General features: G+C 61.9%; 104 protein-coding genes and 1 pseudogene (1 of these 105 running past the window's edge). 53 read left to right on the top strand and 52 right to left on the bottom strand.

All coding sequences use genetic code 11. The annotated features are described in order from the left end of the window. The 6 genes in view from ACWF6P_RS07440 to ACWF6P_RS07415 are tightly spaced (at most 57 nt apart) and all read right to left on the bottom strand, a layout consistent with a single transcriptional unit that may run on beyond the window. Positions 1-650 carry the 5' portion of a phosphatase PAP2 family protein gene (locus ACWF6P_RS07440; RefSeq protein ID WP_452620570.1) on the bottom strand. 304 nt of this gene lie to the left of the window's left edge, so 650 of the gene's 954 nt are visible here — the first part of the coding sequence; it begins with the start codon at positions 648-650; its stop codon lies off the left edge, out of view. Continuing rightward, entirely contained in the window at positions 647-2569 is a 1923-nt protein-coding gene (locus ACWF6P_RS07435; RefSeq protein WP_452620569.1) for a glycoside hydrolase, read from the bottom strand. The genes ACWF6P_RS07440 and ACWF6P_RS07435 overlap by 4 nt, the downstream gene beginning before the upstream one ends. A 35-nt stretch (positions 2570-2604) precedes the next feature. Next, entirely contained in the window at positions 2605-3954 is a 1350-nt protein-coding gene (locus ACWF6P_RS07430) for an ATP-binding protein (protein ID WP_452620568.1), read from the bottom strand. Then, positions 3951-4616 (bottom strand): response regulator transcription factor, encoded by a 666-nt coding sequence (locus tag ACWF6P_RS07425; protein WP_133727074.1) that lies wholly within the window; start codon positions 4614-4616, stop codon positions 3951-3953. Before ACWF6P_RS07425 ends, ACWF6P_RS07430 begins: the two co-directional genes overlap by 4 nt. Positions 4617-4673: 57 nt before the next feature. Next, positions 4674-5675 (bottom strand): GDP-mannose 4,6-dehydratase, encoded by a 1002-nt coding sequence (locus tag ACWF6P_RS07420; protein ID WP_452620567.1) that lies wholly within the window; start codon positions 5673-5675, stop codon positions 4674-4676. Continuing rightward, entirely contained in the window at positions 5672-6835 is a 1164-nt protein-coding gene (locus ACWF6P_RS07415; RefSeq protein WP_452620566.1) for a UDP-N-acetylglucosamine--N-acetylmuramyl-(pentapeptide) pyrophosphoryl-undecaprenol N-acetylglucosamine transferase, read from the bottom strand. Before ACWF6P_RS07415 ends, ACWF6P_RS07420 begins: the two co-directional genes overlap by 4 nt. 277 nt (positions 6836-7112) lie before the next feature. Here ACWF6P_RS07415 and htpG point away from each other — a divergent pair, with 277 nt between their 5' ends. The 6 genes from htpG (at position 7113) to ACWF6P_RS07385 (ending at position 13778) form a co-directional block, all read left to right on the top strand. After that, on the top strand, positions 7113-9041 hold the full coding sequence (gene htpG, locus ACWF6P_RS07410) for a molecular chaperone HtpG (RefSeq protein WP_452620565.1): 1929 nt from the start codon (positions 7113-7115) through the stop codon (positions 9039-9041). A 154-nt stretch (positions 9042-9195) separates the two neighbouring features. Beyond that, positions 9196-9735, top strand: a complete 540-nt coding sequence (locus ACWF6P_RS07405) for a DinB family protein (RefSeq protein WP_452620564.1) — start codon at positions 9196-9198, stop codon at positions 9733-9735. An 81-nt stretch (positions 9736-9816) separates the two neighbouring features. Beyond that, positions 9817-11397 carry an FAD-binding oxidoreductase gene (locus ACWF6P_RS07400; RefSeq protein ID WP_452620778.1) on the top strand — a complete coding sequence of 527 codons (1581 nt, stop codon included), beginning with the start codon at positions 9817-9819 and terminating at the stop codon, positions 11395-11397. Beyond that, entirely contained in the window at positions 11394-12311 is a 918-nt protein-coding gene (locus ACWF6P_RS07395; RefSeq protein ID WP_452620563.1) for a diacylglycerol kinase, read from the top strand. Before ACWF6P_RS07400 ends, ACWF6P_RS07395 begins: the two co-directional genes overlap by 4 nt. A gap of 76 nt (positions 12312-12387) precedes the next feature. Beyond that, positions 12388-13044, top strand: coding sequence for a potassium channel family protein (locus ACWF6P_RS07390; protein WP_452620562.1), 657 nt, complete (start codon positions 12388-12390; stop codon positions 13042-13044). Positions 13045-13091: 47 nt separating this feature from the next. Continuing rightward, positions 13092-13778, top strand: a complete 687-nt coding sequence (locus ACWF6P_RS07385; protein WP_007731351.1) for a TetR/AcrR family transcriptional regulator — start codon at positions 13092-13094, stop codon at positions 13776-13778. A gap of 6 nt (positions 13779-13784) precedes the next feature. Here the strand turns inward: ACWF6P_RS07385 and ACWF6P_RS07380 are convergent, their stop codons facing one another. Continuing rightward, positions 13785-14969 (bottom strand): metallophosphoesterase, encoded by a 1185-nt coding sequence (locus ACWF6P_RS07380; RefSeq protein ID WP_452620561.1) that lies wholly within the window; start codon positions 14967-14969, stop codon positions 13785-13787. 121 nt (positions 14970-15090) lie between these two features. On the opposite strand from ACWF6P_RS07380, the gene ACWF6P_RS07375 reads away from it, so the two are divergent. After that, complete coding sequence (locus ACWF6P_RS07375) at positions 15091-15720, top strand: GyrI-like domain-containing protein (RefSeq protein WP_452620560.1); 630 nt, start codon at positions 15091-15093, stop codon at positions 15718-15720. A 3-nt stretch (positions 15721-15723) separates the two neighbouring features. Here the strand turns inward: ACWF6P_RS07375 and ACWF6P_RS07370 are convergent, their stop codons facing one another. The 6 genes from ACWF6P_RS07370 to ACWF6P_RS07345 all read right to left on the bottom strand — a co-directional run bounded on the left by ACWF6P_RS07370 (position 15724) and on the right by ACWF6P_RS07345 (position 20859). Further along, positions 15724-16116, bottom strand: coding sequence for an RNA-binding S4 domain-containing protein (locus ACWF6P_RS07370; RefSeq protein ID WP_029256216.1), 393 nt, complete (start codon positions 16114-16116; stop codon positions 15724-15726). Positions 16117-16140: 24 nt separating this feature from the next. Then, on the bottom strand, positions 16141-17052 hold the full coding sequence (locus ACWF6P_RS07365; protein ID WP_452620559.1) for an oxygenase MpaB family protein: 912 nt from the start codon (positions 17050-17052) through the stop codon (positions 16141-16143). Positions 17053-17215: 163 nt separating this feature from the next. Continuing rightward, positions 17216-18064, bottom strand: a complete 849-nt coding sequence (locus tag ACWF6P_RS07360) for a 3-hydroxybutyryl-CoA dehydrogenase (RefSeq protein ID WP_452620558.1) — start codon at positions 18062-18064, stop codon at positions 17216-17218. Between the two features lie 92 nt (positions 18065-18156). Further along, positions 18157-19314 (bottom strand): acyl-CoA dehydrogenase, encoded by a 1158-nt coding sequence (locus ACWF6P_RS07355; protein WP_003939784.1) that lies wholly within the window; start codon positions 19312-19314, stop codon positions 18157-18159. A gap of 159 nt (positions 19315-19473) precedes the next feature. After that, the gene (locus ACWF6P_RS07350; protein WP_452620557.1) at positions 19474-20166 is read right to left on the bottom strand and encodes a TetR family transcriptional regulator; all 693 of its coding nucleotides are present in this window, start codon (positions 20164-20166) and stop codon (positions 19474-19476) included. A gap of 72 nt (positions 20167-20238) precedes the next feature. After that, on the bottom strand, positions 20239-20859 hold the full coding sequence (locus tag ACWF6P_RS07345) for a TetR/AcrR family transcriptional regulator (protein ID WP_452620556.1): 621 nt from the start codon (positions 20857-20859) through the stop codon (positions 20239-20241). Positions 20860-20949: 90 nt separating this feature from the next. Between ACWF6P_RS07345 and ACWF6P_RS07340 the strand changes: the two genes are divergently transcribed. Beyond that, a complete protein-coding gene (locus ACWF6P_RS07340) occupies positions 20950-22317 on the top strand; it encodes a cytochrome P450 (RefSeq protein ID WP_452620777.1) in 1368 nt (455 codons plus the stop codon). Between the two features lie 15 nt (positions 22318-22332). Here ACWF6P_RS07340 and ACWF6P_RS07335 read toward each other — a convergent pair whose 3' ends face one another. Further along, positions 22333-23937: an acyl--CoA ligase family protein gene (locus ACWF6P_RS07335; RefSeq protein ID WP_452620555.1), complete on the bottom strand. Its 1605-nt coding sequence runs from the start codon at positions 23935-23937 to the stop codon at positions 22333-22335. 143 nt (positions 23938-24080) lie between these two features. On the opposite strand from ACWF6P_RS07335, the gene ACWF6P_RS07330 reads away from it, so the two are divergent. Then, complete coding sequence (locus tag ACWF6P_RS07330; protein ID WP_452620554.1) at positions 24081-24947, top strand: response regulator transcription factor; 867 nt, start codon at positions 24081-24083, stop codon at positions 24945-24947. A gap of 115 nt (positions 24948-25062) precedes the next feature. Further along, positions 25063-26490 carry an amidase gene (locus ACWF6P_RS07325; protein ID WP_452620553.1) on the top strand — a complete coding sequence of 476 codons (1428 nt, stop codon included), beginning with the start codon at positions 25063-25065 and terminating at the stop codon, positions 26488-26490. Positions 26491-26521: 31 nt separating this feature from the next. Here ACWF6P_RS07325 and ACWF6P_RS07320 read toward each other — a convergent pair whose 3' ends face one another. The 12 genes from ACWF6P_RS07320 to ACWF6P_RS07265 all read right to left on the bottom strand — a co-directional run bounded on the left by ACWF6P_RS07320 (position 26522) and on the right by ACWF6P_RS07265 (position 43650). Beyond that, entirely contained in the window at positions 26522-27202 is a 681-nt protein-coding gene (locus ACWF6P_RS07320) for a 3'-5' exonuclease (RefSeq protein ID WP_317551954.1), read from the bottom strand. A 124-nt stretch (positions 27203-27326) separates the two neighbouring features. Further along, positions 27327-28460, bottom strand: coding sequence for an o-succinylbenzoate synthase (gene menC, locus ACWF6P_RS07315; RefSeq protein WP_378446709.1), 1134 nt, complete (start codon positions 28458-28460; stop codon positions 27327-27329). After that, on the bottom strand, positions 28450-29271 hold the full coding sequence (locus ACWF6P_RS07310) for a GNAT family N-acetyltransferase (RefSeq protein WP_378629357.1): 822 nt from the start codon (positions 29269-29271) through the stop codon (positions 28450-28452). The genes menC and ACWF6P_RS07310 overlap by 11 nt, the downstream gene beginning before the upstream one ends. Beyond that, positions 29249-30412: a M20/M25/M40 family metallo-hydrolase gene (locus ACWF6P_RS07305; RefSeq protein WP_378446708.1), complete on the bottom strand. Its 1164-nt coding sequence runs from the start codon at positions 30410-30412 to the stop codon at positions 29249-29251. Before ACWF6P_RS07305 ends, ACWF6P_RS07310 begins: the two co-directional genes overlap by 23 nt. After that, positions 30409-33768, bottom strand: a complete 3360-nt coding sequence (locus ACWF6P_RS07300; RefSeq protein ID WP_452620552.1) for a serine hydrolase — start codon at positions 33766-33768, stop codon at positions 30409-30411. The genes ACWF6P_RS07305 and ACWF6P_RS07300 overlap by 4 nt, the downstream gene beginning before the upstream one ends. After that, complete coding sequence (locus ACWF6P_RS07295; protein ID WP_003940215.1) at positions 33765-34556, bottom strand: ABC transporter ATP-binding protein; 792 nt, start codon at positions 34554-34556, stop codon at positions 33765-33767. Before ACWF6P_RS07295 ends, ACWF6P_RS07300 begins: the two co-directional genes overlap by 4 nt. After that, a complete protein-coding gene (locus ACWF6P_RS07290; RefSeq protein WP_452620551.1) occupies positions 34553-36433 on the bottom strand; it encodes a dipeptide/oligopeptide/nickel ABC transporter permease/ATP-binding protein in 1881 nt (626 codons plus the stop codon). The genes ACWF6P_RS07295 and ACWF6P_RS07290 overlap by 4 nt, the downstream gene beginning before the upstream one ends. Before the next feature lies 1 nt (position 36434). Continuing rightward, entirely contained in the window at positions 36435-37448 is a 1014-nt protein-coding gene (locus ACWF6P_RS07285; protein WP_019745232.1) for an ABC transporter permease, read from the bottom strand. A 65-nt stretch (positions 37449-37513) separates the two neighbouring features. Further along, positions 37514-39115, bottom strand: a complete 1602-nt coding sequence (locus ACWF6P_RS07280; RefSeq protein WP_452620550.1) for an ABC transporter substrate-binding protein — start codon at positions 39113-39115, stop codon at positions 37514-37516. A gap of 226 nt (positions 39116-39341) precedes the next feature. Beyond that, on the bottom strand, positions 39342-40940 hold the full coding sequence (locus ACWF6P_RS07275) for an ABC transporter substrate-binding protein (RefSeq protein WP_452620549.1): 1599 nt from the start codon (positions 40938-40940) through the stop codon (positions 39342-39344). Positions 40941-41084: 144 nt separating this feature from the next. Further along, complete coding sequence (locus tag ACWF6P_RS07270; RefSeq protein ID WP_452620548.1) at positions 41085-42686, bottom strand: PucR family transcriptional regulator; 1602 nt, start codon at positions 42684-42686, stop codon at positions 41085-41087. Between the two features lie 49 nt (positions 42687-42735). Next, on the bottom strand, positions 42736-43650 hold the full coding sequence (locus ACWF6P_RS07265) for an SDR family NAD(P)-dependent oxidoreductase (RefSeq protein ID WP_452620547.1): 915 nt from the start codon (positions 43648-43650) through the stop codon (positions 42736-42738). A gap of 100 nt (positions 43651-43750) precedes the next feature. Here ACWF6P_RS07265 and ACWF6P_RS07260 point away from each other — a divergent pair, with 100 nt between their 5' ends. After that, complete coding sequence (locus tag ACWF6P_RS07260; RefSeq protein ID WP_452620546.1) at positions 43751-44368, top strand: TetR/AcrR family transcriptional regulator; 618 nt, start codon at positions 43751-43753, stop codon at positions 44366-44368. Positions 44369-44670: 302 nt separating this feature from the next. Further along, the gene (locus tag ACWF6P_RS07255; protein WP_452620545.1) at positions 44671-45822 is read left to right on the top strand and encodes a magnesium and cobalt transport protein CorA; all 1152 of its coding nucleotides are present in this window, start codon (positions 44671-44673) and stop codon (positions 45820-45822) included. Between the two features lie 87 nt (positions 45823-45909). On the opposite strand, the gene lppU is transcribed toward ACWF6P_RS07255, so the two are convergent. Then, positions 45910-46527: an LppU family putative lipoprotein gene (gene lppU, locus ACWF6P_RS07250; protein WP_007731384.1), complete on the bottom strand. Its 618-nt coding sequence runs from the start codon at positions 46525-46527 to the stop codon at positions 45910-45912. Between the two features lie 109 nt (positions 46528-46636). Between lppU and ACWF6P_RS07245 the strand changes: the two genes are divergently transcribed. The 13 genes from ACWF6P_RS07245 to ACWF6P_RS07185 all read left to right on the top strand — a co-directional run bounded on the left by ACWF6P_RS07245 (position 46637) and on the right by ACWF6P_RS07185 (position 59428). Beyond that, on the top strand, positions 46637-47683 hold the full coding sequence (locus ACWF6P_RS07245; RefSeq protein WP_378542681.1) for an ATP-dependent DNA ligase: 1047 nt from the start codon (positions 46637-46639) through the stop codon (positions 47681-47683). Beyond that, entirely contained in the window at positions 47683-48723 is a 1041-nt protein-coding gene (gene ligD / locus ACWF6P_RS07240) for a non-homologous end-joining DNA ligase (RefSeq protein WP_452620544.1), read from the top strand. Before ACWF6P_RS07245 ends, ligD begins: the two co-directional genes overlap by 1 nt. A 78-nt stretch (positions 48724-48801) precedes the next feature. Beyond that, positions 48802-49317 (top strand): DUF6764 family protein, encoded by a 516-nt coding sequence (locus ACWF6P_RS07235; protein WP_452620543.1) that lies wholly within the window; start codon positions 48802-48804, stop codon positions 49315-49317. Between the two features lie 108 nt (positions 49318-49425). Continuing rightward, entirely contained in the window at positions 49426-50637 is a 1212-nt protein-coding gene (locus ACWF6P_RS07230) for a serine hydrolase domain-containing protein (RefSeq protein WP_378446696.1), read from the top strand. Between the two features lie 15 nt (positions 50638-50652). After that, positions 50653-50871, top strand: a complete 219-nt coding sequence (locus ACWF6P_RS07225; RefSeq protein WP_003939815.1) for a dodecin — start codon at positions 50653-50655, stop codon at positions 50869-50871. A 10-nt stretch (positions 50872-50881) separates the two neighbouring features. Next, a complete protein-coding gene (locus ACWF6P_RS07220; protein ID WP_452620542.1) occupies positions 50882-51763 on the top strand; it encodes a hypothetical protein in 882 nt (293 codons plus the stop codon). A gap of 81 nt (positions 51764-51844) precedes the next feature. Then, positions 51845-53527, top strand: coding sequence for an FAD-dependent oxidoreductase (locus ACWF6P_RS07215; protein WP_452620541.1), 1683 nt, complete (start codon positions 51845-51847; stop codon positions 53525-53527). A gap of 216 nt (positions 53528-53743) precedes the next feature. Further along, a complete protein-coding gene (locus tag ACWF6P_RS07210) occupies positions 53744-54667 on the top strand; it encodes a L,D-transpeptidase (RefSeq protein WP_452620540.1) in 924 nt (307 codons plus the stop codon). Between the two features lie 74 nt (positions 54668-54741). After that, a complete protein-coding gene (locus ACWF6P_RS07205) occupies positions 54742-55716 on the top strand; it encodes a carbohydrate ABC transporter permease (RefSeq protein ID WP_378446692.1) in 975 nt (324 codons plus the stop codon). Further along, on the top strand, positions 55713-56615 hold the full coding sequence (locus ACWF6P_RS07200; RefSeq protein ID WP_378531745.1) for a carbohydrate ABC transporter permease: 903 nt from the start codon (positions 55713-55715) through the stop codon (positions 56613-56615). The genes ACWF6P_RS07205 and ACWF6P_RS07200 overlap by 4 nt, the downstream gene beginning before the upstream one ends. Positions 56616-56652: 37 nt before the next feature. Then, positions 56653-57984 (top strand): ABC transporter substrate-binding protein, encoded by a 1332-nt coding sequence (locus ACWF6P_RS07195; protein WP_283302725.1) that lies wholly within the window; start codon positions 56653-56655, stop codon positions 57982-57984. A gap of 15 nt (positions 57985-57999) precedes the next feature. Then, positions 58000-59085: an ABC transporter ATP-binding protein gene (locus ACWF6P_RS07190; protein ID WP_452620539.1), complete on the top strand. Its 1086-nt coding sequence runs from the start codon at positions 58000-58002 to the stop codon at positions 59083-59085. Positions 59086-59101: 16 nt separating this feature from the next. Next, on the top strand, positions 59102-59428 hold the full coding sequence (locus tag ACWF6P_RS07185) for a YnfA family protein (RefSeq protein WP_029256194.1): 327 nt from the start codon (positions 59102-59104) through the stop codon (positions 59426-59428). Positions 59429-59496: 68 nt separating this feature from the next. Here ACWF6P_RS07185 and ACWF6P_RS07180 read toward each other — a convergent pair whose 3' ends face one another. Beyond that, the gene (locus tag ACWF6P_RS07180) at positions 59497-61455 is read right to left on the bottom strand and encodes a M13 family metallopeptidase (protein WP_452620538.1); all 1959 of its coding nucleotides are present in this window, start codon (positions 61453-61455) and stop codon (positions 59497-59499) included. Positions 61456-61568: 113 nt separating this feature from the next. Between ACWF6P_RS07180 and ACWF6P_RS07175 the strand changes: the two genes are divergently transcribed. Genes ACWF6P_RS07175 through ACWF6P_RS07165 form a run of 3 tightly spaced genes read left to right on the top strand, consistent with a single transcriptional unit; the run spans position 61569 to position 64847 of the window. Next, the gene (locus ACWF6P_RS07175; protein WP_095968571.1) at positions 61569-62018 is read left to right on the top strand and encodes a helix-turn-helix transcriptional regulator; all 450 of its coding nucleotides are present in this window, start codon (positions 61569-61571) and stop codon (positions 62016-62018) included. A gap of 5 nt (positions 62019-62023) precedes the next feature. Beyond that, positions 62024-62434 carry a VOC family protein gene (locus ACWF6P_RS07170; RefSeq protein WP_209909792.1) on the top strand — a complete coding sequence of 137 codons (411 nt, stop codon included), beginning with the start codon at positions 62024-62026 and terminating at the stop codon, positions 62432-62434. 52 nt (positions 62435-62486) lie between these two features. Next, positions 62487-64847, top strand: a complete 2361-nt coding sequence (locus tag ACWF6P_RS07165) for an ATP-binding cassette domain-containing protein (protein WP_378644328.1) — start codon at positions 62487-62489, stop codon at positions 64845-64847. A gap of 13 nt (positions 64848-64860) precedes the next feature. On the opposite strand, the gene ACWF6P_RS07160 is transcribed toward ACWF6P_RS07165, so the two are convergent. The 6 genes from ACWF6P_RS07160 to ACWF6P_RS07135 form a co-directional block, all read right to left on the bottom strand. Then, positions 64861-65844, bottom strand: a complete 984-nt coding sequence (locus ACWF6P_RS07160) for an intradiol ring-cleavage dioxygenase (RefSeq protein ID WP_452620537.1) — start codon at positions 65842-65844, stop codon at positions 64861-64863. A 66-nt stretch (positions 65845-65910) separates the two neighbouring features. Beyond that, complete coding sequence (locus tag ACWF6P_RS07155; RefSeq protein ID WP_452620536.1) at positions 65911-66837, bottom strand: PaaI family thioesterase; 927 nt, start codon at positions 66835-66837, stop codon at positions 65911-65913. A 44-nt stretch (positions 66838-66881) separates the two neighbouring features. Further along, positions 66882-67664 carry a pirin family protein gene (locus ACWF6P_RS07150; protein ID WP_452620535.1) on the bottom strand — a complete coding sequence of 261 codons (783 nt, stop codon included), beginning with the start codon at positions 67662-67664 and terminating at the stop codon, positions 66882-66884. A gap of 114 nt (positions 67665-67778) precedes the next feature. Further along, positions 67779-68525, bottom strand: coding sequence for a pirin family protein (locus ACWF6P_RS07145; protein WP_452620534.1), 747 nt, complete (start codon positions 68523-68525; stop codon positions 67779-67781). Between the two features lies 1 nt (position 68526). After that, positions 68527-69492, bottom strand: coding sequence for a pirin family protein (locus ACWF6P_RS07140; RefSeq protein ID WP_452620533.1), 966 nt, complete (start codon positions 69490-69492; stop codon positions 68527-68529). Positions 69493-69623: 131 nt separating this feature from the next. Beyond that, positions 69624-70346 carry an IclR family transcriptional regulator gene (locus ACWF6P_RS07135; protein WP_003939719.1) on the bottom strand — a complete coding sequence of 241 codons (723 nt, stop codon included), beginning with the start codon at positions 70344-70346 and terminating at the stop codon, positions 69624-69626. Between the two features lie 138 nt (positions 70347-70484). Between ACWF6P_RS07135 and ACWF6P_RS07130 the strand changes: the two genes are divergently transcribed. The 6 genes from ACWF6P_RS07130 (at position 70485) to ACWF6P_RS07105 (ending at position 75955) form a co-directional block, all read left to right on the top strand. Further along, on the top strand, positions 70485-70934 hold the full coding sequence (locus ACWF6P_RS07130; RefSeq protein WP_452620532.1) for a nuclear transport factor 2 family protein: 450 nt from the start codon (positions 70485-70487) through the stop codon (positions 70932-70934). Positions 70935-70983: 49 nt separating this feature from the next. Continuing rightward, positions 70984-71820 (top strand): SDR family NAD(P)-dependent oxidoreductase, encoded by an 837-nt coding sequence (locus tag ACWF6P_RS07125; protein WP_452620531.1) that lies wholly within the window; start codon positions 70984-70986, stop codon positions 71818-71820. Then, positions 71813-72595 carry an SDR family NAD(P)-dependent oxidoreductase gene (locus ACWF6P_RS07120; protein WP_452620530.1) on the top strand — a complete coding sequence of 261 codons (783 nt, stop codon included), beginning with the start codon at positions 71813-71815 and terminating at the stop codon, positions 72593-72595. Before ACWF6P_RS07125 ends, ACWF6P_RS07120 begins: the two co-directional genes overlap by 8 nt. Further along, positions 72592-74049 (top strand): FAD-dependent oxidoreductase, encoded by a 1458-nt coding sequence (locus tag ACWF6P_RS07115; protein ID WP_378644333.1) that lies wholly within the window; start codon positions 72592-72594, stop codon positions 74047-74049. Before ACWF6P_RS07120 ends, ACWF6P_RS07115 begins: the two co-directional genes overlap by 4 nt. Before the next feature lie 76 nt (positions 74050-74125). After that, positions 74126-75439, top strand: coding sequence for an MFS transporter (locus ACWF6P_RS07110; RefSeq protein WP_317552316.1), 1314 nt, complete (start codon positions 74126-74128; stop codon positions 75437-75439). Positions 75440-75466: 27 nt separating this feature from the next. Next, on the top strand, positions 75467-75955 hold the full coding sequence (locus tag ACWF6P_RS07105; protein WP_378542712.1) for a nuclear transport factor 2 family protein: 489 nt from the start codon (positions 75467-75469) through the stop codon (positions 75953-75955). A 67-nt stretch (positions 75956-76022) separates the two neighbouring features. Here ACWF6P_RS07105 and ACWF6P_RS07100 read toward each other — a convergent pair whose 3' ends face one another. Then, positions 76023-77663, bottom strand: coding sequence for an ABC-F family ATP-binding cassette domain-containing protein (locus ACWF6P_RS07100; RefSeq protein WP_452620529.1), 1641 nt, complete (start codon positions 77661-77663; stop codon positions 76023-76025). A 240-nt stretch (positions 77664-77903) separates the two neighbouring features. After that, positions 77904-78461, bottom strand: coding sequence for a TetR/AcrR family transcriptional regulator (locus tag ACWF6P_RS07095; RefSeq protein WP_452620528.1), 558 nt, complete (start codon positions 78459-78461; stop codon positions 77904-77906). A gap of 51 nt (positions 78462-78512) precedes the next feature. Between ACWF6P_RS07095 and ACWF6P_RS07090 the strand changes: the two genes are divergently transcribed. From ACWF6P_RS07090 to ACWF6P_RS07055, 8 genes are all read left to right on the top strand, one after another. Next, positions 78513-79472 carry a DMT family transporter gene (locus ACWF6P_RS07090; RefSeq protein WP_452620527.1) on the top strand — a complete coding sequence of 320 codons (960 nt, stop codon included), beginning with the start codon at positions 78513-78515 and terminating at the stop codon, positions 79470-79472. After that, positions 79469-81064: an amidohydrolase gene (locus ACWF6P_RS07085; RefSeq protein ID WP_452620526.1), complete on the top strand. Its 1596-nt coding sequence runs from the start codon at positions 79469-79471 to the stop codon at positions 81062-81064. Before ACWF6P_RS07090 ends, ACWF6P_RS07085 begins: the two co-directional genes overlap by 4 nt. Before the next feature lie 515 nt (positions 81065-81579). Continuing rightward, positions 81580-82131 carry an alternate-type signal peptide domain-containing protein gene (locus ACWF6P_RS07080; RefSeq protein WP_452620525.1) on the top strand — a complete coding sequence of 184 codons (552 nt, stop codon included), beginning with the start codon at positions 81580-81582 and terminating at the stop codon, positions 82129-82131. A gap of 3 nt (positions 82132-82134) precedes the next feature. Beyond that, the gene (locus ACWF6P_RS07075; RefSeq protein ID WP_452620524.1) at positions 82135-82689 is read left to right on the top strand and encodes a hypothetical protein; all 555 of its coding nucleotides are present in this window, start codon (positions 82135-82137) and stop codon (positions 82687-82689) included. Next, complete coding sequence (locus tag ACWF6P_RS07070; protein ID WP_452620523.1) at positions 82686-83321, top strand: signal peptidase I; 636 nt, start codon at positions 82686-82688, stop codon at positions 83319-83321. Before ACWF6P_RS07075 ends, ACWF6P_RS07070 begins: the two co-directional genes overlap by 4 nt. Then, positions 83314-83937 carry a SipW-dependent-type signal peptide-containing protein gene (locus ACWF6P_RS07065; protein ID WP_452620522.1) on the top strand — a complete coding sequence of 208 codons (624 nt, stop codon included), beginning with the start codon at positions 83314-83316 and terminating at the stop codon, positions 83935-83937. Before ACWF6P_RS07070 ends, ACWF6P_RS07065 begins: the two co-directional genes overlap by 8 nt. A gap of 241 nt (positions 83938-84178) precedes the next feature. Then, entirely contained in the window at positions 84179-85561 is a 1383-nt protein-coding gene (locus ACWF6P_RS07060; RefSeq protein WP_452620521.1) for a hypothetical protein, read from the top strand. 41 nt (positions 85562-85602) lie between these two features. Beyond that, complete coding sequence (locus ACWF6P_RS07055) at positions 85603-86220, top strand: alternate-type signal peptide domain-containing protein (RefSeq protein ID WP_452620520.1); 618 nt, start codon at positions 85603-85605, stop codon at positions 86218-86220. A gap of 99 nt (positions 86221-86319) precedes the next feature. Here the strand turns inward: ACWF6P_RS07055 and ACWF6P_RS07050 are convergent, their stop codons facing one another. Further along, a complete protein-coding gene (locus ACWF6P_RS07050; protein ID WP_452620519.1) occupies positions 86320-87042 on the bottom strand; it encodes a hypothetical protein in 723 nt (240 codons plus the stop codon). 165 nt (positions 87043-87207) lie between these two features. Between ACWF6P_RS07050 and ACWF6P_RS07045 the strand changes: the two are divergent. Then, positions 87208-87612, top strand: a pseudogene (locus ACWF6P_RS07045) (lipase family protein); the annotation flags it as partial. Between the two features lie 5 nt (positions 87613-87617). Here the strand turns inward: ACWF6P_RS07045 and ACWF6P_RS07040 are convergent. Together ACWF6P_RS07040 and ACWF6P_RS07035 are read right to left on the bottom strand one after the other, a co-directional pair. After that, positions 87618-87986: a limonene-1,2-epoxide hydrolase family protein gene (locus ACWF6P_RS07040; protein WP_452620518.1), complete on the bottom strand. Its 369-nt coding sequence runs from the start codon at positions 87984-87986 to the stop codon at positions 87618-87620. Further along, on the bottom strand, positions 87983-89224 hold the full coding sequence (locus ACWF6P_RS07035) for a cytochrome P450 (RefSeq protein ID WP_452620517.1): 1242 nt from the start codon (positions 89222-89224) through the stop codon (positions 87983-87985). Before ACWF6P_RS07035 ends, ACWF6P_RS07040 begins: the two co-directional genes overlap by 4 nt. 185 nt (positions 89225-89409) lie before the next feature. Between ACWF6P_RS07035 and ACWF6P_RS07030 the strand changes: the two genes are divergently transcribed. Then, positions 89410-89964: a TetR/AcrR family transcriptional regulator gene (locus ACWF6P_RS07030; RefSeq protein WP_452620516.1), complete on the top strand. Its 555-nt coding sequence runs from the start codon at positions 89410-89412 to the stop codon at positions 89962-89964. Between the two features lie 9 nt (positions 89965-89973). Here the strand turns inward: ACWF6P_RS07030 and ACWF6P_RS07025 are convergent, their stop codons facing one another. Next, complete coding sequence (locus tag ACWF6P_RS07025) at positions 89974-90927, bottom strand: TauD/TfdA dioxygenase family protein (protein ID WP_452620515.1); 954 nt, start codon at positions 90925-90927, stop codon at positions 89974-89976. 186 nt (positions 90928-91113) lie between these two features. Here ACWF6P_RS07025 and ACWF6P_RS07020 point away from each other — a divergent pair, with 186 nt between their 5' ends. Further along, positions 91114-92559 (top strand): aldehyde dehydrogenase, encoded by a 1446-nt coding sequence (locus tag ACWF6P_RS07020; RefSeq protein ID WP_452620514.1) that lies wholly within the window; start codon positions 91114-91116, stop codon positions 92557-92559. A gap of 92 nt (positions 92560-92651) precedes the next feature. Here the strand turns inward: ACWF6P_RS07020 and ACWF6P_RS07015 are convergent, their stop codons facing one another. Then, complete coding sequence (locus ACWF6P_RS07015) at positions 92652-93809, bottom strand: acyl-CoA dehydrogenase family protein (RefSeq protein ID WP_452620513.1); 1158 nt, start codon at positions 93807-93809, stop codon at positions 92652-92654. A gap of 200 nt (positions 93810-94009) precedes the next feature. On the opposite strand from ACWF6P_RS07015, the gene ACWF6P_RS07010 reads away from it, so the two are divergent. The 5 genes from ACWF6P_RS07010 (at position 94010) to ACWF6P_RS06990 (ending at position 98904) form a co-directional block, all read left to right on the top strand. Next, on the top strand, positions 94010-95158 hold the full coding sequence (locus ACWF6P_RS07010) for a TetR/AcrR family transcriptional regulator (protein ID WP_452620512.1): 1149 nt from the start codon (positions 94010-94012) through the stop codon (positions 95156-95158). Between the two features lie 111 nt (positions 95159-95269). Beyond that, complete coding sequence (locus tag ACWF6P_RS07005) at positions 95270-96397, top strand: acyl-CoA dehydrogenase family protein (RefSeq protein WP_452620511.1); 1128 nt, start codon at positions 95270-95272, stop codon at positions 96395-96397. Next, a complete protein-coding gene (locus ACWF6P_RS07000) occupies positions 96394-97464 on the top strand; it encodes an acyl-CoA dehydrogenase family protein (RefSeq protein WP_452620510.1) in 1071 nt (356 codons plus the stop codon). Before ACWF6P_RS07005 ends, ACWF6P_RS07000 begins: the two co-directional genes overlap by 4 nt. Next, positions 97461-98228 carry an enoyl-CoA hydratase/isomerase family protein gene (locus ACWF6P_RS06995; protein ID WP_378629518.1) on the top strand — a complete coding sequence of 256 codons (768 nt, stop codon included), beginning with the start codon at positions 97461-97463 and terminating at the stop codon, positions 98226-98228. The genes ACWF6P_RS07000 and ACWF6P_RS06995 overlap by 4 nt, the downstream gene beginning before the upstream one ends. 28 nt (positions 98229-98256) lie before the next feature. Then, positions 98257-98904 (top strand): GntR family transcriptional regulator, encoded by a 648-nt coding sequence (locus tag ACWF6P_RS06990; RefSeq protein WP_378531811.1) that lies wholly within the window; start codon positions 98257-98259, stop codon positions 98902-98904. Positions 98905-98988: 84 nt separating this feature from the next. Here ACWF6P_RS06990 and ACWF6P_RS06985 read toward each other — a convergent pair whose 3' ends face one another. The 11 genes from ACWF6P_RS06985 to ACWF6P_RS06935 all read right to left on the bottom strand — a co-directional run bounded on the left by ACWF6P_RS06985 (position 98989) and on the right by ACWF6P_RS06935 (position 110859). Next, positions 98989-100689, bottom strand: coding sequence for a class I adenylate-forming enzyme family protein (locus ACWF6P_RS06985; protein WP_452620509.1), 1701 nt, complete (start codon positions 100687-100689; stop codon positions 98989-98991). A gap of 1 nt (position 100690) precedes the next feature. After that, on the bottom strand, positions 100691-101857 hold the full coding sequence (locus tag ACWF6P_RS06980; protein WP_452620508.1) for a thiolase family protein: 1167 nt from the start codon (positions 101855-101857) through the stop codon (positions 100691-100693). 49 nt (positions 101858-101906) lie between these two features. Beyond that, the gene (locus ACWF6P_RS06975; protein ID WP_452620507.1) at positions 101907-103064 is read right to left on the bottom strand and encodes an acyl-CoA dehydrogenase family protein; all 1158 of its coding nucleotides are present in this window, start codon (positions 103062-103064) and stop codon (positions 101907-101909) included. Positions 103065-103088: 24 nt separating this feature from the next. Further along, entirely contained in the window at positions 103089-103469 is a 381-nt protein-coding gene (locus ACWF6P_RS06970; protein ID WP_378531819.1) for a MaoC/PaaZ C-terminal domain-containing protein, read from the bottom strand. 1 nt (position 103470) lies between these two features. After that, positions 103471-104658, bottom strand: a complete 1188-nt coding sequence (locus ACWF6P_RS06965; protein ID WP_452620506.1) for a lipid-transfer protein — start codon at positions 104656-104658, stop codon at positions 103471-103473. Between the two features lie 29 nt (positions 104659-104687). Next, positions 104688-105491 carry an SDR family NAD(P)-dependent oxidoreductase gene (locus ACWF6P_RS06960; protein ID WP_378531823.1) on the bottom strand — a complete coding sequence of 268 codons (804 nt, stop codon included), beginning with the start codon at positions 105489-105491 and terminating at the stop codon, positions 104688-104690. A 19-nt stretch (positions 105492-105510) separates the two neighbouring features. Further along, entirely contained in the window at positions 105511-106638 is a 1128-nt protein-coding gene (locus ACWF6P_RS06955; protein WP_452620505.1) for a CaiB/BaiF CoA transferase family protein, read from the bottom strand. A gap of 30 nt (positions 106639-106668) precedes the next feature. Further along, positions 106669-107472 (bottom strand): SDR family NAD(P)-dependent oxidoreductase, encoded by an 804-nt coding sequence (locus ACWF6P_RS06950; RefSeq protein ID WP_452620504.1) that lies wholly within the window; start codon positions 107470-107472, stop codon positions 106669-106671. A 37-nt stretch (positions 107473-107509) separates the two neighbouring features. Continuing rightward, positions 107510-107962 (bottom strand): MaoC family dehydratase N-terminal domain-containing protein, encoded by a 453-nt coding sequence (locus tag ACWF6P_RS06945; protein WP_452620503.1) that lies wholly within the window; start codon positions 107960-107962, stop codon positions 107510-107512. Between the two features lie 162 nt (positions 107963-108124). After that, positions 108125-109657 (bottom strand): acyl-CoA synthetase, encoded by a 1533-nt coding sequence (locus ACWF6P_RS06940; RefSeq protein ID WP_452620502.1) that lies wholly within the window; start codon positions 109655-109657, stop codon positions 108125-108127. 35 nt (positions 109658-109692) lie between these two features. Further along, entirely contained in the window at positions 109693-110859 is a 1167-nt protein-coding gene (locus tag ACWF6P_RS06935) for a thiolase family protein (RefSeq protein ID WP_378446646.1), read from the bottom strand. Positions 110860-111158: 299 nt separating this feature from the next. On the opposite strand from ACWF6P_RS06935, the gene ACWF6P_RS06930 reads away from it, so the two are divergent. From ACWF6P_RS06930 to ACWF6P_RS06920, 3 genes are read left to right on the top strand one after another with little or no spacing between them, the layout of a single operon-like run. Beyond that, complete coding sequence (locus ACWF6P_RS06930; RefSeq protein ID WP_452620776.1) at positions 111159-112526, top strand: MFS transporter; 1368 nt, start codon at positions 111159-111161, stop codon at positions 112524-112526. Positions 112527-112536: 10 nt separating this feature from the next. After that, positions 112537-113418 (top strand): acyl-CoA thioesterase, encoded by an 882-nt coding sequence (locus tag ACWF6P_RS06925; RefSeq protein ID WP_452620501.1) that lies wholly within the window; start codon positions 112537-112539, stop codon positions 113416-113418. Between the two features lie 42 nt (positions 113419-113460). Beyond that, complete coding sequence (locus ACWF6P_RS06920; protein ID WP_452620500.1) at positions 113461-115146, top strand: class I adenylate-forming enzyme family protein; 1686 nt, start codon at positions 113461-113463, stop codon at positions 115144-115146. The last annotated feature ends 197 nt before the right edge of the window (positions 115147-115343 follow it).

The raw sequence follows: 115343 nt of genomic DNA, 5'->3' as shown, positions 1-115343 counted from the left end.
CCCCGTATTCGGCGACCACCCACCGGGAAGGCAGCTGCGAAGAGGCTGACTATTGCGGCTGCGAGCAATACGGATCCCGCAACATCGCTGAGGCGGTGCCATCCCTCGCCCATGATGTCGCGGCTGACCAGCGCCACCCACGCCGCGCAGGGCACGACTCCAACCAGGCGCATCCACGACGGTGCGATCAGGAGCAGACTGAGGGCAATACCCATTGCGCCGGCGACATGGCCGCTCGGAAACGTGTTTGCCGTCGGCCAGGGGACGTCCTGATCGAGTTGAGGCCGCTCGAGAACGTCGAGACGGAGCGTTCTCGCCGTCACTATGCACACGATGGGAACTGCAAGCGTCGTCACAGCAGCGAGCGGCCGACGAATCATACCCCCCGTCAACAGGATCGCGGCTGCGACAGCGATCCACATGAGCGGATTGGTCATGATGTCCAGCCGCAGGACGTCGGGCACCGATATGCCGTCCTGCGCCGACTTCGCAGCCTGAAATACTTCCCGGTCGAGTTGTTGACCGCGGGCGGTACCAACAATCAGAAGGAATACTGCGGTCGCACCCGCGGCGAATGACATGCCGACGACAATCACTGTCCACCGTGTTCTGTTGCGTACGGCGGGCGTCATCGAGGCGGAATCGGTCACGGACACAGCGTCGTGATCGCGGCGCCGATCGATGCACTGACGCAGCCCGGGCCGATGTCGCCAACGTCGGGGTCATGGTAGGTGCTGTCGTCAAAATTGGCTGTCACCAACAGCTTTCCATCCCCGAAGATGGTTCGCTGCACCATTCTGTCGTTTGACAACCACTGAAAGTCCGTCATGGGCTCCGTTCCAGCCGCTTCTTGCAGGGTGGCGAAGAACTTCTGCATGGTCGCCATCCTCGGGCCTTCCTCCGCGATGGTTTGTGCGTTCAGGGTGTAGTTCAGTGGCGTGTTGTAGAGCATTGCCAACAGTGCGCGATCGGTTTGCTCGGCCGGCAGCTTGTTGAAGGACAACTCCCATCGATCCGTACTGACTACCGAATCGTGCAGCACCGTCTCGTACAGCGGCACACGGTATTTCGGATCGAACATGCCGGTTTTCAGATCTGATGAAAGCGCGACGGGCTTGAAGAAGAAGGCCGGGCCGTTCTTCCCCCAGTACGCACCCCAGTTCGCCTTGTCTCGTTCCGCTTTCCAGAGGCCGTTCATCACCGGCGTGCTCGATCCGTGACTGAAGGACACAACGCTGTTGGCCCACGACCCGGCTGTCTCGGATCCCAGCACCAGATCCTTGCCGATCACCTTCATACGGTCGATGCGGTTCTGCCGGTCCTTGGACTGGGTCATCCGGTGGTCCGGGTTGTAGTCGTCGAATACCTCGCCTGTCGCATCGACGTCCAGGAAGTAACTGTTCACGCCGTTACCCACCTTTGCGGTGACGCGAGAGGCAACAAGCTCAGGGTCGGCAGCTAATGCCTCCGAGCTCAAGTAGCAACCGCGCCCGCTGAACCCGCCTTCCATGTCGCCCTTTTCGTCAATGATGCAGGCGCCGGGCCAAATCCCTTCGGGCCACGAAGACGAGGGATTGTCGACCTCACCGGTCGGGTCCTGTGCGTTGGCGAAGGTGTCGTACGGCCCGACGAGAAAGCCGTAGTTCGTGGCTGTTTCGACGGCCTCGCGTGTCATCGGCTGGTCGTCGGAGTCGTAGCCGAGCCACATCTTGGTGATGGCGAGGTCATGGAGTTGGCGTATCGCTTCGGGAGTACGCGCATCTCCCCACAGATAGGCGTGAAAGGCACCGATCAGCTTGGCAGTGTCCGGGTTCTCCGCGATCTTCTGCTGCAGTGTGCGCAGTCCGCCCTGTTCCTCGAGCAGACTGCGGTAATCCAGTGCAGGGGCAATCGGGGACCCGTCGGTGACTGACAGGGCAACCGTGTAGGTGCCGGTGCCCTTTTCCTGGCTGAACTCGTGTGTTGCAGTGCTGCGCAGGCGGCCTTCAACCGAGGCGAAGTTCAGGGAGGTACCCAAGTCGGTCGGCACCAGATAGCTCGCCCCTACAGCGCCCGCGCTGAACCCCCAGAACGGCATCGTCAGGTCCTGCAATCGTTGCCCCTCGTCCCCGACCAATCCGATATCGGGGTTGTTCCAGAATGCGTCGTCGACCGGGATACTCAGCCCTTCGCCTTGGGGAAGTTGCAGATCTCGCGCACCGGCCCCGGTGACCGGCCACGACACGCGTTGATCTCGCGAACTGGTCAGGTCGATCACCAGGCGGCCGGCCTGAGCAACCGCTGTCACGTCGAGGCCGCGGTCGGGGTATGACCAACGGGCACTGCCATTCTCGATTGACACCTTGCCTGGAGCTCCGAGGTCTGTCGCAGTGGCGGCCGACAGTTCGACGTCGCTGTCCACGCGTAGGTTGTTTACGTCGATCCTGGTCTCGCCGCCCTTGATCTGCACCGTGATGGTGCTTCCATCCACCCGCACCGCAGGGTCCGCCGCACTCGCGGTACACCCCGTGGAGGCTAGCGTGACCAACACGGTGCCCACAGCGATAGAAGTCAATGCCTGTGTTCTCATAGTTCGAAAAGTAAGCGCCGAACATTAGAGCAAGATCAGAGTGGCTTACTCTCGGGCGGCAGGCGCACGGTGAACACCGCTCCACCGTCGGGGTTGTTGCCCACGCTGATCGAGGCGCCGTGGGCATGCGCGATCTGTTGGGCCATAGCCAGTCCGAGTCCGGAGCCGGAGGTGCCCCGACTACGGGGTGACCGATAGAAGCGTTCGAAGATCCGAGGCAAATCCGCTTCGTCTATGCCGGGTCCGTTGTCCGAAACGGTGAGGACACCGCCTGCCAGGCTCACGTTCACGGTCCCACCCGGCGGAGTGAATTTTGCCGCGTTGTCAACCAGATTCGACACCATCTTCGCGAGTCGTGCATCGTTACCGCCTACCGTGTGTGGATTCGTGGTGCAGTGGAAATCAATCTTCGGCCAATGGGCACGTGCCGCCTCGACCACCTGCTCGACGACGCGCTCGAACGCGACGTCCTCCCTCTCGATGTCCGGCTCGGTACCTCGTGCGAGATCGACGATGTCGTCGATCAAGGTTCGCATATCCGCGGTACTGCGAGCTAGCGCGGCCCGTACCCGTCTCTGCTGCTCGTCCGTCAATTTGTCGCTTCGGGCCAGAAGTTCCGCGTTCGCGATGATCCCCGTCAGTGGGGTCCGCAACTCGTGCGAGGCGTCGGAGACCAATCGTTTCTGCGATTGGACGGAGTCATCGAGTGCACCGAGCATGGTGTTGATCGATTCCCCGAGCCTGGAAAGCTCATCCGATCCCTCGACTGTGATCTTTCGGCTCGGATCTCGTTCCTTTGCAACATTTTCGGCCTCGCGGGAGAGTCTGGCAACGGGACGCAGCGTGTAGCGGGCGACTGCGTAGCCGAGGATAGCGCTGATGATGATGCCGATACCGCACAACAGCGCTAACAACCATGCAATCCGATCGAGCGCCCGGTGTTGCTGATCGGCACGGACTCCGACAAGGAGCGCACCACCGTCCTCGAGCGGTGTCACATACATCCGTCCGGGTAGACCCGCGAGGTCGATGTTCGCGAGGAAAGGCCCTGACTCGCCGTCGAGGACGGCATCGAGGGCAGGGAGCTTCGGCAGGATAGTGGCGGGTTCGTCTGTGGCACTCGGTTCGCCTGTCGCATCGAGGACCTCGAAGCAAGCCGGCGAGGAAAGATAGGCGCACTCGGCGCCACTGCCCAACTCCTGGCCACCGGCGATCCGTAATTGGATCGCCGTCGCTTCCCGAATGAGACCGATGTCGAGGCTTCGGTACACCTCCCGTGACGAGATCCAGTACGCCCCCACCGCGCAAAGCAGCACTACCGCGGCCACGGCAATCGACGTGGTGATGGCCATTCTCGTTCGGATGGCCAATCGCGTACGCGTCACGGCAACTCCAGCCGGTATCCGATCCCACGAACCGTATGAATAATGCGTGACTCGCCGCCCGCCTCTAGTTTCGTGCGTAGGTAATTAATATATACGGCAATGGAATTCGACTGAGGCCCGAAATCTTGACCCCACACCCGATCGCTGATCACCTCACGGGTGAGCGTCTGGCCGGAGTTCGCGATGAGTAGTTCCAGCAGCGCGAACTCGGTTGCAGTGAAATCCATGCTCCGGCCGGATCTGACGCCGCGCCGTGTCTGCGGGTCGAGAGAAAGATCCCCGAACTGCACCTCGGGTTCCGGTGGCGCTGCCCGCCGCAGCAGGGCACGTACCCGCGCGCCGAGTTCGTCGATGTCAAAGGGCTTCGGCAGGTAGTCGTCTGCCCCCGCATCGAGCCCCGCAATCCGATCGCCTACCTCCGAGCGTGCCGTCAGAACCAGGATGGGGATTCGATTGCCCTGCTCACGCAAGATTCGACATACGGCGAGACCGTCGATTCCCGGCATCATGACGTCGAGCACCATCGCATCGAACGAATGCTCGGAGACCGCGGCCAGAGCGCTCGAACCGTCGGAAACCGCCTGAACCTCGTACCCGTCGGATTCGAGAGTTGTCACTACCGCTTCGCGGACCGACGGATCATCGTCGACGACTAGGATCATCTTCTTATCGTGCCTGACGTGAGTCCGATACGGATACAACCCGTGCGACGTCTCGCATCACACACGGTAGCGGCGAGGATCGGTGATCGGATGAGCTTTCATCCACTCCGAGGTGCGCGTGAGTCCTGCTTTCAGGGAGACCTGTGGGCTCCAGTCCGTCAACTCACGCACTCGACTGTTGTCGGACACCAGGCGGTGAACCTCGCTGCCTGCTGGACGGTTACGTGAGTCTTCGGTTGTGACAGATGCGGAAGACCCCGTGATCTCGATCAGCATGTCAATCAGGTCGCGGATCGAAATCTCGTGGCCGGTACCGAGATTCAAGGTCAATCCGAGCGTTCGCTCGGATTCCGCGATCTCCATGAAGCCCCGGGCAGTATCGTCGACGTAGGTGAAGTCCCGAGTCGGGGTCAGCGCGCCGACAGCGATCTCGCCTGCACCGGAATGCAACTGGTGCAGGATCGCAGGAATCACGGCGCGTGTCGATTGCCGCGGGCCGAACGTGTTGAACGGTCGGCAGATCGAAACCGGTGTATCGAAGGAGTGAAAATAGGACAACGCGACCATGTCCGCCGCAATCTTGGATGCGGAGTAGGGAGACTGGGGTTGCAACGGGTGAGTTTCGGATATAGGTACTTCCCGAGCAGTTCCGTAGACCTCGCTGGTTGACGTATGCACCACCCTCCGAGCGCCGTGACGGCGCGCGGCGTCCACAATATTCTGGGTACCAAGGACATTCGTCTCCAGATACGTTTGCGGAGCCTGGTAGCTGTATGGGATTCCGATCAATGCCGCGAGATGGAAGATGGTGTCGACCCCCTCTGCTGCATCGAGGACTTGTCCGCTGTCACGGACATCTCCTGCGATCATCTCGATATCGGGAAGGTGATCCGAGAGAAAGCCGGCCGATGCGTAGGGCTTGTAGTGCGCGAGAACTCGTACGTGCGCGCCTTGCATGAGTAACTGCTCAACCAGGGAGCTGCCGATGAAGCCTTCGCCGCCGGTGACCAGGACCTTTCGTCCGAACCAGAATCCATTGACTTGCACTGTTTCGCTCATTTGATTCCTTCACTCGTATTGACGTTTTCATGCGTCGCGTGTTTGCCGGTGGCGAGCTGCCGTAGCCAGTTCGCCACTGTTCGTGCGGAATTATCAAGTCCCGGAGCGAGATCGGTTGCCGCCGTCGCACGTTCAGTGGAATCTTCGAGAAGGTCGTCAATCGCGCTCGCCAGGTTTGCCGTGGTCAGATCCGCGTCTCCCAGCATTCGGGCGCCGCCGCGAGTTACGAGAGCTCGAGCATTGTGTCGCTGATGGTCACCGATCGCGTGCGGGTAAGGCACGAGGACGCTGGGCACCTCTACATGCGAAATCTCGGCGACGGTGATCGCTCCGGATCTTCCGACAAAGACATCGGCGCCCGCATATACCAAATCCATCCGGTCCAAGTACGGCAACACCAGCACGTTGTCGAGGTCTTCGACAGCGGCGGAGGCCTCGGAGAAGTACTCGGGCCCAGCCTTCACAACCAGGCGGAAGTTGTTGCGGCCGCGCCACTCGCGTGCCAGTGACAGCGCGGTGTCGGTCATTCGGCGAGATCCGAGGCTGCCGCCGCAGACGATGACGAGGGTCTGTCCTGCCGCCGCACCGAAACTGGCACGTGCCTGATCACGGAGCGCATGCTTGTCGAGGCCGGCGATCTCCCTCATCAGCGGGGTTCCGACTACCCGAACCTCACTGCGCTTGAATGCCGGCGCAGCCTCGGCAAATGCTACTGCGACCCGGGAAGACAAGTTCGCGCACAGTCGGTTTGCCCGTCCTGCCACGGCATTGGATTCGTGGATCAGTGTCGGTATTCCGGCGAGGTGCGCACCCAGCACGATCGGCAGACTGGGATACCCGCCGGTACCGAACACGACGTCTATATCGAGTTCACGAATCGTTCTGGCGCACTGAATGCCGGACCGTGCGAGTCGTGTCGCTGCTCTTGCGCTACCGCGCACACCGGTAAGGCCTTCGATCTCGGCTGTGTGTAGTCGGTAGCCGGCCGCGGGCACAATTCTTTCTTCCAGTCTGCCTTTCGCGCCGAAGAAGTCGATCTCGACATTGACATCGGGAAACTGACTCAAGGCCTCGGCTACAGCGAGTCCCGGATAAATATGTCCACCGGTGCCACCCGCTCCGATGGCGACTCGCAGAGTCGATCGCGGTTCGTTTGTCATACCGGCACTGTGCGTGAGCGAGATTAGAACTCTGTTAGCGCCGACGCCCTGTGTGTCAGGGTGAGTTGAGACCAGCGGTTCACAGTGACCCTGCCTGCAGGGCAAGATGTGAGAAACCCGGCAAACTCACTGCCGAAAGGGCCGAGATCGCCGCGACTCGAATCCAACTGGACGAACAGGTTCGGGTGACCTCCCTTTGTCCGTGCGGGCGCCGACCCCTGGTATTCGAGGTCAAGTAAAATTCCTGTGATCAGTCCGAGAAGAGAAAGGGATCGAAGTGACCGCGCATACCGAGCAGCTCGAGTTCCAAGCAGAAACACGTCAGCTGCTGGATCTGATGGTTCATTCAATCTATACGAACAAGGACAGCTTCCTTCGTGAGTTGATCTCCAACGCTTCGGACGCGCTGGACAAGCTCCGCCTCGAGTCGTACCAGGACAAAGACCTCAACGTCGACGTCTCCGATCTGCATATCGAGATCGACATCGACAAGGCAGCACGCACCCTGACCATCCGCGACAACGGCATCGGCATGTCGCGTGACGAGGTCGTCGACCTGATCGGCACGCTCGCCAAGTCCGGCACCGCCGAGGTCCGTCGCAAGCTCAAGGAAGCCAAGGATGCAGCGGCATCCGAAGAACTGATCGGTCAGTTCGGCATCGGCTTCTACTCCACGTTCATGGTCGCGGACAAGGTCACGCTGCTGACCCGCCGCGCCGGTGAAGATCACGCGACGCGCTGGGAATCGACCGGCGAAGGCACGTACACGCTCGAGCATGTGAACGAGGCGCCGCAGGGTAGCTCCGTGACCCTGCACCTGATGCCCGAGGATTCCGAGAACGGCCTGCACGACTACACGTCGGAATGGAAGATCAAGGAACTGGTCAAGAAGTACTCCGACTTCATCGCGTGGCCCATTCGCATGGATGTCGCTCGTACGTCGACGCCGGCCGAGGGCGAGGAGCCCGAGGTCACCATCGAGACCGAGACGATCAACTCGATGAAGGCTCTGTGGACTCGTTCCAAGGACGAGGTGTCCGAGGACGAGTACAAGGAGTTCTACAAGCACGTCAGTCACGCCTGGGACGAGCCTCTCGAGATCATCCCGATGAAGGCCGAAGGTACTTTCGAATACCAAGCGCTGCTGTTCATTCCGTCGACGGCGCCGTTCGATCTCTTCATGCGTGAGCGCAAGGCCGGCATCCACCTTTACGTCAAGCGCGTCTTCATCATGGACGACTGCGAAGAGTTGGTGCCCGATTATCTGCGATTCGTCAAGGGTGTGGTCGATGCACAAGACCTCTCGCTCAACGTCTCTCGTGAAATTTTGCAGCAGGACCGGCAGATCGCAGCCATCCGTCGTCGTCTGACCAAGAAGGTCCTCTCGACCATCAAGGACATGAAGGCGAACGAGCCGGAGAAGTACTCGACCTTCTGGACCGAGTTCGGACGCGCGCTCAAGGAAGGCCTGATGGCCGATGCCGACAACCGTAAGACGCTGCTCGACGTCTCGTCCTTCGCCTCGACCAACAGCGAAGAGGGCGTGACCACTCTCGCCGAGTACGTGGAGCGTATGAAGGACGGTCAGGAACAGATCTACTTCATGACCGGCGAATCTCGTCACCTCATCGAAAGCTCCCCGCACATGGAGGCTTTCAAGGCCAAGGGCCTCGAGGTTCTGGTTCTCACCGACCCCGTGGACGAGATGTGGGTCGACGCTGTCTCGGACTTCGACGGCAAGACCTTCCAGTCGATCGCCAAGGGCGAGGTCGACCTGGACACCGAGGACGAGAAGAAGGCGGCCGAGGCCGAGCGCGAAGAGAAGGAAAAGGAATTCGGCGCGCTACTGACGTGGCTGACCGAAACCCTGTCCGACGACATCAAGGAAACGCGTCTCTCGACGCGCCTGACCACGTCGGCTGCCTGCATCGTCGGCGACGCGTTCAGCATGTCGCCGACACTCGAGAAGATGTACAAGGCTTCGGGTCAGCCTGTTCCGCACAGCAAGCGCATCCTCGAGCTCAACCCGGCACACCCGCTGGTCTCGGGTCTGCGTGAGGCGCAGGCCGCCAATGACAATGCAGAGAACCTGACGGAAACCGCCCAGCTTCTCTACGGCATGGCGTTGCTTGCCGAGGGCGGCGAGTTGAGCGACCCGGCGCACTTCACGCGTCTGCTGGCCGATCGTTTGGCTCGCACAGTCTGATCTCGTCTAGCTCGCTCGAACTCCCGGCACTCACCTTCATCGGTGGGTGCCGGGAGTTTTTTCTTGATCGTTTTCTAATGAGGACCGTTTCTGTCCGCAATAACTTCTAACGTAGTTCTCACAGGGCACGAACCCACGAGCGAAGGAAAACATCATGAACGCACCGATCACCACCGTCACCGGCGAGCGCGCGGATCTCCTCCAGAGCCTGCGTCGGCATCGTGAATTCCTTCTCTTCACCGTCAAAGACCTCACCGACGAACAGGCTGCTTCGAGGCCGACCGTGAGCGAACTGTGCCTCGGCGGATTGGTCAAGCATGTGGGTCAGTCGGAAAAGGGGTGGGTCGACTTCATCCTGGAGGGGCCGGCCGGATTGGGCGGAGACTTCGATCCCACCCAGTGGTCGGAAGAGATGCAGCAGGAACGGGCGAACGAATTTGCCATGGTCGAGGGTGAAACCTTGGCAAGCATCGTTTCCGAATACGAGGAGATCGCGGCCAGGACCGACGAGTTGGTGGCCTCGCTGGACAGCCTCGACATCTCGCATCCACTGCCGTCGGCACCGTGGTTCGAAGCGGGGGCTCGATGGTCAGCCCGACGCGCGTTGCTGCACATCATCGCCGAGACGGCCCAGCATGCGGGCCACGCGGACATGCTTCGCGAAGCCATCGACGGTTCCAAGACGATGGGTTGATCGACCTGCGATGTTTACACATCACACAAATATGTAACACTAGTGTCTATGAGCACCGAAAAGTCTGCCTTGCAACCGCCGATGCAGTGGGACGCCTGGGGCGATCCGGCCAAGAAGCGTGAACTGTCGGACGCAGTCACATCGTTGTTGACCGGATTTCTCGGTGTCTCCGCACCGACTCGATCGCGTCTCGCCATCGAAGACGTTCAGGTGACTCCGTCCGCTATGGCTCAGTCGCATGTCGAAGCGCTGGCAGGGCTGGTCGGGGCCGAGTACGTCAGCACCGAGGATTCCGATCGAATTCTTCGGGCCGGTGGCAAGAGCACCCCGGATCTGCTTCGCCGTCGTAGCGCCGAGCCGCAGGATGCACCGGACGCAGTCGTCACCCCAGGGACAGACGCAGAGGTCGAGCAGGTTCTCCGATACTGCTCTGCCAACCGGATCGCAGTGGTCCCGTTCGGCGGCGGCACCAGCGTCGTCGGCGGGCTCGATCCCATCCGCGACGGGTTCGACGCAGTTCTTTCTCTCGACCTGCGTCGGTTCGATCAACTCGTCGGGTTGGACGAGGAGTCGGGCATCGCGACGTTCGGCGGGGGAACCACCGGCCCACGCGCCGAGGAGCTACTGCGTGAACACGGCTTCTCGGTCGGGCACTTCCCGCAGAGCTTCCTGTTCGCCACTCTGGGTGGGTTTGCCGCTACCCGATCGTCGGGACAGGCGTCGGCTGGATACGGACGCTTCGAGGACATGGTCCAGGGCCTCACCGTCGTCACCCCGAGTGGTGTGGTCGAGACCGGGCGCGCGCCGGCATCCGCCGCCGGCCCCGACCTGGGTGAGCTCTTTGTCGGCTCCGAGGGCACCTTCGGCGTCATCACGCACGTGCGTGTGCGGGTTCACCGCCTGCCCGAGACCACAGTGCGCGAAGGGTGGAGCTTCCCCGACTTTGCCACCGGCGCAGCAGCATTGCGTGAGCTTGTCCAGGAGGGATCGGCTCCGACCGTGCTGCGGTTGTCCGACGAGGCCGAGAGCGGCGTGAATCTGGCGACCACCGACAAGATCGGCGAGAACGCCTTCACCGGTGGTTGCCTCGGCATCACCACCTACGAGGGCACCGCTTCGCACACCGCTGAACGGATGACGGAGGCCCGAGCAATTCTCACCGCTCACGGCGGCACGTCGCTCGGGGAGGAGCCCGGAAACAGCTGGGAACACGGGCGATTCGATGCGCCGTATCTACGTGACGCCTTGCTCGACGTCGGCGCTTTGTGCGAAACCCTCGAGACGGCAACCACGTGGGGTAACCTCGCGAACCTGCGCTCCTCGGTCACCGAGGCGCTGACCAAGGCTCTCGTCGAGCAGGGGACTCAGCCGCTCGTGATGTGCCACATTTCGCACACCTACAAGACCGGTGCTTCGCTGTACTTCACCGTAGTCAGCGCGCAGACCGAGGATCCGATCGCTCAGTGGCACAAGGCGAAAACTGCCGCTGGCGATGCGATCATCGCCGCCGGTGGCACGATCACCCATCACCACGCTGTCGGCGCCGATCACCGCCCGTGGATGAAGGACGAGATCGGTGAATTGGGCGCGAACATCCTTCGCGCAGTGAAGAATGCAGTGGACCCTGCCGGCATCCTCAATCCTGGAAAGCTGATTCCGTGACCGAAACCCGCAGTCAGATCGAGAAGGTTACCGTCCTGATCAATCCGATGGCGGGACATGGTCACGCGCCGGCGGCCGGACGCAAAGGTGTTGCGCGACTGCGTGCTCGGGGAGTTGCCGTCACCGAGATCATCGGAACCGACGCCGACGACGCCAAGAAGTTGGCGCGTCGTGCGATCGAGGAGGGTACCGACGCACTCGTAGTGGTCGGCGGCGACGGTGCCATCAGTATCGGACTGCAGGCTGCCGCGTTGACCGAGACGCCCATCGGGCTCATTCCGGCAGGCACCGGCAACGATCACGCCCGTGAGTTCGGCATTCCCACAGGCAATCCCGAAGCAGCAGCCGATGTCATCGCAGACGGTGTCGTGCAGCAGTCAGATCTGGCGAAGATCACGCTGGCCGACGGTTCCGTCGTCTGGTCGGGAACCATCATCGCCAGCGGATTCGACTCGCTGGTCAGCGAGCGGGCCAATCGGATGTCCTGGCCCAAGGGGCCGATGCGCTACAACCTGGCGATGCTCGCCGAGTTGGCGAAGATGAAGCCGTTGCCGTACCGGATCGAACTCGACGACGAGGTCATCACGGTGGACGCGACGCTGGTCGCTGTTGGCAACGGCCGCTCGTACGGTGGCGGCATGCTCATCACTCCGGGCGCGTCGAAGTCGGACGGGTTGTTGGATCTGACCGTCGTCGGGCACGGTTCGAGGTTGCGTCTGGTGCGCCTGTTTCCGCGGGTGTACAAGGGAACTCACGTCTCGCTCGACGCGGTGCAGACGTACCGATCCAAGAAGGTGCGGTTGGTCTCCGAGGGCATCATCGCTTACGCGGACGGCGATCGGGTGGGGCCGTTGCCCATCACGATCGAGGCAGTTCCCATGGCGCTCAACATCTTGACGCACACTCGGATCTGAGTCGGTTCTGCCGGTCACGCGGTAGCGGTTGCTGGCGCAACCGACGGGCCTCCCACATCGTCTGACCGAATGGACCATGTGGGCCGCGTGGGTCGTTTTTGCCGTCGACTACGCAGTTCGCCTGTGGTTGGCACCTGCCCGCGGTCGCTGGTTCGTCAGGCATCTCTTGGATTTGGCGATGGTGGTGTTGCCCATGCTGCGTCCGCTGCGCCTACTTCGGTTGGTCACACTGCTTGCGATAGTCCACCGCTCGAGCGGGCAAAGCTTGCGTGGACGAGTGGTCGTGTACGCCACCTCTGCCACGGCCTTGCTGATCGGTGTTGCGGCGCTGGCCATGCTCGATGCCGAGCGTCACGCGCAGGGCGCTGCCATCACGTCGTACGGAACGGCATTGTGGTGGGCGATGGAGACGGTCACGACCGTCGGTTACGGAGACATGGCTCCCGTTACCACGACCGGGCGCATGATCGCCGGAGCATTGATGATCGGCGGAATTGCGTTGCTGGGCATCGTGACTGCCACACTCGCTTCCTGGTTGGTCGAGCGCGTGGCGGAACAGGACGTGGCATCCCAGGCTGCGACGCGTAAGCAGGTGGCGGATCTGTCCGAGGAAGTCCGAGCCTTGGCTGCCCGTACTCACCGGGTTGATCTCGCGTCTGTCGATACCGATTCGCTGCGTCGTGAATTGGCGTCGAGGGGAGTCGTGGCGCAGCACGCGTCTTCGGACAACTGACATGCATCGCAGCCAACAATAGAACGATGGTCTGATAATCTTGCGTGATGGTGGCGACCCACGGATTTCAGCGCGCGCGCAGGCCTGAGCAGATCGAAGCGCGTCGGTGCGCGATTCTCGATGCGGCCCGCGCGATGCTCGGGTCCAGGCCCGTCGCCGACATCAGCCTGCGTGAGCTCAGTGAGAGCGTCGGACTGGCGAAGTCCAACGTGCTTCGCTACTTCGACAGTCGCGAAGCCATCTTTCTCGAAGTGCTCGACGAGAACTGGGTTGCGTGGTTGGACGGGTTGTCCGAGTCGTTGACCCCGACCGGTGACGACTCGCCGTTCGCCACTGAAATCCATGTGGCATCGACGGTTGCGGAATCGCTTGTCGCACAGCGTTTACTGTGTGAGTTGATGAGCGTCATGGCAGGTGTCCTCGAAAGAAACATCTCCGTCGACTTCGCCCGTGACTTCAAGAAGCGGGCAACGGTCAACTCGGGAAGGTTTGCGTCGCTGATTCATTCGCAATTGCCTCACCTCTCGGAGGGCGACGCGGCTCAATTCGCCAAGGTGACCCTGGTGATTGTTGCAGGCTTGTGGCCGACTGCCGAGCCTGCCGAATCCATGGTCGTCGTACTGAACGAGATGCAGGCGCCCCCTGCTGCCGACATGTTCGCAACCGGCCTACGTGAAGGTCTGATCAATCAGCTCGTCGGGCTGTCGGCGCGAGCGGCAACCCGAACGAGCTGAGCCCGTTCAGGCGCTGTGCAGCGTCAGGACGGTGATCTCGCTCGGTGCGAACACGCGGAATGGTGGACCCCAGAACCCGGTTCCGCGGCTTGTGTACAACTGCGTGCGATCGCCGTGACGGGTGAGCCCGTGCACCGACGGTTGATCGAGTTTGACCAGAAGGTTGAACGGCCAGATCTGTCCGCCGTGGGTATGACCGGCGAGCTGGAGATCCACTCCCGCGGAAGCGGACTGAGTTACCTGCTTCGGTTGATGGGCGAGCATCAGGATCGGAAAATCGGGGTCGGTGCCGGCAAGGGCCATATCGAAGTTCGCGCCGTGACCGTCGAGCTTCGATCCCAGAGCGGTGGCGTCGTCGACTCCGGCGATGACCAGGTTGTCGCCGCCCTTGGTGACGACGAGGTGCCGGTTGTGCAGGGCATCCCAGCCGATCGAGGTCATGTAGTCGAGCCACTCCTGAGCCTCGTGGAAGTACTCGTGATTCCCGGTGACGTAGACACGAGCGAGTCTGGCTTCCACCGACGTGAGTGGGGTGGCTTGGCCGAGGCGCTGCTCCACTGTTCCGTCGGCAATGTCACCGACGTGGGCCACGATGTCGGCGTCGAGTTCGTTGACTGCCGCGATAACGCGCGCGGACCACTTCTCGCGATTGATCGGGCCGAAATGGGTGTCGGTAATTGCGACTACCCGAAGCTTGTCCATTCCCGCTCCGAGGCGAAGGATGGTGACGTCGACGTGTTTGATCCGTGGCAGTCGCATGGCTTCCCGATAGCCCCAGATCAGCAGTACGGCCGAGACGATCAGCGCCGCAACGGCGACAATTCTAGACCGAAGCGGATCCTCCACGCCCCCGACGAGGAGTCCGAGTCTCAGGACTTCGCCGAGCAGCGTCCACACGAACACGACCCAGATGACTCCGAGGAGCGCATCGCCGACCATGCGAATGGGATCACGATCGGTGTGGCCATGGCTGAGCACCATCGAGGCAGGCAGGGTGATCAGGAGGGCGGCAAACAGGACGGTGCCGAACACTGTGACGGCAGTCGGCCAGTCCGGCCGGATGAACAAACTCCACCACGGGTACACGAACAGTAGGGCCAAGATCGACGCGACAATCGCGGAAATGGCCACGATCCGCAACGGTCTGCGGCGCGGAGCTTGGACGACGTCGGTCGCCTGGGGTGTAGTCACTCCGTCCAGAGTAAAGGTCCACTGGTCTATTAACAAGGGGACGCCGGTCCGCTATTCGGTTGTCGGTGACTTCGGCTAGTTTCCTGATGTTGAACTTGGTCCGAGCTCAGGTGGGTGGCACATGGAGAAGTACGACGTCAAAAAGGCCTACAAGGATCTCTATTCGCCCGGCCGTCGCGATTTTGCCTTCGTGACCGTCCCTCGCTTCGGCTATTTTGCCGTCGACGGTCACGGTGATCCCAACACTGCCACCGAGTACTCCGAGGCGCTCGAAGCGTTGTATTCGGTGTCCTACGCGACCAAGTTCGCGAGCAAGAAGGAACTGGATCGCGACTTCGTCGTGGGCCCGCTGGAAGGGTTGTGGCGGGCAGATGACCCCGAGGTGTTCGTGACGCGGGACAAGTCGTCGTGGGATTGGACGATGATGATCTCGCAACCGGAATGGATCACGGAGACCGAACTGTCTGCGTCGATTGACGCAGTCCGGGCCAAGGCAGTGCGGGCCAAGAAGGAGATTGCCGCTCTCGACAAGGTCAGGTTTCTCGAGTTGGAGGAAGGTCTGTCCGTCCAGATTCTTCACGTCGGCTCGTACGACGACGAAGCTCCCACCCTGGACCGGCTGCACAACACGTTCATCCCGTCGAACAGCCTGAGCTTCAACGGCGATCATCACGAGATCTATCTCAGCGACGCTCGCCGGACGCCGCCCGAGAATCTGAAGACGGTTCTGCGTCAGCCTGTTTCGAGGTAGCGATTACGGCTCGAGGCCGCGCAACTTCTCGAGGTCGCGTCGCTCGCGTTTGGTCGGTCTGCCGGCGCCGCGATCACGTCGCGGGATGGACGCGATCAGTTCGGGAGGCGGTGGGGGTGGTGAATTATCCTGCAGGCAATCGGCGGCCAGTACGGCGCTGACTCGTTTCGTGATCGGCTTGACCACGACGACGATGCGCTCGATGCCGGATACGCGCACCCGTACCTCGTCGCCGGCTTTCACCTGCTGAGCCGCCTTTGCCGACGTTCCGTTGACCCGAACGTGTCCTGATCGGCATGCGGTCGCCGCCTGCGAGCGTGTCTTGAAGAGTCGAACGGCCCACGTCCAGCTGTCCACGCGGACACTGATCGCGTCGGAGGGGAGTTGGGCTGGCACGCTCTCCAGCCTACCGATGCAGGCTCAAAGACCCTGTGTGCGGATACCCGAGTATGCGCGCGGTGCGTACTGCAGACGTAGGGGGAGTAGATGCCAGAACCGATCGGTCAGTGTCAGGAAGCGGGCGAACCAGAAGTACATTCGTTCGTCGCGCGGCGTCCATTCCCATCCGAGGGTTTCGCGCGCCTTCTCCGGCATCAGTGCCTTGCCGATCCAGTTCGCCACGGCCATCGTGGGGCGCGAGGAGAGTTTCCACAACCACGTCGGCACCTTCGGCGCCGGTGCGATGTTGTGCTCGGAGATGCGCGTCGACCACTTCGTGGTGTGAGTGTTGATCAACCGGTTGTCGAGCATGTCTTCCCAGTACGCGCGAAAGCTCGCGTAGTCGTCGAAAGCGGGTCGATCGGTGAGACCGTAACAACGCCACCAGGTTACGGCCTCACGGACAAGCTGGTCCTTCTGCTCCGGTGTGAACTTCTTGTATGCGAATCGTTCGTTGAAATCGAGTATCACCTCGAAGAACGTGACGTGAGTCCACCAGAAAGTGTCAGGAGCGAGGGCGTGGTAGCGCCCGCCGGTTTCGTCTGTTCCTTTGAGATCGGTGTGGAAGTTGCGAACGAGCGTGCCTGTGCCCTCTTCGGTCCGGTCGTACACGACCCCGTAGATGGGAGGCAGTGAGCGGAACAGGCGGTCGAGCGGATTGTCGAAGAAGTTCGAATGATCTTGCAGCGCTCCACTTACCGCAGGGTGCATGTTCTGCAGCGTGCCTGCGCGTCCGAGATACAGCAGACCGCGAACGTCGCCGAAGTGTGTCCACGTCAGGGAACCGGGGCCGATCGGATCGGCTCGTAGTTCCAGGGGTTCTGGTCGCGCCTGGGGCTTCGGTAGTTCCCCGGGCTTGGGTCGACGAGTGTCGGTGTCCGGATTGTTGCTCATCTGGTTGACCCTCCGCCTGCGCTCATGTGACAACGGTTGTTGTCACATGATGACTTTTGCTGCGCCGCGCGAATTTGTCAATGGATTCGGCAAGATCTGCCCGAAACAACTCCGGCCCCTCACCTGCGACAGGTGAGGGGCCGGAAGAGTGAAGCGGTCGGACTCAGGCGTATTCGTAGAAGCCGCGACCGGTCTTCTTGCCGAGGCGACCGGCGTCGACCATGCGGCGAAGCAGTGCCGGCGGAGCGTAGTGCGGTTCTGCGAATTCCGCGTACAGCGACTCTGCTGCTGCGAGAGCGATGTCGAGACCGACGGTGTCGAGAAGCGTCAGCGGACCCATCGGGTAGCCGCAGCCACCCTTCATTGCCTCGTCGATGTCTTCTTCTGTGGCGTAACCGGATTCGAGCATCCGGACGGCCTGGCACAGGTACGGGATGAGCAGAGCGTTGACGATGAAGCCCGACCGGTCGCCCGCGCGAACCGTCTTCTTACGCAGGGTGTTCTTTGCGTAGTCGGTGACGGCGAGGACGGTCTCTTCGGACGTCGTGAGGCTGACCACGATCTCCACGAGCGGCATGACCGGCACGGGGTTGAAGAAGTGAACGCCCACAACCTGGCCGGGGCGCGAGGTGGCCTTGGCGATCTTGATGACGGGGATCGACGAGGTGTTGGTCGCCAGAATGCCTGCAGGCTTGACGATCTTGTCGAGCTTGCCGAATATCTCGTACTTGAGAGCTTCGATCTCGGGAGCCGCTTCGATCACCAGATCGCGATCGGCGAACTCTTCGATGTCCAGGGTGACGCGAACGCGTGCGACGGCGGCGTCGGCATCTTCCTGGGTGATCTTGCCCTTGGCCACGCCGCGGTTGATCGACTTGGCGATCCGCTCGCGAGCGGCGGCCGCGAATTCTTCTTTGGTTTCGAGCACCAGTACCGAGCTACCGGCTTTTGCACAAACTTCGGCAATGCCGGCACCCATGGTGCCGCCGCCGATTACGCCTACGAGTTCCACGATTCTCCTCAAGATTCTTCAGACAGGGGACAAGCCCCCGTGCGCGGTTAAGGAGTCTATGGACTGCCTAACCGCGCACAGGGCCGGAGGCCCTACTTCAGCAGCGCCCGCGACATCACGACGCGCTGAATCTGGTTGGTGCCCTCGTAGATCTGCGTGATCTTGGCGTCGCGCATCATGCGCTCGACCGGGAAGTCGGTGGTGTAGCCGGCGCCACCGAACAGCTGCACGGCGTCGGTGGTGACCTCCATGGCGACATCCGAAGCGAAGCACTTGGCGGCAGCGGAGATGAAGCCGAGGTTCTTCTCGCCACGCTCGGCGCGAGCAGCGGAGGTGTAGACCATCAGACGTGCGGCTTCGACCTTCATCGCCATGTCGGCGAGCATGAACTGAACAGCCTGGAAGTCGCTGATGGACTTGCCGAACTGCTTGCGGTCCTTGGTGTATGCCAGTGCTGCGTCGAGTGCACCCTGGGCCAGGCCGACGGCCTGTGCGCCGATGGTGGGACGCGTGTGGTCGAGGGTCTCGAGAGCCGTCTTGAAGCCGGTGCCCGGTTCGCCGATGATGCGGTCGCCGGGGATGCGGCAGTTCTCGAAGTACAGCTCGGCGGTGGGGGAGCCCTTGATACCGAGCTTCTTTTCCTTCGGTCCGACGACAAAGCCCTCGTCGTCCTTGTGGACCATGAAGGAGGAGATGCCGTTGGCGCCCTTGTCGGGATCGGTGACAGCCATGACGGTGTACCAGGTTGACTTGCCGCCGTTGGTGATCCAGCACTTGGAGCCGTTGAGGATCCAGTCGTCGCCGTCAGCCTTTGCGCGGGTACGCATCGAGGCGGCGTCGGATCCGGCTTCACGCTCGGACAGTGCGTACGACGCCATTCCGCCGTTGACGAGGTCCGGGAGCACCTTGGATTTGAGCTCTTCGGAACCCTTGAGGATCAGGCCCATGGTGCCGAGCTTGTTCACGGCGGGGATCAGCGAGGAGGAGCCACAGACGCGGGCAACTTCCTCGATGACGATGCAGGTGGCGACGGAATCGGCGCCCTGGCCGTCGTAAGCCTCGGGGACGTGGATGGCGTTGAAGCCCGACGCGTTGAGGGCGGTGAGAGCTTCCTCGGGGAACCGTGCGTTCTCGTCGACGTCCTTGGCGTACGGCGCGATTTCCTTCTCGGAGAGTCCGCGGATAGCAGCCCGCAGTTCGTCGTGCTCTTCGTTCAGCGCGAAGAGATTGAAATCCGGGTTTCCTGCCATGGGAACGCTCCTTGGTGAAGGTGGCTTGAAGGCGGTCGGTGCGGCTCCGGCGTTACCAGCGAGATTCGCGGACAGACCGGTGCCAATGACTCCAGTCAAACACGGCACTGAGTGCCAGGTCAAGGGATGGGCGTGTGAAGTTTCGGTGCACGAGGAGTGTCAGCCGAGTTGTTCGTGGATCTTTCTGCTGATCTCCTCGGGGGAAGTGCCCGGGGTGAACGCTACTACCAGCACAGACTTCGATTCTGGCGTGCTGGTCTTGGATCCGGGGGCCACGCCGTACGTCCGCCGAACGTCGAGAAGCGCCTGACTCAGCGCTTCGGCCGTGGCGTCCTCGTCGCCCTTGATCATGCTTCGCAAGAGGTAGTTGTGGCACGCGGTGACAGCTGCGGCAAAACCGACAACCTCGAGGACGGGTTCGCGGGGAACAGCGCTGCGGAGGTAATCGACGAAAAGTCGCTCGTAGCGGAATCCGGTGACCAGCTCGCGGTCGCGGAGGGCCGGGACATGCTGTACGACGCGGTATCGCCGCATCGACAGGTCACGGTTCCGGCGGAAGAAATCGAAGACCAGTCCCGCGGCCTCGCACACGGACGCCCAGGGGTCGGCGGAATCGGATGCAAGGAATTCGGCGACGTGTTCGAGGAGGGATTCGTGATCGGCGAAGATCACGTCTTCCTTGGAGCGGAACTGCCGGAAGAACGTCCGACGCGACACACCGGCGGCAGCGGCGATCTGCTCGACTGTGGTGGCTTCGTACCCGTTCTCCGAGAACAACCGGATCGCTTGAGACGCGACGTGCACCCGAAACTGTGCGGGGTCAGTTCCGGGCAAGTCTGCGCGTTCACTCATGGGGACAAGTATTGCGCCTGTGAGCACCATCCCGGTGTGACGGGCAGGATCGAGGTGCCGGGCAGTTCTGTATCAACGGTGTGCGGTGGATGTGAATTGGTAGGTTGCCGCCTCGACGATCTCCTCGGGGGAGATAGCGATCTCCTCGTTCAACCATGCGGTGACCAACTCGGCGAGGCCGCCCACAAAGAGCAGTCCGTTGATCTGACCTTGACGTGGTGGCCAAGCTCGGTCGCTGTACATTTGCGTGGCTTCGTCCGCGACCATCTGAGCGAAGCCGTGCAGTACTGCGCGTCGGTGTGTACGCAGGGGTTCGTATGCAGCGGATTCGATCATTGCTACACGGCCCTTACGGGGATCCTCGGTGAGGATGGTGACAAACGACGCGATGGCATCTCGTACTCGCTGCTCGAGGGTCCCGTCGCTCGCTCGTAGTGCGGCCAGACCTGCGTCGCGGACCTCGTCGGCAATCCCGTCCAGGATCTTTTCCAGCAATTCGTCTCTGCTGGAGAAACTTTCGTAAAAGTAGCGTTCCGTCAACTTGGCCTGTGCGCAGATAGCGGTCATCGTGGCGCCGCGATTGCCTGAGGCCGCGAAGAGTTCCATCCCTGCCTCCATCAAGCTCTCGCGCCGCAGCGCTGAGCGCTGGTCGCTGCTCAGGCCGGCATATCGACGCGGCGTAGGGGGAGTCATAGGTCGATATTGACAGACGCATGAGTGTGACGCAGACTACTGTCAATCTGACAGGAGCCACTGTCAGATTGAGTGAGAGTAGAGGTCACAGTGCCCAAGATCCTGGCTCGTCCCCCGATGAACTCGCCGCTGCACCCGATTTCGGGTCGTTCCGGGCTGCCCCTGGTCGGGCATGCGCTGGCATACATTCGCGATCCACTCGCTCTGATGCAAGAGAACTGGGATCGTTTCGGCGAGGTGTCCTGGTTCTCCATGGTCGGTCGGCGATGGATCGCTGTACTCGGACCTGACGCATGTCAGGAGGTGCTCCAGAACAAGGATCGGGCTTTCGTCAACAGCGACGGTTGGTCGGTGCTGATCGGCCCCTTCTTTCACGGTGGGCTGATGCTGCTCGATTCCGAAGAACACTTACGACACCGTCGAATCATGCAGCAGGCGTTCACTCGGTCACGGCTCGAGAAGTCTGTCGACGTTCTCAACTCGGCAATCGACTCGGCGCTCGACGCATGGTCTCCCGCTGACGGATTCCGTGCCTATACGGCGCTGAAGTCGTTGACCCTCGATCTCGCCACCGACATTTTCATGGGCGGCGCGGAAGGAAGCACCGAGAGCGAAATATCTTCGGCGAAGAAGGCTTTCGTCGATTGTGTCCAGGCAGCAACCTCTCTGGTTCGCTACCCCGTGCCGGGGACGCGATGGAAGCGAGGGCTCGACGGCCGCCGGGTCCTGGAAGACTTCTTTCGTCGTTACCTGCCGGCGCGTCGAAGTCTCGAAACCGATGACCTGTTCTCCGTGCTCTGTCACATCGAATCCGAAGCGGGACAACGCTTCAGCGACGACGAAGTGATCGACCATATGATCTTCCTTCTGATGGCCGCTCACGATACCTCGACCATCACCCTTTCCACGATGATGCAATACCTGGGTCAGCACCCGACGTGGCAGGACAAGTGCCGCACAGAATCACTTGCTCTGGGGACCTCGATGCCGAGTTATGCAGATCTCGACGGGCTGAGCAGTCTTGATCTGGTGATGAAGGAATGCCTCCGACTCGTCTCTCCCGTACCGGTCATGGCGCGGCGAGCGGTCCGCGACACCCAAGTGCGGGGTCGCTTCGTACCGGCTGGAACGTATGCCGCCGTCGCCCCTCATTTCACACACCACATGTCGCAGTACTGGCCTGATCCCGAGCGTTTCGATCCCGAGCGCTTCGCCGAGAACCGACGCGAAGACAAGGTTCATCGATACGCGTGGGAGCCGTTCGGCGGTGGAGTGCACAAATGTCTCGGAATGCACTTCGCCGGCGCCGAGATCAAGGCAATCATGCATCACCTCCTCCTGCGCTTCGACTGGAATGTCGACGCCGATTACGTCGCCCCGCTCGACTTCACGTCCTTACCGTTCCCTTCCGACGGTCAACCTGTCGATCTGCGTCGGCGTCCCACTCCGGTGCGCTGAGCCCCTACGTCCGAGTTACTTCGACGCCCGCAGTTCGAACTTGAGGACCTTGCCGGTCGGGGTGCGAGGAAGATCGAGGGGGAAGACGATGTCGCGGGGAACCTTGTACCCGGCCAGCAAGGCGCGGGTGTGCTCCACGATGTCTTCCGCGGAAGCCTGTAACCCCTTGCCCAGCACCACGAATGCTTTCGGGCGCTCGCCCCACTTCTCGTCCGGAACGCCGACGACTGCCACGTCGATCACGGCGGGGTGGCTCATGATCGCCTGCTCCACCTCGACGGTGGAGATGTTCTCGCCGCCCGAGATGATGATGTCCTTCGCGCGGTCCTTGAGTTGGATGTAACCGTCGGGATGCATGACGCCGAGATCCCCGGAATGGAACCAGCCACCGGCAAACGCTTCGGCAGTCGCGGCCTCGTCGCGGTAGTACCCGAGCATCACGTTGTTGCCGCGGAGCACGATCTCGCCCATCGTCTGACCGTCGGCGGGAACGTCGTTCATATCGGCATCGACAACGCGCGCATTTTCGGCCTGCACCATGCCGACTCCCTGGCGGGAGAGAAGTGCGGCACGCTCGGACTGAGGCTTGTCGTCCCAGGCCTCCTGGTACTCGCAGATCGTGTACGGCCCGTAGACCTCGGTGAGCCCGTACACGTGGACGACAGTGACACCGATGTCTTCGAGCTTTCCGATGATCGTCGGCGACGGGGGAGCCCCGGCGGTGGTGATGCGCAGGGCGTCGACCTTGTGGGCCTGCTCGGCATCGGCGATGGTCGAGCAGACGGTAGGGGCGCCGCACAGATGCGTCACACCCAGATTGTCGATGGCGTCCCAGATCGCGTCGGCACGGACCGCACGCAGGCAGATGTGTGTGCCCGCGGCCTGAGTGACAGCCCACGGTGTGCACCACCCGTTGCAATGGAACATCGGCAGTGTCCACAGGTACTTCGTCGATCCGTCGAACCCGTTGTGGAAGGTCTCGCCGAGCGAGTTCAGGTATGCCCCGCGGTGGGAGTACATGACGCCCTTGGGCTTTCCGGTGGTGCCCGAGGTGTAGTTGATGGCGATGCACTGCTGCTCGTCGTCGACGCCCCAGTGCAGTGGCTCATCGGCGAGTGCTTCGCCTTCGGCAATCAGATCAGCGTATTGCCCGGTGACGATTCCGGCGGGCACTTCCGGGTACGGCACGGTGGAGTCCGGGATCTCGATGATCTCGCGCAGGCTCGCCACGTTGGTCTTGGACGAGGTGACCGAGCCGACGAATTCGGAGTCGACGAACAGGATCGTGGTTCCCGAGTGATCGAGAATGTACTCGAGTTCGGGACCAGCGAGGCGTGAGTTCAGGGCGATCAGGACTCCGCCGGCGAGTGGGACGGCAAAATGCGCGAACAGCATCTCGGGAACGTTCGGAGCCAGATATGCAACGCGGTCACCGGGCTGAATGCGTTCACGCAGGACGCGGGCCAGCGATGCGACCTCGTCTCCGAACTCTCGGTACGAGTAGGTCCGGTCGCCGTGAACGACGGCGGTGCGATCGGGGAACACCGCAGCGCTGCGTTCGAGAAAGCGCAGCGGACTGAGCGGGGTGTTGTTGGCTGCGAGTGCTGTCGGTGCAGACACGGGTTCCTCCGGAGGGGCGACGTGGGACGGCCGGTGTCACGGTAATTGTGATCGGCGCTACAAATGGTCTGGATGCACGCTATTGCCCAGCCGCAGGTGCCGCTACCCTCTGAATTGGGTAAGTGGGACGCCGGGAGGTGCGTGTGAGCAGGGTATTGAGGCCGAGCGACGACGACGCGTTGCGCGCCGAGCTGCGTCGACTACATCCCCGGACCGAGTTGCCGGTCCTGTTCGGCGGTTGTGTCAGCGACCGGTCGCTCACCATCACCGGCCACGTCGGCACTCGCAGCAACATCCTGCGAAACCTGCAGATCGACGCCGAATGCGGACTCGGCGGCCGGGCGATCGCAGAACAACGACCGGGCGCAGTCCAGGACTACGCGAACTCGTCGCACATCACTCACGACTACGACTACGAAGTGGGCGCCGAAGCGATCGAATCCTTGATGGCAGTCCCGATCGTCGTACGCGGGGTTACTCGCGGAGCGATCTACGGAGGACTGCGTGCCAACCTGCCGATCGGCGACGTGATCGCCGAGACGATGATGCGATCGTCGTACGCGTTGGCCCGCGAATTCGAGATCCGCGACGAAGTGGATCGGCGCGTGGCGATGCTCGATACCGCTGCGGTGGAACATGGTTCGAACCGCGACGCCCAGATCTCCGAGGGATTGACCGAGAGCGTACTGGCGCTCGGCGAGATCGCGGCGAACCTCGAGGACACGACTCTCAGCGCGCAGGTCCACGCCGTCGAGGCAAAGCTTCGGGCGTTGGCCTCGCCGATTCCCTCCGCGAACACTCCAGCCGCGAACGCCGTTATCCTGTCGCCACGCGAGCGGCAGGTGATGGGGTACGTCGCCCTCGGACTACGAAATGCCGAGATCGCCGAGAGGTTGTCCCTGAGCGTCGAAACGATCAAGACGTACATGCGGAATCTGATGGGAAAACTCGACGTCCGCAGTCGACACGAAGCGGTCGTGGAAGCGCGGCGGCAGGGTTTGATTCTGTGAGGGCTTGATTCTCTGATCGGTCCCGCCAAGCGGAATTCCGGAACTGCGTCGCCGCCGCGGTTGATATGACGGACCTCACTATCGGCAGAGTTCTACACGAGTGATGAGGGCATCGATGCAGGATTTGTTCGACAACAACGACATGACCGGCCTGGCCGAAGCAATCAAGAGTGGCGACATCTCCGCCAAGGAAGTCCTCGAGTTCAGCCTGGACAGACTCGACGAGCGCAACCCGGCAGTCAACGCAGTGATCAGTGAGCGTCGCGAGGAAGCGCGCAACGAGGTATCAGGCGGCCTGCCGGAAGGTCCACTGCACGGCGTCCCGTTCGTGATCAAAGACCTCGGCATGGACGTCGCAGGATTGCCGAGCACCAATGGATCTCGATTGTTCGCCGACGCTGTGGCAGAAAAAGATTCGACGCTCGTCGAGCGCTACCGTCAGGCTGGTCTGGTTGTCATCGGCAAGACGAACACCCCGGAGTTCGGCAAGAACGCCAGTACCGAACCTGCGCTGTTCGGACCCACCCGCAACCCGTATGCACTTGATCGTTCGCCCGGCGGATCTTCCGGTGGCACTGCTGTGGCTGTTGCCGTCGGGATCGTGCCAGGCGGACATGCCAGCGACGGTGGTGGATCGATCCGTATACCCGCATCGGCCTGCGGCTTGGTAGGCCTCAAGCCAAGCCGCGGACGCACTTCGACGGCACCGGCGCGCACGCTCTTCTCGTCGCCGATGAGTGTTCATCACGCCCTCACCCGAAGTGTCCGCGACACCGCGCTGCTTCTCGATCTCTCCGCCGGACCGACAGTGGGCGATCCTTACGTGATCCTGGCGCCGAAGCGGCCGTACGTCGAGGAAGTGGGTGCGGATCCCGGACGGTTGCGGATTGGTCTGAGTAACGCGCTGCCGGACGGCACCCCGGTTGATCCGGAGTGTGCGGCCGTCACAACCAGTGTCGCCGGCTTGCTCGAAGAACTCGGTCACGATGTCACCGAGGGTGCCCCGAACTTTCCCCTCGATGCGCTTACTGCCGGGCTTTCGGTGTTGATGGGTATACCGATGACGATCGAGGTCGACGAACGTCTCGAGGCCCTGAACCGCGCAATCCGGGACGACGACCTCGAGCCGATGGCCCGGATGATCTACGACCGTGCGAAGTCCGAAAGTGCGACGAACGTCGTCACGGCGTTGCAGGAACTCGAGCGGGCAGCCCAGGTGATCGGTGCGTTCTTTGTCGATCACGATCTGTTGCTGACGCCGACGATGGCTCGGCCGGCAGCTCCGCTCGGTCTGCTCGATACGGCAAATCCCATGTCGATCTGGGAACACTCGGCCGGATACAGCGGTTTGACCAGTCCGTTCAACAGTTCCGGTCAGCCGGCGATTTCCTTGCCGATGGGGCACGACTCGGCCGGTGTGCCGATCGGCGTTCAGTTGGTCGGTGCGTTCGGACGCGAAGATTTGCTGATCCAGGTTGCGTCGCAGCTCGAAACGGCCCGTCCGTGGTCCATTGCGCCGGTGTGGCCGCCGGTCCCGGTCTAACGCGCGCGGTTGTTCGAGCAAGGGGAGGGCGTCAGGCGATGATGCGAATTGGCCACTGGCCGTTCACATCTGCGACGTCCCTCCCCTGGCTGAGTAGGTACTCGGCGAAATCACGCTGGCGCTCGGCGTGCCAATCGGCTTGATCGACCATGAGATCGAGCCCCAGGATGTCGGGGAACCGCACGGCCAGCTCGCGAGCCAACGCTGCCGCTGCCTTGGCATCGGCCTCAGCCTCGTGGGCCGACTCGAGGGAAATCCCGTAGTGCTCGCACACGGCCGCGAGCGTTCGTTTGCCCTTGCGGAAGGTGTCCATGGCGCGATCGATCACGTACGGATCGATGACCAACCCCGGAACGAAGGCGGGCTTGCCGATGCGCAGACCCTCGGCGTGCATGACCGTCAGATCATAGGAGGCGTTGAACGCCACGACAGCGTGATCGCGTGCCCAGGAATTGTGCAGGGCCTCACGGATCTCTTCGTAGCCCTCGGAGTAGTTCTGGCCGTGTTGCGCCGCGAACTCGGTGCTGATGCCGTGAATGGCCGAGGCGCCGGCGGGGATGTCGACGCCGGGATCGAGTAGCCACGTGCGTGTTTCGACACTCGAACCGTCGATCACCGCGACGCAGGCACTGACGATACGAGCGGTCGACGGATCTCGTCCCGTGGTTTCGAGGTCGAACGCGCAGATCGGGCGATCGGACCAGCTACTCATCGGGGGCCTTTCGGTGCGGTGCATCATGTCCGAATCACTATGCACCGCCCTACCGACACAAACGACAAACAGTCACCTCCGCCCGGTGAGGGCGGAGGTGACTGTTTGTCGACGCAGTGGAAACCTACAGAATTTCGGTTCCGACGGTGAAGCGCTCCATGACGTCCTCACGCGGAGTCACACCGAAGCCTGGTCCCTGGGGCACGGCGATGTGGCCGTCCTCGATGACAAACGGTTCGGTGATGTCTTCCTTGTAGAAGCGATCGGACGCCGAGATGTCACCCGGCAGTGTGAAGCCGTCCAGCGCCGCGAGAGCTGCGTTGGCAGCGCGGCCGATTCCGGTCTCGAGCATTCCGCCGCACCACACCGCAATACCGTGCGCCGACGCGAGATCGTGGATTCGCTTGGCTTCCAGGTATCCACCGACACGGCTCGGCTTGATGTTGATGACCGAAGCGGCACCGAGCGTGATGGCGTCTGCTGCATCCTTGGCCGACTCGACCGACTCGTCGAGGCAGATCGGAGTCGAGAGGGACTGGGCAAGCTTGGCGTGCTGAACCAAATCGTCCTCGGCCAAAGGCTGTTCGATGAGGAGAAGTGCAAATTCGTCCAGGCGACGCAGCAGCTGCGCGTCGACAAGTGTGTACGCGGCATTCGCGTCGACCTGCAACGGGACGTCGTAGCCGAACTCCTTGCGCACTGCTGCGACAGGTTCGATGTCCCAGCCCGGCTTGATCTTCAGCTTGATTCGCACGTAACCCTGCGACAGGTAATTGCCGACGGTCTCGAGCAACTGCGGAATGCTGTCCTGGATACCGACGGATACACCGGACGGAACCCGCGTGCGAGTGGCACCGAGGTACCGAGCGAACGACTGTCCGCGAGCACGCAATTCAGCATCGAGAATTGCCATTTCGATGGCCGACTTGGACATCTGATGACCCACGATGTGATGAAGCACGCTGCCGACGGTCTCGGCCGAGAGCGGCTGATCCGACTGCGACTTACGCAGCGTCGGAACGAGATACTCGCGCAGCATCGCTCGCGCGCCGGCGGTGTACTCCGAGTTGTAGTACGGATCGCTCAGCGAGCCGCACTCGCCCCATCCGACAGTCTCCACCGGGCCGTTGGGGCCCTCGGTGGTGCCACTCACCTTCAGGACGAGGGTGTTGCGCTCGAGTTGGGTGCTGAATGACGTGGTGAAAGGGGAGACGAGAGGGATGCGCAGTTCGCGCAATTCGACGGACTCAATGTGCATGGACTTGCTCTTCTCCGGTTGTCTCGCAGATTTTCGTGAACATGTAATAGCCACTGGGGTCGAAGCCGGTCGATTGCCATTCCTTCGAGGCGATCAATGGTTCGAGGTACTCGCGAAGCGCGTGTCGCCAGGCAAAGGCGGAGGCGCGGTCGACAGTTCTCAGATGCTCTATGTCTCGGGGTATTCCGACTGCGATGTCGATGCAGTCGGGTGGGATCGGGAGCATCCGAGGTGTACCGTCCTCGGTGGGTTGGAGCACCTTGAATGTATCATTCACGGCCACAGTCGAACTCGGAGCTCCATCGGCGTCGAGGTCCCAACTGACCAGCATTCGATCGCTGGCGTCGCCGGCATTGATACCGTCTGCCATCGATCCGTAGAAATCCGGATTGTATTCGGCCGGTTCGGCACCGAGACGCTGGATGTTGAAGTAGGCATTTCGTGCGACGAGTGGATCGAAAGTCCAACGGATCGTTTGTACGCCGCGCTCGATGCACCAGTCCCGCTGATGATGCTTCAGAGCGCGGCCGATTCCCTTGCCTGCGTGCCCCGGTAGAACTCCGGCGATGTGCGAGTGCAGGACCTGGCCGAGAGGCTCGACGAAGAAACCGACACAACCGCCGATCATCTCGCCTTCGGAGAAGGCTCCCACCACGTAATGGCCACCGTGATGGAGTGCAACCAACATCGCCGTGCCGAAATGAGCCGGTCCGGGACTGGTTGCCCAGATCTCGTCGAAAACGGCAGACAGATCGGCTATTTCGCGGGTGTCGACCAGTTCTCGAAACTCAACCGCTTTGCTTTTCGACACGAGGGCCCCCTTCAGACGTGATCGAACGAATAAGGCCCGCAACCAACGCCGTTCTCGGGGCGATAGCGGACACGAGCGCATGCTCGGTCTCGGCGTGTGCACCGCCGCCGACGCCACCGAGGCCGTCGAGGGTGGGGATGCCGATGCCGGCAGTGAAGTTTCCGTCCGAGGCTCCACCGACGGCGAGGCCGACGGGAGGAGTCAGATCATGCTCGAGCGCAACACGTTCCGCCAAGGCAAGCAACGGTGCGGACATCGCTGCTTCGAGGGGAGGCCGGTTGACGCCACCCGAGACCGTTACTACTGCTTCGGGGTGGATTGCCTGCAGGGCTCGGATATTCGAATCGACCCGCTCCTGCTCGGCTGCGCTGGTTGCGCGCACGTCCACGTCGACAAATGCTTCTGCCGGAACCGTGTTGGTGGTGGTTCCGGCCGAAATGACGGTCGGCGTGACGGTGGTTGCCTGCGCGGGAGAGGACAAGTCGTTGATCGCGATCACGAGACGAGCCAGCTCGACTGCCGAGTTGATGCCCTTTTCCGGTTCCAACCCGGCATGTGCAGCGCGGCCGGCAACATGGATCCGATACAAAGACACTCCCTTGCGGACGGTCTTGAGTTCACCGCCGTCGCCGCCGGCCTCGAGGACGAGCACCGCGCCCGCAGCAAGTTCCTCGATGAGGGACCGCGACGTGGGCGAACCGATTTCCTCGTCACCGGTCACAAGGAGTGTGATCCCGTCGAGTGCATCGTCACCGTGCAACTCTCGAACGATGGCGAGGGCGTGAATCGCCTGAACAACACCAAGTTTCATATCGAGGCCGCCAGGACCTCGAAGTGCTCCGTCGGTGACGGCTGCGGGCAGGCGCGTCAGGGTGCCGATCGGCCACACGGTGTCGTGGTGACCGAGCAGCATCAGCCGCGTCGGTGAGCTGCCGAAACGGGTCACCAGATGGGTTCGGCCTTCCCTCACTATCGACTCCGGTGTAACGCCGAGTCGTTCGTGGACAAGGTCTGACGTCCATTTCGCGCTGCGAGCAACAGCTTCGAGATCGTGAGACGGCGACTCGACTTCGATGAGCGCGATGGCGTCCTCGAGGATCTGAGGAAGTTGGCGCTCGGCCAGATCGCGGAGAACGGTCATCGGTTGTTCACTCGCGGATATGCGCGGCTTCCGACGTGTAACAATTGTGTACTCCCGTTGTCGGAGAAAGTGATCCGGATCCAACTCGATGTTTGAGGGAGTCGGGTCCCGAACACTCCAGGGTGAACTTCGATCAGGTTGAGAGAGACGGACTCTGCCGTTTCGGCGTTGAGCGAAGGATCGATGTGATCGGTGCGGCGGGCGGTCAGAGAACTGCCGGTCCGTTCCAGGACGAAATCGGCGGCAGCATCGCGGTACAGACCGCACAGCGCATCGAGTTCCTCGGGTGAGGACGTGATGCGGGTGTGGGGGTCACCAGGCGAGAATGCCGGTGTCACGGCGACGCCGCCGATCGAAGCGATCACCTCAGCCAGAAGATCGCCCGAGAGACCGTCCATCGCTCCGCCGTTGGCCATCAGGACTACTGCTATGCCGCAGGACGGGACCACCCGCAAGAACGACTGCTGGCCGAGAGTTCCGCCGTTGTGGCCGTGCGCCAGTACCCCGCCCCAATTGTGCAGCAGCCACGTAGTTCCCATGATGTCTGCAGACGACACGTCACCGATCTGGCGGCGTTCCTCGAGCATCGCCAGATGAGTGGAACGCTGAAGCAGTACCGGATCCTCGCGCATCGAATCCTGCGCGAACAGGAGTAGGTCTTCGGCTGTGCTGTTGATGAGACCAGCGGGGCCCATCGAACGAGGGATGAGGAATTGTGGTGTCTGCGCGAGATTGTCGGCGCCGCCGACGTGCCCGACTGCGGCGCGGTGCAGTGCCGTTTCCTCGGGCAGAGTCGTGGTCTTGGTCAGGCCGAGCGACTCGATGATCCGCTCGCGCAGAACCGCGTCCCAATTCTTACCTCGGAGAACCTCGATGATTCGTCCGGCGATGACGAAGCCGGTGTTGCAGTAGGACCAATCGGTACCGGGAGCGAAGAGTTGCACCGTCGAGGTCAGGGCTGCGACGTATCGCTCGACGCAGTCGTCGCCGCGTCCGCCGTCGATGAAGACGTCACCGTCGATGCCACTGGTATGAGTCAACAGGTGGCGAGTCGTGACCGTTTCGGTGGCTACCGTGTCGGCAACTGCGAAGTCCGGCAGGATGTTCCGAACAGGTGCATCGAGGTCGAGCAGTCCTTCTTCGACGAGTTGCATGATCAGTGTGGCCGTCCAGACCTTGCTGATCGAACCCATCTGGAACAACGTGTCAGGTGTGGCCGCGACACCGGTGCGGGTGCTGACGACACCGGAAGTGACCACGGTGCGGTCGAATCCGCTGCGACCTGTGGTCAAGATTCCCAGCGAGGCACCGGGTACCCCGTACTTCGCGCTCAGGGTGTCGAGTCGGTACTGCCAGTAGTCGGGGTCGACCGTGATGAGTGCCGGCGTGGGGGAGAGGTGACGCTCGAGCCACTCGACCAGCCTGGTGCTGTAATCCAGTCGGTGGGACGGGCGGCCCGTCAACACGAAGGCATGCGACGCGTCCGGGTAGACCACCAGTTCGGTCGGGGTGCCGGCCAAACGCAGTCCACCGAACCACTGTTCGGCTTGGTTGACCGGGCACCGGACATCGCTGCCGCCGTGCAGTATCAGCGTCGGTGTTGTCACCTTCGCGACTCGCCCCAACGGCGAAAGTTCCTGTACTCGAGATGACTGCGGGTCGAATTCGACCGTCTGCAGCAAGATGCCCTCGTCCGACGGGCCCGCCGTGTTCGCGATGTCGCAGACGAGGCCACCGGCGACTGCGACGGCAAACCGATCGGTGACCGACGTCAGGGCGCACGTCATGAACCCGCCGTAGCTGTAGCCCGTGAGCACCAGTTGTTTCGGATCAGCAATCCCCTCGGCGACAAGCGTTTCGACTGGTTCGAGCAGGTCAGCGCGATCCGCCTCGCCCCAGCCGTCCCGCACACCGTCGAAGAAGTCGTTTCCGTAGCCGTCACTTCCGCGCGGATTGATCATCAAGACCGTGTATCCCAGCGCGACCAGTTCCGCGTGGTACGCGTGCATCACGGTGGGCGTTCCGGTCCAGGCATTGTGTGGTCCGCCGTGGACGTCCAGAACCAGCGGTCCGGCGCCTGTGACGTTCGGGTCGCGCAGGATCCAACCCTGAACACGGGTGCCGTCGCTGATGTCGAACCAACGCTCGGTGGCGACTGGGAACGCGACGGAAGTTGTCAGTTCCGTGTTCAATTCGGTGACGGTTTCGACGGCGCGAGTCTCGAGATCGATGACGGCGACCTCACCGAAGGACGTCGCCGTTGCCAGCGCGACGACGGCCTTCCCGGACGTCAAGGCAAGGCCGGAGACCACGCTCTGTTCTCCGGTGAGAAGTGGTGAGGCGGAGCCTGATCCGAAATCGACCTTGTGCAGTTCTGTGGAGCCGTGGTTGCGGATGCAGAAGACGATGTCGCCGTCGGTGGTGAAACACGGTGCGCCACCGGGATAACCGGTCCCGCCAGGCATGACGTTTCGGTCGAGTTCGGACGTCAGACTGCGGTCTTCCACTCGCTGGTCGCGGTGTAGGACAAGAAGTTCGTTGTTGTGAATGATCGGCGTGTGCCAACCGACTGCTACGACGGCGTCGCCGGCAGGTGTCCACGCAAGTGGTCCGGCGATGCCGCGTGCGTGCCCCAGCATCCGCGGAGCCGAGGCGAGATCAGTCAGCGATACGGTCCACGCGGAACTCGCCCGTGTCAGATCGGCATTGCCGTCCATGGCCGCGGTGAAAGCCAGTTCGGTGCCGTCGGGACTGTACGCGGGATGCGAAGCGTCCCAATCGCCGTCCGTCAGTTGCCGAAGCGAGCCGGCGGCCAGATCGAACTCGAACAGGTGCGCCCGAACGCTGCCCCGGACGCCGGGTCCGTCGACCTTGTAGTTGAGGCGTTTCGCCACCAAGAGGCGTGACGATCCGGCGGCAGTGCGGTCGACCGGGGCACTGAAGGCGATTCGAGCACCGTCGGGAGAGAACACCGGTGCTCCAGCGCCGAGCGGGAGTTGTTCCGCGGTGGTCATCTGAACGGCGGGTCCCCCGGTGGCATCGACCTTCCACAGTTGCGGTGTGCCCGAGGAATCCGGCCGAACGAAGACCAACAGCGTGGAAACGGGATGCCATGCCGGCGAGGTGTCGGCAGGTCCCGCGGTGAGCTGTAGTTGCGGGGAAGCCAACCAGATCGAGTGCTCGTTGGTATCCGCGGCCGGATTCGCTTCGGTACGTACGTATGCAATGCGTCCCGACGCCGATACGGCGATGCTGGTCGGTGTAACCACGGACGCGTAATCCTGGATTCTCGCCGAACGGCGTTCTTCGGCGCGGGCTACGGCAGCGGGGGAGTCGAGAGTGGTCGGCGTTGTCATTGGAACATCGGCTCCCCGAAGGTCGGGATCGCGGACAACAGCTTTGCCGTGTACGGCTCCTTGGGCGAATCGATCACGTCGAGAACCGGCCCGTGTTCGACGATCTCGCCGCCGAGCATGACTGCGACGTGGTCACAGACATAGCGGATCACCGCCAGGTTGTGACTGACGAACAGAACCGTCAGACCCAGCTGCTTCTGCAGATCCACCAAAAGATTCAGAACCGCGCCCTGCACGGACACGTCCAGAGCGGAGGTGATTTCGTCGGCAAGCAGAACTGCCGGTGCAGCTGCCAAAGCCCGCGCGAGGGCAACGCGTTGGCGCTGACCACCAGACAACGACGACGGGTATTCGTGCGCCTTCTCCACCGGCAGTTGGACGGTGGTGAGGAGTCGAGCCACCTCGGCAGCGCGGTCGCCGCGGCTGCGGCGAGCTTTGTCACGACGCTCGGTGGACCGCAGCGCCTCGGCGAGTGACTGGCCGATGGTCATTCTCGGGTCGAGGCACGAGTACGGATCTTGGAAGACCATCTGGATCCGGTGGCGCAGACGAGCCGTCGCGCCGCGGGCGTGAGCGACGTCCACACCGTCGAGAAGGATCTGCCCGGAACTGGGCTCGGCCAGGCCGACAGTTGCTCGCGCCAGTGTCGACTTTCCGGAACCCGATTCACCGACGAGACCGACCACCGATCCGGAGGGGATGTCGAGATTGATGTTCTTGACAGCGTGGAATTTTTTCGAACCGCTTCCGAGGTGGACGTTGACGTCACGGAATTCGAGCCTGCTCATCGGATCTCCTCTGCAACAGCCAACAGTTCTTCCAACTCGATGTCGGCGGTGCTCTCCTCGGCGTCGAGGCTCTCCACCTGCCAGGCTTCGTCGACGGTGGCAAGCGGCTTGTCGCGATCGGTGCTCATGGTGGGGACTGCGGCGATCAGCGCGCGGGTGTACGGATGCTTTGCACGACCGGCAGTCAGATCGTCGACTGCGATGTCTTCGACGATTTCGCCGGCAAACATGACCAGGACACGGGTGCACATGCCGGTGATGACGGCCATGTCGTGCGAGATGAGAAGGATTGCGGCGCCGGTTTCTTCGCGAACCTCGTGGAGCAGCCCGAGGACCTCACGCTGAACGGTCACGTCGAGCGCAGTGGTGGGTTCGTCCGCGATGATCAGAGCGGGCTTGCCCATCAGACCCATGGCGATCATCGCGCGCTGACGCATACCGCCGGAGAACTCGTGGGGGTACTGCTTCGCGCGCCTGGGCGCGTCGGGGATCTTGACGGCGTTCAGTCGCTCGACTGCCGCCTTTTTCGCGTCGGCCTTGCTCATACCTTCGTGGAGCCAACCGATCTCGGCGACCTGGTATCCGACCTTGAGAGACGGATTCATGGACGACATCGGATCCTGGAACACCATCGCCATACGTGTGCCGAGTTGGCGGGCAACCTTGCGCGAAGCCGCGTCGTCCGGCCGCTTCCCGTCCTTCATCAGCACGGTGCCGTCGAACTCGATGAGCCCGGCGTCGACCACGGTGGGGTGGTCGGTCAGCTGCGCGATTGCCATGCAACTCAGTGACTTTCCGGAACCGGATTCACCGACGATGCCCACGGTCTCGCCGCGATGAACGGTAAAACTGATGTTGTCGACGGGGCGACGCCAGTCGTCACCCGCGGGGACCGCGACGGACATGTTGCGAACGGTCAGTACCGCGTCTTCGTCGCTGGGTGTCGAATCCGTTTGAGCTGTGCGTGCATTGATCGGCTTCCACTTCGGCAGACGACTGCTGATCGGGCTGTGAACTCCCGCACCGCGTGCAATGGCCTCACCGAGCAACGTGAAGGTCAAACCGGCGAGCACGACGGCGATGCCGGGAGCAAGTGCGGTGGCCGGGTTGACGAAGATCTTCGACAGGCCCTCGTTCAGCATCCGGCCCCAGTCGAACGCGGGCGGCTGAATGCCCAAGCCGAGGAACGAGAGTCCGGCGAAGACCACAAGGCCGCTGCCGACAGCGATGCTGGCGTTGACGATGAGTGGTTCACGGATGTTGGGGAGAATGTGGCGGAACAACAACCCAGGCTTGGTGACCCCGAGGATGCGTGCTGCGTCGATGAAGTCGCGTCCGTTGACCGACGAAGCCAGCGCGTACGTCAACCTCGCGAACGGCGAGGCCAGGGCGAGACCGATGGCGATCACCGCGCTGCCAGCACCCTGTCCGAGAACGACCAACAGGAAGATCGCGAGGAGCAGTCCAGGGAATGCGATGGCGAAGTTGAGGAATGCCACGACCATGCGTCCGACCCAGCGGGGAGCGAGCGTCGGGAGCGTACCGAGTATCAGGCCAATTGTGACACCGAGTGCGACGGCTCCGAGAGCCATGAGCACCGACAGTCTCGCGGCGGTCATCGTGCGGGCGAAGACGTCACGCCCGCCGGCGTCGGTGCCGAAGATGTGCTCGGAACTCGGTCCCTGAGACAGTGCCTTCGGGTTGGCTGCGACAGCGGCGTCACCCCAGATCATCGGTCCGAAGATGACGAGGGCGATCAGAGCGGTCAGGAAGGTGAGGGCCAGGATTCCCAATGGGGTGCGGAACGTTCCGACGATCCAGTGTCGTCGCGGGGGCGTCTTGGGGGCCGCAGTGGGGGCGGTAGGTGAGGTGCTCAACTCAGTTCTCCCGAATTGTGGATCGTGGGTCGATGAGAGCGAGCACCACGTCGACGATGAAATTGATGAGAAGGACGATGGCGCCGTAGATCACGACCAGTGTCTGGGCGAGTGGGTAGTCCTTCTCGGTGATGGATTTGACCAGCGCCATGCCCATGCCGGGCCAGGCGAAGATGCTCTCGATGAGCACGGTGCCGGCAATCAGACCACCCAGGAGGAGTCCGGCGAGCGTCAGCGTCGACGTCATGAGGTTGGGCATTGCATGACGGAAGTAGATTCGTGCCACGGGCATTCGCTTGGCGCGCGCGGTGCGGATGTAATCCATGTCCAACACGCCGAGTGCCTCTGCACGGACGATGCGCGACATCGAGGCGATGGCACCGATCGACATGGCCGCGACCGGGAGGATGTAGCTTTCCGGTCCACCTCGGCCGGCGACGGGCAGAACAGGGAACGTGACGGCAAAGAGGTAGACCAGCGCCGTACCGAACATGAATTCGGGGATCACGGCGATGGTGCCCGACGTTGCGGTGTAACCGATCTCGACTCCGCGTCGTCGACCGTTGCGGGTCAGTGCAGCGAAGATGAGGCCGATCGGAATGCCCAGTAGCAGCACCGTGACGACTGTGAGTACAGCCAGTTCGAGTGTTGCCGGTAGGCGGGACGCGATCACCTCGAAGACCGGAGTCCTCAAGGTGATCGAGTCGCCGGGATTCCCGCTCAGCAACCCGCCGACGAATCGGAAGTACTGCTGCCACAGGGGAAGGTCGTAACCGAGCTGAGACCTCGTTGTCTCGACCAGTTCGACCGGTGCGTTCATTCCCAGCGCCAACCGCACCGGGTCACCCGGAATCAGTTGGAGCATCAGGAACGCAGCAGTCACCAGCGCCCAGAGTGAAATCACGAAGGTGCCGAAACGGCGCAGCAGATATGCAGGCCAGCTGTCGGACTCGAGCCACTTTGCTCGAGCCTGAGGCGCCGCTTCTGGTTTCGCGGCTTCAATAGTTTGACTCATGGGCTGTCTTTCCGGAGGGCGGGAACAGATGCAGGGCGGGAAGAGATGCTGAGCGGGAAAACGACTTACTGGTAGAGACGCAACGCAGAACCGGTGAGCGTCTTACCGAATGAGAGTCCAGCCTTGTTGAAGTACACGTTCATGACTGAGTCTGCGAAGGGCACGGCCGCGATCGTCTTGGTGAGCTCCGACTCGGCGTCGGCCCAAGCGTCACAAGCGTCGCTACCGGTCAGACCGGAAGCCTTGGTGGCTGCTGCTTCGTAGGCGGGGTTGCTGACCGATCCGAAGTTCTTACCTGCTGCGGGAACCGGCCCGGCAAAGTATGCAGTGAAGGTGCTGGGCAGCGAGGAGTTGACCTGGACCCAGGCGATGTCCCAGGCAGAGTTGTCCTTGCCGCTCAGAATGACGTCGATGATCTTGTTCGAGTCGCCCCCGGTCACCTCGACGTTTGCGCCAAGTTCTGACCACGCCGACTGAGCAAGTTCTGCCGCCGCGTTGCGCGGATCGTCGGTGCCGTCGTACACGAGGCGGAGATTGAGCGGCGTGCCGTCCTTGCTTCGCTTGCCGTCAGCGCCGGCAGTCCAACCAGCGCCGTCCAATGTTGCCTTTGCAGCTGTGAGGTCGAAGTCCGGAATGTTGCCTGCGACAGAGTCGTAGACACAGGCGCGCGGTTCGACGGCGACGAGACTGGTTGCCCGGACCCCGTTTCCGGCGGTGATGACCTGAGTGAGGTCGTCGAGATTGACCGCTTGAATCAGCGCCTTGCGCACTGCCGGATCACTGGTGGGGTTGCTGGCGATCTGGTTGAAGTACATCTGGCCCGCGGGCACCGGCCGGCCAACCGAGTCCAGATTGGCTGCCGCGACGCGGTCCTTGTCCGGCCCGGCGATCGGAGCTGCATTGAGTTCACCCGAGAGAAGCTGATTTGCGGCGGTGCTCACGTTCGGTGCCATGGCGGCGATGACCGTCTTGGGGACGCCGGGGGTATCGGAAGCGGTGCCGTCGGGGCCCCAGTTGTAGCCATCACGTCGCTGGAACGTGTAGTGGTCGTTGGCGGCAACTTCGGTGACTTCGAACATGCCGGTGCCGAGCGACTTCTTGTTCGATGCTGTCGGATCTTTCAGCCCGGCCTCGCACAGGATCGGCAGTCGACCGACGTTGAGAAGCAAGAACGGGCTCGGCGACGCAGTGGTCACCGTGACGGTGCGCGCTGCCGGATCGGCGGTTGCGGTGGCACCGGTCGGTACAGAGGACCCGCGCAACTGTGAACCGTTGTCCGGATTGGCCACGAAGTTGATGTTGTCCGCGACGGTCTGGGAAGTCAGCGTCGATCCGTCGGTACAGGTCACCCCGTCACGGAGGGTGAAGGACGCCGAGGTCGGAGTCTCCTCCCACTTCTCCGCCAACCACGGTCCGACTTCGCTGGTATCGGGATCCTGGTAGATCAGGTAGTCGTAGGCCAAACGAGACAACTCGGCGGTTGCCTGAGAGGCCGACATGATCGGGTTGAGTGCGCCCGGATCGGCCTGCAGGGCGAAACGGAAGGTCCCGTCGGTGGCCGGTTCACCGCCACCGGCGCCCGAGGACGTGCCTCCCGAGCCACAAGCGGACAACACGAGAGCGAGCCCAGCGGCTGCTGCAAGTGTTGGATAGGAGCGGTGTTTCATGGTGCCTCCGGGATGGAGCTGGTGCCCGAGCGAAGTTCGAGAGGGCGCGGTTGAGTGTTGACTGCTAAATCTTGGCGCATGACGTGACGCGCATCTCTGTCGATCCTCACGAAAATCGGGTCGATTTTCGTCCGCTCCCACGAAAACCGCCAGGATCAGTGAATACCTGTCCGTATACCGACAGCGACCGGCGAAACAGAACGATTTCCCCGGTCGCTGCCGTCGTCTACTGGTACAGGCGTAGGGCCGAACCGGTGAAATTACGGCCGAATGCCAGACCCGCATTGTTGAAGTAGAGAGTCGTGATCTTGTCGGCGAAAGGTACCGCTGAGTTTGCTTTGATGATCTCCGATTCGGCGTCTGCCCAAGCGGCACAAGCATCCTCGCCGGTCAGTCCGGAAGCCTTGGCGACGGCTGCGTCGTAGGCAGGGTTGGAGATCGACGAGAAATTGAGTCCCGCAGCTGGCACCGGACCGGAGAGGAAGGGTACGAGCATGCTGGGCAGCGCGACGTTGATCGGCTCCCACGCAATATCCCACGCGGTGTTGTCCTTGCCGCTGAGTGCTACATCGAGGATCTTGTTCGAGTCACCACTGGTGAGTTCGACAGTTGCGCCGAGATTGTTCCAAGCGTTGAGTGCGACGTCGGCGGCAGCATCGGTCGAGTCACCGAACGTTTCGTAGACCATGCGAAGTCGGAGCGGTGTGCCGTCCTTGCTGCGCTTACCGTCGGCACCGATTTTCCAGCCCGCAGATTCGAGAGTTGCTGCGGCTGCGCTGGTATCGAAGGCCGGCAGGTTTCCGGCGACAGAGTCGTAGATGCAGGCCCTCGGTTCGATGGACACCATCGTGGTAGACCGGGTTCCGCGGCCGGCGGTGAAGATCTCGGCGAGGTCGTCGAGATTGAGCGCCTGGACAAGGGCTTTGCGCACGGCCGGATCGCTGGTCGGATTGCCCGGGCTGTGATTGAAGAACATCTCGCCCGCCGGAGCCGGCTGCTTGACCGTGTTCAGGTTCGCGGCATTCAATCGGTCCTGATCGGCGCCGGAGACGGCGGCGGCATTCAGATCACCGGACAACAGCTGATTCGCAGACGTACTCGTATTGGTCACGATGGACGCGACGACATTCTTGGGCACTCCGGCAGTGTCGGAGGTGGTGTCGTCAGGTCCCCAGTTGTATCCGTCGCGCCGGACGTACGCGTAGTGATCGTTTGCCACGGCCTCCGTCATTTGGAACATGCCCGATCCGATGGTCGTCTTGTTTGCCGCCGTCGGATCCTTCAACCCTGCCTCGCACATGATCGGAATCCGCGCCAGATTGAGGAGCAGGAAGGGAGAGGGCTCCGGAGTCGTAACCGTCACTGTCCGTGTTGCCAGGTCGGCGGTGGCGCTCGCCGTTGCTGGTGCGTACACCCCGCGGAGAGCGGATTTGTTTGCGGCGTTGGTGATGAAGTTGACGGTGTCTGCGACAGTCTGGGCAGTCAGGGCGGATCCGTCCGTACAGGTGACGCCGTCGCGAATGGTGAACGACGCGGAAGTAGTTGTCTCTTCCCATTTTTCGGCCAACCACGGCTTGGTTACGCCGGTATCGGGATCTGGGTTGAGCAGATAGTCGTAGCTCAGACGTGCCAGTGCGTGTGCCGGTGAAGCCGCGGTCATCAGCGGATTCAATGCGCCGGGGTCGGCCACGAGTGCAAATTTGAAGGTGCCGTCGGTGAGGGGCTCACCCCCACCGGAGCCCGACGAGCCACCCGACGAGCATGCGGTCAGGGCTAGGACGGTGCCGGTTGCCGCGGCCAGTAGTGCGTAGGACCGTTGTTTCATGGTGCCTCCGGAAGGTGAAGTCCCGACCCGAATGACGGAGGTCCGTCGAGTGGGGAGCAAAAGTCGATTGCATGAATCTTCACCCAACGAAAGAAGGAGAGCATCGTCCGAATTTACGAAGGTTCCGTGAGATTTGGTAGATCGCTACGACGTCGCCGGATAAAAGAGACGAATCTGGAGCATCAGACTGAATCGCGTCTCGGGGTCGTCGAGATCGATGCCGGCAATTCCGGCAAGCTTCTTGAGGCGGTACCGGAATGTGTTGACGTGGATGTGAACCAAGGACGCAGCAGCCGGAATGTCGCCGAACGTGTCGAGCCAGGCGCGGAGAGTGTCGACGAGGTTGATGTCGTGCGTGCGGTCGTATTCACGTAGCACGGCGAGTGGGCCCGACGCGGTCTCGTTCTCGTCCGCCAGGGCGTCGGAGAGGCGCAGAAGCAGGGAATTGATCTGCACGTCGTCGGCACGCGCGACGGTCCGGCCCGAGGAATTCCACGTCGACCTCAGAACGCGAAGCGCTCGGTCGGCTTCGTCGCGTGACTTCTCCAGCGTCATCACGTCGGCCACCGTCGCGCCGATTCCGATGACCACCGACTTCTCCGAACGGGAACGGTCTGCGAACTCCGACGCGATCCGGCGCACGTAGTCGTCGTCGGTCTGATGCCGGGTGTGCGGGATGACGGCGTAGACGGTGCCGCCGATCGCTGCCGCCACCGACAGCGGAAATACCTGGTGGAGATAGGTATTGAGTGTCAGGGCCAGTTGATCGACGTCGGCTTCGGCCTCCAACGTTGCGCCGGCGCCGCCACGGAAGCCGGCCGCCAACACGGTTGCCTTCGAACGACCGTAGCCCAGTCGCTCGGCCGCTTCCTTGGCCGAAGTACCGCCACTGAGTAGTGTGATCACCTCACCCAGCCTCAGCCGGCGTGCCGAATCCGCGGCCAGCTTGGCGCGAAGCAAACTCATGGCGGCCACGCCCGCAGCCTCGACGAGCGTTTTGACTTGCAATTCGTTCGGCTCCTCGTCCAAGATCACCCAGATCGAACCGAGGATTTGAGATGCCGCATGTATTCGCATGCCGACTCGGGGCCTGATGCCCGGCCCGATACCCGGTAGAAAGACCGGAAGGGCCGAGCCGTAGATCTTGTTGAAGTACCCCATGGACCTGAGTCGGTCGGAATAGTGCTGCGGCACTTGATGTCCGAGGACGCTCTGCTTGCGTGCCTCGTCGCCGAAGGCTTGATCCGCCGAGAACGCGAGGATCCGGCTCGACTGGTTCTCGATGGTGACGGGGCCGTCCATCACCTGAGCGATCGAGTTGGCGAGATCGAACAGGTCGGCGTCGGCGGCCGTCGTGCGGTCCCCGTTGTTGCCGGATTCGAGGATCTCGTTGATCAACGACGCACTTTGGAGCCAGCTCGCATCCTTGACCATTCCGAGGAGCGCGACGTCGGTGTCGGCTACCGCCTGCTCGACGAGTCCGTCGAAGTCCAGGGGTTCCTTGACGATCAGTGCTACCGCGCCTGCCGAGCCGTATTCTCTTACCGCCGTTGCGATATCGGCCGAGCCGGCGAGACCTGCACCGAGCACGACGGCGCCCGCACTGTCCTGCGTAGCTTCGGACCCTTCATGCAGGGTCACGCGGCTGACAGTGCGGGCGCCGTCGACGGTGTCGCCACCGCTGAGGAACGTCATTCCCAGTCTGTCGACGATGTCGACGATCGATACTCCCGTGGGTGTGGTCACCACCACACCTTAGGGGGAGCATGGTCGATCAGTTGGCTGGTTGGCCTGCTCAGTTGGTCGGCTGCTCCGCTACAGCCTTCTCGACGAACCGGCGGGTCTGATCGAATGCCGCGGGTACCTGAACGGAATTCGTCATGTCGCTGATCTCGGCCCAACGCTCGGCAACGACCTCGGGGGAGAGTGCGCTTTCGGGGATGTACACGCCCTGCGACTCCTCCATACGAGCGATCGCGAAGACGCCGGCGCCCGCGCTGAGGATGGTCTTGGTGGGCGCATCGTCGGAGACCATGAACAGTGCGCCGGGTGAAATCGATTCGGGTGCAAGCAGAGCGAGAGTCTTCTCGTCGAGGAGGTCTTCGGTCATGCGGGTCGCGGCGGTCGGGGCCAGCGAGTTGACCCGGATGCCCTTGCGTTCACCCTCGATGGACAGAACGTTCATCAGGCCGACGACGCCGGACTTGGCGGCGCCGTAGTTTGCCTGGCCGAAGTTGCCGTAAATTCCCGATGCAGACGTAGTCATGAGGATGCGTCCGTAGTTCTGTTCGACCATGTGCGGCCAGACCGCCTTGGAACAGATGACGGAACCCATCAGATGCACGTCGATGACTTTGCGGAAGTCGTCGAGCTCGGCCTTGACGAAGGACTTGTCACGCAGAATCCCCGCGTTGTTGATCAAGATGTCCACGCGGCCCCACTTGGCGACTGCCGTCGCAACCATGGCGGAAACGGCGTCGGCATCGGTGATGTCGCAGTGGTCCGCGATGGCTTCGCCGCCCAGCTCGACGATTTCTGCCACTACCTTGGCTGCTGCGGTATCGGCGCCGCCACTGCCGTTGACCGAGCCACCCATGTCATTGACGACGACGCGGGCACCGCGTGCCGCGAGGGCCAATGCGTGTGAACGGCCGAGTCCGCCGCCTGCGCCCGTGATGATCGCTACCTTGCCGGAAAAATCCAACGACATTGGAAAACCTCTCTGATCTGGGATACTACTCAGTATTACTATGCGATAGCGTGGAAACAGTCAAGGGCCGGCAGGCAGTGTGAATGGGAGTGGAAGTCGAATGAGCAGTGATCTTCCGGACGTGCGATCCGCGATAATCACCAGCGCCGCTGACGCCTTCGCCGAAGACGGTTACGCGGCCACGACTGTAGATTTACTGGCCGATCGGATCGGTGCCACCAAAGGTCTTGTCTACTATCACTTTCGCTCGAAGTTCGACATTTACCTGGCAATCTACGAGCGCGGGATGAGCATGCTCCGCGCCGAGGTCCAGGCTCGGATGGACGGAGCCGACAGTGGCCTCACGCGTCTCGAAGCGATGTCACACGCCCACCTGGTCAATCTCATGACACATCTCGGGTATCACCACACGATCCACCAGGGGGTCCGGGGCCAGATGAACTCGGCGCTCAAACCGAGGCAACAGCAAGTCCTGGTGGAACTGAATTCGCTGCGGCTCGACTACGAGAATCTGTTCGTCGACGTGATGACCGAAGGTGTCGCGGATGGTTCCATTCGTGCGGGCTCACCGCGAATGGCGGCAAAAGTACTCCTCAGCAGTCTCAACGGCATCGACCTCTGGTACCGAAGGCGTGAAGGGCAGACGTTGGCGGAGACGGAGTCGTTGGCGGACGAGATCGTCGAACTCTTGGTCGGCGGATTGCGCGCCGCGAGCTGACTGAAAGCTGCATTCACCGTGTGGGTTTCCTTCGGCCGTTTCGGGCTGCCCTGCGGCTTGTCGTTCGGTTTGTCGTGCCCTGGCAGTCGGGGTAGCATGTTGGCGTCGTGCGCGGACTTGCGCAGGAATTCAGGGAAGAGGAGGTGTGGCTGTAATGCGTGGCCAACCTCCGAGTACCAACTGAAGCTGTAGCCGTCCGGGTTGATCCGGTATTTTGCTGCAGCTTCATCGTGTGTTCATCGGCTTCGGCTTTGCTGTGAAGCAAGCGTCGTCGTTCACTCTTCCCTTGAAAGCTGTTCAGCATGCGCGAATTTCGTCGTTCACGGTCGGTACTGCCACGTCGTTCTGCGGGTCTCGGTGACTCGCATCCCGGGCACTCGCGTGCCACGCGCACCGTCGTCAAGGCCGCCCCGCCCGAGGCAGTGGCGCCCGTCGAATCGACCGTTGTCAACAGTGGCGTGTACCGCGACGGCGAGCGGATAGCGTCACCGTCCACGCTGGCGGAAGCGCTGTCCTGCCTTCCGGATTCGCAGTCGATGGCGTGGATCGGCATGTACCGCCCCGACGACGCCCAGTTATATGCCGCTGCACAGCATTTCGACCTCCACGAACTGGCGGTCGAGGATGCGATCGTCGCGCACCAACGCCCCAAGCTCGAGCGCTACGGCAAGACGCTGTTCGTGGTCCTGCGGGCAGCGCGGTACCGCGACGAGACCGAGCGGGTCGAATTCGGCGAACTGCACATCTTCTGTGGTCCGAACTTCATTCTGACGGTCCGGCACAGTGAATCGCCGGATCTGTCGGCGGTGCGGACTCGTATGGAGAATGATCCCGACCTCTTGCGATTGGGTACCGAAGCCGTTCTCTACGCCATTCTCGACGCAGTCGTCGACGGGTACGCGCCGGTTGTCGCCGGCCTGCAGAACGACATCGACGAGATCGAAACCGAAGTGTTCAGTGGCGATCCCGGAGTATCGCGTCGCATCTACGAACTGACCCGTGAGGTGATCGAATTCCAGCGGGCCACTCGTCCGCTGCTGGGAATGCTGCGTGGGTTGTCGGCAGGATTCGACAAGTACCACACGGACGAAGAACTCCAGCGTTACCTCCGCGACGTCACCGACCATGCGACGACGGTGGTGGAGCGGGCCGACGGATTTCGTCAGTTGCTCGGAAACATCCTCACGGTGAACGCAACTCTGGTGTCGCAGAACCAGAACGAGGAGATGCGCAATCTGACGCAGGCAAGCTACGCGCAGAACGAGGAGATCAAGAAGGTCTCGGCGTGGGCGGCAATTCTCTTCGCGCCGACGCTCATCGGAACCGTGTACGGGATGAACTTCGACGACATGCCGGAACTGCACTGGCACTTGGGCTATCCGTTTGCACTCTCGATGATGTTCCTGACGTGTGGAAGTCTCTACACGATCTTCAAACGTCGTGGCTGGCTGTAGAAAAACTCGTTGCAGAAAGCGCTGTGCGCCTTGCCAAACGAGATCGGTTGGCAAGGCGCACAGGTGTTTTTCGGGAGGGCGCTCGAATCAGAGCGTGGCGACGCAGACCGTGAACTTACGTTCCGGGTGCTCGAATCCCGAGTCTGCCCCCGAACCGCATTCGTCGATCGACGTGGAGTTCTGCAGAATTTCGACGACCTCGACGACATTGGTGCCGCTGGTATCCGAGCATTCGATGCGGGCAGGCTCGTCCATTCCGCTGCCGAGATCCATGCATCCGCCCACTACCCAGTCGACGTCGAGACAGACAGCGCCCTGCTCGTCACCCGCGAGAGTCTCGTAGTAGTACGAGTCGACATCGGAGGCACACAGATCAGAGGTGGGAACCTTGGCGACCACCTTGTAGTTGGAATCCTTGCTACCGCAGTCCGCGTTGTCGATTTCCGCGGCCGTCGTGGTACCGCCGAGCTTGACGCAATCACCGATCGACACGTCGATGTCGACGTCGCCGCCGTCGTCCGAGCCCTCCTGGCCGGTGATCTTCGAGGTGGTCGGGGCCGCTGAGGTAGTTGTCGAATCGGCAACCGAGGACGAAGATTCCGCAATGGCTTTCGGCTCGATGTCGGAACCGCAACCGACGGTGAAGGCGGCGATTGCAGAAGTTGCGATCACCGCAGTGCAAAGTCGCCGGACGATTCCGGACATAGGGACCCCTTTGTTGATTCTTGGATAATTCTGATGGTTCGTAGATTGTTCGGGACCTATTCCAATACATCGGTAGTCGAATTGCCAACCGGACTGTCAGTATGGGTAGGTGGACCTACCCCTGATGCCGCCGCTTGCCCCGATGCTCGCGAAGGCCGCGGCCACCGTGCCGTCTCAGCCCGAGTCCGGTGATCCGACGTGGTCGTACGAGCCGAAATGGGACGGATTTCGAGCAATCATCTTTCGCGACGGTGACGAAGTGGTGCTCGGGTCGCGGGGAGGAAAAGACTTGGCGCGGTATTTTCCCGAAGCAGTTGAAGCTGTCAAAGCTGAATTGCCCGAGAAATGCGTCGTGGACGGCGAACTGGTGGTTCCCCGTGAAATCGACGGTGTGACGCGCCTGAGTTGGGAAGCATTGTCTGAACGTATTCATCCCGCAGCGAGCCGCGTTGCATTGTTGTCGGAACAAACGCCCGCACAGTTTGTCGGGTTCGATTTACTTGCGCTCGGGGACAGAGACGTCTCGATCGAGGATTTCGGTGTGCGGCGTGCGCTGCTCCTCGATTCCGTCGGCGGCGGACCGAGTTGCCACGTGACTGCCGCGACGGCAGACAGCGCCGAAGCAATGGGTTGGTTCGACACCTTCGAAGGCGCGGGCCTCGACGGGGTTGTCGCCAAGAAGCTGGCGGGGCCGTACCTGCCGAACAAGCGCGAGATGATCAAGGTGAAACACGCCAGGACCGCGGATGTCGTATTGCTGGGCTACCGTCCCCACAAGAGTCAGCCGGGTATCGGGTCGATGCTTCTGGGTCTGTTCGACGGTTCGGAATTGAAGATGGTCGGTGGCGCTTCGGCTTTTACCGCGGCGCGGCGAATCGAGTTGCTGGCCGAGCTCGAGCCTCTGCGGCTCGGGGACGACGTTGTGGCCGAAGGCGAGGCCAGTCGGTGGAGATCGGCCGCAGACCGCTCGTGGATTCCGCTTCGTCCGGAGCGGGTGCTGGAAGTGGCATACGACCAGATGGAAGGGGAACGCTTCCGGCACGCTGCACGATTCCTGCGCTGGCGTCCGGACAGGGTGCCCGACGAATGCACATTCGATCAGTTGGAGGTTCCGGTGCGATACGACTTCGCGGATGTACTTGCAGGTGGTAAGTGATGGCGAGTCCGGCAGAGGAATTGGACGTCGACGGGATCGCGGTCCGGTTGTCGAGCCCGGACAAGATCTACTATCCGCAGTTGGGTGAGGACGGCGGAACCAAACGACATCTTGTCGAGTACTACCGCACGGTGGCGCTGCAGGGCGCAGCGCTGCGAGCACTCCAAAATCGCCCCACGCATCTTCAGCGGTTCCCCGACGGAATCGAGGGCGAAGAGGTCTACCAGAAGCGTCTGCCGGCTAAGCGGCCAGAGCACGTCGAATCCTGCGAGGTCACGTTCCCATCCGGTCGCAAGGCCGATGTCCTTCGAGTGCGCAGTGCCGCGAACATCGTGTGGGCTGCAAATCTCGGGACCGTCACGTTTCATCCGTGGGCCGTGCGGTGCCCGGACACCGATCACCCGGACGAACTCCGCATCGATCTCGATCCGCAACCGGGGACCGGATTCGACGAGGCCGTTGCCATCGCGGATGAAGTTCTTCGCCCACTGCTCGACGAGCTGGGATTGGAGGGATTCCCCAAGACGTCCGGTGGCCGAGGCCTTCACGTCTACATCCCGCTCGAAGCGCGCTGGGATTTCGTCGAGGTCCGTCACGCGGGTATCGCCCTCGCTCGTGAGGTCGAGCGTCGCAGTGCCGATCGAGCCACCACGGCGTGGTGGAAGGAAGAGCGCGGGGAGCGAATCTTCATCGACTTCAATCAGAATGCCCGCGACCGGACCATCGCGGCGGCGTACTCCGCCCGTAAGACACCGATCGCGACAGTGTCGACCCCGGTGACGTGGAACGAACTGCGCGACGTGCATCCCGACGACTGCACCATCGCCACGGTTCCCGGCCTGCTCGCAGATCGCGGAGATCCGATGGAAGCGATGCACGACAAGGCCTTTGCCCTCGACGTTCTGCTGGAGATGTGGGAGAAGGATCTTGCGGCAGGGTTGGGCGATCTGCCGTACCCGCCGAACTATCCCAAAATGCCCGGTGAACCCAAACGTGTTCAACCGAGCAAGGACCGCGATCGGAAGAACAAAGACGGGTAGCGTCAGAGGCGGACATATCGGGTAATTCGATTAGACGTCGAATGTACGGTCACGTCGAATGCACTGTGGGGGTTGGATATGGATCGCCGGAAAACACGAGCAGTAGGTATAGCGGCGGGTGGCATGATTCTTGCCGCCTTCGGATTGTCACTCGGTAGCGGAACGGCCTCAGCTGCGACGTTGGATTGTTCGGCGCGCGGCCAAGATCAGACGATCGTCGAGGGGGCGTCCGCGTGCCGAGCGGTGGCAGATCCCTCCAGCTACGCGATTTCACACGTGGAGGGCGACGGCGTCGGCGTCGCGGATTCGCGAGACGGTGGCCGGTCGGCGGGCGTGGGACTCTTCGGCGGAGTCGCGGCGGCGGAGTCGCGCGGTGGTCTACTTGCCGCCGTTGCGTACGGTCCGGGTTCGCTGGCACTCGGCCGCACCGACTCCTCGCCTTTTTCCGTGGTGCTCAGCGGGCCCGGCGGCAGAGCGGCGGTGGGTGACGCGGACGTCGGGGCGATCTGCTCGGGAGGCCCCACCCTTGTTTTCAACATCGCCACAGGTCAGGGATGTTTCAGCGACGGCACTTCGACGTGGGTCACCCCGTGAGGGCACCCCGGCCCTGAGCCTCTTGCGTGACAGTGGTCACAATGGTGTCAAGCTCCTGTCACCGATCGGGTGACCGGGCAACTTGATCAGTGGGGATCGGAGGACGCGATGACTCCCAATGCACGACGGGGTTCGCTCGCCCGGGTGGAGGTGCCTTCGCGCACCGAGCTGTACGTGGACCGGCGATTCCTTCCTCTGGCAGACCGCTTCTTCGCGATGTACCGCCAACCACAACAAGGTGGCGGCGCGCTCGTCGTGTACCTGGGCGGCGAGAAAGTGCTCGATATCTGGGCCGGCAATGCCGATCGCGATCGGCGCTGGGACCACGACACGGTGTCGCTGTCGTTCTCGACCGGCAAAGGCGTCGCCAGCACTGTCGTTCATCGGCTCGCCGAACGAGGACTCATCGACTACGACGCTCCGGTTGCTCAGTACTGGCCCGAATTCGCGGCGGCAGGCAAGGACAAGATCACCGTCCGTGAATTGATGTCGCATCGAGCGGGCCTTCACCGAGTGCGTGGGCTCATGCCGCATCCCCTCGACCTGATGGACTACGACGCGGTCGTGGCTGCCTTGGCTGCCGAGAAGCCGGACCCTCGTCGACTCCGAGGCCCCGGCTATCACGCTGTGACCTATGGCTGGTTGGTGGCCGAACTTGTCGCCAGGGTGTCCGGTCAGTCGTTCATCGACGTAGTGCAGGCCGAAATCGCGAAGCCCCTCGGAGTCGACGAATTCTGGTACCGCGTACCCGAAACCGAGCGTCCACGTATCGCGAAGCTGTTCCCACATATCAATCCTGCGGGCCTGAACTGGGCCTTCGCTTCGACCGTGCTCTCACACGTCGGCCCGACTCGCGGACTTGCGGAGGCCGCGATGCCGGACGGTTTCGACGTCATGGTGCGCAACCCCGCTGTCCACGACGCCGTGATGCCGGGCTGGAACGGAGTGTTCAGCGCACGTGCTCTCGCGAAAATGTACGGCGCCATCGCGAACGGCGGCGTGATCGACGGGAAGCGGTTCCTGAAGGAATCGACCATCGACCAGATGTCGACGATTCAGACTCGCGATCGTGACTACGTCCTTGCTGTGCGGCCCAACTGGACTCTCGGTTACCACCCGCCGATCATCGCCGCGCGTCGGCAGCCGCGTAATGCGATCGGCCACTACGGAGTCGGCGGTTCGGGCGCGTACGCGGACCTGTCCAGCGGACTCTCACTCGGTTTCACCACCAACAGGTTGGGTAGTGCTGTGACAGCTCTCGGTGATCTTCGCCTTGCGAGGCTCGGTGCCGAGGCGCAGGAGTTAGTTCGTCGAATCTGACACGAAGGGAATGCCATGAGCAGCAACGTGTACCGGGTGACCGAGATCGTCGGCTCGTCCACCGAGAGCAGTGACGCGGCAATTCGCACTGCCATCGCCCGGGCGAACGAGACGGTGCGCAACCTCGAGTGGTTCGAAGTGGTGGAAACCCGCGGGCACATCGAGAACGGCGCCGTAGCGCACTTCCAGGTCACGTTGAAGGTCGGCTTCCGGCTCGACGGCGACGAATCTTGAGCCGTCCTTGATGAGTGTCGATCTCAACGCGGCCGTCGGGTTCATGGCAGGACACGCCCGGACGCTCGATCGGCATCGACTGAATCTGATTCTCGGACAGGGTGACCGGACCGCGGCATTGGCGGCTGTGGACAGCTATCGCAACCCGGACGGTGGGTACGGCTGGGGACTCGAACCTGATCTCCGCTCGGCAACCAGCCAACCTGGCGGAGCGCTGCATGCCTTCGAAGCTTTTGCCGACATCGGAACGCCGACGCGCAGAGCCGGCGACCTGTGCGATTGGTTGCAGGCGAATTCGCTGGCCGGCGGCGGTTTGCCGTTCGCCTTCCCGATCGCCGACCCGGCCGGTTGTGCGCCCTTCTGGGTGAGCGCGGATCCGACTGCGCCGTCGTTGCAGATCACCAGCATCGTGTGTGCTGCAGCGGCCCGCGTCGTCGAATTCGACGAGGCTGTCGCCGAACATCCGTGGTTCGTCTCTGCCGTTCGATATTGCCTCGACTCGATCGACGGGGCGGAGTCTCTGCATGCCCTCGAGTTGGCCTTTGCGTTGCAGTTTCTCGACGCGGTTCACCGGAGCAGCCCCGAAGCGTCGTCATTGGTGACCGCTCTTGGTTCACGGATACCAGCTGACGGCTTGGTTCACGTGGACGGTGGAGCGGAGGGCGAATTCATGCGGCCACTCGATTTCTCACCGCTTCCAGGTGGTCCGACCCGCACGTTGTTCGATGCATCGGTGATCGACTCCGAACTGTCCGCGCTCGCTGCGCGACAACGTGATGACGGCGGATGGGCGGTGGATTTCGACAGCTACTCGCCCGCCGCTGCATTGGAATGGCGAGGTCACGCCACCGTGCAGGCGGTGTGGCTGCTGAAGCGCAATGGCGTGATCTGAAAACGATTCTCGCGCCAAATTGGAACACGTTATAGTCTGGGAACCAGTTCGAGCTTCGTGTTTCAGGGATAGGGGAATGTCATGGCGTATGTGATCACGCAGCCGTGCTGCAACGACGCCTCGTGTGTTGACGTGTGTCCGGTCAATTGCATTCATCCGACACCGGACGAAGCTCCGTTCGCGACCACCGAAATGCTCTACATCGACCCGGACACCTGCATCGATTGTGGTGCGTGTGTGGACGAATGCCCTGTTGAGGCAATTTTTCCGGACAACGAACTCGATGAGGACGACGCGCCGTATCTGCAGATGAACGCGTCGTACTTCGAGAAGCATCCGATGGGCCCGGATTGGCCCGAGCCGATCACGATGGCCAAGATCGACCCCGAGCTGGGAACGCTGAAAGTAGCGATCGTCGGCTCCGGCCCCGCCGCCTGCTACGCGGCGATGGAACTGACCGGAAAGCCCCGCGTCGAGGTCGACATGTTCGATCGACTTCCCACTCCCTACGGATTGGTGCGTGCCGGTGTGGCTCCGGATCATCCCGGAACCAAAGGCGTCACCGACCAGTTCCGTGCCGTGGTCGCGAAGAAGACCGTGCGCTGCCACTTCAACGTCGAGGTGGGCGCGCACATCTCGCACTCCGAACTCTTGGACCATCACCATGCGGTGATCTACGCGGTGGGTGCTGCGGGAGACCGCAAGCTCGAGATCCCGGGTGAGGATCTGCCGGGAAGTCACGCGGCCACGGAGTTCGTCGCCTGGTACAACGGCCACCCGGGATATGCCGACCGAACTTTCGACCTCTCCGGAGAGCGAGCGGTGATCGTCGGAAACGGCAACGTCGCACTCGACGTCGCGCGAATCCTGGTGACCGACCCTGACAAGCTTGCGAAAACGGACCTCGCCGAGCATGCATTGGAAGCGCTGCGCAACAGCAAGATTCGTGAGGTCGTCATTCTCGGACGGCGTGGGCCGGCGCAGGCCGCGTACACCAACCCCGAACTGTTGGCACTCGGACAGATGGCGGACGTGGACGTAGTGGTCGACCCGGTCGAGGCCGAACTCGACGAGGCCAGTCAGGCATTCGTGGACAGTGATGCTGCCGAGCCGTCCGTGTTGCTCAAGGTCAAGCAGGCGCAAGAATTTGCTTCACGTACTGCTGATCCGTCTCGCAAGAGGATTGTTCTGCGGTTCCTCACCTCTCCCGTCGAGATCCTCGGTGACGACGCGGTCTCTCAGGTGCGCATCGTGAAAAACGAGCTGGTTGCAACGCCGACCGGTCAGCTCTCCGCCCGACCCACCGAAACCGAGGAGACGATCGACACTTCGCTGGTGCTTCGGTCGGTGGGATACCGCGGTACGCCGATGGCCGACTTGCCTTTCGACGACGCTCGCGGCGTGATCCCCAACGAGAACGGCCGAGTGATCGACACCGAGACCGGCACACCGATCCCGGGTGTCTACGTCGCGGGTTGGATCAAGCGCGGACCGACGGGCGTGATCGGCACGAACAAGTACTGCTCCGCGGAGACCGTTTCGATGATCTTCGACGACTTCGCAGGTGGACGCCTCGCCAATCCCACCGAGGATGCCGACAAGTTGCAGGTTCTGCTGGCAGACAGGTCGCCGGATCAGGTGGACTATCAAGGTTGGCAGCGTATCGACAAGGCAGAACGTGCATCCGGTGCCGCAGCCGGACGGCCGCGAACCAAACTCATCTCCATCGAATCCATGTTGGCGGCTGCCCGCAGCGAGGGATAGCAACGGTTGGGCGAACATCCGAATTGCTCGATTGCCGCATTTGTGTGTTAATGACTATGGAAATGTGCGGTTTGCTCTCTTCGGCGTGCTCGGGTGTGTAGGTGTGCGCCCGGCGGGTGCGTCCGAATGGTGCATCGGCATCGGTACCAGGCGGGTATCGATGCCGGCCGCGCACGATCCACGTGAGTACGTGGTCAGTCGAGCGAAGGTAGTGACATGGGCAGCAAACAGGGTCGTCGGACGTCGCGGGTTGCCGTGGCAATCGTCGGAGCGGTGGCTGCCGGCCTCGCTCTCGCCGGACCTTCCGCGGCTGTTCCTCTCTTTCCCGGTGGACCCGACATTCCGTTGCCCGTGATCCCCGGCGTTCCGTACCTCGACCCGGCAATTCCGGTTCCGGGCATCCCCGGTACGCCGATTCAGGCGCCCATCGGTGCCCCCAACTTCTCCGCACCGTCGCTCAACCCGTCCGCGGGCGAGACCGTCGGCATCGCGCAGCCGATCATCATTCGTTTCAACGAGGCCGTCGATGACCGTGCGACGGCCGAACGCGCTATTCGTGTGACCGCCAATCCGCCGGTCGAGGGCAACTTCTACTGGATCAACAACAGTCAGGTCCGTTGGAAGCCGGCACAGTTCTGGCCGGCGAACATCTCCGTGACCGTCGACGCCGGCGATTCGCACTCCACATTCAACATCGGTGACGCACTCGTCACCGTCGCGGACGACAACACCAAGCAGGTCACCGTCACCCGCAACGGCGAGGTGGTGCGCACCATGCCGACGTCGTTCGGCAAGCCGGGACACGAAACACCGAACGGCACGTACATCGTCGGCGAGCAGTTGCGTGACATGTACATGGATTCGTCCACGTACGGCGTTCCGATCGATTCTCCGGAGGGTTACCGCACCTACGTCGAGTACGCGACGCGAATTTCCTACAGTGGCATCTTCGTCCATGCTGCTCCGTGGTCGGTTGCGCAACAAGGTTTCACCAACGTCAGCCACGGCTGCCTCAATGTCAGCACCGAGGATGCCAAGTGGTTCTTCGAGAACGCAGGCAAGGGCGACCCGGTGATCGTGCAGAACACCGCAGGTGGAGTCCTCAGCGGCGCCGACGGATTGGGTGACTGGAACCGCTAGACCTCGTCGACGAAGGCCCTGCGCGAGAAGTATTCGCGCAGGGCCTTTTTCGTGTCGCGTTCAGCTCGAGTGTCTTGTACGTTCACCATTCATTCTTTGCGGGCGGTCAGACTGCCTCAGTGAGATCGAGTCCGGAAAGAACGCTGCCCACTTCAGGCAAGCCAGGTCTGTGGGGCAGACCATGGCGTGACTACGCGCTCTTTGCGCTCTTGGTAGGTCCCAATCTCGCGTTGCTGATCTTGTTCACCTATCGTCCGTTGGTCGACAACATCCGACTTTCGTTCTTCGACTGGAACATTGCGGACCCGAAGGCGACGTTCATCGGTCTGAGTAACTACCGCGAGTGGTTCGGACGAAGCGACACCTGGCAGATCGTCACCAACACAGTGGTATTCACGTTGGTCACCGTCGTGGGTTCGATGGTCATCGGCTTGGCGTTGGCCATGCTGCTCGATCGCAAGCTCGTCGGGCGAAACCTGGTCCGATCGGCCATCTTCGCTCCCTTTGTGATCTCCGGTGCCGCGATCGGTGTGGCGTTTCAGTTCGTCTTCGACCCCAACTTCGGATTGATCCAGGATCTCCTGCACCGTGTCGGACTCCAATCGCCCGACTTCTATCAGGATCCCCACTGGGCACTGTTCATGGTGACGGTGACGTACATGTGGAAGAACCTCGGGTACACGTTTGTCATTTATCTCGCTGCGCTGCAGGGAGTTCGGCAAGAGTTGAACGAAGCCGCCGAAATCGACGGCGCCAAGCCGTGGACAAAGTTCCGCCGCGTGCTCCTGCCTCAGTTGCGCCCGACGACGTTCTTTCTCTCCATCACCGTCATGCTCAACTCGCTCCAGGTCTTCGACATCATCAACGTCATGACCCGAGGTGGCCCGCTGGGGACGGGGACGACGACGATGGTCTACCAGGTTTACAACGAGACGTTCCGAAACTTCCGGGCGGGCTACGGCGCGACGGTTGCCACCATCATGTTCTTGATCCTGCTGATCATCACCGTCTACCAGGTTCGTGCCATGGATCGGGGAGAAGAGAAATGACAGCGGTAGAGGAAAAGAAAAGCGCTGCTCCGACTTCCGTCGTCCGGCCGGGCCCGGACCGCAGGAACGTGGATCGGCGTGAGGTCGGCGTCAAGATCCTCGGCTACGCGGCAATGGTGATCGCCTTGGTCATCATCGTCCTGCCGCTCTACTGGATCGTGATGACTTCGTTCAAGGAGCGACCGGAGATCTACACCCAGCCGGCAACGTGGTGGCCGTCGTCGTTGCATCCCGAAAACTATTCCGAAGCAACGACATCGGTTCCGTTTTGGATGTTTCTGCGAAACTCGATAGTGATCACGACGATTCTGTCCGCGGCGAAGTTCGTTCTGGGGACTCTCAGTGCCTACGGATTGGTATTCCTGCGCTTCCCGGGGAAAAACTTCGTCTTTCTCGGCATCATCGCAGCGTTGATGGTTCCGAACCAGATCACCGTGATCTCGAACTACGCGCTCGTGGCAGAGTGGGGATGGCGTAACACGTTCCAGGGCATCATAGTTCCGCTCGCGGGTGTAGCCTTCGGTACGTTCCTCATGCGCAACCATTTCCTCTCGATCCCTTCGGAGATCATCGAGGCGGCGCGGATGGACGGCGCCGGCCACTGGCGACTGCTCTGGCGCGTGGTGCTTCCCGTGTCGGGGCCGACGATGGTGGCGTTCGGCATCATCACGGTGGTGAACGAATGGAACGAGTACCTGTGGCCGTTCCTCATGTCCGACGATTCCTCGGTAGCGCCGCTGCCGATCGGATTGACCCAACTGCAGAACAACGACGGACTCACCAACTGGGGTCCGGTCATGGCAGGAACGGTGCTGACGATGCTACCGATCCTGGTGATTTTCCTTCTGCTGCAACGACACATGATCAAGGGCCTCACCTCCGGTGCGGTCAAGGGCTGACAGCTTTCCCGTCACAATTCTTTTTCGAGGTGCAGCAATGGCAAACATGAACAGGCGTGGTTTCTTGAGCCTCGGCGGAGCAATCGCCGCCGGCGCCGCACTGACCGCGTGCGCGGGTTCCGGCGGGTCGAGCGCTGATGCTGCGGGAACATCCGGTGCTGCGGGTGATTCCAACACCATCACCTTCTGGTCGAACCACCCGGGTAAGTCCACCGACGTGGAGAAGGAACTGATCAACCGCTTCCAGACCAAGTACCCGGACCTGAAGGTCAACTTGGTGGACGGTGGCAAGAACTACGAAGAGGTGGCACAGAAGTTCAACGCTGCACTCTCCGGCGGAGATGTTCCCGATGTGGTTGTGCTGTCGGATGTCTGGTGGTTCAACTATGCACTGGCCGGGGCAATCGAGCCGCTCGACGGACTCTTCTCCGAGGTGGGCGTCGACTCGGCCGACTACGTCGATTCGCTGCTCGCCGACTACCTTTTCCAGGGTAAGCACTATGCGCTTCCCTACGCTCGGTCGACGCCGTTGTTCTACTACAACAAGGCGGTCTGGTCGCAGGCCGGCCTTCCCGACCGTGGGCCCGCGACGTGGCAGGAGTTCGACGAGTGGGGACCTGAGCTGCAGAAGGTCGTGGGCAACGGCAAGTTGGCACACGGGTGGGGCAACGCGAAGGATTACCTCGGCTGGACCTACGAAGGCCCCATCTGGACGTTCGGCGGATCGTACTCCGACCAGTGGAATCTGCAGCTCGACAACGAGAAGACCATTGCCGCAGGGCAGTTCCTCTCCAGCATGATTCACGACAAGAAGTACGCCGCGGTCTCCACCGACATCGCCAACGAATTCGGTACCGGCATTCTGGCGTCGACCATTGCGTCGACGGGTGATCTGTCCGGCATCAAGAAGACTGCGAACTTCGACTTCGGTACCGCTTTCCTCCCCGCGGTGGACGGAACTCCCGGTTGCCCCACCGGCGGCGCCGGGCTCGCCATCCCGTCGAAGATCTCCGATCAGCGTAAGAAGAACGCGCTCAAGTTCATCGACTTCATCACCAATGGTGAGAACACGGCGTACTTCTCGCAGAACGTCGGCTACATGCCGGTCCGCAAGTCGGCAACCTCGGAGCCGAGCATGAAGGCATTCCTCGACGCGAACCCCAACTCCCGAACCGCAGTGGATCAGCTTGCGCGCACGCGCTCGCAGGACTACGCACGCGTGTTCGTGCCGGGTGGAGATCAGATCATCGGTACCGGACTCGAGCAGATCGCTCTCCAGAAGGCCGACGTCGCATCGACATTCGCTGGCGTCGCGACCCAGCTGCAGCAGATCATCGACCGGCAGATCACCCCCAAGCTGCCGAAGTAGTAGGAGAGAACACTCATGGCCAACGTGCAATTCGCGGGAGTAACGCACCGCTACGAAGGAACCGATCGACCGGCAGTCGACCGTCTCGATCTCGACATCGCCGACGGTGAGTTCCTGGTACTCGTAGGACCTTCCGGTTGCGGTAAGTCCACCAGCCTGCGAATGCTCGCCGGTCTCGAATCCGCGTCGGACGGCCGGATCGAGATCGGCGGCACGGACGTCACGCACCTCGCTCCGCGAGCACGTGACGTCGCCATGGTGTTTCAGAGTTACGCGCTGTACCCGAACATGACCGTCGAACAGAACATGGGTTTCGCGCTCCAGAATGCCGGAGTGGGAAAGACGGAGCGCCGGGAGCGGGTACTCGAGGCCGCGCGGATGCTCGAACTCGAACCCTTGCTCGGGCGTAAGCCGGCAAAGCTGTCGGGCGGGCAACGTCAGCGAGTTGCCATGGGTAGAGCCATCGTTCGCCATCCCAAGGTGTTCTGCATGGACGAACCGCTCAGTAATCTGGACGCCAAACTGCGCGTCAGTACGCGGTCACAGATCGCCGCCCTGCAACGTCGGCTCGGCACCACAACGGTCTACGTCACCCACGATCAGGTGGAAGCGATGACGATGGGAGACCGGGTGGCGGTCATGCTGGACGGTCGCTTGCAGCAGGTGGCGAAGCCGCGCGAACTCTACGACAACCCCGTCAACACTTTTGTGGCCGCCTTCATCGGGTCGCCGGGCATGAACTTGATCGAAGCGCCGGTCGAGGGCACCGTCGCAGTGGTCGGTGATCTACGGATACCGCTGCCCACCGGGGCGTCCGAGCGGGAACGGGTCGTCGTGGGAGTTCGCCCGGAGTCGTGGGATCTGGTGGGAGCGTGGCGAAAGGGCTCGCTGGCCGTGGATGCCGACCTGCTCGAAGAGTTGGGCGCCGAATCGTTCGTGTACGCGAAGGGCGCTCCGGATTGCCAGTGGCAGAGTCGATCCGGACGGATTGTCATTCGCGTCGACCGGAAGATGTCCGTGACACCAGGGGAGTCGCTTCACCTGCTGCCCAAATCAGGTGAGGTGTACTTCTTCTCCGCGGAGACCGGGGTCCGTCTGTAGCGATACTGTGTGCGGCATGACCGTCGCGCGTTCGCTGCTGTTGTTCGTTCTCGCCGCGCTGCTCGAAATCGGGGGCGCGTGGTTGGTGTGGCAGGGAATTCGCGAGCACAAGGGTTGGATCTGGGTAGGGCTAGGCGTCATCTCGCTCGGCCTCTACGGCCTGGTCGCGACCATGCAACCTGATGCCAACTTCGGCCGTATCCTCGCCGCGTACGGCGGCATCTTCGTTGCGGGGTCGCTGCTCTGGGCGGTGGTGATGGACGGATTTCGCCCGGATCGCTTCGACATCGTCGGTGCGCTGATCTGTCTGGTCGGTGTCGGGGTGATCATGTACGCCCGGTAAGGCCTTCGGCCCCGTGCGCGCTCAGAGAGTCCAGAGGGTCCTTAAGCGCGCACAGGGGCTTGCCCCACTTACCAGATCTTCACACGCTTCTCCGGTTCCAAATACAGTGCGTCACCGGGCTTGACGTCGAACTCCTCGTGGAACGTGTCGAGGTTGCGGACGACGCCGTTGCACCGGAACTCCGGCGGCGAGTGCGGGTCGACGGCCAGGCGGCGAAGCGCTTCGGCCTCCCGAGCCTTCGTGCGCCACACCTGCGCCCACCCGAAGAACACGCGCTGCAAGCCGGTGAGTCCGTCGATGACCGGCGGTTCGGTGCCTTCGGTTGCGATCTTGTACGCCGCGATCGCGATCGACAGTCCGCCGAGGTCGCCGATGTTCTCGCCGATCGTGAACTCGCCGTTGACGTGGTGGCCTGGCAGTTCCTTCGGCTCGAATTCGTTGTACTGCTCGATGAGAGCCTTTGTGCGCTTGCCGAATTCGCTGCGATCCTCGTCGGTCCACCAGTCGACCATGTTGCCGTCGCCGTCGTACTTCGCGCCCTGATCGTCGAAGCCGTGACCGATCTCGTGTCCGATGACTGCGCCGATGCCGCCGTAGTTGGCAGCGTCGTCGGCTGCCGCGTCGAAGAACGGCGGCTGGAGAATGGCTGCGGGGAACACGATTTCGTTCATGCCCGGGTTGTAGTAGGCGTTGACGGTCTGCGGCGTCATGAACCACTCGTCACGGTCGACGGGGCCGCCAAGCTTGGCCAGGTCACGGTCGTACTCGGCGGCGTATCCACGACGGTAGTTGCCCACCAGGTCGGTAGCCGAGATCTCGAGACCGGCGTAGTCCCGCCACTTGTCGGGGTAACCGATCTTCGGAGTGAACTTCTCGAGCTTGGCCAATGCGGCCTCACGCGTCTGCGGGCTCATCCACTCGAGGTCGGAGATGTTGCGGCGGTACGCCTCCTGCAGGTTTGCGACCAGTTCCAGCATCCGGGTCTTGGCCTCTGCGGGGAAGTGCCGATCGACGTAGAGCTTGCCGACGGCCTCTCCGAGCAGATCCTGAACCAGGCTGACCCCGCGCTTCCAGCGCTCACGGTTTTCTTCGGTCCCGGACAGCGTGGTGCCGTAGAACGCAAAGGTTTCGTCGACCAGGGCCGAATGCAGGTAAGGGGAGCGGGCATGAAGCACCTTCCACGCCGCCCATGCCTTCCAGTCGTCGAGTGACTCCGACGCCCAGAGTGCGGTGAAGGTGTGCAGGAAGTCCGGCTGACGGACGACGATCTCGGCGAACTTCTCCGAATCGGCGCCGAGACCCGACAGCCACGCGGCCCAGTCCAGCCCGGGGTTCTGCTCGGTCAGTTCCTCGAAGCCCACGAGGTTGTAGCTCAGATCTGCGTCACGACGCTTGACGACGTCCCAGTGCCCGGCCGCGATCTTCTTCTCGAGTTCGAACACACGCTGTGCGTCGTACCCGACGCCGGCGAGGGCGAACATCTTGTCGATGTGCGCGACGTACTTCTCGCGGATTTCCGCGTAATTGTCCTCGCGGTAGTACGACTCGTCGGGCAGGCTGATGCCCGACTGGCTGAAGTGAATCAGGTATCGCTCGGAGTTCTTGGCGTCGGTGTCGACGTAGTGAGAGATGGCGCCACCGACGCCGACGCGCTGGTGGCGTCCGATCACGGTGGCCAACGACGACCGGTCCGGCGCATCGGCGACGGCGTCGAGCTCGTCGTCGATGGGGCTGAGGCCTGCAGCTTCCACAGCGTCGGCGTCCATGAAGCTCGAGTACAGGTCACCGATGCGCTGAGCATCGGTACCGGCGGCGGAGTTGGACTCCGCGGCTTCGGTGATGATGGTCTGTACGTCTTCTTCGGCCTTGTCGTAGAGCGTGCGGAACGCCCCGTCGACGGCGCGGTCTGCCGGAATCTCGTATTCGGCGAGCCATTTTCCGTTGACGTGGACGAACAGATCGTCCTGCGCCCGTGTGTCGCCGTCGAGGTGGGTGAGGTCGATGCCTGAGCGATGAGCCGTGGTCATTTCTCCATCCTTACACGATCATGACGAACTGCTCGGTGTGTGCATGATCGCTCCGAGCCCCAGTTCAACTATTGCGCTGGGCAACGTCGGTATGGCGTGGCACGATCGATTACGTGACCAGCAGACCTGCCGCAGATCCGCACCTGCAGGACCTCGCGCGACTACGACGCGTTCGTGACCGTATCGACCGCGAGTACGCACGGCCTCTGGACGTGGAGGCGCTCGCGCGGGGAGTGAACATGTCTGCGGGGCATCTCAGTCGTCAATTCCGCCAGGCGTACGGCGAACCTCCGTACGCCTACTTGATGACGAGGCGAATCGAGCGAGCGATGGCGTTGCTGCGGCGCGGAGACCTCAGTGTCACGGACGTCTGCTTCGAGGTCGGTTGCAGCTCTCTCGGCACTTTCAGCAGTAAGTTCACCGAATTGGTGGGGGTTCCGCCCAGTGTCTATCGGCGCGAGGCCGAGCAGTCGACGGCCGGAATGCCGTCCTGTGTGTCGAAACAAGTCACCAGACCGATCAGGAATCGAGAAGCGCAGACCCCACAACCGCAATTAACGTGATCGCCATGGACATCACCATTCACTCGAGTTTCCTTCCGCAGGACGACCCTGATGCCGCCCTGAACTTCTATCGCGACACGCTCGGCTTCGAGGTTCGCAACGACGTCGGTTACGACGGGATGCGTTGGATCACCGTGGGGCCGCCCGGCCAGCCCGGCACCTCCATCGTGTTGCATCCGCCGGCCGTCGATCCCGGCATCACCGACGAGGAGCGCCGCACCATCATCGAGATGATGGCCAAGGGCACCTACGGCGGACTTCTCCTGGCCACCAAAGATCTGGACGACACGTTCGAGCGGCTTCAGGCCGGCGACATCGACGTCGTCCAGGAACCGACCGAGCAGCCCTACGGCGTTCGCGATTGCGCCGTCCGCGACCCAGCGGGAAACCTGATCCGTATCCAAGAACTGCGCTGAGACCGTCAACTGCGCTGAGACCGTCGGCGATCGACTGACAGATGGAGACACGATGACTGCCCTGCACACTGCAGACAGCCACGATTTGATCCGCGTGCAAGGTGCGCGGGTGAACAATCTCGAAGACATCAGTGTCGAGATCCCGAAGCGGAGGCTGACGGTCTTCACCGGCGTCTCCGGTTCGGGGAAGAGTTCGCTGGTGTTCAGTACGATCGCCGCGGAATCGCAGCGGATGATCAACGAGACCTACAGCGCTTTCGTTCAAGGATTCATGCCGACACTCGCGCGGCCGGACGTCGACGTTCTCGACGGCCTGACCACCGCGATCATCGTCGATCAGCAGCGGATGGGCGTCGACCCTCGTTCGACCGTCGGAACTGCAACCGACGCCAACGCGATGCTTCGCATCCTGTTCAGCCGTCTCGGAAAGCCTCACATCGGTTCGCCCCAGGCGTTTTCGTTCAACGTCGCCTCCGTCTCCGGTGCGGGCGCGGTCACCATGGAACGTGGTGGCCGCCAGACGAAAGAGCGTCGCAGCTTCAAGATCACCGGCGGCATGTGCCCGCGGTGTGAGGGACGGGGGGCGGTCAACGATTTCGATCTGACCGCGCTGTACGACGACACCAAGTCGCTCAACGAGAGTGCGATCACGGTCCCCGGTTACAGCATGGAGGGTTGGTACGGCCGGATCTATCGCGGCTGCGGTTTCTTCGATCCCGACAAGCCGATCAAGAAGTACACGAAGAAAGAACTGAACGACCTTCTCTACAAAGAGCCGACCAAGATCAAGGTCGAAGGAATCAACCTGACGTACACGGGTCTGATTCCGCAGATTCAGAAGTCGTTCCTGGCCAAGGACGTCGACGCGATGCAGCCCCACATCCGGGCTTTCGTCGAGCGGGCGATCACGTTCACCACCTGCCCCGAATGCGACGGCACGCGACTGAGCGAGGGGGCGCGGTCGTCGAAGATCAAGGGCGTCAACATCGCCGACGCCTGCTCGATGCAGATCAGCGATCTCGCGGAATGGGTCAGCGGACTGAAGGAACCGTCGGTCGCGCCGTTGCTCACGACGCTCGGTGAAACGCTCGACTCGTTCGTGGAGATCGGACTCGGCTACCTCAGCCTCGATCGGCCGTCGGGAACCCTCTCCGGCGGTGAAGCTCAGCGCACCAAGATGATTCGTCACCTGGGTTCCTCGCTCACCGACATCACGTATGTATTCGACGAGCCCACCACCGGCCTGCATCCGCACGACATCGCGAGGATGAACGACCTACTGCTGCGTCTGCGGGACAAGGGCAACACGGTGCTCGTCGTCGAGCACAAGCCGGAGACGATCGTGATCGCCGACCACATCGTCGACCTCGGTCCGGGCGCGGGTAGCGCGGGCGGAAACGTCTGCTTCGAGGGCACCGTCGACGGTTTGCGTGCCAGCGACACCGTCACCGGCCGTCACTTCGACGACCGGGCCGCAATCAAGGAGACCGTGCGCGAGTCCACTGACGCAATCGAGATTCGTGGAGCGAACTCGCACAACTTGCAGGATGTCGACGTCGACGTACCGCTGGGCGTACTGGTCGTGGTCACCGGTGTCGCGGGGTCGGGCAAGAGTTCGCTGATCCACGGCTCGCTCGCGAAACGCGAAGATGTGGTGTCGGTCGATCAGAGCGCGATCCGTGGCTCGCGTCGGAGCAACCCGGCAACGTACACCGGGCTGCTCGACCCGATCCGCAAGGCATTCGCGAAGGCCAACGGCGTGAAGCCGGCGCTGTTCAGTGCCAACTCCGAGGGCGCCTGCCCGACGTGCAACGGCAACGGCGTCATCTACAGCGACCTGGCGATGATGGCCGGCGTTGCCACTCTCTGCGAGGAGTGCGAGGGCAAGCGCTTCCAAGCCGAGGTACTCGAATACAAATTCGGTGGCAAGGACATCAACGAGGTTCTCACGATGTCGGTAGCCGAGGCCGAGGAGTTCTTCGGCGACGGTGAGGCCAAGACCCTCGCTGCGCACAAGATCCTTGTCCGACTGGTCGATGTGGGGCTCGGATACCTCACGATCGGCCAGCCGCTGACGACGCTGTCGGGCGGTGAGCGTCAGCGCATCAAGCTGGCAACGCACCTGGGCGAGAAGGGCGGCGTGTACGTTCTCGACGAGCCGACCACCGGACTGCACCTGGCCGATGTCGAGCAGTTGCTCGGCCTGCTCGATCGACTCGTCGATTCCGGCAAGTCAGTCATCGTCATCGAGCACCACCAAGCGGTGATGGCGCACGCCGACTGGATCATCGACCTCGGCCCTGGTGCCGGTCACGACGGCGGTCGGATCGTCTTCGAGGGCACTCCCGAGGAACTGGTCGCCGACGGCTCCACCCTCACCGGAAAGCACCTCGCGGCATACGTCGGCGGCTGACCTGGCTCCTCCCTCAGGCGTCGATACCCAGGTTGATGACGGCGAGGTAGGAACCGTCCGACTGCTTTTCGACGGTCATGAGGCCGGTGTCGTCGTAGATGCCGTCACTGGCGTTGTTCGTGTTGTTCTCACGACCGGTGTGCTCGCTGTACGGGGACTGTGAGTACACCTCGTCGAGGAGCGTCTCGTCGAAGAAGGTCTGCGACGTGAGGACCGTTTTCTTGTCGATGTGCACCTTGACGTGGATGTGCGTCGTGCGGCCCATGTACCAGCCGGGGAAGATCGTGGTGAACTGCGCGATGCCGTTTGCATCGGTGGTCTGGGCCCCGCGTAGGTAGGTGCCGTCGTCGGTGGTGGTGGCTTCGGTGTCGCCGACGCTGTACGAACCGTCCGACGTCTCACCGGAACCACCCATGTCGCCGCCCATCCCGCCGGGTGCGCCTGACGGAGGTTCCCCCATTCCGCCGCCGGGTGCCCCTGACGGAGGTTCCCCCATTCCGCCGGCCGGGGGAGTTCCGCCGCCACCGCCGCCGTTGGCGCTCAGGGAGCCGGATTCGAAACCGGAGTACACGCCGCCGGCGTCGCAGTGCCAGATCTCGACGACGGCGTTACCGACCGCGCCGATACTGCCGTCGGCGTTGCACTGGCTGTTGTCCTGCACACGCATCGCCACCTGCAGCGTGGTGCCCGGACGGTCTTCGCGGATGTCGCCGCGAATGGAGTCGACGTCGAACCAGTAGGGGCCCTGTGTCTCTTCCTTACTCATGGCGCACTGCGGTGCCTTGGCCAGAAGTGCGGTCACGGCATCGCCGGACGTGGCCGCAGCGGAAGTGCCGGAAGCTGTTGTCGTCGATGCAGCCGCAGCCGACGTAGTCGTGGAAGTGCCACTGTTGCCGGAACAGGCTGCGATGAGCCCGCCCAGGCTGATGGTTCCGCCGAGTGCGAGGGCCCGTCGACGGCTCACGCGTAGCCGGCTTGCTTCGATGTCTTTGTTCACGCCGCTGTACCTCCATTGTGTGGGCTGTTGTCTCAATGGTGGACGGGCGACCTGGTGCGGAACTGGTTATCCGCTGTGAACTTGCTGGGAGAGCATCTGAATGCTCGAGGTGGCCCGTACGTAGACCTGTCCGCCGGCGTCGACGATGCGAGTTTCGATCAGTGCGAGCCTGCGCCCGGCACGAATCACGACGGCCTCGGCGCGCATGATCGGCCCACCGATGTCGGGGGAGCGCAGGAAGTCGATCTTGTGGTCTAGGACGCGATAGTCCTGATCGACGCTGGTCAGCGTCTGCGCTGCCAAACCGGTGATGGCATCGACCGCTGAGATGAGGACACCTCCCTGAACGGCGCCCAACGGGTTGGCCATCCAGGCGACCGGGGCGAACTCGCCCACGACGGAACCCGGGGTCACGTCGACGACCGCAAGATCGAGGAGCCCGGCGAGCGGACCGCGTTCGAGTTCGCCGTCGCGGATTCCTTCGACGACGTCGGACCCGGACAACCCGCTCAGGTTGCTTGTCTTCTCCGGCGTCGGGACGGGCAGCGGCTCACCCTCCACGTAGTCGTCGATTCCCACGACGGGAGGACGCGAGACCACCATGGCGCGGCCGGCCATCACCGCCAGGAGCGAGCCGTTCTCGTCGCGAAGTTGACCGGACGCGAGCCCGACGCCGTCGTCGAGATGCACGAGTGTGCCGGTGGCGCCGACGTCTGCGACAGCGGGGATGTCGGCGCCCGCACTGACTGTGACCTGCGCGAGCACGGACTGATGGCCCGAGGTCAGTCCCGAGTACACCGCGCCGCCCATGGCACCGTCGATCATGACTCCGATGGAACCGAGCACGGTCTTGCCACGGTGATCGTGGAATCGCTCGCCGACGGCCTGCGCGAAGGCCAGGTCCCCGGGCACGACCGACACGGCGCGCACACCCATCAACGTGTTGAGTGGGTCAAGTTTCTTGACGGGCGCGGCGGAGTTGTCGATGCTCATGCGTCGAGTATCTCCAGCGCACCCAGTCTTGCCGAGACCGGGTCTCAACCACCGACACGTGAATGCATCTCCCAGACGAGGACTTCGGCCCCGGCGTCGGAGGTCAGTTGCTGCCCACCCGAATCGCTCAACCGGACGGCATCACCCTCGTACAGTGTGCCGACGCCCTCCATCTCGGCAGTACCCTGCGCGACGAAGACGTGCAGGAACGGTGCGCTGGGAAGAGGTACCGAGGTGCCGGGCAGAATGCGCGCGACGTGCATGGCGGCGTTCTTGTTGTTGATGCGAATCGCCGAATGATCCTTGTAGCGGCCCATTCCGGAGGCAACCGGGATCAGACCGCCGCGCAGCAACTCGTCGTCGATCTCGAGTTGTTCGTACCCGGGAGTGAGTCCACCTTCGTCCGGGACCACCCACATCTGGATGAAATGCACGGGGTCGGAATGCTGTTCGCCGCCAATACGCCACGAATCGTTCTTCTCACTGTGCATGATTCCGGTACCGGCGCTCATGCGCTGGGCGAGTCCCGGATAGATGACGCCGGTGTGACCGATGGAATCCTGGTGCACGAGCGAACCGCGAAGCACCCAGGTCACGATTTCCATGTCCTTGTGCGGATGGGTGTCGAAACCGGTTCCCGCCAGTACGGTGTCGTCGTTGTTGACGAGCAGCAATCCGTGATGGGTGTTGTCGGGGTCGTAGTGCTGTCCGAACGAGAACGAATGTTTCGAATCCAGCCAGGAGACGCGGGATTTCAAGCGATCACCGGAGCGGTGCACATCGATGTGCGGTGTCGTCCGTGGGGCCTGTGCTCGACCAGATGCCATGGCTCCTCCTTCTGTGCCACCGGGATCCATCACTGCCGGATCCACCACTACCGGAATCCACCCTACGACGAACCTGCTGTGTAGTCCGAGCATTGGGCGTACTCGGTGGTGTCGTCAGTTCGTCGACGCGTGCATCTCCCACACGAGTATCTCCGCATCGTCGATCCCCTCGACTCGTTGACCACCAGTATCCTTGAGACGCAACGAATCTCCCGGACCGAGCAATCCGACTCCCTCGACGTCGACAGTGCCACTGGCAATGAAGCCGTGCACGTACGGTGCGTCCGGCAGGAATACCGACCCGCCGGTCTCTAGGCGTGCAACATGAAGGGCCGCATGTTTGTTGTGCAGGCTTATCGCGCTGTGATCACGATGCGCGGGCATCCCCGACGCCAGGGTGATCAGGCCACCGGCGTCGAGCTCGGTGTTGATGTCGAGTTCTTGATAACTCGGAGTCACTCCGGATTCGTCCGGCGGTATCCACATCTGAACGAGGTGAACGGGTTCGGTGACACGTGAGCCGTCGGCGCGCCAGCGGTCGTTGCGTTCGGAGTGCAGGATTCCGGTACCGGCGCTCATTCTTTGCGCGAGGCCTCGATGGATGACTCCGGAGTGCCCAGCGGAATCCTGGTGAACCAGGGATCCGCTGAGCACCCACGTCACGATCTCGGTGTCGCGGTGCTGATGAGTGTCGAAACCGTAGTCGGCTTCGATGATGTCGTCGTTGTTCACCAACAGAAGTCCGTGCGCGTACGCGGCGTGATCGAAGTTTCCGGCGAAGGGGAAACTGTGACGCGCCGTGAGCCAGCCGTAGTTGAGATGCGCACGTTCGTCAGCTCGTTGGACGACTATCGACGACATGTCAGCTCAGCGTCTCGTGTGCCGCCGGGATGGATCCCAGGCGTCCGGCCTGGAAGTCCTCGAAAGCCTGCATGACCTCGGACTTGGTGTTCATGACGAAGGGCCCGGCCATCGCGATGGGTTCGCGGATCGGCTTGCCGCCGAGGATGAAGACCTCGAGGGATTCGGTCCGTGAATCCTGGCGATCGGAAGCGGCGACGGTGATGGAGTCACCACGTCCGAAGACAGCTGTCTGTCCGACACGAATGGGCCGACGCTCGGCCCCGACCGCGCCTTCACCGGCGAGGACGTAGACGATCGCGTTGAACTCGGGATTCCACGGTAGCGTCAGGCTCGCACCCGGGGCCACAGTCGTGTGGGAGAGCGCGATGGGTGTGTACGTCGAACCGGGTCCGGCGTGGCCGGCGATGTCTCCGGCGATGACGCGTACCAAGGCTCCGCCGTCGGGGGAGGAGAGCAGCGCCACCTTGTTACCGGTGATGTCCTGGTACCGCGGCGCTGCCATCTTGTTGTCGCGGGGCAGGTTGACCCACAGTTGGACACCGTGGAACAGGCCGCCGCTGACGACGAGGTGTTCCGGCGGAGTTTCGATGTGGAGGATGCCGCCACCTGCTGTCATCCACTGGGTGTCGCCGCCGCCGATAATGCCGCCGCCGCCGTTGGAGTCCTGGTGCTCCATGATGCCGTCGATCATGTAGGTCACGGTTTCGAATCCGCGGTGCGGGTGCCACGGTGTGCCCTTGGGTTCGCCGGGTGCGTAGTTGACCTCACCCATCTGGTCCATGTGGATGAAGGGATCGAGGGCGGAGAGGTCGATGCCAGCGAAGGCGCGGTGAACGGGAAAGCCTTCACCTTCGTATCCGACCGGTGCGGTGGTGATGCTCTTGACGGGGCGGTCGACTGCTGACTCTGCCGGCTCGTCGAGACGGGGCAGGGCCAAGATGTTCTCGACTGTCACAGCAGGCATGTCGTACTCCTTGTATCCGTGAAGCTGATGTCAGGTAGTTGATTGTTCAACTATCTCATCAGGAGTCAACAAAGTCGAGCCCCGGGTATTCCCGCGGCTCGACTGGTGTTCGGATCAGCCTGTCGTCTGGATCAGCGCAACATGCTGCCTAGGGTCTTTGCAGCTGCCATGACCTCGGCGCCCAGCGCTGCTTGGTCCTCGGAGTCGAAGACGGAAATTCCGAGGCTGGAGATGGCGTCGCGGCGTCGGCCGGGGATCACCGCCGAGATTCCCAGGACGGACGGGATGACCTCGCCGACGGTCACTGCGTAGCCGCGTGCGCGTGCCGCCGTCACTTCCTCTCGTTCCCCGCTCGTCGGCGGGAGTGAGGCAAGGATGGAGAGCCCGGCGGAGCCGCGGTCGATCGGATCGACCTGCCCTGGGTGAAACGCGACGTGAACCTTGGCGCTGCGCGGTTCGACCACCATCAGCGCGCGCACTTCGGTGTCGCTCTCGCGGACCACCAGGTGCGCTGTCGCCTCGGTGGCCTCGGCGAGTTCTTGAAGTATCGGGCGAGCGAGAGTGCGCAAATCCTGTTCCACCGGTTCGGCGAGGGTGACCAGGCCGGCGCCGAGAGTGACACGCTTGAAGGAGTCCTTGCGGCACAGGTGATGAGCCTCGAGCGTGCGGATCAACCGATGTGCGACGGTTCGGTGGACTCCCACGCCGTCGGCGATGTCGGTGACCGACAAGCCGTGCGGATAGGACGTCAGGAGTTCCAAGATCTCGAGTCCGTGGTGCAGCGTTTTCGACATGCTCGAGTCCACTTGAACTGCACTTTTGCGCGGTCGGTGTTCCTCGCTCAGCTCTGACATCAAATCCCTTTCTTGACGTTTGTGAGGTATGCCACCTACGCTTTGAACATATCGCACAGTGTGTGCGATTATCGCACACTTTACGAAGCTGCACAACCTTCGGGTGGATGCAGCGCAGCGTGTTCGGAGAGAACCTTCATGAGCAACTACCGCGTCGTGGCAACGGAGGACGTTGTCGCAATCCATCAGCTGTACGGCCACCAGAGTCATTGCATAGACTCTGGGCGCCAGCAGGATTGGGCGCAGACATTCACCGAAGGCGGTGAGTTTCATTCCCCCAGTTATCCGGAACCCGTGGTCGGTTTCGACGACCTTGCGGCTTTTGCTGCTCGCTTCTACGCTGCGGCGGAAGCTGCCGACGAGGTGCATCGTCACGTTCTGACCAATGTCGTCGTCGAGGCGGTGGACGAGAGTGCTCTGGCAGTGCGCGGGTACCTGCAGATCGTTGCCACCGCTCGCGGCGGCGAGTCGCGACTGGTGCGGATGACGACTGTCGCTGATCGTGTGGTTCGGGTCGGTGCGGAGTGGAAAATCGCCCGCCGCACCGTCTTCCGTGACGACGCGCCCCGAGCGTCCGAACACGCTTGAAGTACCGAAATGTTTCTTGCACAACAATATTCAGTAGGAGAAGTTCATCATGACCGAAAGCTCTGACCAGACGAACCCGGGCCGCACCGTAGTGACGCAGATGTCGGCGGTATACCCGGAGTTGGCAGGCAAGGTCGCAGTGGTGACCGGCGCGGCCCAGGGAATGGGTGCGACGTTCGCCGAAGGACTGGCAACACGCGGCGTACATGTCGTCGGCGCCGACATCAACGAAGAGCAGATGCTCGCCACGGCCACGCGAATCAACACGAACCTGGAGTCGAATGCACTGGCGGACAAGCCGGGTCGCGTCGTCGGAGCCCGGGTCGACGTCACCAAGCCGGACGAGCACGAGTTGCTTGCCCAGTTGGCACTGAAGGAGTTCGGCCGGGTTGATTTCTGGATCAACAATGCGGGAATCTTCCCGTTCGCACTGGCCGAGGAGATCACCCCGGAACAGATCGGGGCTACGTTGAGCGTCAATGTCGAAGGAGTGCTCTACGGCGCTCAGGCCGCGGCGCGGCACCTCGGTCCCGGCGGCGCCATCGTCAACATGTCCTCGGTGTCGGCGCTGCGTGTGCGAAAGGGGAGAGGGGCATACTGCACGTCGAAGGCTGCCGTCGCGCACCTCACGGAGTCTCTTGCAGTGGAGTTCGGCGACAAGGGTATTCGGGTCAACTCCATTGCGCCCGGTTACATCGACACGGCGATGACGAAGTGGGTCCAGGAAGATCCGATCGCGCTCGCGAACGCACTCGACGCGGTACCGCTGCATCGTCTGGGCTCGCCCGAAGAGGTCTTCGGCCCGCTGCTGTTCCTGCTCTCGGACAGCGCGCGCTACGTCACCGGGCACAGCATTGCGGTGGACGGTGGTTCGCGGCATGTCTGAGTCCATGAAATATCCCGGCGTCGTTCTCGTTACCGGCGGTGCTGCCGGGATGGGAGCGCATCACGCGCGCACGCTTGCCGCGCGCGGTTCGCATGTCTGCATTGCCGATGTTTCGGATTCATCCGGCGTGGTCGACGACATTGTCGCCGCCGGCGGATCAGCGTCCGCTCATCTTCTCGACGTCACCGATGCCGATGCCTGGGACCGGGTTGTCGACGAAATTCGCACCACCCGTGGGGAACTCGGCGGACTGGTCAACAACGCCGGCATCTCGCGTCGGCTCGAATTCATGGACACCCCGAACGACATCTGGGAGCTGACCATGAAGATCAACCTCTTCGGCCCGTTCTACGGTATGAAGGCGGTGGCGCCGCTGATGCGAGAGAGTGGCGGCGGATCGATCGTCAATATCTCGTCCATCGCCGGTCAGATCGGATACTTCTCTCCGGCATACTCGTCGAGCAAGTGGGGTCTGACCGGTCTGTCGAAGTCGGCCGCAGGCAACTTCGCGCAGTGGGGGATTCGCGTCAACTCGGTGCACCCGGGGCTGGTCGGTACGGCGCTGCTCGGCGGCGCAAACGACTTCGTCGCCGCGTCACTGAAGTCGGTTCCCTTCGGACGCATGGGAACTCTCGACGAGATCACCGAAGCAGTGCTGTTCCTGCTCTCGAACAGTTCGACCTACACCACCGGAACGGAACTCACTGTCGACGGCGGGTTGGTGTCGAACGGTCTTTACCACCGCATCATCGCGGAGACTGGAGAACTTTCATGACCGAGCACTGGGACGTCGTTGTCATCGGTGGCGGCGGAGCAGGTCTCGCCGCTGCGGTGTCGGCAGCTGAAGAAGGCGCATCCGTTCTGCTGTTCGAATCCGAAACCGAACTCGGTGGATCCACCGCGCTGTCGGCCGGCATCTTCACGGCCGCCGGAACGAGCGTGCAGGCCGGCCTCGGCGTCGACGATTCGGCGGAGAAGTTCTTCCAGCACTACATGGACCTCAACCAGTGGATGCTCTCACCCGGATTGATTCGTGCGTTCTGCGAAAACGCCGGTCCAACACTGGAATGGCTCATCGGACTCGGCGTCGAGATTCCCGCGGCGATCTCGGGTAACGCTCACCAGCCGGGACTCGCCCAAGCCGGCGTCGAGGACGTCTGGCGCGGCCACGTGCCCAAGGATCAGGGATACGGACTGATTCAGGTGCTGGACAAGGCTCGTCGTAAGCACGGGATCGAGGTCATCTTCGGAACACGGGTGCAGAAGCTGATCGAGGAAGACGGTCGGGTTGTCGGCGTTGTCGCCGACGACATCGAGGTGCCTGCGGGCGCCGTCGTTGTTGCCTCCGGTGGATTCGCGCAAGATCCGGGTTTGGTTGAACGCCACTTCCCGGACGCGAACAAGGCTGGGGACGCATTGTTCGTCGTCGCGGCGGCGGGTAGCCGCGGAGATCACCTTCGCTTTGCCGAGGACCTCGGGGCTTCGGTGGCCGGCGACGGCTGGGGCTTGATGCTGCCCACCGTCTACTTCCAGCGATTCCATCACTGGCAGGCCGGTTTTCCGCCGAAGTCACGGATCTACGTCAACCAGGACGGCCGACGATTCATGGACGAGGACAGCTCGTACGCCGTCTCGACCGGCATCATCGACCATCAGGGTGGATACGGATGGATGATCTTCGACGAGAACGCTCGCGTGAATCTGGCTCCGGGATATGCAGATTGGAATCCCGAACGCATCGAGGAAGAAGTTGTTGCCGGTGGCACGATTCGTGCGGACACGATCGAAGACCTCGCAGTGGCAACGGGTGTTCCGGTTGCGACGTTGACGCAAACCCTGCGTCGATGGAACGAGCAACTGCCCAGCGGTCACGACGACGACTTCCTTCGCCATCGCACGTTGCGGAACAAGGGCGCTGTCGGCAACCCGGATCCTATTGCGACAGCACCGTTCTATGCCGCGAAAATCCTTCCGGCAGAGCTCGTATGTACGCATGCGGGAATGGAGATCAACACGGATGCGGCCGTGCTCGGGCGCACCGGAGTACCGATCGAGGGTCTGTACGCGGCCGGTGAGGCGGGCGCCGGAATCCTCGGACTGAGATACGTGGGCGGCGGCAATGCAGTTGCCAACGCTTTGACCATGGGCCGCGTAGCGGGACGTAATGCGGCGAACTACACCAGGACCAGCGCCGAGAGCGTGCCGGTCCATTCCATCGCGCACACCTGACGTCCGACGTCTGCGCGGCACCGAATCCAGTCAGTATCCAATCCAGGCAGGGAACAACATGTCAGAGAATGAGACCATGGCGAGAGCCGAATCCACCGAGGGCAGCAGCGTGGCAACCGAACGACAGTCGACGACGAAGGTAATTCGCGCGGCCATCGTCGGTACCGTCGTCGAGTACTACGACTTCGGTATCTACGGGTACATGGCCACGACGATCGCCGCGCTGTTCTTCGTTTCCCATGACCCGAACGCAGCACTGCTCGGTACTTTTGCAGCATTCGCCGTGGCCTTCTTCCTACGCGTGCCAGGCGGAATCTTCTTCGGCCACATCGGCGACAAGTACGGCCGCAAGAACGCCTTGTCCTGGACCATCCTCCTGATGGTTCTTGCGACAGCAGGAATGGGATTGCTGCCGACTTACGCCACATTGGGTGTGTGGGCGACGTCCATCCTCGTTCTGGCTCGTTGCCTGCAGGGCTTCGCGGCAGGCGGTGAACTCGGCGGAGCCAACGCGTTCGTCTCCGAGTCCGCTCCCAAGCGGTGGCGTGCGACGCAGACGTCGATGGTCAACACCGGCACCTACCTGGGTTCGTTGGCAGCTTCGCTCATGGCTCTCGGCCTGACCTCGGTGTTCTCGCAAGAGCAGATCCTCGAATGGGCTTGGCGTATCCCTTTTCTGCTCAGCCTGCTGATCGGTGGTATCGGTATCTGGATCCGTAGCCAGATGGAAGACACTCCTCAGTTCGAAGAACTGCAGGACAAGGGTGAGACCAAGAAGCTTCCCATCCGGGAACTGCTCAGCACGTCCGGCGGCAGCGTCGTCAAGATCATCATGCTGGGCGCACTCATTACCGGTGGCTACTACATCGCCTCGGTGTATGCCGCGACTTACCTGCAGACCACTGGTGGTCATTCGTCACGGGTTGCGTTCCTTTCCACTTCTCTTGCACTGGTTCTTGGCGTCATCACCTTGCCGATCTCGGGATACATGGCAGACAAGTACGGGCGTCGACCGGTGCTGTTCGCCGGTAGCGCCGCCGCCGTGGTTCTCGGAATTCCGATGTTCATGATGATGGCCGGTTCCGGCATCTGGCAGGCGGTAGTCGGTCAGTCGGTGCTCTTCATCTGCGTTTCCGTTGTCAACGGTGCTTCGTACGTGACCTATGTCGAAATGTTGAAAGCATCAGTGCGGTACAGCGGTCTGGCATTGGGTAACAACGTCACCAACATGTTCCTCGGTGGCACCGCGCCTTTCATCGCCACCTATCTCATCAGCTTGACCGGCAACTCTCTCGCTCCGGCCGGATACTTCGTCTTCTGTGCGGTGATCACGCTTGTCACGGTCTTCTTCATCAAGGAGACCAAGGGTGTTGAACTGCAGGTTGATTGATCATCCGGGTAGAACAGGAGCGTGACCATGTCCCTCGCTGACAAGCAAGAAATCACCGAAGTTCTATATCGCTACGCTCGGGCCGTCGATCGGAAGGATTTCGACAGCGTGGCCCTCTGCTACTTCGACGATGCGATAGACAACCACGGTGGTTACATCGGAACCGTTGACGGGCTCATCGAAGACATGAAGCTCAGACACAAGACGATCGACTCGTCGATTCACTGCATTTCCAACATACTGATCGACGTCAACGGCGATGTCGCTCAGTGTGAGTCGTACTGCTTGTGCTTTCTGCGGCAAGAGCGTTCCGGTACGGATACGGTGCAGACGCTTGCGACGATCAAATGCCGTTACGTCGACAGGTTCGAAAGGCGCCATGGTGAATGGCGAATCGCCGATCGGATCGTCGTGTTCGACGAATCCCGTGAAGACGTGATCGAGAACGTCTTACCCACGGACTGGGTGACGCAACGTCGATCCTTCGACGATCCGGTCTACACCAGGACGCCTTGACCAGTAGTGCAGACGAAGGCCTTCACACACGATGTGTGTGAAGGCCTTTCGTCTGTTCAGCGCTTGGTCAGTCCACTACATCCGGCGCCGCGACCTCGGTCAAACAGCCGTCCGAGAGTCGAAGCCAGCGTTCGACCTTCACCTCGGCCAGGAACCTCTCGTCATGACTGACCACCACTAACACCCCCTGATATGCGTTCAGGGCGCTTTCGAGTTGAGCGACACTCACCAAGTCGAGGTTGTTGGTCGGCTCGTCGAGAAGCAGCAGCTGTGGGGCCGGATCGGCAAAGAGAACGCACGCCAATGTAGCCCGCAGTCGTTCACCGCCAGAGAGTGCAGCGACGGGTAGATGAGCGCCCGCGCCTCGAAAGAGGAAGCGCGCCAGTATGTTCATGCGTTCCGGCGCCGGGAGATTCGGAGCAGACAATGCAAAGTTCTCCGCGACGGTGCGCGTGGGGTCGAGAAGGTCGAGCCTTTGCGACAGGTAGGCCACCCGGCCGTCGGCTCGCGTGATCTCACCGGAAGTCGGCGCCAAGTCCCCATTGACGATTCTCAGTAACGTCGACTTTCCGACGCCGTTCGGCCCCGTCAAGGCGATACGTTCCGGTCCTCGAATGGCCAGGTCAGCTCCGGGTTCGGCGAAGATCGCGCGATCGTCGAACGCGAATTGCATTCGCTCACCGAGGAATACCGTCCGGCCGGCGGGTACGTGGGTTCCCGGCAGTTCGAGCGAAATGGTCTGGTCGTCTCGGAGAGCTCGACCGGCTTGGTCGAGTCGTTCCTTTGCCGCGTCGACCCGGGCGAGGTGTGTCTCGTTGGCCTTGCCCGCCGACTCCTGGGCGTTGCGCTTCATGGTCCCCGCAAAAATCTTGGGCAAGCCCGCGTTCCCCAGATTGCGGGCAGCGTTACTTGCGCGTCGGGAAGCGCGTTCTCGGGCCTGCTGCAGTTCCCGCTTCTCGCGTTTGACCTCCTGCTCGGCGTTGCGGATGTTCTTCTCCGCCACTTCGCGAGCCGAACGTGCAGCAGCTTCGTATTCGGTGAAATTGCCACCGTAGAAGCTGATCTCGCCGCTGTGGAGTTCGGCGATGCGGTCCATGCGGTCGAGTAGACCTCGATCGTGGCTGACGATCAACAGACAACCATTCCACTCGTCGAGAACGTCGTAGAGCCTGCGGCGCGCCTCGAGGTCGAGGTTGTTGGTCGGTTCGTCGAGGAGAAGGACATCGGGGCGTCGCAGTAGTTGAGCCGCCAGTCCGAGCGAGACGACCTGACCTCCGCTGAGGGTGTCGAGGCGACGATCGAACGTCATGTCGCCCAAACCGAGTCGGCCGAGTTGGGCTCGCGTGCGCTCCTCGATATCCCAGTCGGACCCGATTGTCGTGAAGTGTTCTTCTTGTGTGTCCCCGGATTCGACGGCGTCAAGCGCATCAAGAATCGGGGCAATGCCCAAGACCTCGGCAACGGTCAGATCGCCCGTCAGTGGCAGATCCTGCGGAAGGTATCCGAGAACCCCGTCGACAGACACACTTCCCGAGCGCGGGTGCAGTTGACCGGCGATCAGTCTGAGCAGAGTGCTTTTCCCGACGCCGTTCTGGGCAACCAGTCCGGTTCGGCCACCGGGCACCGTGAAGGACAGTTCGTCGAAGACCGGAGTGTCGTCCGGCCAGGCAAAAGACAGATTCGAGCAAACGATATAGGTATCGGGCATGAATAGACCTCAGAAGTCGCGCGGGCGCGGCAACGCTGCTCCGCGAAGAGCCGGGTGAGTGAACGACAACATGGCCACGACGGCAGCGCTCGAAGCGTCTACCGGTGGCCGTCATGCCCGGTTTTATCCGGAGATGTCGAGTTCACCAACCATGTCTGATCCTTGTGGTCTGTGTCGTTTCATCCGACGATAACAGGAGCCGGCATTTAATCACGACCGGTATTTACGTGCGAGCGTTGTCTACATGCGAGCAATGCCGGCGCAGAGAAGTTCGACCAGTCGTCGATACACGCGATCGGGGTCGGTTCCTGCCGGTTGGCCCTCTACCGATTCGAGGATGCAGAAACCGTGCAGCGCGCTACGAAGAGACCACGCCGCCTGCTCTGAATCATCCGGGCTCAGACCGTATCCCGCGACCACCCGGTTGATGACGTCGACCACCTCGCCGACAGCCGAGACCAGATCGGGATGCGGAGCGGTGGGGTAGCGATCGGTGATGGCGTAGAGGCCGGGGTGCGCTCGGACGAAGGCGCGCCATGCGTCGGCAAGCGCCATGACGGCGTCGTCGCGGGAGAGGCCGACCGCGGCGGCGCGCAGTTGTTCGGCGAGAAGGTTGCGTGCGAGGAGGCTGAGTTGATGTTGGACGTCGTCAACCCCGTCGACGTGTTTGTAGAGGGCTGACTGCCGGACGTCGAGGGTCTCGGCGAGTTGACTCAGTACCAGAGCGTCGGCGCCTTTGCCGTCGACCAGGTCGGCTGCGGCCGCGATCACGCGTTCACGGGTAACCGGAGTTCTCATGCACGCATCTTCCCTGTATGACAGGCCTCGCGTTGGTGATACATTATCACCATGAGTGATGATGTATTGCCGGGCGCCTTGTCCGGCGACCACCTGCGCCGTCGTGACCTGCGCGTAGTCGTGACCGGTGCATGCATCCTCGGGTTGACCTCGGTGCTCTACGAACTCTCCGGGGTGTCGCCGTCGACGGGTGCGTTCTTTCGGTGCCTCTATGCGCTTGTCCCGCTCGGCGTACTCGTGCTCGTCCAGCGCCGCCGGTCACCCCGGCCGTCGACGTCGGGGCCCTGGAAGGTGAAGTCTCTACTTGCCGGCGCTTTCCTCGGAATCGATCTGGTGCTCTGGCACGAGTCGATTCATTCGATCGGGGCAGGTCTTTCGACTGTGATCCTGAATCTGCAGGTGCTGTTCGTCGCAATCCTCGGCTACGTTGTTCTGCGCCAACGGATCGGCCGGGAATTGGTCGCGAGCCTCCCGCTGCTCTTCGTCGGAGTTGCCCTGGTAGCCGGGACGAGCACCACGCTCACCGGACCGAATCCTGCTGTCGGAGCGTCGTTTGCCGTGGTCGCCGCAGGTGCCTACGCGGTCTACATCTTTCTCATGGGTCTGGCCACTCGGGCGGCGGGCAGAACGGCGTTGCCGATGTTCGTCTCGACCGGAGCCACTGCCCTCACGGCAGGTGTCTACGGCCTCGTGAGTGGAACTTTGGATCTGACGCCTTCGCTCGTAGCTCAAGGCTGGCTTGTGCTGCTCGCGTTGGTGTCTCAGGTAATCGGGTGGCTGCTGGTGGCCAGCGCCAGTCAACGTCTGCCCGCCAGTGTCGTCGCCGCCAGCCTCGTGTTGCAATCGGCGTCGGCACTGCTGTTCGGTGCGGTCCTGCTTGCGCAGACCCCGACACTTGTCCAACTCGCGGGGGCCGGAATGATTCTGGCCGGAGTGGTTGTCGCGACGCGGATACCCCCGAAGAAGTCCTCGACGACTGTTGTCGGAAAACGAATGGAGACAAGCGTATGACCACGGCGGCTGACCGCATCTACATCAACGGCGATATCAGGCCCATGGACAGTACGGTCGGCGACAACCCGACCGCAATGGCTGTAAAGGACGGCAGATTCGTCGCCCTCGGAACTGATGCCGAGATCTCGGCGTTGTCCGATCACGAAACCGCTGTCGTCGATCTCGCCGGGTCGGTGGTCGTTCCGGGGTTCATCGAGACGCACCTTCATCCGATGATGTGGGGTTTGATGCTCAGTGGGGTCGACGCAACGACGGGTGCGTGCCCCACCATCGAGGAGCTGATCACGGCGTTGGCTGCGCGGGCCGCGATCACACCAGTCGGCGAGCCTATCGAAGCCTGGGGCTTCGACGACAGCCTCGTGGCCGAAGATCGTGGCCTGACCGCAGCTGATCTCGACAAGGCTTCCACCGATCATCCGATTCTGGTGCGGCACTTGTCTGCTCACGGGATCTATGTCAACTCGGTCGCATTGGAGAAGGCCGGGATCGATGCCACCACGGTTGACCCGGAGGGCGGTGTCATCATTCGGGACAGCGACGGTGTACCCACCGGTGAGCTGTGTGAGATTCCGGCAATGTCTCTGGTACACGGCCTGGTTCCGGAAATGAATCCGGATGCATCCAAGACTGCGATGCTGCGGGCGCAGCAAGTCATGGCGTCGGTGGGCGTGACGAGTTTCCACGACATGTACGTCACGGCCGAGATGTACCGGGCGTACCGGCAACTCGATGCCGATGGTGAACTGCGTCTGCGCGCGCGTCTCTATCTGGGCCACGGGGTGCACGATCAGTTGGGTGAGCTCGCCGATCCGAGCGACCGAATCCGTGTGGGTGGCGTCAAACTCATTTCGGACGGGTCGATTCAGTTGCACACTGCTGCTCTGAGCGAGCCTTACCACGATCTGGATGGATGTCACTGCGGCGGAATGGCAATCCCGGCAGGTGCACTCGGGTCACTCGTCGAGGAGCATCACGTTGCCGGCCGGCAGGTTGCTATCCATACCAACGGTGATCAGGCCATCGATTTTGCATTGGACGCAATTACCGCGGCTCGGGCAGCGCACCCGGACGTCGAAGTCTCGCATCGACTCGAGCACGTTCAGACCTTGCGGGAAGATCAGATCGCGCGAATGGTCGAACTCGGGGTGGTCGCGTCGATCTTCGTGAACCACGTCTACTACTGGGGCGACCGGCACCGCGATCGTTTTCTCGGACCGGGTCGCGGCGAACGGATCAGTCCCGTGGCGTCGGTGGTGGCGGCCGGTCTTGCTTACGCGCTGCATTGCGACTGCCCCGTCACTCCGGTGAACCCGCTCTTCACCATGACCACAGCCGTACATCGCGTGACGCGAGAAGGTCATGTTCTGGGTGCAGATCAACGGGTTTCCGCGTCCGATGCGTTGGCCGGCTACACGAGTGCTGCCGCTCGTCTCACCGGTGAGTCATCGGACAAAGGTCGGATAGCGGTGGGACTTTTGGCGGATTTTGTTGTGCTCGACGGAGATCCGTTGCACAGCGCTTCGGCGGACTTGAATGAACTGTCGATCCTGCGCACGGTTGTCGGCGGTGAGACCGTCTTCGAGGCGTAAGGACTCCGCCTTAGTTGTTGCTCGATTGTCGCTGCTTTCAAAGCGGAGGCAATCGAGCGATCCCCAAAACAAACCAAAAGTTTGTAGAACTTGTTTCAGGTTACTTTTCGGCTGTATGGACTATCCGGGCGAAAGTTACTTCAGCAAACGGGTTGCAACAAAACGCTTCACTTTTTCAATGATCCAGGTGAGAGGCGATTCTGTAGTCAAGTTCAGGTTTCAATAAGCTTCTGGACATTCGACCAGCTTTTCGCCAAAAATTCCTGATACGTGTGGTAAAAATCTAAACGACGCAAGCGGACGTCGACAGCACGAGAGAGGAATGACCCGTTCGCGAGAACGGCTCGCAATCTTTCCGCAACACGCTCTCGCTCTGCACTTACCGCTACGACCCCTCACTGACCACGGATGAACGAAACCCTCTGCCCGTACCAGGGCGCACATGACTGGATCCGACCAGCTTTCTCACCCTGCAAGCTCCCCGCCACGGGGACCAGACGAAAAGAGTGTTCTCCATGAACAAAGCAACCAAGGGCGCAGTCGCGGCCGGTGCAGCAGCACTACTCCTCGCCGGTGGCGCGGGAACCATGGCGGCGTGGAACGCAAACGCACCCCTGAACGGCGGCACTATTTCTTCGGGCAAGCTGACGCTGACCACCCAGGGAACCCCGTCTTGGACGGTTTCGAACGCAACTGTCAACGGTGGTACCGCGGCCCCCGTCACCATCAGCACATTCAAGGTTTCCCCTGGCGACGTTCTCACGTACTCGGGCTCCGTCAAGATCGGTGCTGTGGGCAACAATCTGAGCGCGACGCTCAAGGCGGATGCTTCGACGATCACCGGAACCGGCACTCTGAAGGCCGAGATGGCTCCGGTTACGACGGCGACTGTCGGAGCGACTCCGTTGCCGACGAACGGAACAGGCGTTGTGATCACTTCCGCGAACAACGACAACGTCGTCAGCGTGAATGTTGTCTTCGACTTCACGAAGGCTCCAGCAACCAACAGTTCGCAGGACAGCCAGGTTGATCTGACGAACTTCAACGTCACTCTCGATCAGGCATAAGGCTTGCGTAAGCACTACCGTTGGTGGGCAACCGCCGCCGCGCTGGTCATCGGACTGATCTTCGTATCGGTGCAGCAGACCAGCGCGCGGTGGACGGCCGCTGAAACACTGTCCGGTGGCACGATCCAGTCCGGGATCCTCGACCTGACGGTGGGCAGTGCTGGGAGCGGCCAGAGCAGTTTCGACTTCACTGCTCTGGGCGCCACCGGTATGTTCCCCAACGCATATGCACAGGCTCCCTTGACAGTTCACAACTCCGGTAGCGTTCCACTCAATTACCGGATCCAGAACGTCACGCAGTCTTCCGCTGATGTTCCGCTCTCGTTGTCGGTGACGCCAGTGACTTCCGAAGCCGGCTGCCCTGCCCAGGGCGCAGCTGACGGCACCGCGATCTACAACGGTCCCATGGTCGGTGCTCAGACACCGACAGCTCCGGGATGGCGCACGGTTGCTGCCGGCAGTACCGAAATCTTGTGCTTGCGTGGCACTGTCGGTCCTGACGTCGCGTCGGGTGTCTCCACGAGCGTGCATTTCTCGTTCGAAGCGGAGTCGGTATGACGCACGCAGTGAAGGGTCCTGATCAGAGAACCGGTGCCTGGTGGTGGATCCGCAATATCGTCTCGTGGGTTCTGCTGCTGGGTGTTCTGGCGATTCTGTTGTCGACGGTCGTTGTTCCACGTTTGACGGGGTCGACGCCCTTCACTGTGTTGACCGGTTCGATGCAACCCACCTATCCACCCGGCACCCTCATCGTGGTGAAACCGCAAGACGCTGCCCGATTGCAGGCAGGCGATGCGATCACCTACCAGATCGAGTCCGGGAAGCCCGATGTGGTTACGCACCGCATCATCATGGCGCGACTCAACTCCGCCGGTGATCTCACCTTCGTCACTCAAGGCGATGCAAATCCGATAGCGGATCAGAATCCCGTTGTACCGGAGCAGATTCGCGGCAAGGTGTGGTACAGCGTGCCGTACATCGGATACGTGTACAACGCCATCACAGGGCAGATGCGCTCGGTGATGCTGACGGTTGTCGTTGGCGCATTATCGATCTATGCCGTGTTCATGTTCGTCGGATCGGTCCGTGACCGTACCCGGCGACGTTCTGCGTCTGCAGATTCCCAACCTTCCGAACCGAGTGCGTCGGCGCCTCGAGTTGATCAGCAAGAAAGGCACAGCCATGTCTAAGCACGAGGAGCAGCAGGCGCCCGCCTCGCTCGGTACACGTCTGGTTCGGGGCGCAACCAGCGGCCGCGCACGCGCGATCATGTCCGTGGGAATTGTTCTGGGCCTCGGCGCCGTAGGCACGATGGCTGCTTGGAGTGACAACGCCAGTGCCACTTCAGGTGTCTTCAGTACAGGAACGATGGATTTGCAGATCAACGGTGACCAGGGAAGCCCGTCATACGGATTCACCACGCTGACGAAGACAGGCATGGTTCCAGGCAACAGCATCAGCGCCATGCTCCCGGTGCAGAACAAGGGCACTTCTGCGTTCAACTACACGATGTCCGCGACTGCCAGCACCTCCACGCTTGCGCCGCTGATGAAGGTCGCCGTCTACAGCGAGGGCTCAGCGACCAATACCAACAACGTCGGAACATGCTCGGGTACCTTGATCGAGGTCGTGAAGCCGTTTACGTCCGGCGGAACCGTCAACGTAATCGCGACACCTCGTCCGCTGGCTGCGTCGACCGGCGTCGAGAATTTGTGCTTCTTGGTCACCTTGGATCCTGCAGCCACAGTTGACGTTCAGAATCAGACAGTGAGTGCCACATTCAACTTCAATGCAGCTACGGTCTGAGGCAGCGATGAGTAGCCATGAGGCTGTTTCAAGTGCTTCCCGCGGCCGGACCGGTCGTGAAATCGCGCTGACCGTCGGTGCACTCGCTGGTCTGATCTGTATCTTGTTCGCTGCTGGATCTATGTTGTTCGGAATTAAGCCATTGGTTTTCCGATCTGGTTCGATGTCTCCAGAGATCACAACGGGGGCACTGGCATTGTCAAGAACTGTTCCCGCAGTTGACGTGTCGGTCGGTGATGTCGTGAGTGTTGTCAATGACCAGGGTGTGAGGGTCTCGCACCGGGTGTACGAGATTAACTCGGTGGCGGGAAACTCGGCAGTCTTGACGCTTAAAGGCGATGCCAACCGCGAACCTGACATCATGCCGTACACCGTCACAGAGGTTGATCGAATCTTCTTCAGCGTCGGCGGATTTGGCTATGCCGTATCATGGCTGTCCGGACCGTTCGCCGTCTTCTTGGGCGGGGTGTTTGTAGGCGGACTCCTGGTGATCGCGTTCAAGTCGCCAACAAGGAGGGATGACGACGGACGCAGCACGCCTGAATTGAATGTTCTCGGCTACGGTCCGGAATCGGATGAAACGCAGACTCGGGTGCTGACGGCCGCACCCTTCAAATCGTTGATGGTTGTAGGAGCGGTTGCAGTTGCCGCATTCGGCGCGACACAGGCAGTAGGCACTAGCGCTGCGTTTACAGATACGGCGAAGGCGACTAGTTCGTTGGGGGCTGGTTACTTCCCGGCGCCGCGGGTAGGGAACGTCACTTGTGCGAACAGCGGACATCTTGGCGGGCTCCACTACGCTGCGAGAATCAGCTGGGCACATGTAGCAGCCCCACTCAGCTATCGAGTGCTTGTTCGTCGTGACAATGGATCGGTCCAAACGACGATCAATGTCAGTGCAGGTGCGACACCGGTTGGTGGCACATTGACTACCCAGATCGGCGACGCGCAGGTTGGCGATCACACGGGTTGGACGTACACCGCCGAAGTCTACACTGTGAACAATGGCGTCCCGTCGCTGCAATGGCGCGGTTACGTCCTCAAACAACCAACTATTTGGAACGTGGAGTGCAATAGCCCTGCCAATGCGGCTGCGTTGCAAGGAGATGCTGCGCGACTTGTCGCACCGACAACTACGTCGGCTGCCGAGATAACCACGACGAGTGCACCGACGACGACAGGCACGTCGACGACGGCTCCCACTACGACTGACGTGACAACCACGACCGGTGCCCCAACGACAACGGAGACCTCGACCAGCACTACGACTCAGTCGACAACTCCTACAACAACAACTGATTCGACCACCACGACAACCACAACTACGAAGCAACCGCCGGTGGCTTTGGGTGCGGCGGAAACGTCACTGACTGGCTACAACGCAACTTTGATGCAGGACGGTGCCAGCGTCGCGGTGGTGGTCACCGACAGTTCGGGTGCAGAAGTGTCGAGCACACCGGTGAGCGCCACGGCGGCCGTGATGTGGCAGTCAGACGCAGACGAGCTGTGGATCGTGGACGGCGCCAACGTCTATCGCGTCAACGCCGCAACGGGAGTCTCGGAGAAGAACCCCTCCAGCGAAGCTCCCACAGAGATCGCTGCCTGGATCGACGGGCAGAAGTGATGAATACAGAACAGACGGAATTCGGGGACGGGAGAGTTCGGATGATTGATCGCATCGTTCCCACAAGTCGATGGAATGCGCGACGTACCAGGATAATCGGCGCATCGCTGGTCATGCTCGGAGGGGCGGCATTCCTGACTGGCTGCGCTGATACCGGCTCGTTGGGTTCGTCCGGCGGCGGCAAGCCCACCACGACCACGTCCGTTCCGGCTACAACCACCCCTGTGGTGACTACTCCGGTCGAATCCGGTTCGTTGGCGCTGAAAACCGTCACCGCACCAACCTGGACGGATCAGAACGGTCCGATCGATCTGTCGACGATGGTTGTCGTGCCGGGCGACGTTCTGACCTATCACGCCAGTTTCGAGTTGGAGATCAAGGGAACTGGCATGAAGGCAAAGCTGTCGACCAGTGATCTGGGTGTCTCCGGCGGAGCGGCGCTGGTTGCCCAGTTGAAGCCGGTCACCGAAGTCAAGCTCGATGGAGTGCCAGTACCTGTCGGTGCCGACGGAACTGTGGTCAGTACGTCGAAGGACGGCAAGATCGTCGACGTGGCAATACGTTTCACCTTCGACAAGGATTCAGCGACAGCGTTGTCGATGGATCAGTCGTTGAACTTGGCGCGATTCGACGTAAATCTGGTGCAGATTCCTGCATGATGTCGGTGCGGGCGACACGAGCGCAGTAGCTGTTCAGGAGTGAGGCCGGGTAGCAGATCTGCTACCCGGCCTCACTTTGTGAATTGTTGTAGAGGTTGCTTATCCGATGAACGTTACCGGCTTGCCGAGCGACCCGACATCAAGCGATCCTGAGCTGACGGATCCAGTCTTCACTGATCCGGTGTCGAGTGAACCGAAGCTCGCCGAGCCGAAGTCAGCGGAACCGAAGCTCAGGGAACCGAAATCGAGTGACCCGGTTCCACCGGGCGTGACTGGTGTATCGGTGGAATCGAGCGTGAGGTCCACGCTCCAGTTCGGCGTGATACTGCCGTTCTGCGACGAATTCCCTGCCTCGAAGGGCATTCCGATGACGAAGGCAACCTTGGCGCTTTGGCCCGGTGCTAGGCGGACCAAGTTCAACTGGGTCCCTGGTGCGGCGACATTTCCGGTGACGGTGAGCGGATTGCCCGCGACGCCGTTGACGTCGACCCGAAGGAATGCTTCCATGCCGTCGCTGATCTCGTAATTTCCGACGTAGAAGTGCGCCTCACCTGCTCGGTCCGATGCGTTTCGGACGTAGAACGTGGTCGTGTTGGTCCCGCCTGGTATGAGTATGTCTGTGCTCCAGACGATCTTGGATGTATCTCCCCAGGTCGAGTTGTCGGCGGAGTACTGGAGGATTCCGCTATCGCCATCCGCTGCATGAGCGAGCGACGGCATCAGTGCTCCGCCCACCAGTGCAAGTGTGAAGGCCGCGAGTATCCCCGTGACTGCACTCAGTAGTGCGCCAAGCTTTCGAGATGAGTAACTGATAGTTTTCATAGCTTGAATCGTAGTCGGACATACGTCCAATCGGGAGGGATTGTGGGGAGTTATCTGTATATTGTGCAGCACTTTTCGCAAGCTTGATCTTCCAAACGAACGAATGCTGGGAATGAACTGTCGTCGATGCTGATGTGATACACAAATCGGAGTCACAGATAGCCGCTTGATAACGTCTCGGCAGTCATTGAAGGGATGGTGATCACGCCCCGAACATTCATGGAGACAACAGATTCTTCCGTTCCGCTGGCAAGCCTTTTCGAGCCGGGAATCGATCCGATCGCAGAACCCAGTTTCCAGCGCGCGTCCGACGACAACGTACTGGGCCACGGTGCTCCGGCGTCGAAGGTGTTGATAGCGTCGTGCGCACACGACGACTCACCGATGTCGCTCGTACCGGCGGCCGATGCGCGTGAGCTGGCGGACACGTACAGAAGCCGGGGGACGGACGTGAGCTATCAGCCCACCGACTGCAGTATGGATCGCGCATTCGCAGACCCCTACGGCTGGGGCACAGACCTGTTCGGGATGCAGACGATCGACTGGATAGCCCACAACTTCGACCACTGAGCGAATCAGCCGGCCAACAGTTTGTTGATCGGTGCGAGATCGAAATAGTCACGCCAGGCCACAATTTTCGAATCCGCGATCTCGAAGATTCCCATGACCGGAAGGACTACGTGTTTGTCGCCGAGGTCGAAGCGGTCGGTACGTTCGTTGAGTACAGTCGCACCGTTGGCGGACTGGTGATGAATCGTGAATTCGATCCCACCGAAGGCGGAGATGAAGCCTTCCAGGAAGTTCCTGATCTCGGCGCGTCCGACGATCGGTGACATCGGAATATTATGGTAGACAGCATCTTCACTGAAGTACGACGCGATTGTCTCGGCGCTACCTAGTTTCCACTCGGCGCAGAAGGCAGTGACGAGTCCTTCGGGGCTCATGGTGTGACCTCTCGGTGTGGTGAGACGTTCAAGTGCAAACTTTGATGCCGGCGTACGAACATGCTCGGGACCCAACGTGGTGGGGATTCGGAATCGATTGTGACGTGCGAACTGTTTTCGAGAAGGACTGCGATCGCGGTCTTTGCTTCCAGACGAGCCAGCGCGGCCCCGACACAGAAATGTGCTCCTTTGCCGAAGGCGAAATGCGCTCGGGGATTGACCCTGTCGAGGTTCATGGCCTGTGGTTCGGTGAATGACTCAGGATCGCGGTTCGCCGAGCCCCACAAAAGTATGAGGTGACTGCCGGCAGGTAGCGCCACGTCGCCGAGTGTTGTGTCCGCGTTGATATATCGGTGATGTCCGCGAAAGGGTGACTCGAGCCTGAGCGTTTCTTCCAGGAACGCGCCCACGAGTAGAGGGTCCTCGCGTAATTGCGCCTGTATCGCGGGGCGTTCGGCGAGTAACCGTGCAGAGTTTGCGATCAGTCCGGCGGTCGATTCGCCACCCGCGCCGACGAGTTGCACCAACATCAGCACGGCCACGTCCTCGCTGAGTTCGCCTGCGTCACAGCAACGGACGAGGTCTCCAAGTAGATCATCCACCGGGTGAGTCCGTGCCTCGCGAAACTTGCCGCAAAGATATCCGGTGAGTTCGGCAGCGGAGGTGACGACGTCTGTCAACCGCTCCGCCGTCACGACACCACTGAGAAGTTCGGTGCTGTCGTACGACCACGTCAGCAATTGGGGGACGTCAAGTGCCGGCAGGCCGATCAGTGTGGCAACCATCTGTAGCGGCAGCGTGTCCGCTACCGACGCGACCCATTCGATACGTCGACCGTCGAAGCCGCTGTCCCACAACTGCTGCGTGTACTCGAGCATCGTCGGCTCGAGTGCTCGGATACGTTTGGCGACCAGCGTCGGTAAGACAAGTTTGCGCTGGTGCTGATGGTCGGGTTCATCGGCAGTGGCGAGAACGTGAACAGCTTGCCCGCCTCCGTTCATGTCGAATGTCACGGCCGAACCGCCTGGTGTACGAACCAGTACTCCCGTGAGGTTGGAGGAGAAGTCCTCGGTACGGGAGACGGCTTCGGTGACCAATTCCCACGTCGACACCAGATAGAAGTCGGTATCGGGTATTCGGTACACGGGGTGCTCGCGCCGGAGTACCTCGTAGAGCGGGTAAGGGTCGTCGATGTTCGACGGGAGGAAGGGGTTGATGTCGAGCGTCGATGGTGTCACGAAGGGAAGATTTCACGGCCAGGAAGGAGAAGTCAACAGGTGGAAAATGCCTCTGAACTGGTATTTTGTGAAAATCTCACGCCCGTTGGGCCTTCCGTGCTTCTCCCTGGTCAGAGGCTCACCGCCTTCCGCAGCGCAGAGATTTCTGATTGAATCTGTCTCAGAGTGAGACGAGGTGACGGAGAGTGATCGGTGCAAACGAGCGTCGCGCCGCCGACTGGTTGGCCGGCGGTGACCGCAGTGAACGCGCTACCGAGCGCATCTTCGCGGCTGCGGCGGAGCTGATTCGAGAACAGGGATTCGATCGGTTCAATGCCGACGATGTCGCTGCCCGCGCAGGCTGTTCGCGGGCAACGCTCTACCGCTACGTGGGTGGCAAGTCCGCGATCCGCGAGGGGTTGTTGTCACGAGGCGCGGCATCCGTGGCGAGCCAGGTTGCGACTGCCGTCGAATCACTGCACGGCGACGAGCGGATCGTGGAGTCGATCCTCGTCGCCGTCGACGCGATCAGATCCGACGCCGCCATGAGCCACGGGCTTGCGGCGGCGCGGGCCAACGGAATTGACGAGTATCTCGTGTCCTCGCCGTTGCTGCCGCGTACTGCGCTGGAACTTGCAGGATTGGATCCTGAAGGTCAAGAGTCGCAGTGGGTGGTTCGGATAGTGTTGATGCTGTTGGCATGGCCTCTCGCAGACGGGGCCGCCGAACGACGGATGGTCGAAGCGTTTGTCAGGTCCTGAGGGCCCGCGTCAGCGAGTGCCCACGGGCCTGTCGCCGACGATCGAGATTCGATCCATCACTCTGCGAGCAGGAAAGTAGTCGCTGGCCGCGTAGTGCTGACAAGTTCGGTTGTCCCAGAACGCAATCGTATTCTTGCGCCACTTGAGTCGTACTTGGAATTCGGGGCGATGCACGTGTCGGTAGAGCAGGGTGAGTAGCTCGTTGGACTCGGCTTCGGACACCCCGACGATTCTCTGGGTGAAGCTGAGATTGACGAAGAGCACCTTCCTTCCGGTCTCGGGGATCACCCGCACCACGGGATGTCGAACCGCGGGGAACTGTGGGCGCAACTTCGCCACTGTCGACGGATCCATGTGCTTGCCGAACGAATTGATCCAATCGTGCTCGGCAACAAGGTGATCGATGCGTTCTTTGATGCCCTCCGGGAGTAGTTCGTAGGCCGCTCCGGTATCGGCCCACAAGGTATCGCCGCCGACTGGCGGAACCTCGACTGCACGCAAGACCGCTGCGAACGAGGGGAATTCGTGCCAGCTGACGTCGTTGTGCCAGTTGTTCTCCACACCGCCGGTCATCGCATCTTTGGCGAGAGTGACGATGTCGGCCTCACTCTGGCCTGGCTGGGTGTACTTGAAAAACGGATGCTGTTCCAGTGAGCCCCATCGGCTCGCAAAATCTCGGTGTTCGCTGCGGTCGATGGTTTGATCGCGGAAGAAGAGTACTTTCCATTCGAGTAGCGCTCGGCGAAGTTCCGACATCGTCTCGTCCGAGAGTTGGCCGCTCAGTTGGATTCCCGAGATTTCCGCACCGATGGTAGGCGTCGTCGGCATGAGTGTGAAACGCGTGTACGGCAACACGTCGAATCCCTCGGGGGTGCGCGATGCCACGAGTGGCCCGTAAGCAGCGAGTGGATCGGTTGCTACCGGGTAGATCTGTCCGCTCACGAATGCCGTCATGTCCGTCATCCTTACTCGTTCGGGTGGGGGTCTTTCGCTACGGTAAGGCGTATTCCTTAACTGTGTCAAGGGTAGGCGACACGCTTGGTTGCGTTATTACAAATTAACTTTATGATCTGAATCAGATGGTCTACGGAAGATTCACGTGATCAGGGTACTGATCGGCTGAACACTAAACCTGAGGAGTAGGCGAGCATGAAAGCACGAGTCGAGTACACGGAACTATTTATCGGCGGCGAATGGGTGACGCCGTCCGGTAGCGGCGTCATCGAGGTGATATCCCCGCATACGGAGAGCGTGATCGGTTCGGTCCCGGCCGCGTCGACGGCAGATGTCGACCGCGCAGTGGAGATCGCGAGGGCGGCATTCGATTCCGGGGTGTGGGCGCAGACGCCCCTCGCTGACCGCATTGCGGTGGTCACTCGCATCAAGGACGCGATACTCGCCAGGAGTGAGGAATTTGCAACGCTGATCTCGCGGCAGAACGGTGCTCCGGCCAGTTCGGCGATGCGCACGCAGGTGTTGGGAGCCGTTGCAGCATACGGCACGGCGTGCGCCGTTGCGGCGCAGTTTCCGTTCGAAGAGCCGCGTGCGGGCGTCGGTGGCCCGATGTTGATCCGTCACGAACCGGTGGGTGTCGTGGCAGCAATCGTTCCGTGGAACGTGCCGCAGTTGGTGATCGCTGCGAAACTTGCTCCGGCACTTCTGAGCGGATGTGCGGTGATCTTGAAACCGGCTCCGGAGACGCCGCTCGATTCGAACTTGCTGGCCGAAATCTGTTCACAGGCAGGACTTCCGAAGGGAGTGCTCAGTGTCTTGCCTGCCGACCGGGACGTGAGCGCACATTTGGTGTCCCACCCCGGAATCGACAAGGTGGCCTTCACCGGGTCGGTGGCAGCAGGTAAGGCGATCATGGCTGCTGCAGCCGCGAATCTCACACGAGTGACCCTCGAACTCGGTGGCAAGTCGGCTGCGATAGTTCTCGAAGACGCAGATATCGATCAGGCGCTGCCCAACATCCTGGCGGGATCCTTTGCCAACAGCGGTCAAGCCTGCGTCGCGTTGACGCGTATTCTGTTGCCGGTCAGTAGGTATGACGAGATTGCGGAGAAGTTTGCGGCTGCGGTCGCGGTGATGAAAGTTGGCGATCCGACCGATCCGGCGACTGTGATCGGTCCGATGACCAGTGCGGCCCAGCAGCGACGAGTGCTCGACTACGTCGGAATCGGTGAGGCAGAAGGCGCGAAGATCTTGACGGGAGGGTCTGTTCCGGAGGGGCTTTCGACGGGTTGGTACGTCGAACCCACGGTCTTCGGTCACGTCGACAACTCCATGCGGATTGCTCGTGAGGAAATCTTCGGACCGGTCGTCTGCCTGATTCCGTTCGAAGACGAAGCCCATGCCGTCGCGATTGCCAACGATTCCGATCTCGGGCTCTCCGGAGCGGTCTGGACCGCGGACACTGCGCACGGCGTCGAGGTTGCACGGCAGATCCGGACGGGGACCTTCTCGGTGAACTGCCAACGATTCGATGTCGTTGGTCCCTTCGGCGGTTACAAGAATTCCGGTGTGGGGCGCGAATTCGGCCCTGAAGGTCTGGCGGCGTACCTCGAAGCCAAGAGCATCTTCCTTCCCGCCTGACCCGGCGAAAGTCAGAAAAGGTTCAGCCCCACTTCGATATTCGAGGTGGGGCCGAATCAGCTTGTGTCAAATGCCAATGTCCTTGGCTTGTGTCAAATGCCAATATCCTTGGCGATAATCGTCTTCATCACTTCACTCGAACCCGCATAGATTCGGTTGACCCGTGTGTCCGCATACAGACGAGAGATCGGGTACTCACGCATGTAGCCGTACCCGCCGTGCAGTTGCAGGCACTTGTCGATGACGCGGCCGGCCATCTCAGTGCAGAAGAGCTTGATCCTCGCGGCGTCCGCGACGGTCAGCTCACGGATCTCGTCCAGATCGAGTGCTCGGTCGACCGCAGCTTGCGCGGCCGCGACTTCTGCCGAGCATTCTGCCAAGACGAATTTCGTGTTCTGGAACTGAGCCACGGGGGTGCCGAAGACCTCGCGCTCCTTGACGTATTCGGTCGTGAACTCGATTGCTGCGCTGGCATTCGCGTAAGACCCCACGGCGGCGCCGAGCCGTTCCCTCACGAGATTTCGGGTGAGGTAGCCGAACCCTGCGCCTTCCTCGCCGAGGAGGTTCTCGATCGGCACGCGGACGTCGGTGAACGAGAGTTCTGCGGTGTCCTGCGCTCGCAACCCCAACTTCTCGAGCTTGCGACCGACGCTGAAGCCTTCCGACGTGGTGTCGACGCAGAGAATCGACAGACCGGCGCGGCGATTCACTTCGCTCGGCGGACTGGTGCGTGCGACCACGAGAATCAAGTCGGCCTGTACTCCGCCGGTGATGAACGTCTTGGATCCGTTGAGGACGTAGTGGCTGCCGTCGGCGGACAGGCGGGCCGTTGTTTTGATCCCGGCAAGGTCGGAGCCGGCGCCAGGCTCGGTCATCGCGATGGCGGTCATCAGTTCGCCGGAGAGGAAACCGGGAAGCCATCGCGCTTTCTGTTCGTCGTTGCCGTACTCCACCAGATAAGGCAGGACCAGGCACGTATGGACGACGTCGGCGCCGAACGTGACCCCTGCCCGTGCGGTCTCCTCGCGGATCACGGCCTGATACTTGAAGCTCGTCTCGCCGCCGCCGCCATACTCCTCGGGCAGTTCGATTCCGAATATTCCGAGGTCACCCAACTGTCGATACAGTGATCGAGGAACCATGCCGGCTTCCTCCCATTCTGGAAAGTGTGGGACGACCTCACGGGCGATGAACGTCCGAATCATGTGACGGAACGTATCGTGATCGCTGTTGTAGACGGTTCGTTGCATGCGATTCTCCTTGGGGTCGGTACCCTGAAGTCAGGTGTCCGGTTCTGCGGCGAGGTAAGGTTCTCTAACCAGATGTTGAGAGAAAATTGCGGAATGAGCTGTTGCTTTCCGGCAATAAGTGAATAATAACTCATAGATGTGTGTTTGATGATGCAGCCGAGGTTGTTCGAATTTTGGTTGTCGCGAAGGAGAGAGTCACGATGGTCGTACGTCGGCCCCACGACCGTAAGCAGCAGATTCTTGCTGCTGCAGGCGAGCTTTTTCGTGAGCGCGGTTATCACAACGTGTCCGTTGCGCAGGTGGCTGCGGCAGTCGGAATCACGGCGCCGGCCCTCTATCGGCACTTCAAGAACAAGCCGGATCTGCTTTACGCCGCGGTCAACGCCGGCATCGAATCGCTCTACGATCGAGTCGCCGGGTCCGAGGATCTGAAATCGCTGATCGCCGAGCTTGCGGCGTCGGTATCTCGTCGTCGAGGGCTCTCGCTCCTGTGGCAACGCGAAGCTCGCTACCTACCTGACGAGCAACGGGAGGAAATGCGCGCGACGCTCAAGAGCGCTGCCGCACGCGACGCTGCGCTGATCCGAACGGAACGTCCCGAACTCGACGAGGAAGACAGCTATCTGCTCGCCTGGGCTCTCATTGCCGTCTTCAACAGCGTGTCCTCGCACCGGGTGTCCCTGCCGAGACGTCAGATGGAACTGCTGCTGGCAGAGTTGGCGGAGCGGGCGGTGCATACGGAACTCGGCCACTCCGAGGTGAAGGTGGAGACGCCGACCGGTCACGTTCCGGTGGCGATGCCGAGGCGTGAACTCTTGTTGACCGAAGCCATTCGTTTGTTCGACGAGCGTGGGTATCAGGCGGTCAACACCGAGGATATCGGTGAGGCTGCCGGAACTACGGGCCCCAATGTGTACAACCACTTCGATGCCAAGATCGACCTTCTGATCGCGGCGGTCTCGAGAGGCGGCGAGAGGCGACGGATCGGTGTCGCGCAGGCGCTCGCCGCGGCAACCGGGCCGGAGGACGCGTTGTCCGGATTGCTTGCAGCACATATTGATTTCGCAATCAACGAGCGTCACCTGATCGGGTTGTTGATCAGTGAACTCGACCAATTGCCGGACAAGTTCCGCCGCACGTGTGAACAGAATCAGCGTGAGTACGTCGCGTTGTGGGTCAAGATGCTCGACGACGTTCGTCCGGGACTCGAACCCGCGACGGCCAGAATCACCGTCAACGCCGCTCTGACGGTCGTGGAGAACGCCGTGCGTATCGGTCGACTACGTCGTCGTGACGACCTGCCTGAGCGCCTGTTCGAGATCGGCTCCGCCGTCCTGCTGGGCAGTTAGCCGCGCAATCAGGCGGGTGCTGTTGGCGGACAGTCACATTCAAGATGGTATACATTTTTGTATACGTTCTTCTCGAACCTAGTCGATGAATTCAACTGATCGGAGACGTCCATGCGTTTCGACGCAACAGAACTGACGATCGAGGAACTCGATCTTCAGGCAGAAGTACGGGAGTACCTGGACCAGCGGCTCACCCCCGGTAGCTATCCACTCGGACTCGGGATGTCCGGGGCGGTGGATCCGGTGTTCTCGCGAGATCTTGGTAGCCGTGGGTGGCTCGGCATGTCGCTGCCGAAGGAATACGGCGGGGGCGGACGGTCAGCAGTGGATCGATTGGTCGTCGTGGAAGAACTTCTCGCGCGGGGAGCGCCGGTCGGTTATCACTGGATCGGAGACAGACAGTCGGGTCCGAGCATCGCCGCCAACGGCACGGAAGAACAGAAGCGGTACTTCCTTCCCGGCATCGCGAGCGGTGAGTTCTCGTTCTCGATCGGGATGAGTGAGCCCGACTCTGGTTCGGACCTGGCATCGGTACGCACTCGCGCCGAACGTGTCGATGGTGGCTGGAAAGTCAACGGCACCAAGATCTGGACCACCGGCGCCTTCCACGCCACACACATACTGGCCCTGCTTCGAACCTCGGCAGACAAGCACAACGGACTCACTCAGCTGATCGTCGATCGTGACAGCGAGGGCCTGACCGTCTCACCCATTCCGTTCATCGACGGAAGCGAGGACTTCTGCGAGGTGTCGTTCCAGGACGTTTTCGTGCCGGACTCGCGTCGCCTCGGAGACGTCGGAGCGGGCTGGGGACAAAACACCGGTGAACTCGCACTCGAGCGAGGTGGCGTCGACCGTTGGATGTCGCTGATGCCGGTACTCGAGAACTGGGCAGCCAACCAAGCGGCGCGGGGCGGTCCCGCTGCCCTCGCCGATCTGGGCTCGATTGCCGCACGCTGCTGGGCTTTTCGCGGGATGTCGCTGTCCATTGCACGGATGGTCGACGCCGGTCGCTCGCCGGTCACGGAGGCCGCGCTGATCAAGGAGATGGCAACACGCTTCGAACAGGACTGTGTTGCGACCGTCGCGCGGCACCTCGGCCGGGCGCCAGACCTTGCATCCGACGATCCGTACGAATCACTGCTCGCCCGGGCCGTGCTGGTGGCGCCGTCGTGGTCGATTCGCGGCGGCACCAACGAAATTCTCCGCACCGTGATCGTGAAAGGGTTGAACCGATGAATTCGGGGTCAGAGATCAACGCTCACACATTCGACGCCGACCTCGAAGCGATGGTCGAGCAATTTTTCGCCGAGAAGTCCGGCACCGAGGTGGTAGCGCAGGCCGAGATCGACGGTCTGCCCACCGGTTTATGGGACGCGGCAGTGGAACTGGGGTTGCCGCTGGTCGGTCTTCCCGAATCTGCAGGTGGTTCCGGTGGCTCGCTCCTCGACGCCGTGACTGTGCAGCGCGCTGCCGCGAGGCACGCTGCGCCGTTGCCCCTCGCCGAGACGTACCTTGCCGGCAGACTGGCAGCAGCGGCCGGGCTACCGGTGCCCTCCGGAATCGCAACCGTCGCCCCGAGATCGCAGCGCGACGATGCGCGCCGGACCAGCGACGGCCTGGTATCGGGAACCTTTCACGATGTGCCGTGGGGGAGCGCCGCGTCAGTGCTGGCGGCAGTTCTCGGTGATCGAGTTGCACTCCTGAACATCTCTGACGCCGAGATCGGTTCCGGGACGGACTTTGCGGGGCAACCGCGTCAGAGCCTGACGTTCTCCGAAGCGCGGACCGTCGACGGTGACAACCCGGTCGATCCCCGGATTCTCGGTAGACTCGGCGCCTTCCTGCGTTCGGTGCAGATGGCGGGAGCCATGGAGGCGGTGTCGACGCTGACCCGGCGCTACGTGTCGGAGCGGGTGCAGTTCGGCAGGCCCATCGCGCAATTTCAAGCCGTCCAGCAGCACATCGTCACCCTCGCTCAGATGGCATCGATGTCCACCCTTGCAGTGGATCGCACTGCGTATGCGCTCTCCAGTCGCGACGCCGACTTCGAAGTGTGTGCAACCAAATTGGTGGTTTCGCAAAATGCGCTCGCGAGCGTGCGCGCCGCCCACCAGGCGCACGGTGCAATCGGGATGACTCGCGAATACCGCTTGCAACAACTCACCCGTCGACTGCAAGCCTGGCGATCGGAGTTCGGCGACGAAATCGCGCTTGCGACGCAACTCGGAACGGCCGTCGCGGCAACGCCCTCCCTGCCCCGCTTGATCACCGACCCGCAACCGACCTTGGAGCTGAAATCATGACCGACGCCGTGCACGTGGAAATCGACGGACACGTAGGAACCATCGAGTTCTCACGCCCACCCGCCAACTATTTCGATCAGGCACTGTTGCGGCAAATTGCCGATGCAGCAGCCGATCTCGTGGGCGGCGGAGATGTTCGAGCGATCGTTCTCGCATCGGCAGGCAAACACTTCTGCGCCGGCGCGAACTTCGGTGAGGGGGGACTGGGGCCCGATCGTGTCGACACGGTACGCGCGATCTACACCGAGGCGTTGCGGTTGTTCGAGATTCCGGTTCCCGTGATTGCGGCAGTGCAGGGATCCGCGGTGGGCGGTGGGCTCGGCCTTGCCTGCGCCGCGGACTTTCGCGTTGCCGGGCCGTCGACACGGTTGCACGCGAACTTCGCTGCGTTGGGGTTCCATCAGGGATTCGGGCTCAGCGTCACCTTGCCCCGAATCGTCTCGGCACAGTCTGCCGCCGATCTGCTGTACACGGCGCGGCGGCTGACCGGCACACAGGCACACGAACTCGGCTTGGTGGACCGTCTGGTTGAGGATGCGAACATTCGGCAGGAGGCGCTCGCGTACGCACACGAAATTGCTTCGAGTGCACCGTTGGCCGTCCGCTCCATGAAGGCGACGTTGCGCGCAGGGCTGCGGGACGAGGTCGCCACTGTGCTCGAGCGGGAGTTGGCGGAGCAGGTTGTTCTGTGGGGGACCGAAGACTGCGTCGCCGGCATCGAGGCCAACCTCGCACGAGTGCAACCGCAGTTCAACGCGAGGTGAGGTCGACGCGACCACTATCGTGTCCACCGTGAAGGAACCAACCGGTGCACAACGCTGCCTGCAACAGATCCGGCAGATGATCGTCTCGGGTGAGCTGCTGCCTGGACAGAAAGTCCACCAAAGCGAGCTTGCCGAGCGATTGAACGTCAGCAGAATCCCGGTCCGCGAGGCACTTTCGACCTTGCAGGCAGAGGGAGTCCTCGAACACAAGTCGAACACCGGGTACACCGTCGCCAGATTCAGTAGTGAAGACCTTTCCGAGCTCTACCTGATGCGGCGTCTGCTCGAAACGGAGATCCTGGCGTCCATAGACCTCGGTGGCGTCGACGTCGCCGAATTGGAACGAATCCAGGAGCGGGTGGACCAGGCCGAACCGAGCGAGGAGGGGCCAGAGTTTCAGGAAGCCAACCGTCAGTTCCACTTTCGCTTGTTCTCCTATTCGCCCCTGCAGCGCGTGCTGCAGGAAGTGGATCGGCTCTGGTACATGTCGGACTTCTACCGTGCCCTGTACATCCACGAACCGTCGTCGCGTCGGCAGGTTTCCGAGGACCACGGCAGGATTCTCCAGGCCGTCCGGGATCAGGATCCCGCCGAACTGATCCGCGCCAGCGACGAACACCGATCTGCTACCGAAGCTCTGGTCGTGAGACGGCTCGGCCGTGGACAACCTCACTGAACGCTGACGAGAGAGCGAACAGCTGCGCGGTATCCGTAGAGCTCTCGGATACCGCGCAGCTGTAGTCGTGGGACGGACGAACGCTCAGGGCGCCAGACTGTCTCGAAGCTCGTTCTTACGGATCTTCCCGGTCTGGGTCGACGGCAACTCGTCGAGTACGTAAACCTCACGAATCTTCTGGTACGGAGCAACCTGCGTGGCAACGTGATCCATGATCTCGGTGGCAATCTGCTCGACGCGATCGACCGACTCCGGGTTGATCACGACGAAGGCCACCGGAATCTCACCTGCCAGTTGGTCGGGGGCACCGACCACAGCCGCCTGCAGTACGTCGGGGTGCGAGCACACCAACTCTTCGAGCGGCTGCGGATAGACGTTGTACCCCTTGTAGATGATCAAGTCCTTGGAGCGCCCACCGATGAACAGGTTGCCCTGCTCGTCACGCCAACCCATGTCCCCGGTATGAAGCCAACCGTCGATGAACTGACCGGCGCTGAGTTCTGGTTCGTCGTGATATCCGTCGGCGATCTGCGGACCTCGGGCCCAGATCTGTCCGGTCTCACCCGGTGCCAGTACAGCTTCGGTGACTTCGTCGCGGATCTGAATCTCGGTGTCGGGGAAGGGTAGGCCGACGCTACCCAACGGGGTGGGGCGTTCTTCGCACGGTGAACCCATCGTCAGACCCATTGTTGCTTCGCTGAGCCCGTAGCCTTCGGTGACGAGTGCGTTCGGAAAGACCTCTCGCAGTGTACGGATCGCCGTCGTGTCGAGTGGGGCTGCTCCGGATCCGAGAATCCGAACCGAACCCAGATCGTGCTCACGCAGGGTTCGTGCGCGTAGCAACGCGTAGTACATGGTGGGAGACCCGCCGATGTACGTCACCTGATATTTGTCGACGTCGGCGAGAAATCGATCCGGATCGAAGCGCGTCCCGAGTACCACCGTGCCACCGAGCAAGGTGGTGAAGTTGTGACTGACCAGACCGAGGCCGTGGAACAGCGGCGCGATCGAGATCGACGCGCCCTCACCCGGAACGATGGAGTAACGCGTTACTGCGCCGTCGATCGGCCGAACGAGAAGTGCCCCGTCGACGAGTTCGGTTCGATGCCCGGAGCGCCAACAGGCGGATTGGAGCACGTTGGCCACGAGATTCCGGTGCAGTACTCGTACGGCCTTGGACTTTCCGGTTGTGCCGCCGGTCAATTGCAGGTGAGCAACAAGTTCGGGATCCACCCGGTAATCGGCCAGTGGTTTCGACGAGGCGAGGTCCGTGATGGAGGAGAGACCTTCGCAATGGCCGGACTGCGCGCCGGCTCCCGGAACCAGTACCAGGATGCGAGGCGGAGCGGACAGTGCGTTGACCTCGATTGCCGTTGCAGCACAGGATGGATGGGTGAATACGACCTTGGCGTCGACGTCGTCGAGTTGGCGCTTCAATTCGGCCACGGGCTGCGCCGGATTTATCGGAGCCACTGCTGCTCCGGCGCACAGTGCGCCGTAGTACGCGACGATGAACCAGATCGAGTTCGGCATGTGCAGTCCCACGGCGTCGCCCGGCTGGACACCGCGCTCCCGCAGACCCTGCGCTACGCGCAGCGCTCGATCATGCAATTGCGAGTAGGTCAGTGACGTGTCGCCGTCGACGAGCGCGAGGCGGTCCGGGTACGAGCGGGCCGCTCCCGCCAGGATCGCATCGGCACCACAATCGGGATATTCCAAGCTTCGGGGTAGTCCGAGTGGCCAACTCGAACTCATGTCAGGGCTCTGGATCGCTGTAGCCGTCATCTCAGATCAGCTCGAGAATCGTGGCATTGGCCATTCCGCCGCCTTCGCACATGGACTGCAACCCGTAGCGGATGCCGTTCTCTCTCATGTGATGTACCAGAGTGGTCATCAGACGTGCGCCGGAACCGCCGATCGGATGACCCAGTGCCATCGCGCCACCGTTTGGGTTCATGCGTTCGTAATCGGCGCCGGTCTCACGGAGCCACGCGAGCGACACCGAGGCAAAAGCCTCGTTGATCTCGAACGCGCCGATGTCACCGATCGAGAGACCGGACTTTGCAAGAGCTTTCGCCGTAGCCGGAATCGGACCCTCGAGCATGGTGACCGGATCCGTACCGGTGACCACCGCGGTGTGAATACGCGCGATGGGTGTCCAACCTTGGGACTTCGCGAACTCGCTGGTGGTCACGAGCAGCGCGCCCGAACCGTCGGAGATCTGCGACGAATTACCGGCGGTGATCGAACCATTTTCGGAGAAAGCAGGTTTGAGCGATCCGAGCTTTTCGAGGGTGCCACCGCGGCGCACACCCTCGTCCTTCTCGAAGACAGTGCTGCGGCCGTCGGCATCGGTCACTGTCACAGCAGTGATCTGATCCTTGAAGCGACCTTCGTCGACGGCCGCGGCAGCGCGCTCGTGCGAATCCAGCGCATGCTGATCCAGTTCAGCTCGCGAGATGCCGTACTTTTCGGCAATCATCTGGGCGCCCATGCCCTGGTTGAATCGAATACCGTTGTAGCGCTCCCAGACTAGCGGCCCGTGCGGCTCACCGAAACGTGCGTCCGCACGCGCGGAGCCCATCGGGACAGCGCTCATCATCTCGACGCCGCCCGCGATTGCGACGTCGTACTGGCCGGAGATCACGCCGGCGGCCGCCTGGTGAACTGCCTGCTGAGACGACCCGCACTGGCGATCGACGGTAACCCCGGGCACATGTTCGGGCCAACCGGCCGCCAGGACCGAAGACCGGGCGATGCAACCGGACTGCATCCCGAGCGTGCCGACGCAGCCCCAGATCACGTCGTCCACGAGCGCCGGATCGAGATCTACTCGATCGGCCAAGGCCTCGAGAACATGTGCAGACAGCGAGACTGCATGCATTCGGGAAAGTGCACCGTTTCGTTTACCGACTGCGGTCCGGACGGCGTCGACGATGACTGCGTCACGCATGGGAACTCCTTCGATCGTTCGTGTGACTGGGAAGATCTGGCTCTGGTCTCTACAGACCCATGTCCTTGGCGATGATCGTCTTCATGACTTCGCTTGTACCGCCGTAGATACGGCTCACACGAGTGTCCGCGTACAGGCGTGCGATCGGGTACTCGAGCATGTAGCCGTAGCCGCCGTGCAATTGCAGGCACTTGTCGATGACGCGCGCGGCGACCTCGGTACCGAACAGCTTGATGCGCGCCGCGTCGGCGGCAGTGAGTTCGCCTGAATCGTCGAGTTCGATGCCGCGATCGGCGAGTGCCTGCGCGGCCTCGACCTCGGCAGAGCACTCTGCGAGAACGAACTTGGTGTTCTGGAACGCTGCGACGGGCTTGCCGAACACCTGGCGTTCCTGGACGTAAGCCTTCGCGAACTCGATTGCAGCACGGGCAGATGCCACGCCACGACTACCGATCGAGAGGCGTTCACGCGGCAGGTTCTGCCCCAGGTACGAGAATCCCTTGTCCTGCTCGCCGAGGAGATCGGCAACCGGAACCTTGACGTCGGTGAATGAAAGCTCGCTGGTGTCACTGGCGCGTAGGCCGAGTTTCTCGAGTTTGCGCCCGTATTCGAAGCCGGGTGCGTCGGTGGGAACCACCATCAGGCTCAGCCCGAAGCGGCGGTCGTCCTCTGCAGGCGCGGACGTGCGTGCAACCACCACGCACAGTTCGGAATTGACCGCGCCCGTGATGAAAGTCTTCGCTCCGTTGAGGACGTAGTGCGTGCCGTCTGCGGAGAGCTTGGCGGTGGTACGGATGCCGGCCAGATCGGAACCGGTACCGGGTTCGGTCATGGCGATGCACAGCGTCTTCTCACCGGTGGCGATCGACGGGAGCCAACGCTGCTTCTGTTCCTCGTTCGCCAGACGCAAGAGGTACGGCAGGACGATTCCGGTACTGACCGTGTAGTGGCCGAAGCTCACCGCTGCGCGCGAGGTTTCCTCGTCCATGACCGCCTGGAACTTGTAGCTGATCGTGCCGGTTCCGCCGTACTCCTCGGGGATGTCGAAACCCATGACACCGAGATCGCCGAGCTTGCTGAACAACTCACGTGGCACACGGTTGTCACGCTCCCAGTCTGCGTAGAACGGCGTGACCTCCTTCGCGATGAACGTACGGATCGTTTCACGGAAATCCTCGTGCTCTTGGGTGAAGAGGTTGCGCTTCATCTCGTCCTGCTTTCTCGTGGAGGGTTAGTTGACCGCGACGACTGCGGAACCGCGCAAAGTCACGGTGCCGTCGGGCAGCGTCATGGTGAGATCGAGGTGACCGAGGCCGTCTTCGACCTTGACGACCGTGCCGGTGCACTGCGGCGTCGAGTTCACCGGAGTGATCGCGGAGAACCGGACGGAGAAGGAACGGATGCGCTCCTGCTCGTAGTGATCGGTGAGAAGTCGTCCGAGGTATGCCATGGACAACATGCCGTGGGCGAAGACGTCGGGAATGCCAACTGCCGCACAGGCATCCATGTCGATGTGGACAGGGTTGTGGTCGCCCGAAGCCCCGGCGTACAGAGCCAGCGTGGTGCGAGTGATCTTCGGGACCGTCAGGTCCAGGGTGTCTCCGGTATTCATCTCAGCTCACCTTTTCGTAGAGCGTGACGACTCCGGCACCGCCGAGGCCGAGGTTGTGCTGCAGAGCGAGGGTTGCACCGTCCACCTGACGTGGACCGGTGTCGCCACGAAGCTGCCAAACCAACTCCGTGCATTGGGCCAGGCCGGTGGCACCGAGTGGGTGACCCTTGGACAGAAGGCCGCCGGACGGGTTGATTACCACTCGTCCGCCGTAGGTGTTGTCGCCGCTCAGGATGAACTGCTCGGCGCCGCCCTCTTCGACGAGCCCGAGGGCCTCGTAGCAGAGCACCTCGTTCACCGTGAAGCAGTCGTGAAGCTCGACGACCCTGATATCGCGGGGGTCGACGCCCGAGGCCTCGTAGACGTTGCGAGCGGCCGAGGCGGTGACGTCGTAGCCGACTGCCTTGATCATGCTTCCTTCGTCGAAGGTGCTGGGCAGATCGGACGTCATCGACTGCGCCTTGATCGCGACGTCTGTGCGAAGTCCGTTGGCGCGGGCGAACTCTTCGGTGCAGATGATCGCTGCCGCGGCGCCACAGGTTGGTGGGCACGCCTGGTATCGGGTGACCGGGCCGAAGAGTGTCGGCGCAGCCATCACTTCTTCTTCGGTCAGTTGTGTGCGGAACACCGCGTACGGGTTGTCGGCCGAGTGCTTGCGTGCCTTGACCTGAACCTTGGCGAACATTTCGGCCTTCATGCCGAACTTCTCCATGTATTCGATACCCGCCACACCGAAGTACTGCGCAGCCCGCGGAACTGATGTGTCGATCCCGGCGGCAGCCTCGAGTACCTCGTCGAAGCGACCGAGCGGACGCGGACGATCAGTCCAGGCGCCTTTGAGGGCTCCGGGCTGCATCTGCTCGAAGCCAAGCGCCAGAGCACATTCCACTGCGCCACTCTCGACTGCCTGACGGGCCAGCCAGAGTGCAGTCGAACCGGTGGCGCAGTTGTTGTTGACATTGATCACCGGGATGCCGGTCTCGCCGAGGTTGTACAACGCTCGCTGACCACTCGTGGAATCGCCGTACACATATCCGACATAGGCCTGCTGAACCTTCGAGTACTCGAGGCCCGCGTCCTTCAACGCCGCGGTGGCCGCTCTTGCGCCCATGACGTCGTAGTCGTCACTCTTACCTGGTTTGGTGAACGGGATCATGCCGACCCCGGCTACAAATGCTCTGCGGCTCATAGTTTCTCCGAATGATCGAGGGGTCGGTGTCAGACTCGTCCGCCGTCGACAACCAGGCACTGGCTGTTGACGTAGTCGGATTCCGGTGTGCAGAGCAGGTATACGGCGCCCGCGGCTTCCACCGGGGTTGCTCCACGGCCGAAGGGGATAGTGGTTGCCATGGCTGCCATGCGGTCGGGATTGACTCCGACACGGATGTCGCGGCCGTCGATCGTGATCTTGGTGTCGGAATCGGCAGTCACCTCGGTCATTCGGGTGACAACGAAGCCGAAGGCGACCGCGTTGACGTTGACCTTGTAACGGCCCCACTCCTTGGCCAGCGTTTTGGTGAGACCGACGACGGCGGCTTTTGCGCTGCCGTAATTGGATTGTCCTGCATTGCCGAACACACCCGAGGTGGACGAGATATTGACGACCTTGCGGTGGTAGTCGGTGGGATTGGCTTTGACGAACGGCTGAGCGGCGCGAAGGATTCGGAACGGTGCCTTGAGGTTGACGTCGAGGATGGTGTCCCACTGCTCGTCCGTCATCTTCTGGATCACACTGTCCCAGGTGTATCCCGCGTTGTTGACGATGATGTCGAGTCCACCGAACGATTCGACGGCAGTGTCCACGAAACGTTCGGCAAATCCGTCCTCGGCAACGGAGCCGATGCACGAGACGGCCTGTCCGCCTGCGGCCTTGATGTCATGTTCAGTCTGAGAGGCTGGCTCGGGATCGAGGTCGTTGACCACTACCGAGGCGCCTTCGGAGGCGAGCTTGAGAGCGATTTCGCGGCCGATACCGCGGCCCGAGCCCGAGACGATGGCAACCTTGCCGTCGAGTGTTCCCATGATGCGATCCTTTTCGGTTTCAGCGTGTGGCGGTGACTACGCCGATTTCGGCGAGCACTTCGTCGGTGTGTTGACCGATGACGGGTGCGGGACGCGGGTCATCGGCCGGTGTATCGGAGTAACGCGGAGCTGGATTCGGTTGGATGTGCCCGTCGCCGAACGTGCCGAACGTGGCGCGGAAGGCGTTGTGCGGGTGTGCCGCTGCTTCGTCGAAATTCAACACCGGGGAGACGCAGGCGCCCTGCATGTCGAATGCAGAGTCCCATTCGTCGCGGGTACGGGTCGCGAACAATTCGGCAAGTCGGTCAGCCATCGCCGGCCACACATCTCTGTTGTGCTGCTGTGCGAACAGTGGATCCTCGGTCAGGCCGAGCACTCTCATGGTTGCGGCGTAGAACTGTGGCTCAACGCAACCCACAGCCATGAATCCGCCGTCGGCGCAACGATAGTTCCGGTAGAAGGGAGCGCCCCCGTCGAACATGTTGGATGCCCGCTCGTCCACCCAGCGATCACGCGCGAGTAGTCCGTGGATCAAGGCCAACTGGACGGCGGTGCCGTCGGTCATCGCTGCGTCGACCACTTGTCCGCGGCCGTCGATTCGTGCTCGCAGCATGGCGGTCGTGATGCCGAGTGCGAGCAGCATTCCACCACCGCCCATGTCTCCGACGAGATTGAGCGGAACCGGAGGGACATCCCCGGGGGCTCCCATGGCTCCGAGTGCGCCGGTAAGGGCGATGTAGTTGAGATCGTGGCCGGGTTCCTGCGCCAGCGGCCCATCCTGGCCCCACCCGGTCATCCGGCCGTACACGAGCTTCGGGTTCCTGGCCAGGCAGGTGTCCGGGCCGAGCCCCAGACGCTCGGTGACTCCCGGCCGGAAGCCCTCGATGACGGCGTCGGCGGTGTCGATGATCTTCAAGACGGAGTCGACGTCGTGCGGATCCTTGAGATCGAGGGCTACCGAACGCCGGTTGCGATGCAGCACAGGATGTCCGGACTGGTTTCCGGCCTCGGTGCTTCGGTCGATCCGGATCACGTCGGCGCCTTGATCGGCGAGTAGCATTCCGCAGAACGGGCCGGGACCGATACCGCCGAGTTCGACGATGCGAAGGCCCGCGAGCGGACCGCTTGGACTGGCGTCAGTCGTCATGGAAATAGGCATCTTTCGCTGGTAGGGAGACTAGCGCGAGCCGGCATCGACGGTCAGGCACTGTCCGCTGACGTAGTCGGTGTCCTGCGTGCAGAGCACGTACACAGCGCCGGCAGCTTCTGCGGGAGTACCTGGGCGCCCGAGTGGGTTGGACGTCTTGACTCGTTCCAGGACAGCGGCGCTGACACCGGCCTTGATCTTGCGGCCACCGATCTCGACAAACGAATCGTCGCCGGCAACCGCTTCGGTCATGCGAGTCAGGATGAACCCGTAGGCAACTGCGTTGACGTTGACCTTGTAGCGACCCCACTCTTTGGCGAGAGTCTTTGTCAGTCCGACGATTCCGGCCTTTGCAGCTGCGTAGTTGGACTGTCCGGGGTTTCCGTAGAGGCCGGCCACCGAGGAGATGTTGACGACCTTGCGGTGGTAGTCGGTGGGGTTGGCCTTGATGTACGGCTGGGCGGCCCGAAGGATGCGGAAAGGCGCCTTCAGATGGACGTCGAGAATGGTGTTCCACCGCTCGTCGGTCATTTTCTGGATGACGGTGTCCCAGGTGTATCCGGCGTTGTTGACGATGATGTCGAGTCCGTCGAACGCATCGATCGCGGTGCCGACAAATCGTTCGGCGAAATCGTCGTCCGTCACGGATCCGACGCAAGCGATTGCGTGTCCACCGGCGGCCTTGATGTCTTCGACCGTTTCGTGGGCGGGTTCGGGATCGAGGTCGTTGACCACTACGGATGCGCCTTCGGAAGCGAGACGGAGTGCGATGTCACGGCCGATACCGCGGCCGGAACCGGAGACGATGGCGACCTTGCCGTCGAGAGTGCCCATGTTCGATGTCCTTGCAGTCTAGGTGGAATGAGTGTTTTCAAGCTCGGGGATCACGGATGACCGTGGTGGAGCGAAGGGTTGCTATCGCTTCTCCCTCACGTGTCACCTCGGTGGTGCGAACCAGGAACTGCAGTGCACCACCCTTTTTCGCGTAGCAATCCGTGACCGCAGTGGAGAAACAGAGGGTGTCGCCTGCATGAGCGGTCTGGAGATAGGTGAACTCCTGCTCGCCGTGCAGGATCGTCCGGATGTCGATTCCGAGATCTGCGTAGAACGTGGACGGATTCGGCCGCTCCATGTCGAGGCAGAACAAGAACGTCGGCGGGACGGGAATGTCGCGGTGTCCGGCTTGCTCGGCGGCGCTCCGGTCGGTGTAGATCGGGTCGTCCTGACCGGTGGCGCGGGCGAAGAAGGCGAGCCGTCCGCACTCGACCCGTACCGAGTGTTCGGGAATTCGGGTGCCGATGACTCCGGCGTCGAGGCTGGTCATGACAAACTCCTCGGAATCTGGGCGAAAGTGTCCGCCAGCTGATGAATGAGTTTTGAATCGCGGTTAGCGCATATTCACTTTGACCGAGATAGGTGCAGTTGTCAAGGAATTTGAAAACTCCCTGCAAGTGATGGTCGGTTCCGCGCCTGGCTGGGAGATTGGCTACTCCGGCGCTGCGGCCAATGCACGCAGATCGCGTTTGAGTACCTTGCCGGCACCGTTGACCGGCAACGCGTCGACAAACTGGAAGGTGCGAGGAACTTTGTACCCGGCGATGAGGGTCTTCACATGCGCGCGCAGTGAGTCGGCGTCGACGTTCGATTCCGCTCGAAGAACTACTACGGCATGCACGCGTTCGCCCCACCGGGAATCGGGTAGTCCGATGACAGAGCACGCTGCCACGGATTCGTGTCGAGCCAAGGCATTTTCGACCTCGGTGGAGTACACGTTCTCGCCGCCGGTGACGATCATGTCCTTGATGCGATCGACGATGAACAGGTAACCACGCTCGTCGAGGTATCCCGCATCGCCCGTGTGCATCCACCCGTCGCGTAAGACCTCGGCGGTCTCGGTCGGTTTGTTCCAGTATCCGAGCATGATGTGACTGCCGAACGTGACGATTTCGCCAATCTCTCCCGGAGGCAGTTCCGTTCCGGCCGGATCGACGATCCGGACTTCGCAGTGCGGAAGAATGCGACCGGCGCTCCGGAGCAACTCGCCGCCTCTCAGGTGGTCGGCGGGGCTGAGAACACTGATGTGGGCGGTTTCCGTCATCCCGTAGCCCTGCGCGAAGGCACTGTTGGGGAACATGTGCATGACTTGACCCAGGAGCGTCGGAGAAATGGGGGATGCACCGTATCTCAGGACCCGAACACTGGTCAGATCGTAGGAAGTCTTGTCCTCGTGCGAGATCAACATCTGAAGCATCGTCGGGACCAGGCCGACAGTCGTCGGCCGATGGCGGTCGACTGCTTCGAGAAATACGCCCGGACTGAATCTCGACAGGAAGACCTGAGTCCCGCCCATCAACGACTGCGCCAACCATCCGACTATCCCCGCGATGTGGAACAGAGGGTTGACCGCGAGGTTCACTCCGCCGCTGACGGCGACATTTCCCGCGGCGAGCGTGCCCAAAGCCGAAGTGATCAGAGATTGATGGCTGACCATCACACCCTTCGGCACGCCCGTCGTGCCGCCGGTGTAGAGAAGAAGCGCCAAGGTCTCGCCACCGACGCGTAGATCGGCAACGGGAGTCGATTCCGAGATCGCCAGTTCGTAGTCGAGCATTCCTTCGGGAACCTGTCCTTCGCCGCAGTAGATCACGGTTGCCAGACTTGGGCACGATTCGCGAAGTGCGATCGCGATGGAAGCGAAGTTGTCGTCTACCAGTAGGAAGGTCGAGCCGGAATCCTCGAGCGCGTACGTGATTTCCGCTGGGCTCCAACGAGTATTGACGGGACTGGCCACTGCTCCCGACCACCAACAGGCGATCAGCGCCTCGTGGTACCAGTCCGAATTCAATGCCAGAATCGCGACGCGATCGCCGGGTTGCAAACCCATCGCCTGCATTCCACCCGCCAGCTTCGTGATTCGCTCGACCGATTCCCGGCAGCTTCGGACCCGATCTCCGAACACCGTCATCGGGGTTTCCGGGGCCTGCCGCATGGATCGGTGAACGAATTGAGTCAGTTGCATGTGCTTCCTCCAAGGGTCCGGGCGCGTGGCCTGATTCAGATCAGTTCCAGGATCATGGCATTGGCCTGACCGCCAGCCTCGCACATCGCCTGCAATCCGTACCGAATACCGTTGTCGCGCATGTGGTGTACGAGAGTCGTCGTCAAGCGTGCGCCGGAACCGCCGAGGGGATGGCCAAGTGCCATCGCTCCGCCGAGGGGATTGAGCTTGGTGTAGTCGGCTCCGGTCGATTGCAGCCAAGCCAGAGTGACCGATGCGAATGCCTCGTTGATCTCGAATGCCCCGATGTCGGACAGTGACAGTCCCGAACGCTCGAGCGCCTTGGCGGTGGCCGGAATGGGGCCGGTAGCCATGGTTATCGGGTCGACGCCTGCCAACGCCACGGTGTGGACTCGGGCGATCGGCTTCCACCCTCTGCGTGCCGCCAACGCGCTACTGGTGACCAGCAGCGCAGCGGCGCCGTCGGAGATCTGTGACGAGTTTGCAGCGGTGATACGTCCGTCGTCCTTGAACGGGGTCGGGAGCGCGCCCAATCGCTCGAGAGTCGACCCGCGCCGGACGCCCTCGTCGGTGTCGACGACGGACACGGTGCCGTCCTCGGACGTCGTCTTGACCGGGCTGATCTGATTCTCGAAGGCGCCCGAGTCGATGGCCGCGGCGGCTCGCTCGTGAGAGTCGAGTGCATGCTGATCCAGTTGGGTTCGGGTCAGCCCGAAGTTCGCGGCGATCATTTCTGCGCCCACACCCTGGTTGAACTCCACTCCGTTGTATCGCTGGCGGACCAGCGGGCCGAACGGCTTGCCGAATTGGGTGGCGCTGCGTGCGGAGCCGATGGGGACGCGGCTCATGCTTTCGACGCCACCGGCGACGGCGATGTCGTAGTGGCCACTGATGATTCCGGCCGCGGCGAAATGCAAGGACTGCTGCGAGGATCCGCATGCTCGGTCCACGGTCACACCGGTGACCGATTCGGGCCAGCCCGCGGCGAGCACGGCGTATCGGCCGACGCCGCCGGCTTGCTCACCGACCTGGCTGACGCAGCCCCACAAGACGTCGTCGACTGTGCTCGGGTCGAGATCGTTGCGTTCGCTCAGGGCGCGAAGGACATGCGCGGACAGGTCGACCGGGTGGACCCCGGACAGCCCTCCGTTCCGCTTTCCGATCGGTGTGCGAACTGCGTCGACGATGACAGCGTCGTTCATGGCGTGCTCCTTCGTTACTGACTTTGAGGTCGGCGTCTTCGTGTGCGATGGGAGTAAGTGAATATGCGCTAACTATTGAATCGATTGCGACCAGATTCGATACTTGGTGTTCCATCAAGTTATGACAAATTCACATTATCTGCCGAATTGCTTGCTGGGAAGCTGTTTTAGTGGTTGAATTCTGCTCAGTTCACGATGTGATGCCCATCACCGACTCGGTCATGTCGGGCGTCGATGGCGAATCCGTGGCGAATCTTCCCTTACCAGTTCAAGGAGATTTAGTGGTACTCGAACAGCAGGTGAACCGGCCTCGGGCCAAGCTCGGAGAAGCAGGCGAATCCAGGACAGTGGCCTGGGGGATGACCAGCGTGCTGGTCGCCATGTACGTCATCAACTTTGCCGACAAAGCAGTTCTCGGCATCATCGCTCAGCCTTTGGCCAAGGAGTTGGGACTCTCCGCTTCCGACATCGGTCTGACCGGTAGTGCCTTTTTTCTGATGCTCTCGCTCGGTGGCTTGCTCTCGGGCGCCCTCGACAAGTGGCTCGGACTGCGCTGGGCGCTCGTCCTGCTGGTGGTCCTGTGGTCCGTGGCGATGTTGCCCCTCATTCTCTCGGCCAGCTTCGTGACCCTGCTGGTGAGTCGGATGATTCTCGGCTTCGCCGAAGGGCCGAACTCGCCCCTGCTGTTCTCCGCCGCGTACTCCTGGCATGCGCCCGCGCGGCGCGGACTACCAGGAGCCGTCCTGACCTGCTCGGCGTCGATCGCGAAGATTGCGATCGCGCCCATCCTCGCGTACGTCGCCGTCACCTGGGGCTGGCGCTCTGCACTGGTCGCATTGGCGATCGCGGGTCTGTTGTGGGCTGTGCTGTGGCTGGCAGTGTGGAAGGAAGGCCCATACGGCCGCAGTGGCGGCTCGGGTAAGGCCGATGATGCCGACTCGGGCCCTGAAGACTCGGATCCGGCAACGGCAACGGCAATGGCGCCCGCGACTGACGCTGAGCCGGCTGTGCCCTGGCTGCACATCTTCCGTACCCGCACCTTCATCGGCGGAGTTCTGCTCATTGCCGCCGCCTATGCACTGGCAGCGGTAGTCCTCACCTGGTTGCCGTCGTACTTCGAACTGGGCCTTGGCTATTCGCGACTCCAGGCTGGATCGATGTTCTCCATCCCCAGCCTTATCGGCCTTGCGATCATGTTGAGTAGTACTTGGTTCAGTGACAGGCTCATCACCAAAGGCGTCAGCATGCGGGCTGCTCGGGTGGTCTTTCCTGCGGTCGGCATGCTGATCGGCGGCACGATGTTGGTCTTCCTGCCGTTCGTCAGTACACCTGTCATGGCTGTGTTCATGGTGTCCTTGGGCTATGCGATATGCACTCCGGTGCTGCCGCTTCTCAATGCCTGTGTGAGCGAATTGTGCCCGCCCAAACAAATTTCCGGGGTACTCGGGGTGTTCTTGTCGCTCATGGCGTTCGGTGGTTTCATCGCGCCGTACATGATGGGACGCATCGTCGACACGGCCGGCGACGGTGGCGACGGCTACGCGACCGCCTTCCAGATCCTCGGTGGGGTTGCGCTCATCGTGGCCGTTGTCGGCATCGTCATCATCGACCCTGCCCGTGACAAGAACTTGGTGCGCCCCAACGCTCCCGTTGTTGCTGCCCGATAGGCCGATCGCGATGACCTTCGTACTCGATCATCATGTTTCGCCTGACTTCGAGAGTCTACTCACTTTGGAACAGCTGAGCAGCAACGAGTTTCGAGGCTACTGCCATGCCGGGCATCCAATGAGGGCGTTCGGCGGGCAGGTGGCGGCTCAGGCTCTGACCGCCGCGGGCCGTACCGTTCCAGCAGAAAATCTTGCGCACTCGCTGCACGGTTATTTCCTCAGTGCGGGCGATCCCACGAAACCGATCGTCTACGAGGTGGAACGACTCCGAGACGGGCGGTCATATCGCTCCCGCCGAGTCACTGCGAGACAAGATGGCGAACCGATATTCACGTTGTCGGCCTCCTTCAAACTGCCCGAAGGCGGCGCGGACCGGCAGTTGGAGATGCCCGAAGTGCCGCCACCCGAGGAACTTCCGGATCCGTACGAGCACTGGGCGAAAGAGCGGCCTGAGGAGTACCAGGCCGCGACAACAGTCCGAGTGATGTCCCTGCGCTTCGTTCCGCAGGATCGGGTATCGGACCACCCTGCAGTACCGGGACTTTCAGAGCAGACGGTGTGGCTCAAACCCGCTCAGGCCTTGCCCGACAATCCGTTGCTTCACGTCTGTGCCCTCACATACGGCTCCGACATGACATTGGCGTCGACAGCGTCACTGGACATCCAACCGCATCGCTCGATGCTCAAGGGTCAATCCAGGGCGATCGTGACTTCCCTCGATCACGCTGTGTGGTTCCATCGACCCTTCCGTGCTGACGACTGGATGCTCTTCTCGCAGAGCAGCCCATCGTCCTGCGACGGTCGGGGTCTGTCGAGTGGGCACTTCTGGAGTAGGCAAGGAGATTTGGTAGCCACCGTCGTCCAAGAGTCGCTGGTCCGCCGGATCGACTAGAAAATTCATTCCATCCATACCGAACAGCTGGAGGTTCTACTCATGACGCTCGCCTGGCCGACCGTTATGCCTCGATGCCTCGACTATCCGACGACGGGAATCGACGTAGTTCTGGCGGGAGCTGCTCGCGCGTACCCTGACCGAATTGCGCTGCAAGACGGCGATCTTGCACTCACCTTCGCCGAGTTGCACGACCATGCACGACGAGCGGCCGGGGGATTGCGTGCACTGGGAGTACAACCGGGAGACGTCGTGGCGCTCCATATGCCGAACAACCTGTGGTACGTCGTGGCGTACTACGGGGCACTGTGCGCGGGTGCTGCTGTGGCGCCGGTCAATCCGACTCTCCCGCCCGCCGGTCTCCACGATCAGTTGGACGATGTGAAGGCGAGGGTGGTCATCTCGCATCCCGAATCCGTCGGCATCGTTCTGGCGGCGGATGCACAGTGTGTCGATGAAGTGGTGTGTGTATCCACGACACCCTCAGCGCCGGCGACTGAAACGGCTCTGCCGGAGCGAGTCCGTGCATTCGACGATTTACTGCAAGCGCAACCGTTGGCGTCGTACCGCGTGGATCCGGAACTCGTCGCTCATCTGCAGCTGACCGGTGGTACGACCGGACGCTCCAAAGCTGTTCGCGTACTGAATCGTAACCTCGTTTCGAACGTGATCCAGATGGCATCCTGGCGATCCGGGCTACTCACCGAACTCGGTGGGCTTCGAATGCAGTCGGCCGCGGATCGCGGTCCGCATGCGCTGGTCCCGGGCGAAGGCGTCAACATCGCAGTGGCGCCACTCTTTCACGGTCTGGGCTTGGTCGGACAGAACGTCAGCACACTGCTCGGTTCGACCGTTGTCTTCACCGGGCGCTTCGATCCGGACCGGATGTTGGCAGACATCGAGCGCCTCGGCGTCACGCACATCACCGGCTCGCCCGCGATGTACTACGCGTTGTTGGCGAGCAGCAAGATCGGAGCGCACGATTTGTCCTCCGTGCGTGCGATCAATTCCGGTGCAGCCCCGTTCGACACGACTTCGCTGCGGAGCCTGCAATCGTTTTTCGGCAACGCCTGGGTCACAGAGGGATACGGCTTGAGCGAAGCGACGATGGGCCTGACCGGTGCGCCTTTGAACAGTCTTGTCGCGACGCCGCCGGACAGCGTCGGCGTCGCGATCTTCGACACCGAACTCGAGATCCGAGACGAGAATTCGGCAGTCCTCGAGCCCGGCGAGGTCGGTGAGGTCTGGGCTCGCGGGCCGCAGATCGCCGACGGGTACCAGAATCAGCCGGAACTGACTGCGGTTCAGTTCCGCGGTGGTTGGCTCGCGACCGGCGACATGGGGCGACTGGACAAGGCGGGGCACCTTTTCCTGGTAGGGCGGTCGAAGGACATGATCATCTACAAGGGCTACAACGTCTATCCGCAGCCGCTCGAAGAGATTCTGTGTTCGCACCCTGCTGTTGCGCAGGCGGCCGTCGTCGGCGAGAAGGCGCCAATGGTCGGTGAGCGTGTGACGGCCTTCGTTCAGTTGAACCACGACTTTGCGTCCAAGTCTGTGTCGGACCCGCAATTGCTCGAACGGGAGTTGACGGACTACGTGGCCGCAAAGGTGGCTCCGTATCAGAAGGTGCGTTCGATCAGGTTCGTAGAGCGGCTACCCGTCACCGCAACGGGAAAGATACAGAAGAACGAACTGCGCAACAGTCTCGCCGCAGACGCGGTCTAGGACGATCGTCCAGTTAACTCTGACGATTCCGTCCTGCCGCGGCGTACTTTCTGCGAGAGTGTCGAACATGCGTGGAATCCTGGTAGCCAGTGTGTGTGCGTTCGTGGCGGTGGGGGGGGGGCGCGGGGGCGGGGCCGGGCGGCGCGTTTACGGGGAGGTTGTACCGCACGCCCCCCGCCCCGGCGCCGCGGGCGGCG

The sequence above is a fragment of the Rhodococcus sp. NPDC055024 genome (assembly GCF_053608585.1).
Note: the sequence above shows the minus strand (reverse complement) of the source record. Positions and strands in the feature narration are given on the sequence as shown.

Coding starts and splice junctions, on each gene's coding strand:
- ACWF6P_RS07435 (WP_452620569.1), bottom strand. CDS start 2,569: ATGAGAACACAGGCATTGACTTCTATCGCTGTGGGCACCGTGTTGGTC.
- ACWF6P_RS07425 (WP_133727074.1), bottom strand. CDS start 4,616: ATGATCCTAGTCGTCGACGATGATCCGTCGGTCCGCGAAGCGGTAGTG.
- ACWF6P_RS07420 (WP_452620567.1), bottom strand. CDS start 5,675: ATGAGCGAAACAGTGCAAGTCAATGGATTCTGGTTCGGACGAAAGGTC.
- ACWF6P_RS07415 (WP_452620566.1), bottom strand. CDS start 6,835: ATGACAAACGAACCGCGATCGACTCTGCGAGTCGCCATCGGAGCGGGT.
- ACWF6P_RS07405 (WP_452620564.1), top strand. CDS start 9,196: ATGAACGCACCGATCACCACCGTCACCGGCGAGCGCGCGGATCTCCTC.
- ACWF6P_RS07400 (WP_452620778.1), top strand. CDS start 9,817: ATGCAGTGGGACGCCTGGGGCGATCCGGCCAAGAAGCGTGAACTGTCG.
- ACWF6P_RS07390 (WP_452620562.1), top strand. CDS start 12,388: ATGTGGGCCGCGTGGGTCGTTTTTGCCGTCGACTACGCAGTTCGCCTG.
- ACWF6P_RS07385 (WP_007731351.1), top strand. CDS start 13,092: ATGGTGGCGACCCACGGATTTCAGCGCGCGCGCAGGCCTGAGCAGATC.
- ACWF6P_RS07375 (WP_452620560.1), top strand. CDS start 15,091: ATGGAGAAGTACGACGTCAAAAAGGCCTACAAGGATCTCTATTCGCCC.
- ACWF6P_RS07365 (WP_452620559.1), bottom strand. CDS start 17,052: ATGAGCAACAATCCGGACACCGACACTCGTCGACCCAAGCCCGGGGAA.
- ACWF6P_RS07355 (WP_003939784.1), bottom strand. CDS start 19,314: ATGGCAGGAAACCCGGATTTCAATCTCTTCGCGCTGAACGAAGAGCAC.
- ACWF6P_RS07350 (WP_452620557.1), bottom strand. CDS start 20,166: ATGAGTGAACGCGCAGACTTGCCCGGAACTGACCCCGCACAGTTTCGG.
- ACWF6P_RS07345 (WP_452620556.1), bottom strand. CDS start 20,859: ATGACTCCCCCTACGCCGCGTCGATATGCCGGCCTGAGCAGCGACCAG.
- ACWF6P_RS07325 (WP_452620553.1), top strand. CDS start 25,063: ATGCAGGATTTGTTCGACAACAACGACATGACCGGCCTGGCCGAAGCA.
- ACWF6P_RS07320 (WP_317551954.1), bottom strand. CDS start 27,202: ATGAGTAGCTGGTCCGATCGCCCGATCTGCGCGTTCGACCTCGAAACC.
- menC (WP_378446709.1), bottom strand. CDS start 28,460: ATGCACATTGAGTCCGTCGAATTGCGCGAACTGCGCATCCCTCTCGTC.
- ACWF6P_RS07305 (WP_378446708.1), bottom strand. CDS start 30,412: ATGACCGTTCTCCGCGATCTGGCCGAGCGCCAACTTCCTCAGATCCTC.
- ACWF6P_RS07300 (WP_452620552.1), bottom strand. CDS start 33,768: ATGACAACGCCGACCACTCTCGACTCCCCCGCTGCCGTAGCCCGCGCC.
- ACWF6P_RS07295 (WP_003940215.1), bottom strand. CDS start 34,556: ATGAGCAGGCTCGAATTCCGTGACGTCAACGTCCACCTCGGAAGCGGT.
- ACWF6P_RS07285 (WP_019745232.1), bottom strand. CDS start 37,448: ATGAGTCAAACTATTGAAGCCGCGAAACCAGAAGCGGCGCCTCAGGCT.
- ACWF6P_RS07280 (WP_452620550.1), bottom strand. CDS start 39,115: ATGAAACACCGCTCCTATCCAACACTTGCAGCAGCCGCTGGGCTCGCT.
- ACWF6P_RS07275 (WP_452620549.1), bottom strand. CDS start 40,940: ATGAAACAACGGTCCTACGCACTACTGGCCGCGGCAACCGGCACCGTC.
- ACWF6P_RS07265 (WP_452620547.1), bottom strand. CDS start 43,650: ATGTCGTTGGATTTTTCCGGCAAGGTAGCGATCATCACGGGCGCAGGC.
- ACWF6P_RS07260 (WP_452620546.1), top strand. CDS start 43,751: ATGAGCAGTGATCTTCCGGACGTGCGATCCGCGATAATCACCAGCGCC.
- ACWF6P_RS07255 (WP_452620545.1), top strand. CDS start 44,671: ATGCGCGAATTTCGTCGTTCACGGTCGGTACTGCCACGTCGTTCTGCG.
- lppU (WP_007731384.1), bottom strand. CDS start 46,527: ATGTCCGGAATCGTCCGGCGACTTTGCACTGCGGTGATCGCAACTTCT.
- ligD (WP_452620544.1), top strand. CDS start 47,683: ATGGCGAGTCCGGCAGAGGAATTGGACGTCGACGGGATCGCGGTCCGG.
- ACWF6P_RS07235 (WP_452620543.1), top strand. CDS start 48,802: ATGGATCGCCGGAAAACACGAGCAGTAGGTATAGCGGCGGGTGGCATG.
- ACWF6P_RS07230 (WP_378446696.1), top strand. CDS start 49,426: ATGACTCCCAATGCACGACGGGGTTCGCTCGCCCGGGTGGAGGTGCCT.
- ACWF6P_RS07225 (WP_003939815.1), top strand. CDS start 50,653: ATGAGCAGCAACGTGTACCGGGTGACCGAGATCGTCGGCTCGTCCACC.
- ACWF6P_RS07220 (WP_452620542.1), top strand. CDS start 50,882: ATGAGTGTCGATCTCAACGCGGCCGTCGGGTTCATGGCAGGACACGCC.
- ACWF6P_RS07215 (WP_452620541.1), top strand. CDS start 51,845: ATGGCGTATGTGATCACGCAGCCGTGCTGCAACGACGCCTCGTGTGTT.
- ACWF6P_RS07210 (WP_452620540.1), top strand. CDS start 53,744: ATGGGCAGCAAACAGGGTCGTCGGACGTCGCGGGTTGCCGTGGCAATC.
- ACWF6P_RS07200 (WP_378531745.1), top strand. CDS start 55,713: ATGACAGCGGTAGAGGAAAAGAAAAGCGCTGCTCCGACTTCCGTCGTC.
- ACWF6P_RS07195 (WP_283302725.1), top strand. CDS start 56,653: ATGGCAAACATGAACAGGCGTGGTTTCTTGAGCCTCGGCGGAGCAATC.
- ACWF6P_RS07190 (WP_452620539.1), top strand. CDS start 58,000: ATGGCCAACGTGCAATTCGCGGGAGTAACGCACCGCTACGAAGGAACC.
- ACWF6P_RS07185 (WP_029256194.1), top strand. CDS start 59,102: ATGACCGTCGCGCGTTCGCTGCTGTTGTTCGTTCTCGCCGCGCTGCTC.
- ACWF6P_RS07180 (WP_452620538.1), bottom strand. CDS start 61,455: ATGACCACGGCTCATCGCTCAGGCATCGACCTCACCCACCTCGACGGC.
- ACWF6P_RS07170 (WP_209909792.1), top strand. CDS start 62,024: ATGGACATCACCATTCACTCGAGTTTCCTTCCGCAGGACGACCCTGAT.
- ACWF6P_RS07165 (WP_378644328.1), top strand. CDS start 62,487: ATGACTGCCCTGCACACTGCAGACAGCCACGATTTGATCCGCGTGCAA.
- ACWF6P_RS07155 (WP_452620536.1), bottom strand. CDS start 66,837: ATGAGCATCGACAACTCCGCCGCGCCCGTCAAGAAACTTGACCCACTC.
- ACWF6P_RS07150 (WP_452620535.1), bottom strand. CDS start 67,664: ATGGCATCTGGTCGAGCACAGGCCCCACGGACGACACCGCACATCGAT.
- ACWF6P_RS07145 (WP_452620534.1), bottom strand. CDS start 68,525: ATGTCGTCGATAGTCGTCCAACGAGCTGACGAACGTGCGCATCTCAAC.
- ACWF6P_RS07140 (WP_452620533.1), bottom strand. CDS start 69,492: ATGCCTGCTGTGACAGTCGAGAACATCTTGGCCCTGCCCCGTCTCGAC.
- ACWF6P_RS07135 (WP_003939719.1), bottom strand. CDS start 70,346: ATGTCAGAGCTGAGCGAGGAACACCGACCGCGCAAAAGTGCAGTTCAA.
- ACWF6P_RS07130 (WP_452620532.1), top strand. CDS start 70,485: ATGAGCAACTACCGCGTCGTGGCAACGGAGGACGTTGTCGCAATCCAT.
- ACWF6P_RS07125 (WP_452620531.1), top strand. CDS start 70,984: ATGACCGAAAGCTCTGACCAGACGAACCCGGGCCGCACCGTAGTGACG.
- ACWF6P_RS07120 (WP_452620530.1), top strand. CDS start 71,813: ATGTCTGAGTCCATGAAATATCCCGGCGTCGTTCTCGTTACCGGCGGT.
- ACWF6P_RS07115 (WP_378644333.1), top strand. CDS start 72,592: ATGACCGAGCACTGGGACGTCGTTGTCATCGGTGGCGGCGGAGCAGGT.
- ACWF6P_RS07110 (WP_317552316.1), top strand. CDS start 74,126: ATGGCGAGAGCCGAATCCACCGAGGGCAGCAGCGTGGCAACCGAACGA.
- ACWF6P_RS07105 (WP_378542712.1), top strand. CDS start 75,467: ATGTCCCTCGCTGACAAGCAAGAAATCACCGAAGTTCTATATCGCTAC.
- ACWF6P_RS07100 (WP_452620529.1), bottom strand. CDS start 77,663: ATGCCCGATACCTATATCGTTTGCTCGAATCTGTCTTTTGCCTGGCCG.
- ACWF6P_RS07095 (WP_452620528.1), bottom strand. CDS start 78,461: ATGAGAACTCCGGTTACCCGTGAACGCGTGATCGCGGCCGCAGCCGAC.
- ACWF6P_RS07090 (WP_452620527.1), top strand. CDS start 78,513: ATGAGTGATGATGTATTGCCGGGCGCCTTGTCCGGCGACCACCTGCGC.
- ACWF6P_RS07085 (WP_452620526.1), top strand. CDS start 79,469: ATGACCACGGCGGCTGACCGCATCTACATCAACGGCGATATCAGGCCC.
- ACWF6P_RS07080 (WP_452620525.1), top strand. CDS start 81,580: ATGAACAAAGCAACCAAGGGCGCAGTCGCGGCCGGTGCAGCAGCACTA.
- ACWF6P_RS07070 (WP_452620523.1), top strand. CDS start 82,686: ATGACGCACGCAGTGAAGGGTCCTGATCAGAGAACCGGTGCCTGGTGG.
- ACWF6P_RS07065 (WP_452620522.1), top strand. CDS start 83,314: ATGTCTAAGCACGAGGAGCAGCAGGCGCCCGCCTCGCTCGGTACACGT.
- ACWF6P_RS07055 (WP_452620520.1), top strand. CDS start 85,603: ATGATTGATCGCATCGTTCCCACAAGTCGATGGAATGCGCGACGTACC.
- ACWF6P_RS07050 (WP_452620519.1), bottom strand. CDS start 87,042: ATGAAAACTATCAGTTACTCATCTCGAAAGCTTGGCGCACTACTGAGT.
- ACWF6P_RS07040 (WP_452620518.1), bottom strand. CDS start 87,986: ATGAGCCCCGAAGGACTCGTCACTGCCTTCTGCGCCGAGTGGAAACTA.
- ACWF6P_RS07025 (WP_452620515.1), bottom strand. CDS start 90,927: ATGACGGACATGACGGCATTCGTGAGCGGACAGATCTACCCGGTAGCA.
- ACWF6P_RS07020 (WP_452620514.1), top strand. CDS start 91,114: ATGAAAGCACGAGTCGAGTACACGGAACTATTTATCGGCGGCGAATGG.
- ACWF6P_RS07015 (WP_452620513.1), bottom strand. CDS start 93,809: ATGCAACGAACCGTCTACAACAGCGATCACGATACGTTCCGTCACATG.
- ACWF6P_RS07010 (WP_452620512.1), top strand. CDS start 94,010: ATGGTCGTACGTCGGCCCCACGACCGTAAGCAGCAGATTCTTGCTGCT.
- ACWF6P_RS07005 (WP_452620511.1), top strand. CDS start 95,270: ATGCGTTTCGACGCAACAGAACTGACGATCGAGGAACTCGATCTTCAG.
- ACWF6P_RS07000 (WP_452620510.1), top strand. CDS start 96,394: ATGAATTCGGGGTCAGAGATCAACGCTCACACATTCGACGCCGACCTC.
- ACWF6P_RS06995 (WP_378629518.1), top strand. CDS start 97,461: ATGACCGACGCCGTGCACGTGGAAATCGACGGACACGTAGGAACCATC.
- ACWF6P_RS06985 (WP_452620509.1), bottom strand. CDS start 100,689: ATGACGGCTACAGCGATCCAGAGCCCTGACATGAGTTCGAGTTGGCCA.
- ACWF6P_RS06980 (WP_452620508.1), bottom strand. CDS start 101,857: ATGCGTGACGCAGTCATCGTCGACGCCGTCCGGACCGCAGTCGGTAAA.
- ACWF6P_RS06975 (WP_452620507.1), bottom strand. CDS start 103,064: ATGAAGCGCAACCTCTTCACCCAAGAGCACGAGGATTTCCGTGAAACG.
- ACWF6P_RS06970 (WP_378531819.1), bottom strand. CDS start 103,469: ATGAATACCGGAGACACCCTGGACCTGACGGTCCCGAAGATCACTCGC.
- ACWF6P_RS06965 (WP_452620506.1), bottom strand. CDS start 104,658: ATGAGCCGCAGAGCATTTGTAGCCGGGGTCGGCATGATCCCGTTCACC.
- ACWF6P_RS06960 (WP_378531823.1), bottom strand. CDS start 105,491: ATGGGAACACTCGACGGCAAGGTTGCCATCGTCTCGGGCTCGGGCCGC.
- ACWF6P_RS06955 (WP_452620505.1), bottom strand. CDS start 106,638: ATGACGACTGACGCCAGTCCAAGCGGTCCGCTCGCGGGCCTTCGCATC.
- ACWF6P_RS06950 (WP_452620504.1), bottom strand. CDS start 107,472: ATGGGCACTCTCGACGGCAAGGTCGCCATCGTCTCCGGTTCCGGCCGC.
- ACWF6P_RS06945 (WP_452620503.1), bottom strand. CDS start 107,962: ATGACCAGCCTCGACGCCGGAGTCATCGGCACCCGAATTCCCGAACAC.
- ACWF6P_RS06940 (WP_452620502.1), bottom strand. CDS start 109,657: ATGCAACTGACTCAATTCGTTCACCGATCCATGCGGCAGGCCCCGGAA.
- ACWF6P_RS06935 (WP_378446646.1), bottom strand. CDS start 110,859: ATGAACGACGCTGTCATCGTCGACGCAGTTCGCACACCGATCGGAAAG.
- ACWF6P_RS06925 (WP_452620501.1), top strand. CDS start 112,537: ATGACCTTCGTACTCGATCATCATGTTTCGCCTGACTTCGAGAGTCTA.
- ACWF6P_RS06920 (WP_452620500.1), top strand. CDS start 113,461: ATGACGCTCGCCTGGCCGACCGTTATGCCTCGATGCCTCGACTATCCG.